103 protein-coding genes and 2 tRNA genes (2 of these 105 only partly in view) are annotated in these 114,427 nt (G+C 63.4%); 65 read left to right on the top strand and 40 right to left on the bottom strand.

Going from position 1 to position 114,427, the window contains the following annotated elements; all coding sequences use genetic code 11:
• The 4 genes in view from P3T18_RS25475 to P3T18_RS25490 are tightly spaced (at most 13 nt apart) and all read right to left on the bottom strand, a layout consistent with a single transcriptional unit that may run on beyond the window.
• Positions 1 to 414: the start of an efflux RND transporter periplasmic adaptor subunit gene (locus tag P3T18_RS25475; protein ID WP_429302731.1), read on the bottom strand. Its footprint begins 447 nt before the window's first position; only the first 414 of its 861 coding nucleotides appear in the window; its start codon is at positions 412 to 414; its stop codon lies off the left edge, out of view.
• Positions 415 to 427: 13 nt separating this feature from the next.
• Positions 428 to 628: a DUF1656 domain-containing protein gene (locus P3T18_RS25480; protein ID WP_429302732.1), complete on the bottom strand. Its 201-nt coding sequence runs from the start codon at positions 626 to 628 to the stop codon at positions 428 to 430.
• Entirely contained in the window at positions 618 to 2,861 is a 2,244-nt protein-coding gene (locus P3T18_RS25485; RefSeq protein ID WP_429302733.1) for an FUSC family protein, read from the bottom strand. Before P3T18_RS25485 ends, P3T18_RS25480 begins: the two co-directional genes overlap by 11 nt.
• A gap of 9 nt (positions 2,862 to 2,870) precedes the next feature.
• Positions 2,871 to 4,496: an efflux transporter outer membrane subunit gene (locus P3T18_RS25490; protein WP_429302734.1), complete on the bottom strand. Its 1,626-nt coding sequence runs from the start codon at positions 4,494 to 4,496 to the stop codon at positions 2,871 to 2,873.
• Between the two features lie 155 nt (positions 4,497 to 4,651).
• Between P3T18_RS25490 and P3T18_RS25495 the strand changes: the two genes are divergently transcribed.
• Positions 4,652 to 5,590: a LysR family transcriptional regulator gene (locus P3T18_RS25495; protein ID WP_429302735.1), complete on the top strand. Its 939-nt coding sequence runs from the start codon at positions 4,652 to 4,654 to the stop codon at positions 5,588 to 5,590.
• A gap of 209 nt (positions 5,591 to 5,799) precedes the next feature.
• Positions 5,800 to 5,961, top strand: coding sequence for a hypothetical protein (locus tag P3T18_RS25500; protein ID WP_429302736.1), 162 nt, complete (start codon positions 5,800 to 5,802; stop codon positions 5,959 to 5,961).
• 32 nt (positions 5,962 to 5,993) lie between these two features.
• Here the strand turns inward: P3T18_RS25500 and P3T18_RS25505 are convergent, their stop codons facing one another.
• The 5 genes from P3T18_RS25505 to wrbA all read right to left on the bottom strand — a co-directional run bounded on the left by P3T18_RS25505 (position 5,994) and on the right by wrbA (position 10,410).
• Positions 5,994 to 6,737, bottom strand: coding sequence for an SOS response-associated peptidase (locus P3T18_RS25505; protein ID WP_429302737.1), 744 nt, complete (start codon positions 6,735 to 6,737; stop codon positions 5,994 to 5,996).
• A 126-nt stretch (positions 6,738 to 6,863) separates the two neighbouring features.
• The gene (locus tag P3T18_RS25510) at positions 6,864 to 7,670 is read right to left on the bottom strand and encodes a metallophosphoesterase (protein WP_429302738.1); all 807 of its coding nucleotides are present in this window, start codon (positions 7,668 to 7,670) and stop codon (positions 6,864 to 6,866) included.
• A 55-nt stretch (positions 7,671 to 7,725) separates the two neighbouring features.
• Complete coding sequence (locus P3T18_RS25515) at positions 7,726 to 9,144, bottom strand: FAD-binding oxidoreductase (protein ID WP_429302739.1); 1,419 nt, start codon at positions 9,142 to 9,144, stop codon at positions 7,726 to 7,728.
• A gap of 166 nt (positions 9,145 to 9,310) precedes the next feature.
• Positions 9,311 to 9,763, bottom strand: coding sequence for a DUF2069 domain-containing protein (locus tag P3T18_RS25520; RefSeq protein WP_429302988.1), 453 nt, complete (start codon positions 9,761 to 9,763; stop codon positions 9,311 to 9,313).
• Positions 9,764 to 9,807: 44 nt separating this feature from the next.
• On the bottom strand, positions 9,808 to 10,410 hold the full coding sequence (wrbA, locus tag P3T18_RS25525) for an NAD(P)H:quinone oxidoreductase (protein WP_429302740.1): 603 nt from the start codon (positions 10,408 to 10,410) through the stop codon (positions 9,808 to 9,810).
• 153 nt (positions 10,411 to 10,563) lie between these two features.
• On the opposite strand from wrbA, the gene P3T18_RS25530 reads away from it, so the two are divergent.
• Complete coding sequence (locus P3T18_RS25530) at positions 10,564 to 11,877, top strand: YihY family inner membrane protein (RefSeq protein ID WP_429302741.1); 1,314 nt, start codon at positions 10,564 to 10,566, stop codon at positions 11,875 to 11,877.
• Positions 11,878 to 11,909: 32 nt separating this feature from the next.
• On the opposite strand, the gene P3T18_RS25535 is transcribed toward P3T18_RS25530, so the two are convergent.
• From P3T18_RS25535 to P3T18_RS25545, 3 genes are all read right to left on the bottom strand, one after another.
• A complete protein-coding gene (locus tag P3T18_RS25535; RefSeq protein WP_429302742.1) occupies positions 11,910 to 12,230 on the bottom strand; it encodes an Mpo1-like protein in 321 nt (106 codons plus the stop codon).
• A gap of 217 nt (positions 12,231 to 12,447) precedes the next feature.
• Positions 12,448 to 13,281 carry an alpha/beta fold hydrolase gene (locus tag P3T18_RS25540; protein WP_429302743.1) on the bottom strand — a complete coding sequence of 278 codons (834 nt, stop codon included), beginning with the start codon at positions 13,279 to 13,281 and terminating at the stop codon, positions 12,448 to 12,450.
• Positions 13,278 to 14,672 carry an O-acetylhomoserine aminocarboxypropyltransferase gene (locus tag P3T18_RS25545; protein WP_429302744.1) on the bottom strand — a complete coding sequence of 465 codons (1,395 nt, stop codon included), beginning with the start codon at positions 14,670 to 14,672 and terminating at the stop codon, positions 13,278 to 13,280. Before P3T18_RS25545 ends, P3T18_RS25540 begins: the two co-directional genes overlap by 4 nt.
• Before the next feature lie 373 nt (positions 14,673 to 15,045).
• Between P3T18_RS25545 and P3T18_RS25550 the strand changes: the two genes are divergently transcribed.
• From P3T18_RS25550 to P3T18_RS25565, 4 genes are all read left to right on the top strand, one after another.
• A complete protein-coding gene (locus P3T18_RS25550) occupies positions 15,046 to 15,510 on the top strand; it encodes a CBS domain-containing protein (protein ID WP_429302745.1) in 465 nt (154 codons plus the stop codon).
• 170 nt (positions 15,511 to 15,680) lie between these two features.
• The gene (locus tag P3T18_RS25555; RefSeq protein WP_429302746.1) at positions 15,681 to 17,618 is read left to right on the top strand and encodes an MFS transporter; all 1,938 of its coding nucleotides are present in this window, start codon (positions 15,681 to 15,683) and stop codon (positions 17,616 to 17,618) included.
• Between the two features lie 142 nt (positions 17,619 to 17,760).
• Complete coding sequence (aroC, locus tag P3T18_RS25560) at positions 17,761 to 18,861, top strand: chorismate synthase (RefSeq protein WP_429302747.1); 1,101 nt, start codon at positions 17,761 to 17,763, stop codon at positions 18,859 to 18,861.
• Positions 18,862 to 18,930: 69 nt separating this feature from the next.
• Positions 18,931 to 20,415: a tetratricopeptide repeat protein gene (locus P3T18_RS25565; RefSeq protein WP_429302748.1), complete on the top strand. Its 1,485-nt coding sequence runs from the start codon at positions 18,931 to 18,933 to the stop codon at positions 20,413 to 20,415.
• Here the strand turns inward: P3T18_RS25565 and P3T18_RS25570 are convergent.
• Complete coding sequence (locus tag P3T18_RS25570) at positions 20,400 to 22,073, bottom strand: electron transfer flavoprotein-ubiquinone oxidoreductase (protein ID WP_429302749.1); 1,674 nt, start codon at positions 22,071 to 22,073, stop codon at positions 20,400 to 20,402. The two genes, P3T18_RS25565 and P3T18_RS25570, sit on opposite strands and share 16 nt — an antisense overlap.
• 187 nt (positions 22,074 to 22,260) lie before the next feature.
• Between P3T18_RS25570 and P3T18_RS25575 the strand changes: the two genes are divergently transcribed.
• Both P3T18_RS25575 and P3T18_RS25580 read left to right on the top strand, forming a co-directional pair.
• The gene (locus tag P3T18_RS25575; RefSeq protein WP_429302750.1) at positions 22,261 to 23,037 is read left to right on the top strand and encodes an SDR family oxidoreductase; all 777 of its coding nucleotides are present in this window, start codon (positions 22,261 to 22,263) and stop codon (positions 23,035 to 23,037) included.
• Between the two features lie 275 nt (positions 23,038 to 23,312).
• Positions 23,313 to 23,744 (top strand): acyl-CoA thioesterase, encoded by a 432-nt coding sequence (locus P3T18_RS25580; protein ID WP_429302751.1) that lies wholly within the window; start codon positions 23,313 to 23,315, stop codon positions 23,742 to 23,744.
• A gap of 36 nt (positions 23,745 to 23,780) precedes the next feature.
• Here P3T18_RS25580 and P3T18_RS25585 read toward each other — a convergent pair whose 3' ends face one another.
• Complete coding sequence (locus tag P3T18_RS25585; RefSeq protein ID WP_429302752.1) at positions 23,781 to 24,326, bottom strand: LuxR C-terminal-related transcriptional regulator; 546 nt, start codon at positions 24,324 to 24,326, stop codon at positions 23,781 to 23,783.
• A 244-nt stretch (positions 24,327 to 24,570) separates the two neighbouring features.
• On the opposite strand from P3T18_RS25585, the gene P3T18_RS25590 reads away from it, so the two are divergent.
• From P3T18_RS25590 to P3T18_RS25665, 16 genes are all read left to right on the top strand, one after another.
• Entirely contained in the window at positions 24,571 to 25,275 is a 705-nt protein-coding gene (locus P3T18_RS25590; protein WP_429302753.1) for a CoA transferase subunit A, read from the top strand.
• Positions 25,276 to 25,277: 2 nt separating this feature from the next.
• On the top strand, positions 25,278 to 25,919 hold the full coding sequence (locus tag P3T18_RS25595) for a CoA transferase subunit B (protein ID WP_429302754.1): 642 nt from the start codon (positions 25,278 to 25,280) through the stop codon (positions 25,917 to 25,919).
• Positions 25,920 to 26,193: 274 nt separating this feature from the next.
• Entirely contained in the window at positions 26,194 to 27,105 is a 912-nt protein-coding gene (locus P3T18_RS25600) for an alpha/beta fold hydrolase (RefSeq protein ID WP_429302755.1), read from the top strand.
• 95 nt (positions 27,106 to 27,200) lie between these two features.
• A complete protein-coding gene (locus tag P3T18_RS25605; RefSeq protein WP_429302756.1) occupies positions 27,201 to 27,554 on the top strand; it encodes a RidA family protein in 354 nt (117 codons plus the stop codon).
• A gap of 74 nt (positions 27,555 to 27,628) precedes the next feature.
• Positions 27,629 to 29,872, top strand: coding sequence for a RelA/SpoT family protein (locus tag P3T18_RS25610; protein ID WP_429302757.1), 2,244 nt, complete (start codon positions 27,629 to 27,631; stop codon positions 29,870 to 29,872).
• A gap of 107 nt (positions 29,873 to 29,979) precedes the next feature.
• Positions 29,980 to 30,056: transfer RNA gene (locus P3T18_RS25615), tRNA-Val, on the top strand.
• A 252-nt stretch (positions 30,057 to 30,308) separates the two neighbouring features.
• Entirely contained in the window at positions 30,309 to 32,216 is a 1,908-nt protein-coding gene (gene thrS, locus P3T18_RS25620; protein ID WP_429302758.1) for a threonine--tRNA ligase, read from the top strand.
• Between the two features lie 49 nt (positions 32,217 to 32,265).
• Positions 32,266 to 32,790 carry a translation initiation factor IF-3 gene (infC, locus tag P3T18_RS25625; RefSeq protein ID WP_075643546.1) on the top strand — a complete coding sequence of 175 codons (525 nt, stop codon included), beginning with the start codon at positions 32,266 to 32,268 and terminating at the stop codon, positions 32,788 to 32,790.
• 245 nt (positions 32,791 to 33,035) lie between these two features.
• Positions 33,036 to 33,233, top strand: a complete 198-nt coding sequence (gene rpmI / locus P3T18_RS25630) for a 50S ribosomal protein L35 (RefSeq protein ID WP_429302759.1) — start codon at positions 33,036 to 33,038, stop codon at positions 33,231 to 33,233.
• Positions 33,234 to 33,262: 29 nt separating this feature from the next.
• Positions 33,263 to 33,622 (top strand): 50S ribosomal protein L20, encoded by a 360-nt coding sequence (rplT, locus tag P3T18_RS25635; RefSeq protein ID WP_006052502.1) that lies wholly within the window; start codon positions 33,263 to 33,265, stop codon positions 33,620 to 33,622.
• A 158-nt stretch (positions 33,623 to 33,780) separates the two neighbouring features.
• Positions 33,781 to 34,794, top strand: coding sequence for a phenylalanine--tRNA ligase subunit alpha (pheS, locus tag P3T18_RS25640; RefSeq protein ID WP_429302760.1), 1,014 nt, complete (start codon positions 33,781 to 33,783; stop codon positions 34,792 to 34,794).
• Positions 34,795 to 34,937: 143 nt separating this feature from the next.
• On the top strand, positions 34,938 to 37,373 hold the full coding sequence (gene pheT / locus P3T18_RS25645; RefSeq protein WP_429302761.1) for a phenylalanine--tRNA ligase subunit beta: 2,436 nt from the start codon (positions 34,938 to 34,940) through the stop codon (positions 37,371 to 37,373).
• Positions 37,374 to 37,442: 69 nt separating this feature from the next.
• On the top strand, positions 37,443 to 37,853 hold the full coding sequence (locus P3T18_RS25650) for an integration host factor subunit alpha (protein ID WP_054040433.1): 411 nt from the start codon (positions 37,443 to 37,445) through the stop codon (positions 37,851 to 37,853).
• Positions 37,854 to 37,896: 43 nt separating this feature from the next.
• Complete coding sequence (locus P3T18_RS25655; protein WP_429302762.1) at positions 37,897 to 38,307, top strand: MerR family transcriptional regulator; 411 nt, start codon at positions 37,897 to 37,899, stop codon at positions 38,305 to 38,307.
• A gap of 63 nt (positions 38,308 to 38,370) precedes the next feature.
• Positions 38,371 to 38,447: transfer RNA gene (locus tag P3T18_RS25660), tRNA-Pro, on the top strand.
• A 177-nt stretch (positions 38,448 to 38,624) separates the two neighbouring features.
• Positions 38,625 to 39,527, top strand: a complete 903-nt coding sequence (locus P3T18_RS25665; protein WP_429302763.1) for a LysR substrate-binding domain-containing protein — start codon at positions 38,625 to 38,627, stop codon at positions 39,525 to 39,527.
• A gap of 55 nt (positions 39,528 to 39,582) precedes the next feature.
• Here the strand turns inward: P3T18_RS25665 and P3T18_RS25670 are convergent, their stop codons facing one another.
• The 4 genes from P3T18_RS25670 to P3T18_RS25685 form a co-directional block, all read right to left on the bottom strand.
• Positions 39,583 to 41,163 carry an aspartate:alanine exchanger family transporter gene (locus P3T18_RS25670; protein WP_429302764.1) on the bottom strand — a complete coding sequence of 527 codons (1,581 nt, stop codon included), beginning with the start codon at positions 41,161 to 41,163 and terminating at the stop codon, positions 39,583 to 39,585.
• Positions 41,164 to 41,279: 116 nt separating this feature from the next.
• Complete coding sequence (locus P3T18_RS25675; RefSeq protein WP_429302765.1) at positions 41,280 to 42,422, bottom strand: acyl-CoA dehydrogenase family protein; 1,143 nt, start codon at positions 42,420 to 42,422, stop codon at positions 41,280 to 41,282.
• 12 nt (positions 42,423 to 42,434) lie between these two features.
• The gene (locus tag P3T18_RS25680; protein WP_429302766.1) at positions 42,435 to 43,643 is read right to left on the bottom strand and encodes an acyl-CoA dehydrogenase family protein; all 1,209 of its coding nucleotides are present in this window, start codon (positions 43,641 to 43,643) and stop codon (positions 42,435 to 42,437) included.
• A 33-nt stretch (positions 43,644 to 43,676) separates the two neighbouring features.
• Positions 43,677 to 45,797: a 3-hydroxyacyl-CoA dehydrogenase NAD-binding domain-containing protein gene (locus tag P3T18_RS25685; protein ID WP_429302767.1), complete on the bottom strand. Its 2,121-nt coding sequence runs from the start codon at positions 45,795 to 45,797 to the stop codon at positions 43,677 to 43,679.
• Between the two features lie 153 nt (positions 45,798 to 45,950).
• Between P3T18_RS25685 and P3T18_RS25690 the strand changes: the two genes are divergently transcribed.
• Positions 45,951 to 46,859: a LysR family transcriptional regulator gene (locus P3T18_RS25690; protein WP_429302768.1), complete on the top strand. Its 909-nt coding sequence runs from the start codon at positions 45,951 to 45,953 to the stop codon at positions 46,857 to 46,859.
• A gap of 3 nt (positions 46,860 to 46,862) precedes the next feature.
• On the opposite strand, the gene P3T18_RS25695 is transcribed toward P3T18_RS25690, so the two are convergent.
• Positions 46,863 to 47,765: a LysR family transcriptional regulator gene (locus P3T18_RS25695; protein WP_429302769.1), complete on the bottom strand. Its 903-nt coding sequence runs from the start codon at positions 47,763 to 47,765 to the stop codon at positions 46,863 to 46,865.
• 94 nt (positions 47,766 to 47,859) lie between these two features.
• Between P3T18_RS25695 and P3T18_RS25700 the strand changes: the two genes are divergently transcribed.
• The 4 genes from P3T18_RS25700 to P3T18_RS25715 all read left to right on the top strand — a co-directional run bounded on the left by P3T18_RS25700 (position 47,860) and on the right by P3T18_RS25715 (position 52,250).
• Positions 47,860 to 48,738 carry an alpha/beta fold hydrolase gene (locus P3T18_RS25700; RefSeq protein ID WP_429302770.1) on the top strand — a complete coding sequence of 293 codons (879 nt, stop codon included), beginning with the start codon at positions 47,860 to 47,862 and terminating at the stop codon, positions 48,736 to 48,738.
• A gap of 27 nt (positions 48,739 to 48,765) precedes the next feature.
• On the top strand, positions 48,766 to 50,181 hold the full coding sequence (leuC, locus tag P3T18_RS25705) for a 3-isopropylmalate dehydratase large subunit (RefSeq protein WP_429302771.1): 1,416 nt from the start codon (positions 48,766 to 48,768) through the stop codon (positions 50,179 to 50,181).
• Positions 50,181 to 50,795, top strand: a complete 615-nt coding sequence (gene leuD / locus P3T18_RS25710; RefSeq protein ID WP_429302989.1) for a 3-isopropylmalate dehydratase small subunit — start codon at positions 50,181 to 50,183, stop codon at positions 50,793 to 50,795. Before leuC ends, leuD begins: the two co-directional genes overlap by 1 nt.
• A gap of 102 nt (positions 50,796 to 50,897) precedes the next feature.
• Positions 50,898 to 52,250, top strand: coding sequence for a dicarboxylate/amino acid:cation symporter (locus P3T18_RS25715; protein WP_429302772.1), 1,353 nt, complete (start codon positions 50,898 to 50,900; stop codon positions 52,248 to 52,250).
• Here P3T18_RS25715 and P3T18_RS25720 read toward each other — a convergent pair.
• Positions 52,192 to 52,986, bottom strand: coding sequence for a TetR/AcrR family transcriptional regulator (locus P3T18_RS25720; RefSeq protein ID WP_429302773.1), 795 nt, complete (start codon positions 52,984 to 52,986; stop codon positions 52,192 to 52,194). The two genes, P3T18_RS25715 and P3T18_RS25720, sit on opposite strands and share 59 nt — an antisense overlap.
• Before the next feature lie 189 nt (positions 52,987 to 53,175).
• On the opposite strand from P3T18_RS25720, the gene P3T18_RS25725 reads away from it, so the two are divergent.
• From P3T18_RS25725 to P3T18_RS25735, 3 genes are all read left to right on the top strand, one after another.
• A complete protein-coding gene (locus P3T18_RS25725; protein WP_429302990.1) occupies positions 53,176 to 54,090 on the top strand; it encodes an SDR family oxidoreductase in 915 nt (304 codons plus the stop codon).
• Positions 54,091 to 54,158: 68 nt separating this feature from the next.
• Positions 54,159 to 55,817: an acyl-CoA synthetase gene (locus P3T18_RS25730; RefSeq protein WP_429302774.1), complete on the top strand. Its 1,659-nt coding sequence runs from the start codon at positions 54,159 to 54,161 to the stop codon at positions 55,815 to 55,817.
• A gap of 3 nt (positions 55,818 to 55,820) precedes the next feature.
• A complete protein-coding gene (locus tag P3T18_RS25735; RefSeq protein WP_429302775.1) occupies positions 55,821 to 56,336 on the top strand; it encodes an Lrp/AsnC family transcriptional regulator in 516 nt (171 codons plus the stop codon).
• A gap of 19 nt (positions 56,337 to 56,355) precedes the next feature.
• Here the strand turns inward: P3T18_RS25735 and P3T18_RS25740 are convergent, their stop codons facing one another.
• The gene (locus P3T18_RS25740) at positions 56,356 to 56,766 is read right to left on the bottom strand and encodes a DUF2000 family protein (protein WP_429302991.1); all 411 of its coding nucleotides are present in this window, start codon (positions 56,764 to 56,766) and stop codon (positions 56,356 to 56,358) included.
• Between the two features lie 385 nt (positions 56,767 to 57,151).
• Between P3T18_RS25740 and P3T18_RS25745 the strand changes: the two genes are divergently transcribed.
• From P3T18_RS25745 to P3T18_RS25765, 5 genes are all read left to right on the top strand, one after another.
• Positions 57,152 to 57,550, top strand: a complete 399-nt coding sequence (locus tag P3T18_RS25745; protein WP_429302776.1) for a VOC family protein — start codon at positions 57,152 to 57,154, stop codon at positions 57,548 to 57,550.
• Between the two features lie 53 nt (positions 57,551 to 57,603).
• Complete coding sequence (locus P3T18_RS25750) at positions 57,604 to 58,290, top strand: tat (twin-arginine translocation) pathway signal sequence (protein WP_429302777.1); 687 nt, start codon at positions 57,604 to 57,606, stop codon at positions 58,288 to 58,290.
• 25 nt (positions 58,291 to 58,315) lie between these two features.
• Positions 58,316 to 59,902 (top strand): GMC family oxidoreductase, encoded by a 1,587-nt coding sequence (locus tag P3T18_RS25755; protein ID WP_429302778.1) that lies wholly within the window; start codon positions 58,316 to 58,318, stop codon positions 59,900 to 59,902.
• 144 nt (positions 59,903 to 60,046) lie between these two features.
• Positions 60,047 to 60,388 (top strand): ribbon-helix-helix domain-containing protein, encoded by a 342-nt coding sequence (locus tag P3T18_RS25760; protein ID WP_429302779.1) that lies wholly within the window; start codon positions 60,047 to 60,049, stop codon positions 60,386 to 60,388.
• A 94-nt stretch (positions 60,389 to 60,482) separates the two neighbouring features.
• On the top strand, positions 60,483 to 60,863 hold the full coding sequence (locus P3T18_RS25765) for a DUF5594 family protein (protein ID WP_429302780.1): 381 nt from the start codon (positions 60,483 to 60,485) through the stop codon (positions 60,861 to 60,863).
• Positions 60,864 to 60,932: 69 nt separating this feature from the next.
• Here P3T18_RS25765 and P3T18_RS25770 read toward each other — a convergent pair whose 3' ends face one another.
• Both P3T18_RS25770 and P3T18_RS25775 read right to left on the bottom strand, forming a co-directional pair.
• Positions 60,933 to 62,513, bottom strand: a complete 1,581-nt coding sequence (locus P3T18_RS25770) for a methyl-accepting chemotaxis protein (protein WP_429302781.1) — start codon at positions 62,511 to 62,513, stop codon at positions 60,933 to 60,935.
• A 345-nt stretch (positions 62,514 to 62,858) separates the two neighbouring features.
• Positions 62,859 to 64,250: a PLP-dependent aminotransferase family protein gene (locus P3T18_RS25775; protein ID WP_429302782.1), complete on the bottom strand. Its 1,392-nt coding sequence runs from the start codon at positions 64,248 to 64,250 to the stop codon at positions 62,859 to 62,861.
• Between the two features lie 345 nt (positions 64,251 to 64,595).
• Here P3T18_RS25775 and P3T18_RS25780 point away from each other — a divergent pair, with 345 nt between their 5' ends.
• From P3T18_RS25780 to P3T18_RS25815, 8 genes are read left to right on the top strand one after another with little or no spacing between them, the layout of a single operon-like run.
• Positions 64,596 to 65,078, top strand: coding sequence for an MSMEG_0572/Sll0783 family nitrogen starvation response protein (locus P3T18_RS25780; protein ID WP_054040483.1), 483 nt, complete (start codon positions 64,596 to 64,598; stop codon positions 65,076 to 65,078).
• A 19-nt stretch (positions 65,079 to 65,097) separates the two neighbouring features.
• On the top strand, positions 65,098 to 66,132 hold the full coding sequence (locus P3T18_RS25785; protein ID WP_429302783.1) for a Nit6803 family nitrilase: 1,035 nt from the start codon (positions 65,098 to 65,100) through the stop codon (positions 66,130 to 66,132).
• Positions 66,125 to 67,195 carry an MSMEG_0568 family radical SAM protein gene (locus P3T18_RS25790; RefSeq protein ID WP_429302992.1) on the top strand — a complete coding sequence of 357 codons (1,071 nt, stop codon included), beginning with the start codon at positions 66,125 to 66,127 and terminating at the stop codon, positions 67,193 to 67,195. The genes P3T18_RS25785 and P3T18_RS25790 overlap by 8 nt, the downstream gene beginning before the upstream one ends.
• 2 nt (positions 67,196 to 67,197) lie before the next feature.
• A complete protein-coding gene (locus tag P3T18_RS25795; protein WP_429302784.1) occupies positions 67,198 to 67,803 on the top strand; it encodes an MSMEG_0567/Sll0786 family nitrogen starvation N-acetyltransferase in 606 nt (201 codons plus the stop codon).
• Complete coding sequence (locus P3T18_RS25800) at positions 67,800 to 68,783, top strand: sll0787 family AIR synthase-like protein (protein ID WP_429302785.1); 984 nt, start codon at positions 67,800 to 67,802, stop codon at positions 68,781 to 68,783. The genes P3T18_RS25795 and P3T18_RS25800 overlap by 4 nt, the downstream gene beginning before the upstream one ends.
• Positions 68,780 to 69,991, top strand: a complete 1,212-nt coding sequence (locus P3T18_RS25805; protein ID WP_429302786.1) for an MSMEG_0565 family glycosyltransferase — start codon at positions 68,780 to 68,782, stop codon at positions 69,989 to 69,991. The genes P3T18_RS25800 and P3T18_RS25805 overlap by 4 nt, the downstream gene beginning before the upstream one ends.
• A gap of 14 nt (positions 69,992 to 70,005) precedes the next feature.
• Positions 70,006 to 70,290 (top strand): MSMEG_0570 family nitrogen starvation response protein, encoded by a 285-nt coding sequence (locus P3T18_RS25810; protein WP_429302787.1) that lies wholly within the window; start codon positions 70,006 to 70,008, stop codon positions 70,288 to 70,290.
• A 24-nt stretch (positions 70,291 to 70,314) separates the two neighbouring features.
• The gene (locus tag P3T18_RS25815; protein WP_429302788.1) at positions 70,315 to 71,604 is read left to right on the top strand and encodes an MSMEG_0569 family flavin-dependent oxidoreductase; all 1,290 of its coding nucleotides are present in this window, start codon (positions 70,315 to 70,317) and stop codon (positions 71,602 to 71,604) included.
• Positions 71,605 to 71,676: 72 nt separating this feature from the next.
• Here P3T18_RS25815 and P3T18_RS25820 read toward each other — a convergent pair whose 3' ends face one another.
• From P3T18_RS25820 to P3T18_RS25835, 4 genes are all read right to left on the bottom strand, one after another.
• Positions 71,677 to 73,788: a phosphocholine-specific phospholipase C gene (locus tag P3T18_RS25820; protein ID WP_429302789.1), complete on the bottom strand. Its 2,112-nt coding sequence runs from the start codon at positions 73,786 to 73,788 to the stop codon at positions 71,677 to 71,679.
• A gap of 80 nt (positions 73,789 to 73,868) precedes the next feature.
• Positions 73,869 to 74,195, bottom strand: a complete 327-nt coding sequence (locus P3T18_RS25825) for a hypothetical protein (RefSeq protein ID WP_429302790.1) — start codon at positions 74,193 to 74,195, stop codon at positions 73,869 to 73,871.
• Positions 74,196 to 74,392: 197 nt separating this feature from the next.
• Complete coding sequence (locus tag P3T18_RS25830; RefSeq protein ID WP_429302791.1) at positions 74,393 to 74,854, bottom strand: RidA family protein; 462 nt, start codon at positions 74,852 to 74,854, stop codon at positions 74,393 to 74,395.
• A gap of 50 nt (positions 74,855 to 74,904) precedes the next feature.
• The gene (locus P3T18_RS25835; RefSeq protein WP_429302792.1) at positions 74,905 to 75,774 is read right to left on the bottom strand and encodes an IclR family transcriptional regulator; all 870 of its coding nucleotides are present in this window, start codon (positions 75,772 to 75,774) and stop codon (positions 74,905 to 74,907) included.
• Between the two features lie 119 nt (positions 75,775 to 75,893).
• Here P3T18_RS25835 and P3T18_RS25840 point away from each other — a divergent pair, with 119 nt between their 5' ends.
• The 3 genes from P3T18_RS25840 (at position 75,894) to P3T18_RS25850 (ending at position 79,869) form a co-directional block, all read left to right on the top strand.
• Positions 75,894 to 77,096 (top strand): aminotransferase class V-fold PLP-dependent enzyme, encoded by a 1,203-nt coding sequence (locus P3T18_RS25840; RefSeq protein WP_429302793.1) that lies wholly within the window; start codon positions 75,894 to 75,896, stop codon positions 77,094 to 77,096.
• A 202-nt stretch (positions 77,097 to 77,298) separates the two neighbouring features.
• Positions 77,299 to 78,417 (top strand): porin, encoded by a 1,119-nt coding sequence (locus P3T18_RS25845; RefSeq protein WP_429302794.1) that lies wholly within the window; start codon positions 77,299 to 77,301, stop codon positions 78,415 to 78,417.
• Between the two features lie 81 nt (positions 78,418 to 78,498).
• Positions 78,499 to 79,869: a gluconate:H+ symporter gene (locus P3T18_RS25850; RefSeq protein WP_429302795.1), complete on the top strand. Its 1,371-nt coding sequence runs from the start codon at positions 78,499 to 78,501 to the stop codon at positions 79,867 to 79,869.
• Between the two features lie 66 nt (positions 79,870 to 79,935).
• Here the strand turns inward: P3T18_RS25850 and P3T18_RS25855 are convergent, their stop codons facing one another.
• The 4 genes from P3T18_RS25855 to P3T18_RS25870 all read right to left on the bottom strand — a co-directional run bounded on the left by P3T18_RS25855 (position 79,936) and on the right by P3T18_RS25870 (position 84,297).
• A complete protein-coding gene (locus tag P3T18_RS25855) occupies positions 79,936 to 80,742 on the bottom strand; it encodes a prohibitin family protein (protein ID WP_429302796.1) in 807 nt (268 codons plus the stop codon).
• 475 nt (positions 80,743 to 81,217) lie between these two features.
• Entirely contained in the window at positions 81,218 to 82,078 is an 861-nt protein-coding gene (locus P3T18_RS25860) for an alpha/beta fold hydrolase (protein WP_429302797.1), read from the bottom strand.
• A 17-nt stretch (positions 82,079 to 82,095) separates the two neighbouring features.
• The gene (locus P3T18_RS25865; protein ID WP_429302798.1) at positions 82,096 to 83,688 is read right to left on the bottom strand and encodes a benzoate-CoA ligase family protein; all 1,593 of its coding nucleotides are present in this window, start codon (positions 83,686 to 83,688) and stop codon (positions 82,096 to 82,098) included.
• 96 nt (positions 83,689 to 83,784) lie between these two features.
• Complete coding sequence (locus tag P3T18_RS25870; RefSeq protein WP_429302799.1) at positions 83,785 to 84,297, bottom strand: DUF4863 family protein; 513 nt, start codon at positions 84,295 to 84,297, stop codon at positions 83,785 to 83,787.
• A 182-nt stretch (positions 84,298 to 84,479) separates the two neighbouring features.
• Here P3T18_RS25870 and P3T18_RS25875 point away from each other — a divergent pair, with 182 nt between their 5' ends.
• The 4 genes from P3T18_RS25875 to boxA all read left to right on the top strand — a co-directional run bounded on the left by P3T18_RS25875 (position 84,480) and on the right by boxA (position 90,029).
• Positions 84,480 to 85,439: a helix-turn-helix transcriptional regulator gene (locus tag P3T18_RS25875; protein ID WP_429302800.1), complete on the top strand. Its 960-nt coding sequence runs from the start codon at positions 84,480 to 84,482 to the stop codon at positions 85,437 to 85,439.
• Between the two features lie 138 nt (positions 85,440 to 85,577).
• Positions 85,578 to 87,257 carry a 2,3-epoxybenzoyl-CoA dihydrolase gene (gene boxC / locus P3T18_RS25880; protein ID WP_429302801.1) on the top strand — a complete coding sequence of 560 codons (1,680 nt, stop codon included), beginning with the start codon at positions 85,578 to 85,580 and terminating at the stop codon, positions 87,255 to 87,257.
• Positions 87,258 to 87,312: 55 nt separating this feature from the next.
• Positions 87,313 to 88,740: a benzoyl-CoA 2,3-epoxidase subunit BoxB gene (gene boxB / locus P3T18_RS25885; RefSeq protein ID WP_429302802.1), complete on the top strand. Its 1,428-nt coding sequence runs from the start codon at positions 87,313 to 87,315 to the stop codon at positions 88,738 to 88,740.
• A gap of 44 nt (positions 88,741 to 88,784) precedes the next feature.
• Entirely contained in the window at positions 88,785 to 90,029 is a 1,245-nt protein-coding gene (gene boxA / locus P3T18_RS25890; protein WP_429302803.1) for a benzoyl-CoA 2,3-epoxidase subunit BoxA, read from the top strand.
• Between the two features lie 74 nt (positions 90,030 to 90,103).
• On the opposite strand, the gene P3T18_RS25895 is transcribed toward boxA, so the two are convergent.
• Positions 90,104 to 90,862 (bottom strand): TetR/AcrR family transcriptional regulator, encoded by a 759-nt coding sequence (locus tag P3T18_RS25895; RefSeq protein WP_429302804.1) that lies wholly within the window; start codon positions 90,860 to 90,862, stop codon positions 90,104 to 90,106.
• Between the two features lie 302 nt (positions 90,863 to 91,164).
• Here P3T18_RS25895 and P3T18_RS25900 point away from each other — a divergent pair, with 302 nt between their 5' ends.
• From P3T18_RS25900 to P3T18_RS25935, 8 genes are all read left to right on the top strand, one after another.
• Positions 91,165 to 92,445, top strand: coding sequence for a Zn-dependent hydrolase (locus tag P3T18_RS25900; protein WP_429302805.1), 1,281 nt, complete (start codon positions 91,165 to 91,167; stop codon positions 92,443 to 92,445).
• Positions 92,446 to 92,574: 129 nt separating this feature from the next.
• Positions 92,575 to 93,924 (top strand): NAD(P)-dependent oxidoreductase, encoded by a 1,350-nt coding sequence (locus tag P3T18_RS25905; protein WP_429302806.1) that lies wholly within the window; start codon positions 92,575 to 92,577, stop codon positions 93,922 to 93,924.
• 72 nt (positions 93,925 to 93,996) lie between these two features.
• Positions 93,997 to 95,346, top strand: a complete 1,350-nt coding sequence (preA, locus tag P3T18_RS25910; protein ID WP_429302807.1) for an NAD-dependent dihydropyrimidine dehydrogenase subunit PreA — start codon at positions 93,997 to 93,999, stop codon at positions 95,344 to 95,346.
• Positions 95,347 to 95,465: 119 nt separating this feature from the next.
• Positions 95,466 to 96,977: an NCS1 family nucleobase:cation symporter-1 gene (locus P3T18_RS25915; protein ID WP_429302808.1), complete on the top strand. Its 1,512-nt coding sequence runs from the start codon at positions 95,466 to 95,468 to the stop codon at positions 96,975 to 96,977.
• Between the two features lie 87 nt (positions 96,978 to 97,064).
• Positions 97,065 to 98,516 (top strand): dihydropyrimidinase, encoded by a 1,452-nt coding sequence (gene hydA / locus P3T18_RS25920; protein ID WP_429302809.1) that lies wholly within the window; start codon positions 97,065 to 97,067, stop codon positions 98,514 to 98,516.
• Positions 98,517 to 98,890: 374 nt separating this feature from the next.
• Positions 98,891 to 99,673 carry an amino acid ABC transporter substrate-binding protein gene (locus P3T18_RS25925; protein WP_429302810.1) on the top strand — a complete coding sequence of 261 codons (783 nt, stop codon included), beginning with the start codon at positions 98,891 to 98,893 and terminating at the stop codon, positions 99,671 to 99,673.
• Between the two features lie 22 nt (positions 99,674 to 99,695).
• A complete protein-coding gene (locus tag P3T18_RS25930) occupies positions 99,696 to 100,373 on the top strand; it encodes an amino acid ABC transporter permease (protein ID WP_429302811.1) in 678 nt (225 codons plus the stop codon).
• Complete coding sequence (locus tag P3T18_RS25935; protein ID WP_429302812.1) at positions 100,373 to 101,140, top strand: amino acid ABC transporter ATP-binding protein; 768 nt, start codon at positions 100,373 to 100,375, stop codon at positions 101,138 to 101,140. The genes P3T18_RS25930 and P3T18_RS25935 overlap by 1 nt, the downstream gene beginning before the upstream one ends.
• Positions 101,141 to 101,338: 198 nt before the next feature.
• Here the strand turns inward: P3T18_RS25935 and leuA are convergent, their stop codons facing one another.
• Together leuA and P3T18_RS25945 are read right to left on the bottom strand one after the other, a co-directional pair.
• On the bottom strand, positions 101,339 to 103,057 hold the full coding sequence (gene leuA, locus P3T18_RS25940) for a 2-isopropylmalate synthase (protein ID WP_429302813.1): 1,719 nt from the start codon (positions 103,055 to 103,057) through the stop codon (positions 101,339 to 101,341).
• Positions 103,058 to 103,346: 289 nt separating this feature from the next.
• Positions 103,347 to 104,153 (bottom strand): class I SAM-dependent methyltransferase, encoded by an 807-nt coding sequence (locus P3T18_RS25945; protein WP_429302993.1) that lies wholly within the window; start codon positions 104,151 to 104,153, stop codon positions 103,347 to 103,349.
• A 371-nt stretch (positions 104,154 to 104,524) separates the two neighbouring features.
• On the opposite strand from P3T18_RS25945, the gene P3T18_RS25950 reads away from it, so the two are divergent.
• Positions 104,525 to 104,854: a hypothetical protein gene (locus tag P3T18_RS25950; RefSeq protein ID WP_429302814.1), complete on the top strand. Its 330-nt coding sequence runs from the start codon at positions 104,525 to 104,527 to the stop codon at positions 104,852 to 104,854.
• A 100-nt stretch (positions 104,855 to 104,954) separates the two neighbouring features.
• Here P3T18_RS25950 and P3T18_RS25955 read toward each other — a convergent pair whose 3' ends face one another.
• A complete protein-coding gene (locus tag P3T18_RS25955; RefSeq protein WP_429302815.1) occupies positions 104,955 to 105,572 on the bottom strand; it encodes a cadmium resistance transporter in 618 nt (205 codons plus the stop codon).
• Positions 105,573 to 105,859: 287 nt separating this feature from the next.
• Between P3T18_RS25955 and P3T18_RS25960 the strand changes: the two genes are divergently transcribed.
• Positions 105,860 to 106,429 (top strand): hypothetical protein, encoded by a 570-nt coding sequence (locus P3T18_RS25960; RefSeq protein WP_429302816.1) that lies wholly within the window; start codon positions 105,860 to 105,862, stop codon positions 106,427 to 106,429.
• Positions 106,430 to 106,482: 53 nt separating this feature from the next.
• On the opposite strand, the gene P3T18_RS25965 is transcribed toward P3T18_RS25960, so the two are convergent.
• From P3T18_RS25965 to P3T18_RS25975, 3 genes are all read right to left on the bottom strand, one after another.
• Positions 106,483 to 108,342 carry a glycosyl transferase family 1 gene (locus tag P3T18_RS25965; protein ID WP_429302817.1) on the bottom strand — a complete coding sequence of 620 codons (1,860 nt, stop codon included), beginning with the start codon at positions 108,340 to 108,342 and terminating at the stop codon, positions 106,483 to 106,485.
• A 150-nt stretch (positions 108,343 to 108,492) separates the two neighbouring features.
• The gene (locus tag P3T18_RS25970; protein ID WP_429302818.1) at positions 108,493 to 109,785 is read right to left on the bottom strand and encodes a DUF3443 domain-containing protein; all 1,293 of its coding nucleotides are present in this window, start codon (positions 109,783 to 109,785) and stop codon (positions 108,493 to 108,495) included.
• Positions 109,786 to 109,877: 92 nt separating this feature from the next.
• Complete coding sequence (locus P3T18_RS25975; protein WP_429302994.1) at positions 109,878 to 110,333, bottom strand: DUF2844 domain-containing protein; 456 nt, start codon at positions 110,331 to 110,333, stop codon at positions 109,878 to 109,880.
• Between the two features lie 418 nt (positions 110,334 to 110,751).
• Between P3T18_RS25975 and bamC the strand changes: the two genes are divergently transcribed.
• Positions 110,752 to 111,984, top strand: coding sequence for an outer membrane protein assembly factor BamC (gene bamC / locus P3T18_RS25980; protein WP_429302819.1), 1,233 nt, complete (start codon positions 110,752 to 110,754; stop codon positions 111,982 to 111,984).
• Between the two features lie 227 nt (positions 111,985 to 112,211).
• Positions 112,212 to 112,367 carry a hypothetical protein gene (locus P3T18_RS25985; RefSeq protein WP_429302820.1) on the top strand — a complete coding sequence of 52 codons (156 nt, stop codon included), beginning with the start codon at positions 112,212 to 112,214 and terminating at the stop codon, positions 112,365 to 112,367.
• Between the two features lie 563 nt (positions 112,368 to 112,930).
• On the opposite strand, the gene P3T18_RS25990 is transcribed toward P3T18_RS25985, so the two are convergent.
• Both P3T18_RS25990 and P3T18_RS25995 read right to left on the bottom strand, forming a co-directional pair.
• Positions 112,931 to 113,875, bottom strand: coding sequence for a DMT family transporter (locus P3T18_RS25990; protein ID WP_429302821.1), 945 nt, complete (start codon positions 113,873 to 113,875; stop codon positions 112,931 to 112,933).
• 413 nt (positions 113,876 to 114,288) lie between these two features.
• Positions 114,289 to 114,427, bottom strand: partial view of an L-lactate permease gene (locus P3T18_RS25995; protein ID WP_429302822.1) — the end only. Its footprint extends 1,463 nt past the window's final position; 139 of the gene's 1,602 nt are visible here — the last part of the coding sequence; its start codon lies beyond the right edge, outside the window; the stop codon is at positions 114,289 to 114,291.

The following is a 114,427-nucleotide window of genomic DNA, read 5'->3' on the forward strand; positions in this document are numbered from 1 at the left end:
CTGCTGGTACGACGCTTCGGCGGCCGAGGCGGTATGCGTCGCGTTCTCGCGGCTTTCCTTCGAGACCACCAGCGCGTCCATGTCGGCGCGTCGTTGCGCGTCGTCGCGTTTCATCTGCAACTCGGCCTTGCGCGCGGCCACGGCGGCTTGCGCCTGCTCGACGGCAATCTCATAGTGCGAAGGATCGATCTGCATCAGCAGGTCGCCTTTCTTCACCAGTTGATTGTCCTTCACCGGCAGATCGACGACCGCGCCGGAGACGTCCGGCGCGACGTTGACGATCTCGGCGCGCACGCGTCCGTCGCGGGTCCAGGGTTCGTCCATGTAATGAACCCACAGCACGCGTCCAATCAGGATCGCGACGATAAAAATAATGGCTGTCGCGATGAAGCCAACGAGATTTCGGATGGTCATGTTTCGACTCTGATCAACGATAAACGGCGAGGCTCAGCGCGCCGCACACACACACGAGCAGGCTGGCCCGGAACAAGGACGGATGCCACACCACGCGGTACAGCCCGGTATAGGCGACCACGCGGTCCAGCATCCAGGTAAGCGCGGCGCCCGCGATGAACAGCAGCACGATGGCCGGCACGTAGGCGTCGAAAACGGCAATGTCACGCGGCATGGCGAACTCCTTCTGACGCGTCTGCGCGTCCGCTCACCAATGGTTCGAGCGGCGATTGCGGATCGAGCAGCGCGGTACGGATGAAATGCAACTGGCTGAGAATGCGTTGCAGCCGATGCCGCTCGTCACGCGGCGGCGTGAAGGTGGCGAGCATCTGCTGGACGGCGGCGATGGCGTCGGCGGTCGCGGCAAGCGCACGGTCGAAGCGCTCCGCGCGCGGCTGATCGAAGAGGGCGGTGACGGCGTCGCGCATCGCCCGCAAGGTGACGCGCCACGGCATCGACTTCGCGTAGCGGGCGTCGGCAGGCAGCGCGGCGATTTCGCGGCGCAGGTCGATCATCGCGTTGCCCACTTCCAGCACCGAAAACAGCCAGCGCAAGGTATCGCGCTTCAACGCGGGTTCGCCCGGCGCGAGCGCATTGATCTGGAACATCAGATCGCGCGCGCCGCTTTCGAACCGCGAGCGCACCCGTCGCAGGCCGGCGCGGCTCGCCAGCACGACCTGGCGGCGCAGGTCGATCAGCAGGCGGTTGCGCAGCCACGGCGTCGACGGCGGCAGCAGCACGGCGAATGCGATCGCGGTCACCAGCATCGACAGCACCAGGGCGACGGCGTCGTTGATGGTGCTGCTCGGATCGTAGTGAATCACGTTGTCCGGACCCGCCAGAAAGCAGAAGAAGATGCAGTAACCGACGCCGTAGCCGGCCAGCGCCGGGCGCGTCGTCATGAACACGCCGAGCAGCAGGAACGGCGTGAGCGCCGCGCACAACAGCGGAAATCCGTCGATGTGCGGAAACACGCCGTAGGTCGCGAAAATGCCCATCACCGAGGCGACCAGCGTGCCCACCGCCATCTGGAATGTGGTGCGTTTCGGATTGGGCGACGCCGACGCGAGCGCGCATACGGCCGCCGCATTCAAGGTGAGGGTCGAGCCGCTCGGCCACGCGGTCGCGATCCAGAACGCGCCGAGCACCATCATCACGATGGTGGCGCGCACGCCGGCCACGCCCGCGGCGATCGCGTTGGTTTTCGGCTCGTAGCGCTCGATCCAGCGCTCGCGTTCGTGCGTGTCGACGGCGAGCGATGCGTAGGTCGCGGCATACGCGTGCAAGTCCTCGACGAAGCGGTACAGCAGTTCGGCCGCGGTATCGAAGTCGAGCAGCGGCACGTTGGTGTGCGCTTCGAGTTCGGCACGCGTGGCGCGCACGCGTTTGGGCAGTTCGGCTTTGTACGCGTCGAGTTGCGCGGCGGCGTGCGCGGCGTCGGCGGCGGTCCGCACGGGTTCGCCGGATTTGGCGAGCAGCGGCGCGATTTCCTTGAAGTACGGTTCGAGCGCGTCGATGGCGAGGGCGTTTTCTGCGGAGCCCGACTCGGCGGCCGACTCGGTGGCCGTCATGCGCAGGCGGTTCATCAGCTGGTGCAGCGCGTGAAAGCGCGTCGATGCGCTCATGAACTCGCTGTTCAACCGCGCGAGGCGGCCGCCGCGCATGCGCGAGTCGGGTCCTTCGAACACGGCGACGCTGCGCGCCGCTTCGAAACCGACGATGTCGGCGACGAAGCGCGCGTTGGTCGCTTCGATCTGCGCGCGGTCGTTGCGTCCGGCGAGCGACGCCGACACGTAGTCGACGAAAGCCGAAAATCGCGCCCGCACGGTGCTGCGCATCTGCAGACCGGCGAACTGCGGAAACACCAGACCGCTGACGGCGCCCGCGCTGACGATGCCGACCACCACTTCGGCCACCCGCGTGAGCGCGCTCAGAAACGCGCCGTCCGGATGCTGCGAGGCGGGAATGCCGATCAGCGCCGCCGTGTAGCCGGCCAGCACGAAGCCATACGACTTGAAGTTGCGGTTGCGCGCGGCGCCTGCCGTGCAGATACCGACCCAGATCGCGGTGGCGATGATGAACAACTCGGGCTGCTGCGCAAACAGGCCGATGAAGGCGAGCATGACCACCAGTCCGACCAGCGTGCCGCAGATCCGGTAGAAGCTCTTGGCGAACACCATGCCGCTTTGCGGCTGCATCACGATGAACACCGTGGTCATGGCCGTGCGCGGCTGCGGCAGATCGAGCTTCATCGCGATGCCGAGCGCGAGGAAGCAGGCGGCCAGCGCCTTGAACAGATAGACCCAGGTGAGGCCGTCGTTGCGCGCCCAGTCGGCGGCGGCCGCGTAGAGGGCGGCGAACGACGAGGGTCGTGACGGCGAAGAAGGAGAGGGCGTCGAGGCGGACATGGTCGGCCTTTATTCGGCGACGGGCGCATGGCCCGCGCCTGGCGCCGCTTCGTCTTCACGGCGGGAGACGCGCTGAACTGCGACCGGAGGCGCGCTGTTCTTGCCGCCTGGATTCGCGCCTATCTGCACCGCGCCGCCTGCGGCCTTCCCCTTGCCGTGCGCCGGCAGGGTTTCGTCGGGCTGCGGACCGTTGGCCGGATCGTCGAGGCCGCCACCGAGTGCCGTCACGAGCGACGCATGGGCGCCGAGCCGTTCGGCCTGAATTTTCGCGACACCTTCCTGCGCGTGCAGCAACTGCGTCTGCGCAACCAGGACGTTCAGATAGTCCGTCAGGCCGCGCCGATAGCCTTCGCGCGACAGGTCGTAGTTCTTGCGTGCCGCCGCGACCGACCGGTCGGCGTCGTCGGCCTGGGTGGCGAGCGAACGGATGCGGATCACCTGGTCGGAGATGTCCTTCAGCGCGTTGACGATCGACTGGTTGTAGCGCTCCACCGCTTCGTCGTAACCCGCCGACGCGGCGCCGAGTTGCGAGCGCAGCCGTCCGCCGTCGAGAATCGGCAGCGACAGCGCCGGTCCCGCGCTCCAGCTATGCGACGGATTCTTCAGGAACTGGAACAGCGGCCCCATGGCCGCATAGCCGCCGATCGACGCCAGCAGGTTGATGTCGGGATAGAAGTCGGCCTTGGCGACGTCGATGCCGCGCGCCTGCGCCGCCACCGTCCAGCGCGCCGCGACCACGTCGGGGCGATGGCCGATCAGGTCCGCCGGCAACGCGCTCGGCAGACCGGCGGGCGCGGCGAGCGAAAGCGTCGGCCGCTGGATCGAATCGCCCGCGCCGGGACCCTTGCCCGCCAGTGCGGCGAGCTGGTTGCGGCCGAGCGCGATGCTTTCCTGGATCGCGTCGATCTGCCGCTCGTATTCGGGCATCGGCGTTTCGGCCTGGCTCACTTCAAGCTGCGTGCCGATGCCGCCTTTCAGACGGCGCGTGGCCAGATCGACGATCTGCTGCTGTTGCTTGAGCGTGGCCTGCGCGATGTCGAGCAGCGCGTAGTTCAGCGACATCTCGATGTACGTGCGCACCACGTTGCTTTCCAGTTCGAGCTGGGCGGCGCGGAAATCGGCCGCGCTGGCGTGAGCGCCATCGAGCGCGCGTTCGGCGGCGTTCTTGTCCTTGCCCCACAGATCGAGGTGATACGACAGGCCGAGCGTGCCGGTGTTGTTCCATGATTGCTCGCCCGCGAGCGGGCCGGGACCGTAGTACAGATTGTCGGCCCACTTCTGACGCTGGATCGACAGGCTGCCGTTCACTTGCGGCGACAGCGCCGAGCGCGCCACGCCCGCCATCGAGAGCGCTTCGCGCACGCGCGCCTGGGCGACAGCGAGGGTCGGATTGCCGGTCTGCGCGGTCTCGATCCACTGGTTCAGCTGCGGATCGTTATAGGCGCGCCACCAGTCGGTGGCGGGCCATTGCGCGTCGGTATTGGCGGCGCGAATGGCGTTGCCCGCATCGAGTGAGGAAGGCTCGACTCCGCTGGCTTGGGGCGCGACGCCTCCGGTACTGGCACAGCCGGCGATTGTTAATAGGATCGTAAGAACCGCTGCGGCGGCGACCCCCTTTGGTACCGGAGACTGCACGATTTCCTCCAAAAATGGCTATAGAAGCATGTGCGTCATTATATTTTTTGATTGATTAGGGAATAACCCGTAAAGATGCAAGGCATTCTTACGCGATATGAGACAATCGCCTTTGCGATTCGTGTAACAATCGCTCCGGCTCAGCAAGGAAAATTATGGATACGCTTCAAAACATGCGCGTATTTGTCCGCGTCGTCGAAGCGGGCAGCTTTACGGGTGCCGCGCAGCATCTGAATACGACCACGGCCTACGCGTCGCGCGCGGTCTCCGATCTCGAAGCGCATCTGCGTACGCGCCTGTTGAACCGCACCACGCGTCGTATTGCGCTGACGGAAGCCGGCGAGCGCTATCTGCAGCGCTGCGAGCAGATCCTCGCTTACGTGGATCAGGCGGAAGCCGAGGCGAGCGACGCCCACGCGCGTCCGTCGGGCAAGCTGAAGGTTCACGCCATGACGAGCTTTGGTCAGCACTACGTGGTGCCGGCCGTCGGGCGCTATCAGGAGCGTTATCCGGACGTGCACATCGAACTGACGCTCGCGCAGCGCATGCCCGATCTGCTCGACGAGGGTTTCGACGTGTCGCTGACTCTTGCCACCGGCCTGCCGGACTCGGGCCTCGTGTCGCAGCGTCTGGGCAGCGCGTTCAGCATCGCGTGCGCGTCGCCGGGCTATCTGGAGCGGCGCGGCGTGCCGCAGACGCCCGCCGACCTCGCGAACCACACCTGCCTGCAAATGGTGACGCCCGTGTTCCCGGCCGACCGCTGGACCTTCGACGGTCCGAATGGCGAGGAAACCTTCGTGCATGGCCCGTCCACGTTTCAGGTCAACGTGGCGGAAGCCATGGCGGTGGCCGTGGCGAGCGGCATGGGCGTCGGCCTGATTCCGATCTATTCCGCCATCAGCGGTCTGCGCAGCGGCGCGTTGCAGTGGCTGCTGCCGGAATACACCTCGCAGGAAATGAATCTGTACGCGCTGTACCCGTCGCGCCAGTATCTGGATGCCAAGATCCGCACGTGGATCGAGTTTCTTCGCGATGAGCTGCCGCCCACCATGGCGGTCGATCAGGAAGAGCTGCGGCGGTTCGCGCGCACCTGAGGCGGACGTGGCGAGCCGGGCGCGGCGTTGGCCGTGCGGCAGCCTGCGTGACAGCCTGTTACACACCTGCCGCGTCGCAACATTTCCTTACTTCCGGTGCGCGGGCGATTTGCTAACGTGTGGTTCATACGCTGCCGCATTCAGCCGGCTGCGTTCAAGTTGGCCGACGCTCATCGGCAAATCGTATTGACAGGAAGGACGAGGGATTCATGGATACGCACCTGATGATCGGCGTGGCCGTCATGTTTGGACTGATCGCAATCGCCGGATCGCGTGATCTGCTGCGCCGTCTGCGCGAACAGCAGCCGCAACTGGTGCCGATCAAGGTCGAGCGTCCGCTCGACCTGCAAGGCCAGCGGCACGACCGCTAGGGCGTTTTTGCGGCCGCTTTTGGCGCAGCTGTTCAAGGCAGCGCGTCGATCAGACCCGGCTCGTCGTTGAGCGTGCGGTCGACGTCCGCACTCACGCGGTGCCAGCGAAAGCGTGCGGCGGGCAAGCCGCTGCGCGCGAGCCGCTCCAGTTCGTCGGGCGGCAAGGCCGGATCGAGCCAGCGGCGCGCGGCTTCCGGCCCGAACACCAGCGGCCGACGGTCATGCACGTCGACGAGACCTGTGTCCGCGGTGGCCGTCACGATCACCATACCCATGCCTTCGGTTTGCGGTTCCGTGCCGCGCACGCTGGAAAGCGCCGCGAGATACATCGGCGCGTCGCTTTTCAGGTGCACGTAGTAGGGTTGGCGCTCGGCTTGTTGCGCGATCGCCGGGCCATTTTCACCGGGCGATCCGTTTTCATGACCCGCCTCGGGCGCTCGCGCCGACGTTTCCAGCCGCCATTCGAACCAGCCGTCCGCCGGCACCAGTACCCGTCCCGTTTTCCACAAATCTGCGAAGTAGCGAGCGGTCGGCGCCGTGTCCGCGCGGGCGTTGATGGTCTGCGGAAGATGCTGTTCGCGCGCCCAGTCGGGGCAATAACCCCAATGGATCGCGCGCAGCGTTTCGTCGGGGTAGATCGCGAGAGGATGCGTGCCCGGCGCGAGGTTGTAGCCGGGACGACGGTCGGCGGCGTCGAACAGGATCAGCGGCTCGGCAAGACCAAGTTGCCCGGCGTAGAGCAGGGGATCGCGGTACTGGCTGATTCGACCACACATCGGAACCTCCGCCGATAGCGAGGAAAGCCACGTCTGACGCCGTAGCGAGGCTGTGCATACGACACGCGGTCGCCTCGAGCCTGACGCATGCCACGCGCCCACGCTACCCGCATCGACCCGCGCCGGTCAGATCTCGACGACCTTGTCCCACGCGAATTGCGGATTTTCCCACTGGTTCGTCCGACGATCCAGGTAGCCGCGTGGATTGCACACGACGCGCGTCCCGTTCACGCTGTAATCGAAGGGCGTGTGCGTATGGCCGTGAATCCACAGCGCGACGGGCGCGCGCACGAGTTCGGGCAAATGATTGACGAAGCCGGCCGACACGCGGTCTTCGGCATACCGCTCGGCGAGACTCAGCCGGTGCGGCGCATGATGCGTGACCACGATCGTCTGGCCGGCGAACGGTTTGGCGAGTTCGCCTTCGAGCCAGGCGCGCGCTTTCAGATGCAGCGCGAGGGCGTCGGCGGGCGTGAAGTCGCGCGGCGTATCCTGGGCGTCGTGCGGCCAGTTCGTCTGGATCAGGCCGCGAAAATCGAGCATGACGCGACTCGACGCTTCGATCGATTCGGCGCGCGACGCTTCGTCGTTGCCGTACAGCGCGAAATCGGTCCACAAAGTGGTGCCGAGCACGCGCCAGCGGCCTTGCGGATCGGTCAGCGCGGCATTGTTCAGTACGTGGACGTTATCGACCTGCGATGCCGCGTCGTACAGCGCGGCGTCGAGCGCGCCGAATTCGCCGTCGTAGTACTCGTGATTGCCGGGTACGTAGACCACCGGCACCGCGCCGTCGAATGTCTGCGCGGCCCAGCGCGGGCCCGCCGCGTGATTGTGGATGTCGCCGGCGAGCACGATCAGATCCGCCTGCGCGTGCGGGATCAGTTCGGGCTCGTCGTTTTCCAGATGCAGATCGGATAGCACTCGAATCTTCACGACCACGACTCCTGCAATCGAACGCAAACGGCGCTACGCGCCAAGGCCTGAAACCCTAGCGTAGCACCTTACCGGGGTTCATCAGATTCAGCGGATCGAGCGCGCGTTTGATCGCGTGCATCATCTGCACTTCCACATTCTGCTTGTAGTGCATCGCCTCGTCGATCTTCAACTGGCCGAGCCCATGTTCCGCGCTGATGCTGCCGCGATGCCGGTGCACGCTGTCGTACACGATCTGGTTGATCGGGCTCTGCCAGGTCTTGAGAAACGCCTTCGCGTCCACGCCTTCCGGCGCCTGCACGTTGTAGTGCAGATTGCCGTCGCCGAGATGGCCGAAGGTGACCATGCGGACGCCGGGCACGGCCTGCGCGACGGCCGCATCGGTTTCCTCGATGAAATGGCCGATGCGCGAAATCGGCACGGCGATGTCGTGCTTGATGTTCAGACCTTCCTCGGCTTGCGCGAGCGGAATGTGCTCACGCAGATTCCAGAAGGAGCGCGACTGCGACAGGTTTTCCGCCACCACGGCATCTTCGACGAGACCTTGCTCCAACGCGGTTTCCATCAGACGCTCGAAGAGTTCACGTGCGTGTTCTTCGCTCTCGCTGTCGGACAACTCCAGCAATACCACCTGCGCATGCGACTCGGCGAACGGATAGCGCATCTGTTCGAAGTGTCGTCCGACGAGCCGCAGGCAGAAATCCGACATCAGTTCGAAACCGGTCAGCAGCGGTCCCGCGATGCGCTGCGTGAGCGAAAGAAAGTCGAGCGCGGCATGCGGCGAAGCCAGCGCGGCCAGCGCCGTGACGCGCGCGGCCGGTTGCGGGTGCAGCTTCAGCACGGCAGCGGTGATGATGCCGAGCGTGCCTTCGGCGCCGATGAACAGATCGCGCAGATCGTAGCCCGTGTTGTCCTTGCGCAGACCACGCAGACCGTCCCACAACTCGCCTTGCGGCGTGACCACTTCGAGGCCGAGACACAACTCGCGCGTGTTGCCGTAGCGCAGCACGCCGGTGCCGCCCGCGTTGGTGGCGAGATTGCCGCCGATCGTGCAACTACCTTCGGCGGCGAGGCTCAGCGGAAACAGCCGGTCTGCCTGTTCGGCGTGCTTCTGCACCTCGGCCAAGATCACGCCGGCTTCGACGGTGATCGTGTTGTTGTGAGGGTCGATATCGCGTACGCGATTCAGGCGCCGCAGACTGATGACCGCTTGCGCGCCGCTGTCGTCCGGCGTGGCGCCGCCGGCGAGACCCGTGTTGCCGCCTTGCGGCACGATCGCGACACGGTGCTCGACGGCCAGCCGGACCAGCGCCGCGACTTCGTCGGGCGTGGCGGGGCAGAGCACGGCGCAGGCGGCGCCGGTATAGCGACGGCGCCAGTCGGTCAGATAGGGCGCGGTGTCGTGCGGGTCGGTGAGAACGTGAGCGGCGCCGATCGTGTCGCGGCAGGCGGTGAGAAATGCGGCTGGGTTCATGATGGTCGGTCAGGTGAACGGTCAGGGACGCTGGCGAAAAGCGCTGGCGAAAAAGCGTGGGCAGAAATACGTCAGAAGCGCGGGCAAAAACTCCTGCAGATCGAGAAAGCAAAAAAGCATGCGAAAACCGGCGCAATGACGTCTCTCGCCGCGAGTATGACGCCGGTCAGCGGCTTGCGTTTGCGGAACTGCCGGCGTCCGCCTGTTTCGATTGCCGGGCGGCGCGCTTTGCCGCGCGCTTGAACGGTGCGACATAGGCCAGCGCGCAGACGAAGAACAGCACGGCGAGCGCGGCTTCGAGCCACCCAAAGCGCGCGCTCGACCCACGGTCGCTCCAGCCGCGCACGACGCCCTCGGCAAAGTACAGCAGGATCAGCATGGACGCCCACTGCAAGGTGTAAAGGCGATGCCGCCAGACGCCCGGCAGCGCGAGCAGCAGCGGCACGGCTTTGAGCACCAGCAGCGAACCGCCCGGCCGCAGCGGCGCGAGCCACCACTCCCACGCAACCGAAAGCGCGATCAGCAGAACCAGCGTGGCCGTGGCGCCCACTGCGGCGGCGCGCCTCGGGCGCTCGACGACGAACTCCGCAGCCGGCGCCGCTTGCGAAGGCGACCGCACCGAGGCTTGCGCGTTGGCGCTCTGCGCTGCCGTGTTCGGCTCGTTCACGGCCGTTCGCTCATCGCCGCCGCCGTGCGCGCGAGGCGTGCGCCGAGCGCGATGGCCAGGGTTTTTTCGTCGGCGGAAAGGCCGTGTGTCGCACTGCCGACCTGCGCAAAATGCGACGCGCCGTAGGGCGTGCCGCCAGTTTGCGTAGTGGAAAGCGTGCTCTCGGTGTAGGGAATGCCGACAATCAACATGCCGTGATGCAGAAGCGGCAGCATCATGGAGAGCAGGGTGGATTCCTGGCCGCCGTGCAGACTGCCGGTGGACGTGAACACGCAGGCCGGTTTGCCCGACAGCGCGCCGGACAACCATTGCGGCGTCGTGCCGTCGAGAAAGTATTTGAGCGAAGCGGCCATGTTGCCGAAACGCGTGGGCGAACCGAGCGCGAGGCCCGCGCATTCTTCGAGATCGCGCAGTTCGACGTAGGGCGGACCTTCGGGGGGAATGTCCGGCTGGGTGGCTTCGCAGACGGTGGAAACCGCCGGCACCGTACGCACGCGCGCCTGCATGCCGGCGACGCTGTCGACGCCGTGCGCGATCGCCAGCGCGAGCTCGCGCGTGGCGCCGTGACGGCTGTAATAGAGCACGAGAATGTCTTTCATAGGCCTCATCGGTGAACGGGTATTATAGGGGCTGGGTCGGCGTCACAGGCCTTGTTGCAGGCTCTGTTGCATGCGTTGGCGGGCTCGATTGGCCATTCGGCCAGGGCCGGGTGAGTGTCCGGTAATACCGGTTCATGAAGCGAGGAGGCAGGTTTGTTGTCCAGGGTGCGTTTCGATCTCGACACGCTCAAGCGGCTTGCGCAGTTTGCCGCGCAACGCAGCAGCGAAGACCGCATTCCGCAGGTGGCCGGCAGCCTCACGTTCACTACCATGCTCGCGTTGGTGCCGCTCGCCACTGTCGCGTTCGCGCTGTTCACGGCGTTTCCGATTTTCAGTTCGTTTCAGGAGTCGCTGCAGTTCTTTCTCGCCGACCACCTGATGCCCGCGCAGCTGAACAGCCAGATATTCAAGTATCTGAACCAGTTCGCGTCCAAGGCCAAGGGCCTGACGACGATCGGCATGATCCTGCTGTTCCTCACGGCCGTCATGACCATGATGACCGTCGAATCCGCCTTCAACGTGATCTGGCGGGTGCGCAAGGCGCGGCCGATCGCGCAGCGGGTCCTCGTCTACTGGGCGATCATCACGCTCGGGCCGATCCTGATCGGCGTGAGTCTGTCCATTTCCTCGTATCTGTTCACGCAGTCCATGACGTTCACGGCGGCGCAGCGCATGACGCCCGTCATCGAATGGGCGCTGACCGGCGCGGCCCTGCCGCTGACGGCAGTCGCCTTCACGATTCTCTACGTGTATTTGCCGAACTGCCGCGTGGAATGGCGCGACGCGGTGATCGGCGGCGTAACGGCCGCCATTGCCTTCGAACTCGCCAAGCGCGGCTTCGGTTATTACGTGCGCCGCATTCCCACTTATACGGCGGTGTACGGCGCGTTCGCCGCGGTGCCGCTGTTCCTCGTGTGGATGTACCTTTGCTGGTTCATCACGCTGGCCGGCGCGATGATCGCGTCCGCGTTGCCTGCCATCCGTATCGGCCAGTTTCACCGGCCGACGTTCGAGGGCAGCGATCTGTTCGACTCGCTCGAATTGCTGGCCCGTCTTGCCGAAGCACGCGACGCCGGCAAACCCGGCTACACCTTGCCGGAACTCTCGCGCATGCTGCGGCGGGACATGGGCACCACGACCAACCTGCTGCTCAAGCTCGAAGAGATCGAATGGATCGCGCGCCTGCAGGAGGACAACATGCGTCCGCACTTTCTGCTGCTGGCGAACCCGGCGCAGATCACGGTGGAACGCCTGTTCAACATGTTCGTGATCGACCGGGCCGAGCTCACCTATCAGCTCGAACTGGATTCGACGCGCGTGGATAGTGCAACGCTGCTTGCCGCGCTCGACAACGACCGCCTGAAGGTCACGCTCGCCGCGCTGCTGGCCGCGCGCGCGGCGGCCAAGGCGGCACGCGGTCAGACGGACGAGCAGGATGCCTCTTCGATGCCGCAGCAGGCGGCCTGAAACGGCGCGCGCAACGTTGCGCCGTGAGCAGACTACAGCGATATCTTGCCGATGCAGATGTCCTTGAACATGACCCAGTCGCCCATCAGGCTGTAAAGCGGATGCCGGAAGGTAGCCGGCCGGTTCTTTTCAGAGAAGAAGTGCCCGACCCAGGCGAAGCCGTAACCGCACACCAGGGCTGCGGGCAACCACAGCCAGTCGCCGGTTGCGAGCGCCATGGCGAGGCAGCCGATCACCCCCAGCGAGCCGACGAAATGCAACCGCCGCGAGACCGTGTTGCGATGCTCGCTCAGGTAATACGGGTAGAACTCCGCGAAACTCGCGAAGTGATCGGTGTGCGCGGTCTGAGCCATCACGGCCTCCCAATTCGACGTGCGTCGACTCCTCGCGGACTGCTGTCGCGGCCTTTGCGGCCGGCGGCGCGACAGTCACGCTGCTCGAATCATTGTGCGGCTATCGGGCAACGCGCGCAACCTGGCCATTCGGCCAATGGTGCGCAGCGCGGCAGGTGGTTAAGCTAACTGTGTCAGGCGATGCGAACCCAGCTGTGTCGCGGAACCTGCCGGGCCACTAGAGCGCGGCCTTCGCGGGCTGTCGTGCGAGGCCGAACAATGCGTCGAGCGTGGCGTCGGGTTGCTCCGACATGAGCGCGTGCCCGGCGTCCAGCGTCACGGTGTCGACCGGCATGCCCGCCTGCGCGAGGGCCTGCGCAAGCGCTTTGGCCGCGCGCGGCGGCGTCATCGCGTCGCGCCGGCCGACGACGAGCCGCGTCGGGCAGCGCACCTCGGCGGCACGCGCGAGACCGTCCGCGTAATCGTTGCAGGCGGTGAAGTCCGTGTGAAAAAGCTGGGCTTCGCCGCGCGCCGATACCCGCTCCATCAGCCGCTGGTTCATGCCGTGCAACCAGAAGCCGGGACCGGGGCACGACGGCTTGGCGGCGATGCCCGAATGCGACCAGACGTTGACCATGCCGATCGCCTCGGGCTCGCGATTCGCGGCGGCGTCGAGCAGGGTGTCGGAGACGGCCATCGGCATGGCGGTGGCGAGCAGCGCGAGATGCGTCACGCGATCCGGGTAGCGGCCGGCGAAATCGAGCGCGACCAGCGAGCCCATGCTGTGACCGGCAACGAACGCGCGTTGTACGTTGGCGGCGTCGAGCAGCGCGGCCAGCCAGTCGGCCATCGCCGCGACGCTGGTGAGCGCCGGCCCGGCGCTGCGGCAGTGGCCGGGCAGGTCCACCGCCAGCACGCTGAAACCGTGATGCGCGAAGTAGCGCGTCTGCAAAGCCCAGACGCTATGGTCGTGCTCTGCGCCGTGAATGAAAACGGCAGTGGGCAGGTTGGCGTCGAACGGTTTGCCGCCGGTGTACGCGTAGGCGGCCTTGTCCTGAACGGTGAGGATCATGCGGACTCCTTTCCCGCTGAAGCTGAAGTTGACGCTGAAGCAGCGGAGGCAGCGGAGGCAGCGGAGGCAGCGGAGGCAGCGGCGGTTCGGGGCGAGCCCGCGCCTGCCGCTTTCTGCGCGGCTTTCAGTGCGCGCTTGAGATCGTCGATCAGGTCGTCGGGATCTTCCAGACCGATCGACAGCCGGATCGTGCCCTCGGCGATGCCGGCTGCGGCGAGCGCGGCGGCGTCCATGCGGAAGTGCGTTGTAGATGCGGGATGGATGACCAACGAGCGCGCGTCGCCCACGTTCGCCAGGTGCGAAAACAGCGTAAGCGCTTCGATGAAGCTGCGCCCGGCGGCGCGGTCGCCACGCAGATTGAAGCTGAACACAGCGCCCGCGCCGCGCGGCAGCAGGCGTCTGGCAAGCGCGTGATCCGGGTGCGAATCCAGTTCGGGATACGCCACCGTTTCGACTGCCGGATGCGCGGCCAGAAACTCGACCACCTTGCGCGTATTGGCGACGTGCCGTTCCATCCGCAGCGGCAGCGTCTCGATGCCTTGCAGCAGTTGCCAGGCCGCCTGTGGGTGCAAACAGGCGCCGAAGTCGCGAAGACCTTCGCGCCGCGCGCGCAGCAGGAACGGCGCGACCGTGCTTTCCTCGGTGAACACCATGCCGTGGAAGCCCGCGTAGGGTTCGGTGAATTCGGGGAAACGGCCGGAAGCGTCGAAGTCGAAGGTGCCGCCGTCCACCAGCACGCCGCCGATCGTCGTGCCGTGGCCGCCAAGGAATTTGGTGGCCGAGTGGTAGACGAAATCCGCGCCGTGCTCGAACGGCTTGAGCAGGTAGGGCGTGGTGAAGGTCGAATCGACCAGCAACGGCACGCGATGCTCGTGCGCAATCTGCGCGACGGTCGCGATATCGAGCACGTCGAGGCCCGGATTGCCGAGCGTCTCGCCGAACAGCAGACGCGTGTTCGGACGCAGCGCGGCGCGCCAGGCGTCGAGATCGCCCGGCTTGACGAAGGTGGTTTCGATGCCGAAGCGTCGCAGCGTGTAATGCAGCAGATTGTGCGAGCCGCCGTACAGCGCGCTGGAGGCGACGATATGCGCGCCGGCGCCCATCAGCGTGGCGATCGCCAGATGCAGCGCCGCCTGGCCGCTCGCCGTGCCGATTGCGCCCGCGCCGTTTTCGAGCGCGGCGACCCGCTCCTCGAATACTGCGACGGTCGGATTCGAGATGCGCGAATAGACGTGGCCGGCGCGTTCCATATTGAAGAGCGCGGCGGCGTGGTCCGAGTCGCGGAACGAAAACGAGGTAGTCTGGTAGATCGGTGTGGCGCGCGCGCCGGTGGTGGGGTCGGGAGCGGCGCCGGCGTGCAGCGCAAGCGTATCGAAACGGTTGGCGGACATCCTGGACAGCGGGGCCACGGACGGCCTCGCGAAAGGTGAAAGTGCCGGCCATCCTAACATCGGCGCGGATCGCATCAAGCGCGGTTTTCCCGATGTTGGGGCATGGCGATGGCGTGTATCGCGTTGTCCGGGCCGCGCGTTTGCGTGTCGGCGGGGGGGCGATAGTGGGTCCGCAGCGAGTCCCTAGTGGGCCGGAAATGGGTTGTTAGCGTGCCGCGCGCGCGCCACCGCCACCTTCCAGACGCGCCGCGCGCAGGTGGCGAACGCCCGCCGCGCCAAGGTGGGCGGGCCGCTTTCCTTTTATGGGCCTTTCCGCTAGGATCGAAAATCATTCATGCATTACCAGCTTAGCGGGCATCTCGGGAGACAGATCATGCGAGTCAGCGACATCCTCAAGGTCAAAGGCAACACCCTTTTCACGGTCACGCCGGATATGACGTTGCATGACGCCGTCAATACCATGGCCGAGCACGACATCGGTTCGCTGGTGGTCATGGAATACGGCGATCTGGTCGGCATGCTGACCTTTCGCGAGATCATCCTCACGCTGAGCAAGAACGGCGGCAGCGTCGGCACCTCCACGATCCGCAAGGTCATGGACGACCATCCGCTCACCTGCACGCCGGAAACCGACGTGAACGAAGTGCGCCGCATGATGCTCGAGCATCACGTGCGCTACCTGCCGGTCATGGAAAGCCGCACGCTCATGGGCGTGATCTCCTTTTACGACGTCGCCAAGGCCGTCGTGGAAGAGCAGGGCTTCGAGAATCGCATGCTGAAGGCTTACATTCGCGACTGGCCGGAAGAGCAGCCGCAGGAACAACAACCGGCGCGTTGATGCACGGTGGCTCACACGGCGGGCAAAACGTTGCTGTGAGCTAGAACAGGCGGTGAAGGCGCGCGCGAAAGCGTGCGCCTTTTTTGTGTCCGCGCGGCCGGGAAGTCGGAGCTTCGCCGTGCGCGCGGCTTCTTCCCTTGATGCGCTTTCTGTCCGATTCCGCGAACTTCATGAGCGATCGTCCAATACCCGCTGCCCGTCGCGCCGCACGTCACCCCGAGGCGCACGAGTCCCAGTTCCGTCTGCTCGGGCAGCGCCGTTTCGCACCGTTTTTCTGGACCCAGTTCCTCGGTGCGATGAACGACAACGTGTTCAAGATCGGCTTCACGTCGCTCGTCACCTATCAGGCCGCGCTGTTTTCCGGCGTCGATGCCAGCACGGCGGCGTTCCTGATTTCGGCCATCTTCATTCTGCCTTTCGTGCTGCTGTCGGCCACATCCGGTCAGATCGCCGACAAATACGACAAGGCGATGCTCACCCGTTTCGTGAAGAGCTTCGAGATCGTGGTCATGCTGATCGGCGGCACGGGTTTCTGGCTGCATAGCGCGCCGCTGCTGTATCTGTGCACGTTCCTGATGGGCGTGCACTCCACGGTGTTCGGACCGGTCAAGTATTCGTACCTGCCGCAGCATCTGTCGAAGTCGGAACTGGTGGGCGGCAACGGCATGGTCGAGATGGGCACGTTCGTGGCCATTCTGATCGGCACGATCGTCGGCGGCGTGGCGGCGGGTTTCGTCGCGCACGGTGCGGTGGTGCTGGCTTGCGCGTGCGTCGCTATCGCGCTGGTCGGGCGGCTGGTGTCGAACTTCGTGCCGGTCACACCGGCCGCGCAGGCGGATCTGCGCATCAACTGGAACCCGGTCAGCGAAACGTGGCGCAACCTGAAGCTCGCGCGCGAAAACCGCACGGTGTTCCTGAGCCTGCTGGGCATTTCGTGGCTGTGGTTCGTCGGCGCAACTTTTCTCTCGTCGTTTTTCAGCTTCGCCAAGAACGTGCTGTCCGCCGATCCGGACGTCGTGACGGTGCTGCTCGGCACCTTTTCCATCGGTATCGGTCTCGGCTCGCTACTCTGCGAAAAACTGTCGAAGCGGCGCATCGAAATCGGCCTCGTGCCGCTCGGCTCGATCGGCATGAGCGTGTTCGGCATCGACCTGTTTTTCGCGAGCCATGCGCTGCCGCCGGCCGGCCATCTGCTGAGCGTCGGCGAATTTCTGGCGCGGCCCGCGCATTGGCGCGTGCTCGCCGATCTCTTCCTGCTCGCCATGTTCGGCGGCTTTTATAGCGTGCCGCTGTACGCGCTGATCCAGAGCCGCAGCCAGCCGAGCCACCGGGCGCGCATCATCGCCGCGAACAATATTCTGAATTCGCTGTTCATGATCGTTTCGTCGCTGATGGCGATGGGGCTGACGGCAGCCGGGTTCAGCATTCCGGCCATCTTTCTGGTCACGGCGCTGCTCAACATCGTCGTGGCCACGTATATCTACTCGCTCGTGCCGGAGTTTCTGCTGCGCTTCATCGCCTGGGTGCTGGTGCACACGTTCTACCGCATCCGGCTGGTGCACGCAGAACGTATTCCGGAAGAGGGCGCGGCGGTGCTGGTGTGCAATCACGTGAGTTTCGTCGACGCAATCGTCGTGATGGCCGAGAGCCCGCGGCCGATCCGTTTCGTAATGGACCATCACATCTTCAAGACGCCGTTCGCGGGCTGGGTGTTCCGTCATGCCAAGGCCATTCCGATTGCGCCCGCGCATCAGGACCCCGACTTGCTGGCGCAGGCCTACGAACGCTGCGCGAGAGCGCTCGCCGAAGGCGACCTGGTGTGCATCTTCCCCGAAGGCAAGCTGACGAAAACCGGCGACATGAATCCGTTCCGCCATGGCGTGACCGAGATCGTTCGCCGCACGCCCGCGCCGGTGATCCCGATGGCGTTGCGCGGTTTGTGGGGCAGCGTGTTTTCGCGTGCCGGCGAAACGCACTGGCCGCGTCCGATCCGCAAAGGCGTGATGAGCCGGCTGACGCTGGCCGTCGGCGAGCCGATCGCGCCGGACGAGGCGACGCCGGAAGCCTTGCAGCGGATCGTCGGCGAGTTGCGCGGGGCGCGAAAGTAGCGCGGCCGGGGCAATCAGTGGGTTTTGACGCGCAGGCGCGGGCATTCCGCGCGAGCCGCGCGGATGGGCGACCGCCGTTCGACCGGGCCGCGCGGGGGCTGGCATAATAGTGCTTTCCCCGCATTTCTTTTGGACGACGCCCATGTCCGGCAACACGCTCGGTACGCTTTTCACTGTGACCACCTTCGGCGAATCCCACGGCCCCGCAATCGGCTGCGTGATCGACGGCTGCCCGCCGGGCATGTCGCTCAACGAGGCGGATATCCAGTTCGAACTCGACCGCCGCAAGCCGGGCACGTCGCGCCACGTCACGCAGCGTCAGGAAGAAGACAAGGTCGAAATTCTCTCGGGCGTGTTCGAAGGAAAAACCACCGGTGCGCCCATCGCGCTGCTGATCCGCAATACCGATCAGCGCAGCAAAGACTACGGCAACATCGTCGAGACCTTCCGTCCCGGCCACGCCGACTACACCTACTGGCAGAAATACGGCATCCGCGACTATCGCGGCGGCGGCCGTTCGTCGGCGCGTCTGACGGCACCCACGGTGGCGGCGGGCGCGGTGGCGAAGAAATGGCTGCGCGAGCATTTCGGCACCGAGATTCGCGGCTACATGGCGGCGCTCGGTGAGATCGACGTACCGTTCGTCGACTGGTCGCACGTGCGCGAGAATCCGTTCTTCGCGCCGAATGCCGCGATCGTGCCGCAGCTCGAAGACTACATGGACGCATTGCGTAAAGACGGCGACTCGATCGGCGCGCGCATCAACGTCGTGGCGTCCGGCGTGCCGGTCGGCCTCGGCGAGCCGCTGTTCGACCGTCTCGACGCCGACATCGCCCACGCGATGATGGGCATCAACGCGGTGAAGGGCGTGGAGATCGGCGCGGGCTTTGCGAGCATTGCGCAACGCGGGTCGGTGCACGGCGACGAACTCACGCCGGAAGGCTTTGTCGGCAATCACGCGGGCGGTGTGCTCGGCGGTATTTCCACGGGCCAGGACATTACGGTGTCCATTGCGATCAAGCCGACCTCCAGCATCCGCACGCCGCGCCGTTCGATCGACAAAGCCGGTCAGCCGGCCATCGTCGAAACGTTCGGACGCCACGATCCGTGCGTGGGCATTCGCGCCACGCCGATCGCCGAATCGATGCTCGCGCTGGTGTTGATCGACCACGCGCTGCGCCACCGCGCGCAAAACGGCGACGTCGTCGTGAGCACGCCGAAGATCGCGGCCAGCGCGCCGTAACGCAGAGCGATTCGCGCCTTGCCGTCTTTGCCGACGCGCAAGGCGGCGGACATCGCGCGCCTCTCTTCCATGACCGATCCGAATATCACGCCGCCGGCTTCTACGCTCGCGGAATTGCGTGCGCGCGCGACCGCGCCGCAAGCCAGCGCTGCCGACTGCCTCGCGTTCGGTCAGGCGCTGCTCGCCAATGCCGGCCGCGACAAAGCCCGGCGTCAGGAAGCGCTCGCCGCGCTCGTGCGCGCCTATCAGCTCGACCCTGAACTCGACCGCGCCTGCGAACCCACGCTGCTGTCGACCATCGCGCAGACGGCGTTCATTGTGCGCGACTGGCCGCTCGTCGATGCCGCCACCCAACTGCTCCTCGCGCAAAACGCCGCGGACGCCAACGCGCTGGTCTGGCGCGCGGCCGCCGTCCAGCAACGCGACGAGTTCGACACCGCCGAACAACTGTTGCGCGAAGCCGTGCGTATCCTGCCGGACAATCCGGTGGCGCTTCATAAGCTGGCTTTGTGCGTGAAGGAGCAGGCGCGCTTCGACGAAGCCGAGGCGTTGCTGAAGCAAGTGCTCGCGTTGTCGCCCAACAATGCGCACGCGACGTTCGATCTGTCCGAACTCGAAATCCGCTCGGGTCGTTTCGCCGACGGCTGGCGTCATTACGAAGCGCGCACCGTGTTCGCCGACGACCTGAATCAGGCGCAAGTCGCGTTGGCCGAGATCAGCGCCCATTGGCAGGGCGAGTCGCTGGCCGGCAAGACGCTCGTCGTGTACGGCGAGCAGGGCAACGGCGATTGCCTGTGGGCGGTGCGCTTTCTGCCGTTGCTCGCCGAGCGTGCACGGCGCGAGGGCGGTCGCGTGATTTTTGGTCACGACGGGCCATTGCGGCATTTATTCGAACGGATGCTGCCGCCGGATCTGCCGCTCGAAGCGAGCCTTGAAACGCGGCCTGATTTTCACTGTGGCCTGATGAGTCTGCCGCTGCGTCTTGGCGTGTTCGACGCGAGCGGGTGGGGCGCGCCTTATCTGAGCGCGGACCCGCAACGCGTGCAGACGTGGCGCGAGCGCGTCAGCGCGCATACGGCGAATAAACCACTGTACCGAAAGATAGGTCTGGTGTGGAACGGCAATCCCGAACATATCCGCGACAAACGGCGTTCGGTACCGGTCGAACAACTCGAGCCGTTACTGCGCGCGCCTGGCGTGACGTGGTTTGCGTTGTCGCCGGGTCGCGGCGAGACGGTGGCGCAGTGGCGCACCATGGGAATCGAGGCGGTCGATCTGACGCATCATTTCCAGTCGGGCTTCGACGACGTCGCCGCGCTGATCGCCAACCTGGATCTCGTGGTCACGATCGACAGCGGTCCGGCGCATCTGGCCGGCGCGCTCGGCGTGCCGACCCTGCTCATGATCGACCATGTCTCCGCATGGTTCTGGGGTGACGAGTCTTCGTCGACCGCCTGGTACGACTGTGTCGAACTGGTGCGGCAGCCGGCCATCGGCGCATGGGCGCCGGTGGTGGCTGCCGTCCGTGAGCGGATCGCTCACATATTCGGATAGTTCGGGCCGCCGCCACCTTCAGGCGTCACCCACACGATGTTCTGCGTCGGGTCCTTGATGTCGCACGTCTTGCAATGCACGCAGTTCTGCGCGTTGATGACGAGCCGTTCGCTGCCGTCGTCGTTCTTCACGAACTCGTACACCTGCGCCGGGCAATAGCGCGACTCCGGTCCCGCGTAGGTCTGCCAGTTCACGTTCACCGGCACGGACGGATCTTTCAGCGTCAGGTGAGCCGGCTGGTTCTCTTCGTGATTCGTGTTCGAGATGAACACCGACGACAGCCGGTCGAACGTCAGCTTGCCGTCCGGCTTCGGATACACGATCGGCGTGCACTGCGACGCCGGTTTCAGCATCTCGTGATCCCAGTGCTGATGATGCAGCGTCCACGGCACGTTGCCGCCCAGCAGCTTCTGCTCGATACCGACCATCAGGGTGCCGAGGTACAGGCCCTTGCTCATCCACTGCTTGAAATTGCGCGCGCGGTACAGCTCCGTGTGCAGCCACGACGTCTTGAACGACTCCGGGTAGGCCGTCAGTTCGTCGCTCGTGCGACCGGCCTGCACGGCTTCGAAAGCGGCGTCGGCCGCCAGCATGCCGGTCTTGATCGCCGCGTGCGAACCCTTGATGCGCGACGCGTTCAGGAAGCCCGCGTCGTCGCCGACCAGCGCGCCGCCCGGAAACACCAGCTTCGGCAGCGACATCAGGCCGCCCGCCGTGATGGCGCGCGCACCGTACGACACGCGCTTGCCGCCTTCGAGCACCTTGCGGATTTCCGGGTGCGTCTTGTAGCGCTGGAATTCCTCGAACGGCGACAGATACGGATTCGAATAACCCAGACCGACCACGAAGCCCACCACCACCTGGTTGTTGTCCATGTGATAGAGGAACGAGCCGCCGTAGGTGTCGCTTTGCAGCGGCCAGCCGGCCGTATGCATCACCAGACCCGGCTTGTGCTTCGCCGGGTCGATTTCCCACAGTTCCTTGATGCCGATGCCGTAGACCTGCGGATCAACGCCGTCGCGCAGCTTGAATCTGTCGTTCAGCTGACGGCCCAGATGCCCGCGCGCGCCCTCGCAGAAGAGCGTGTACTTCGCGTGCAGCTCCATGCCCAGCTGGAAGTTTTCGGTGGGTTCGCCGTCCTTGCCGATGCCGAGATTGCCGGTGGCGACGCCTTTGACCGAACCGTCCTCGTTAAAGAGAATTTCCGCAGCCGGAAAGCCGGGGAAGATTTCCACGCCAAGCGCCTCGGCCTGCTGGCCGAGCCAGCGCGTCACGTTCGCGAGCGAAATGACGTAATTGCCGTGGTTCTTGAAATTGTCCGGCAGCGCCCAGACCGGCACGCTCTTCGACCCGGTTTCGGTGAGGAAGAGGAATTTGTCTTCGGTCACGTCGACCGTCAGCGGCGCGCCTTTTTCTTTCCAGTCCGGGATCAGTTCGGTGATGGCCCGCGGGTCCATGACGGCGCCCGACAGGATGTGAGCCCCGATCTCCGAGCCTTTTTCGAGTACACACACGCCGATCTCGACGCCTTTTTCAGCCGCCAGCTGCTTCAGGCGGATCGCCGCGGACAGGCCAGCCGGGCCGCCGCCGACGATCACGACGTCGTATTCCATCGACTCGCGTGGACCGTATTGCTCAATGAGACTTGCGGGGGTCATTGATGCTCCTCTTACCGTTAGAATGCTTTTTTCGGGATCGTATTGTGGGCGATGGTCCGTTGCACTGCAACCCGACGAGCCTAGATTAGCACGATCGTTCTATTTCATGATACGGTATCGACCCGCAGCGACGGTCTTACCGCACCTGTCAACCGCATCTGCAATAACAACCGAACAAGGGACGACTATGGGCCGTTCGATCAATCTGGAAGGCAAGGTCGCGCTGATCACCGGCGCTTCGAGCGGCTTGGGCAAGCGCTTCGCTCAGGTGCTTTCGCAGGCGGGCGCCAAGGTGGTGCTGGCAAGCCGCCGCACCGAGCGCCTGAAGGAACTGCGCGCCGAGATCGAAGCCTCGGGCGGCGCGGCGCACGTCGTTTCGCTCGACGTGACCGACTACCAGAGCATCAAGTCGGCGGTGGCGCATGCGGAAACCGAGGCCGGCACGATCGACATCCTGGTCAACAACTCGGGCGTGTCGACCACGCAGAAACTGTCCGAAGTGACGCCCGCCGACTTCGAATACGTGTTCGACACGAATACGCGCGGCGCGTTTTTCGTCGCCCAGGAAGTCGCCAAGCGCATGATCATGCGCGGCAACGGCGCGCAGAAACCGTCGTACCGGATCATCAATATCGCGTCGATGGCGGGTCTGCGCGTGCTGCCGCAGATCGGCCTGTATTCGATGAGCAAGGCCGCGGTCGTCCACATGACCAAGGCGATGGCGCTGGAGTGGGGCAAGCACGGCATCAACGTGAATGCGATCTGCCCAGGCTATATCGACACCGAGATCAACCACCATCACTGGTCCACCGAGCAGGGGCAGAAGCTGGTTTCGATGCTGCCGCGTCACCGGGTCGGCCAGCCGGAAGACCTGGACGGTTTGCTGCTGCTGCTGGCGGCCGACGAATCGCAGTTCATCAACGGGTCGGTGATCGCCGCCGACGACGGCTTCGGTCTGTCCTGAACGCCAACCTGAGCGCAGAGAGCTAGCCTGAGCGCGAGTCCGCGCGGAGCCGGACCCGCCGGGGCGCGCTTCTGGCCGATCAGGCGGCCGCGCTTTCAGCCGCGCATTCAGCGGCGTATTCAGACGCTCACCCAGCCACATTAAGGCACCGTTGGGAACACTGTTTTACATTCGCCGGCCTTCTTTACCGCGAGGGCCGGCGTTATCTTTTGTCCATTCCGGCCCGCGCGCCGGTTCATCCGGTTTCACCGGTTTCAACCTGTCAAAGAAGTACGATGAGCGATTTTCACGCAGTTTTCGAGATGTCGATGCCGATCCGCTGGGGCGACATGGACGCGTTTGGCCACGTCAACAACACGGTCTATTTCCGTTACATGGAGCAGGTGCGGATTTCCTGGTTCGAGGAACTGGGACTCGCCGGCAGCAACGCCGACGGCCAAGGGCCGGTAATCGTCAACGCGTCGATGGAATTTCTCAAACAGCTCCACTATCCGGGCGACGTAATCGGCCGCATGACGGTGGCGACACCCGGCCGCAGCAGCTTCGACACGCGTTTCGAACTCGTGCGCGCCGACGATCCCACGACCGTCTACGCCCGTGGCGCGGCACGCTGCGTCTGGATCGACTACGCGGCGGGCAAGTCCGTGCCGGTGCCGGATCTGCTGCGCACGACCATCGAGCGCGCCGCGCTCGTCAAGGCAGCCTGAGGCGCCGCTGGCGTTTCCGCTTTTCTCGCGGCTGCGTCAGTGGCCGAGCAAACGCTGCAGCAACTCCGTGGCATTACCCGTATCGTATTTGCGCATCAGCCGCGCCCGGTAGACGTCCACCGTGCGCGGGCTGATGTCGAGCGCCCGGCCGATCTGCTTGCTGGTTTTGCCCGTCACCAGTTGCGCGGCGATCTCCCGTTCGCGCGGCGTCAATTCGACGGCCACGCGCCGCGTCGCGCTCAGATCCTCGAATGTCCAGACACCCGCCGCGTGCGGATCGGTGCGCTGCTGCGCGCGTCCCGTGACGTGACACCAGAACAGTTCCCCGTTGGCGCGCTTCATGATGCGGTCGTCGGCATAGCTGCCTTGCGCGGTCATGATCGGCGGAATGCGCGCGCCGATCCGCTCGAATTCGTCCTCCGACGGATAGAGTATCTGGAACGACTGGCCGAGCAGCGCTTCGCGCGGACAGCCGAATATCGACGCCAGTTCTTCGTTGCAATCTTCGATGATCCGTTCGCGCGATAGCACGAGTCCGATCGGAGCGAGGTGGAACGCGGTTTGGTAATCCAGAGCGGGCATGGGCAGGCGGCAAGTACTTATGTATTTTTGCGTATTGTGCCGTACGCGGCCCGCAGCGTACTCTTTCGGGCATATGACAACGCGGCGAAGCTGTCCGTGGCAAGCGGTTGAACGGGCGCGAGGGAACACCCGGCGCATGGCTTGCTGGGGATGACTAGAATGACGTGTCGGGCGCGAGCCCGCGCAACGTCATAACAGCCGCAACGATCCGGATTCGGGTTTCCATAAAGGAAGGGACATACTGATGAACAAGGTCTATCCAGGCGCCGCCGAGGCGCTGAAAGACATCGTCAAGGACGGGCAGACGTTCGCCGTCGGCGGCTTCGGCCTCTGCGGCATTCCGGAGGCGCTGATCTCCGCGCTGCGCGATTCGAAGGTGCAGGGCATTACCTGCATCAGCAATAACGCGGGCGTCGATGGCTTCGGCCTGGGTCTGCTGCTCGAAACGCGTCAGGTCAAGAAAATGATCTCGTCGTACGTCGGCGAGAACAAGGAGTTCGAGCGCCAGTATCTGGCCGGCGAACTCGAACTCGAATTCACGCCGCAAGGCACGCTCGCCGAGAAGCTGCGCGCCGGCGGCTCGGGCATTCCGGCCTTCTTCACGAACACCGGCTACGGCACGCTGATCGCCGAAGGCAAGGAAACCCGTCAGTTCGGCGAGAACCACTACGTACTGGAGCACTCGCTCACTGCAGATGTCGCCCTCGTCAAGGCCTGGAAGGCCGACAAGTCGGGCAACCTGATCTATCGCCGCACCGCGCGCAACTTCAACCCGATGTGCGCGATGGCCGGCAAAATCACCGTGGCGGAAGTCGAGGAAATCGTCGAAGTGGGCGAACTCGATCCGGACGCGATCCACACGCCGGGCATTTTCGTGCAGCGCATTGTGCTCAATGCGAATCCGGAAAAACGCATCGAACAACGCATTGTCCGCGCGAAAGGAGACTGATCATGGCATGGACTCGTGACGAAATGGCCGCGCGCGCGGCGAAGGAACTGCAGGACGGCTTTTACGTGAACCTCGGCATCGGTCTGCCGACGCTGGTCGCCAATCACGTGCCGGCCGGTGTCGAAGTGTGGCTGCAATCGGAGAACGGCTTGCTGGGCATCGGCCCGTCGCCGACCGAAGAAGAAGTGGACGCCGATCTGATCAACGCCGGCAAGCAAACCGTCACCACGTTGCCGGGCTCGTCGATTTTTTCGTCGGCGGATTCGTTCGCGATGATTCGCGGCGGTCACATCAATCTGGCGATTCTCGGCGCCATGCAGATCAGCAAGAAGGGCGATCTGGCGAACTGGATGATCCCCGGCAAGATGATCAAGGGCATGGGCGGCGCGATGGACCTGGTGGCGGGCGTCAAGCGCGTGGTCGTGCTGATGGAGCACGTCGCGAAGGGCGACCAGCACAAGATTCTCGAAGAATGCACGTTGCCGCTCACGGGCGTGGGTGTGGTCGACCAGATCATCACCGACCTCGGCGTGATCGAAGTGACCGACGACGGTCTGAAGCTGACCGAACTGGCGCCGGGCGTCACGGTAGAGGAAATCAAGGCGAAAACCGGCGCGCCGCTGGATGTGAGCGCGGTGAGCTGACGTACAGCGGGCGCTTCGCCGTCACGGCGAAGTGAGCCGGCTCGATGGATTGCAAAACGGGCGGGACGCGAGTCCCGCCCGTTTTTTTACGTCTGTCGCGCGTGCGCCGGTCCGCCCGGACGCCTGGCAGCGCGGGCGAACGCCATTTGTCCTATGCCGGTCGGCCGATCCTTGTCGCGTGGCAAAGCGGTTTACAATCGTCCGCAGATAGACGTCCAGTGGGCCGCTGATCCAGCGCCGCCTCCTTCGCCGCGCTTTTTGCAAGGATTCCCCGATGACCGACACGTTTGCTTCCACCTCAGGGCGCCACGCGCCGCGTCAACGGTACGTGCAGTGCGCGAGCGCCGGCGGTCTGCACCGGATCGCCTACACCGAGTGGGGCGACCCGGCCAATCCGCGTGTTCTGCTGTGCGTGCACGGATTGACGCGCTCGGGGCGCGACTTCGACCGGCTCGCCGCCGAATTCGCCGGCACTTACCGCGTCGTGTGTCCGGATGTGGTGGGGCGGGGCTTGTCTTCCTGGCTGGTCAACCCCAACTTCTATAGCGTGCCGCAGTACGTTGCCGACATGGTGACGCTGATCGCGCGCCTGAATGTGGAAACGGTGGACTGGTTCGGCACGTCGATGGGCGGCCTGATCGGCCTGGCGCTTGCCGGCCTGCCGGAAACGCCGATCCGCAAGATGCTGCTCAACGACGTCGGGCCGCACCTGGAGCCCGTCGCCGTGCAGCGCATCGGCGACTACCTCGGCAAGCCCGTGCAGTTCGAAACGCTGCAGCAAGGTATCGACTACGCCGCGTTGCTCGCACAGAGCTTCGGCCCGCTCACGCCGGAAGAGTGGCGCGAAATCAATACGCCGCTTCTGCACGAGCAGGACGGCGTCTGGAAATTCCGCTACGACCCGCGCATCGCGCAACCGTTCGCCGCCACGACCGAAGAAGCCGCCCGGCTCGGCGAAGCCGCGCTGTGGCATTCGCTCGCTGCATTCCAGGGACCGGTGCTGGTGGTGCGCGGCGAGCAGTCGGACCTGCTGTCGCGCGAAACGGTGGCGAAAATGGTCGAGACCGGGCGCGCCACGTCGAGCGCGGAAATAGCCGGTGTCGGGCATGCACCGGCGTTTCTGTCCGCCGATCAGATCGACCTGGCCAGGCAGTTCTTTATCGGTAATGTTGCCGAAGCGTCATAATGTGCGGTTTCGCGCGACGCGCCTCGCGGCTCACGTTTTAAGGCGCGATGCGGAACGCATGTTCGATCATTCCTCAACCTAACTCAGGATTTTTCATGGCAGTCATTCGTCATCACGTCGGCAAGCGCCTTTCGGAAACCGCCGTGCATAACGGCACCGTGTATCTCGCAGGCCAGATCGCCGAAGACACGGATCAGGACATTGCCGGTCAAACGCGCGAAACGCTCGGCCACATCGACCGTCTGCTGGCCGAGGTGGACAGCGACAAGGCGCATCTGCTGTCGGTGCAGATCTACATCTCCGACATGGTCCATTTCGCCGGCATGAATGCGGTGTGGGACGAATGGGTCGCACAAGGCGCCACGCCGCCGCGCGCCACGGTCGAAGCGAAGCTCGCGAATCCGAAATGCCTCGTCGAGATCGTCGTCGTCGCGGCACAGCGCAGCTAGCATGCGGCGTGGCAGCCGGCGGCTGCCATCGTTGAAAATCCGTTGATCCGTCTGGCCCGGTGGGCCGTCGCACCATGACTACCGAAATCGTTACGAGCACTCCGACACCCATCCCTTCCTTCGACGAAGCGATGGCGTTCGTGCGCGAACATGCGGGCGAGGTGCGGCTGTCGTCGGGCGAATTGCTGGCGGATCATGCGGCGGGCACGGCGTCGATCATGCGCACGCTCAACGTCGATCCGCCGGCGGTGCTGGCGGCTGCGTTGTTCGCGCTGACGCCGCATCTGCAGGATCCGGAGCAGGTCATCGCCGACAACTTCGGCGAAGAAGTGGCGCAACTGGTCGGCGACGTGCGCAAGCTGTTGCGTCTCGGCACGGTCAGCTCGCGCGCCGCACAGAACGCGATTCCCGAAGCCGGGCGTGACGCGCAGGCCGCCCGTCGTACGCAGGTCGAAGCCTTGCGCAAAATGCTGCTCGCGTTCGCGCAAGATATTCGCGTGGTGTTGATCCGGCTCGCGTCGCGTTTGCAGTCGTTGCGCTACTACGCCGCGGCGAAAATCACGCCGTCGCCCGACGTGGCCCGGGAAACGCTGGACATTTACGCGCCGCTCGCCAACCGGCTCGGCATCTGGCAACTGAAGTGGGAGCTGGAAGACCTGGCGCTCCGCTTCGAAGAACCCGTGACATACAAGCGCATCGCCAAGTTGCTCGACGAGAAACGCGTCGAACGCGAGAGCTATGTCGCGCAGGCAATCGAGCGGCTGCAGCGGGAACTGGCCGCCGCCCATGTGCCGGCCGAGGTGAGCGGGCGGCCAAAACACATTTACAGCATCTGGCGCAAGATGCGCGGCAAGGAACTCGACTTTGCCGAACTGTACGACGTGCGCGCGTTTCGCGTGATCGTGCAGGACATCAAGGATTGCTACACCGTGCTCGGCATCGTGCACAACCTGTGGCAGCCCGTGCCCCGGGAGTTCGACGACTACATTTCGCGGCCCAAGCCGAACGGCTACAAGTCGCTGCATACCGTGGTGATCGGCGACGACGGCCGCGCGTTCGAAGTGCAGATCCGCACGCAGGAAATGCATCAGTTCGCCGAGTACGGCGTGGCCGCGCACTGGCGTTACAAGGAAGCAGGCACGCGCGGTTACGGCGGCCAGTTCAGCGCGAACGAGAAGTACGACGAGAAGATTGCGTGGCTGCGTCAGTTGCTCGCGTGGAAAGACGAGGTATCCGAGGGCGAGCATGGCGAGAAGCGCGCCGCGCAGCCGTGGGAGCAATTGCGTCAGGCCACGCTCGACGACGACCACATCTACGTGCTCACGCCGCAAGCGCGTGTCATTTCGCTGCCGCTTGGCGCGACGCCGGTGGATTTCGCGTATCACCTGCACAGCGAACTCGGACACCGTTGCCGCGGCGCGCGTGTCGACGGCGCGATGGTGCCGCTAAACACGGCGCTGCAGAACGGACAAACCGTCGAGATCGTCGCGGTGAAAGAGGGCGGTCCTTCGCGCGATTGGCTCAATCCGCAACTGGGCTATTTGCAGAGTCACCGGGCTCGGCAGAAGGTGCGCGCGTGGTTCAACGCGGTCGAAGTGCAGGAGCACATCGCGAGCGGGCGGGCCATGGTCGAAAAGACCTTGCAGCGCGAGGGCAAGACGTCGGTCAATCTCGATCAGCTCGCGGCCAAGCTCGGCTTCAAGACGACCGACGACCTGTTCTCGGTGGTCGGCAAGGAAGAGTTCAGCCTGCGACTCGTCGAGCAGGCGCTGCACGATGCGCCGCCGCCCGAGCCGATCGTCGAGGCGCCCGAACAGTTCGAGAAGCGCAGCAGCGGCGCGAGCGTTGCGCGCGGTGCCTCGACGGGCGTGCTGGTGGTCGGCGTCGACGCGCTGTTGACGCAGTTGGCGCGCTGCTGCCGTCCCGCGCCTCCTGATGACATCAGCGGTTTCGTCACGCGCGGCAAGGGTATGTCGATTCATCGCAGCGATTGCCCCACGTTCATGCGCATGGCCGAGCGTGCGCCGGAACGCGTGTTGCAAACGGCGTGGTCGGCGGATGTGATGAGCGGTCGCGGACAGTCCGTTTATCCGGTCGACCTCAGTATCGAGGCAACCGACCGGCAAGGTCTGCTGCGCGATATTTCCGAAGTGTTCGCGCGCGAGAAGATGAATGTGATCGGTGTGAAAACGCAGTCGCGTCGTAACGCGGCTTTCATGCAATTCACGGTCGAGGTGTCGAGCGCCGCGCAGATCCAGCGCGCGTGTACGATACTCGGCGAGGTGACGGGCGTGGTGCGCGCGTCGCGCAAGAGTTGATACGCGCGCGGTCGGCTGTGTGGCCGTCTGCGTGAAACAGAAATTTAAAGTCGGTGCAGAAAAGTACTTGCCAAGCGGTGTAGCGCTCCATATAATCTCGTTTCTTCAGGCTCGTAGCTCAGCTGGTTAGAGCACCACCTTGACATGGTGGGGGTCGTTGGTTCGAGTCCAATCGAGCCTACCAACGAAAGAGAAATTCCGGTTTTGCCGGGGTTTCGCAAACTGCAGTAAGCGTCTCTGGCGCAAAAGGCGAATACGGTTATGACACCGCGAACGTTGACCGAAACCACTTCGGAGCGACGCTAGTCGAGGACCACTTTCGCCAATGTAGTTTGCAGGAAATGTGAATGCGGCCCCTCGAAAGTGGGGCCGCATTTTTTTTGGTTTTTTGACCTGGTTGTATGTGCCGCCGCCGGTCGGCACCACGGAGAACGCAATGGTTTCGATACGTCTGCCTGACGGTTCTGTTCGACAGTACGAGCATCCGGTGACCGTCGCCGAAGTGGCCGCTTCGATCGGCCCCGGCCTCGCGAAAGCTGCACTCGGCGGCAAGATCGACGGCGAACTCGTCGACACGTCCACGCTGATCGATCACGACGTGGCGCTCGCAATCGTCACCGATAAAGACGCCGACGGCCTCGATATCATTCGCCACTCCACGGCGCACTTGCTGGCGTACGCGGTGAAGGATCTGTTCCCCGAAGCGCAAGTCACGATCGGTCCGGTGATCGACAACGGCTTCTACTACGACTTCGCCTACAGCCGTCCCTTCACGCCGGAAGATCTGGAAAAGATCGAAAAGCGCATGCAGGATCTCGCGAAGAAAGACGAGTCGGTCTCGCGCCGCGTGGTTTCGCGCGACGAGGCGGTGGACTACTTCAAGAGCATCGGCGAGAAGTACAAGGCCGAGATCATCGAATCGATTCCCGCCACCGACGAAATCAAGCTGTACGCTCACGGCGGCTTCACCGATCTGTGCCGCGGCCCGCACGTGCCTTCTACCGGCAAGCTGAAAGTTTTCAAGCTCATGAAGGTTGCCGGCGCCTACTGGCGCGGTGATTCAAAAAACGAGCAACTGCAACGCATCTACGGCACGGCCTGGACGAAGAAGGAAGACCAGGAAGCGTACCTGCACATGCTGGAAGAAGCTGAAAAGCGCGATCACCGCAAGCTCGGCAAGCAACTCGACCTGTTCCACATGCAGGACGAGTCGCCGGGCATGGTGTTCTGGCATCCGCGTGGCTGGACGCTGTGGCAGCAAGTCGAGCAATACATGCGTCGCCGCGTAAACGACGCGGGCTACCTCGAGATCAAGACGCCGATGATCATGGACCGCTCGCTCTGGGAGGCGTCCGGTCACTGGCAGAACTATCGTGAAAATATGTTCACGACGGAATCGGAAAAGCGCGACTACGCGATCAAGCCGATGAACTGTCCGGGTCACGTGCAGGTTTTCAATCACGGTCTGCGTTCGTACCGCGATCTGCCCCTGCGTTACGCGGAATTCGGTTCGTGCCATCGCAACGAATCGTCCGGCGCACTGCATGGCTTGATGCGCGTGCGCGGTTTCGTGCAGGACGACGCGCATATTTTTTGTACCGAAGATCAGTTCATCAGCGAGTCGATCGCCTTCAATACGCTGGCAATGAGCGTTTATAAGGATTTTGGCTTCGACAATGTGGAGATCAAACTCTCGCTGCGTCCCGACGCTCGTGCCGGTACGGATGAAACGTGGGACCGCGCCGAGCAGGGTTTGCGCGAAGCGCTGACCGCCTGCGGTGTGACGTGGGAAGAGCTGCCGGGCGAGGGCGCGTTCTACGGCCCGAAGGTGGAGTACCACATCAAGGATGCGCTTGGCCGTTCGTGGCAATGCGGCACCTTGCAACTCGATATGGTGCTGCCGGAGCGTCTGGGCGCCGAATACGTCGCGGAAGACAACAGCCGTCGCCGGCCGATCATGCTGCACCGGGCGATCGTCGGCTCGATGGAGCGTTTCCTCGGCATTTTGATCGAGCACCATGCTGGTGCAATGCCGTCGTGGCTCGCACCCATGCAGGTCGTGGTGATGAATATCGCCGAAAGTCAGGCCGAATATGCGCAGTCGCTAGCCCAATCGTTGCAAAAACAAGGGGTTAGAGTGGAGGCCGATTTGCGCAACGAGAAGATTAGCTATAAAATACGGGAGCACACGCTGGAAAAGGTGCCGTACCTGCTTGTGGTCGGCGACAAAGAGCGTGAAGCCCAAACGGTAGCCGTGCGTGCCCGTGGTGGTGTCGATCTGGGCGTAATGCCTCTCGATACCTTCATTGAGCGTCTGCGCCAGGACGTGCAGTCGTTCAACTGAGCCACTAGGCAGCCCGGCTCGTTTTTTTAAATTTTAGAGGAAACGTAACATCGCTACTGATAAGTCTGCGCACCGCATCAACGGTGAAATTACGGCACCTGAGGTGCGTCTGGTCGGCGTCGAGAACGAACCGCTCGGCATCGTGAAACTCGCTGATGCGTTCCGCATGTCGGAACAGCAAGATGTGGATCTGGTCGAAATCGCTCCGCAAGCGGTTCCGCCGGTTTGCCGCTTGATGGACTACGGCAAGTTCAAGTACTCGGAAGCGAAGAAGCAACACGAGGCCAAGCTGAAGCAGAAGGTCGTCCAGGTCAAGGAAGTCAAATTCCGTCCGGGCACCGACGACGGTGACTACAACGTCAAGCTGCGTAACCTCATCCGCTTTCTCGACGACGGCGACAAGACGAAAATCACGTTGCGTTTCCGCGGCCGCGAAATGGCCCACCAGGAAATCGGTATGCGCATGCTTGAGCGTCTGCGTACCGATCTGGACGAAGTAGGCCAGGTCGAGCAAATGCCGAAGATGGAAGGGCGCCAGATGATCATGGTGCTTGCTCCGAAGAAAAAGAAGTAAGCAACCCGAGTGGCGGCGCGCCATGTGGCGCGAGCTCTGGTTGTGTGAATTGATTTGGCGTCGTGCGGGTGTCCGCGCGGCACCAGCAGGTTTCGGAGCGCAGCGCACGTTAGTGCACAGCGCTTTCCGGAAAGCGGCTGCCGGTTTAAGCGGCGGTCTGCATACCAAGTGGAGTGGGTTTCGAAGGGCGGGTAATGGCCATATGGCCGACCGCACACCCATATCCATCTAATAATGGAGTTGTCATGCCGAAGATGAAGACCAAGAAGAGTGCTGCAAAGCGCTTCGTGGTGCGTCCGGGCGGTACCGTCAAGCGCGGTCAAGCCTTCAAGCGCCACATTCTTACCAAGAAGACCACCAAGAACAAACGCCATCTGCGCGGCTCGACTGGAGTTCATGATTCCGATCTGAACTCCGTGCGCGCAATGCTGCCGTTCGCTTAACCCTTAACTGAAACTCATAGGAGCAAGACATGCCTCGAGTAAAACGTGGGGTTACCGCACGGGCCCGTCACAAGAAGATCATCAAGCTGGCCAAGGGTTACCGCGGCCGTCGCAATAACGTCTATCGCATCGCCAAGCAGGCGGTCATGCGCGCAGGCCAGTACGCCTACCGCGATCGCCGCAACAAGAAGCGTGTGTTCCGTGCATTGTGGATCACGCGTATCAACGCGGCGGTGCGTCAGCACGACATGACGTACAGCGTGTTCATCAACGGCCTGAAGAAGGCTTCGATCGAACTGGACCGCAAGGTGCTGGCCGACATGGCTGTGTTCGACAAGGCTGCTTTTGCTGCGATCGTTCAGCAGGTGAAAGCCGCCGTTGCAGCCTGATTGCGCTTCTGGCAATTAACACTGCGTGGTTCGTTGCAGCGAACATCCGGTAGTCTCGGTGACGCTGCAGCAAAAACGGGGCTCCTCACCGAGCCCCGTTTTTGTTGGTAGAACCAGTTTTGCTTCGATTGAACACTGACGTTGAAATGATGGGATCAATGGATCTGGACCAGATTGTCGCCGACGCGCAAAAAGCCTTCGCAGAAGCCTCCGACGTCACCACCCTCGAGAACGAGAAAGCTCGCTTTCTTGGCAAATCGGGTGCGCTGACCGAACTGTTGAAGGGCCTTGGCAAACTCGATCCCGAAACGCGCAAGACCGAAGGCGCACGGATCAACCTCGTCAAGCAACAAGTTGAAGCCGCATTGACGGCTCGCCGTCAGGCTCTTGCCGACGCGTTGCTGAACCAGCGCCTCGCCGCTGAAGCCATCGACGTCACGTTGCCCGGTCGCGGCACCGGTGCAGGCAGCCTGCATCCGGTCATGCGCACGTGGGAGCGCGTCGAACAGATTTTCCGTACGATCGGATTCGACGTGGCCGACGGCCCCGAAATCGAAACCGACTGGTACAACTTCACCTCGTTGAACAGCCCGGAAAATCATCCGGCGCGTTCGATGCAGGATACTTTTTACGTCGACGGCAAAGATGCCGACGGCCGTCAACTGCTGCTGCGCACGCACACCAGCCCGATGCAGGTGCGCTACGCGCGTACCAATACGCCGCCGATCAAGGTGATCGTGCCGGGCCGTACTTATCGCGTGGATAGCGACGCCACTCATTCGCCGATGTTCAATCAGGTCGAAGGCCTGTGGATCGACGAGAACATCAGCTTCGCGGACCTGAAGGGCGTCTACACCGATTTCCTGAAGAAATTCTTCGAGCGTGACGATATTCTCGTTCGCTTCCGTCCGTCGTATTTCCCGTTCACCGAACCGTCGGCCGAAATCGACATGAAGTTCGAAACGGGCAAGAACGCCGGCAAGTGGCTCGAAATTTCGGGCTCGGGCCAGGTTCATCCCACCGTGATCCGCAACATGGGCCTCGATCCCGAGCGCTACATCGGCTTTGCTTTTGGCAGCGGCCTCGAACGGCTCACCATGTTGCGCTACGGCGTGCAGGACCTGCGTCTGTTCTTCGAAAACGACCTGCGTTTCCTGCGTCAATTCGCGTGAGCCCGCGCGTATCAACGCGACGAGCATAGAGCGCGGCATCGCACGACGTGCGTGCCGCCAGCGTCCCCGGCAGTGCCAGAGAGTCACTCGGATGTCAGCACTGCCGGACGTGGACCTAACCTGATCAGAACGAACACAGAACCATGCAATTCCCGGAATCCTGGCTGAGAACTTTTGTCGATCCGCAACTGACGACCGATGAACTGTCGCACGCGTTGACGATGGCGGGTCTCGAAGTCGAAGACCTGCGGCCGGCCGCGCCGCCGACCTCGAAGATCGTCGTCGGCCAGGTGCTGGAAGTCGTCAAGCACCCGGACGCGGACAAACTCAACGTGTGTCAGGTGAACGCCGGCACGGGCGCGACCCTGAACATCGTGTGCGGCGCGCCGAACGTTGCGCCGGGCATCAAGGTGCCGGTCGCTTTGGTGGGCGCGCAACTGCCGCCCGCCGAAGAGGGCGGCGCGCCGTTCGCGATCAAGCTCTCCAAGCTGCGTGGTGTGGAAAGCCAGGGCATGCTGTGTTCGGCGCGTGAACTGAAGCTTTCGGAAGATCATAGCGGCCTGATGATCCTGCCGGAAGATACGCCGATCGGCCAGGACATCCGCGAAACGCTGAACCTCGACGACACCGTTTTCGAAATCAAGCTGACGCCGAACAAGGCCGATTGTCTTTCGGTGTTCGGCGTGGCGCGCGAGACGTCGGCCATCACCGGCGCGCCGTTGCGCCCGCTCGACATCAAACCTGTCGAAGTGAAGCTGAACGAAACGCTGGCCGTTAAAATTTCGGCGCCCGATCTGTGTGGCCGCTTCTCAGGCCGCGTGATTCGCGGCGTGAACGCGCGCGCGAAGTCGCCGCAGTGGATGGTGCAGCGTCTCGAACGGTCGGGGCAACGTAGCATTTCGGCGCTCGTCGACATCTCGAACTACGTGATGCTCGAACTCGGCCGTCCGTCGCACGTGTTCGACCTGGACAAGATCCACGGCGGCATGGATGTGCGTTGGGGCCGCAAGGGCGAAACGCTCAAGCTGCTGAACGGCAACACGGTCGAACTCGACGAAACCGTCGGCGTGATTGCGGACGAACAGCACATCGAGAGCCTCGCCGGCATCATGGGCGGCGACAGCACGGCCGTTACGCTCGACACCACCAACATCTATCTGGAAGCCGCGTTCTGGTGGCCGGACAGCATTCGCGGCCGCTCGCGCAAGTACAACTTCTCGACCGACGCTGGTCACCGCTTCGAGCGCGGCGTCGATTACGCGACTACTGTCGAACACATCGAGCGCATCACGCAATTGATTCTCGACATCTGCGGCGGCGAAGCCGGCCCGGTCGACGATCAGATCGTCAACGTGCCGAAGCGTGACTCGGTGAAGATGCGCGTGGCTCGCGCGAACCGCATCATCGGCGTGACGATTTCCGCGGATGAAATCGGGCAGATCTTCACGCGTCTCGGTCTGTCGTTCGAACGGGACGGCGATACGTTCTCGGTGATGCCGCCGTCGTATCGTTTCGACATCGAAATCGAAGAAGACCTGATCGAAGAAGTGGCGCGTATCTACGGCTTCGAAAAGATCCCTGCGCGTCCGCCGGTTGCGACCAGCGAAATGCTGCCGACCAACGAAACGCAACGCTCGATTCACGCGATCCGTCACGCGCTCGCCGCGCGCGACTACGCTGAAACGGTCAACTTCAGTTTCGTCGACGCGGAATGGGAGCAGGATTTCGCCGGCAACGACTCGCCGGTGCGTCTGCTCAATCCGATTGCAAGCCAGTTGTCGGTGATGCGTACGACGCTGTTCGGCAGCCTGATCAACGTATTGCGCACGAATCTGAATCGCCGCACCTCCGACCGCGTGCGCGTGTTCGAAGCGGGCCGCGTGTTTCTGCACGATCCATCCATCAAGGCAGGCGAACTGACGGTCGAAGGTTTTGCGCAGCCGAAGATGATCGGCGCGCTCGCGTACGGTCCTGCGCAGGACGAGCAGTGGGGCACGCCGACCCGCGCGGTCGACTACTTCGATGTGAAGGGTGATCTGGAGGCGCTGTTCGCGCCGGCCGTGGCACGTTTCGTGAAAGCGGAGCATCCGGCATTGCATCCGGGACGCAGTGCGCGCGTTGAAATCGATGGCCGCGCGGTGGGCTGGATCGGCGAATTGCATCCGCGCTGGATGCAGAAATATGATTTGCCGCATGCGCCGATTCTCTTTGAAATCGAAGCTGAAGCATTAATGCAGCGCGTATTACCGGTTCCGACTGAAGTTTCTAAATTCCAGCCGGTGCGTCGTGATATCGCGGTAGTCGTCGATCAAAAAATCGAAGTTCAGGCACTGCTGGACGAGCTTCAAAAGGCGCAGTCCGAAGCGGCTTGCAAGACCGTTCAAAAGGTTGTGCTTTTCGACGAATTCCGTCCAAAATCAAACACTTCCGGTGGTCTGGCCGCTCACGAGAAAAGCCTTGCGTTCCGTGTGACCTTGCAAGATACTGGCGGAACCCTTCAGGATGAAACGGTCGATCTGGCCATTCAAACTCTAGTGGAACGTCTGGCTCGAGTATATGGCGCACGGTTGCGCGGATAACCCGCATTTAACAATTGCACGGCTGTTTCCGCATCCCTTGTTTTTAGCTTGGCGCGCCATTTGATAGATATGAATGAAATGAACTCGAGTGATTTCGAAGCCCTTCTTACGGCGCAACGCAGCGCCATGATTCGCGATATTCCGACATCACCCGCGGCCGTTTCCACCGAAACGCCGACGCTGACCAAGGCTGAACTTGCCGAGTTGCTGTTCGACAATGTCGGACTCAACAAGCGGGAAGCAAAAGACATGGTTGAAGCGTTCTTCGAAGTGATCCGCGATGCGCTCGAAAGCGGCGACAGCGTCAAGCTGTCGGGTTTCGGCAACTTCCAGTTGCGCGACAAACCCCAGCGTCCCGGCAGAAACCCGAAGACCGGCGAGGCGATTCCAATCGCCGCGCGTCGCGTGGTGACGTTCCATGCAAGTCAAAAGCTGAAAGCGCTGGTCGAGAACGGCGCCGAAGCAAGCTTCGCGCGCTGATTGACCGGCGCGTTCCTGCGCAACCCATCACGGCTAACTGACGATGACAGCGACGATCGAAAAAGTCGTCTTGCCTCCGATTCCGGCGAAGCGCTACTTCACGATTGGTGAGGTCAGCGAGTTATGCGGCGTCAAACCGCATGTGCTGCGCTATTGGGAACAGGAGTTCACGCAGTTGCGGCCGGTGAAGCGGCGCGGAAATCGCCGGTACTACCAGCATCACGAAGTGCTGCTGATCCGACGGATTCGTGAGTTGCTTTACGAGCAGGGTTTCACGATCAACGGCGCGCGCAACCGGCTGGATTCGCATGGCGGCGGCGCGCATGGCGCACCGGCCGAGATGATCGAGGAAGGCGAGAGCGCTGCGGCCGTGCCGGCAGCTACCACCGCAGCCGTCGACGTCGAGCAGTTGCGCAAGGAGTTGATGAACGTGATCGATCTGTTGAAAACGTAGTTCGCTTTGTTCACGTTCAACGGTTCTAATCGAATGAAGTGTCTGTTATAATTTTTAGCTGTTCGGGGCGTAGCGCAGCCTGGTAGCGTACCTGCATGGGGTGCAGGTGGTCGGAGGTTCAAATCCTCTCGCCCCGACCAAAAGATTAAAGCCCGCACAGCTTCACGCTGTGCGGGCTTTTTCGTTTCTGGCGTCAAGCAAGACACCTGTCTGCATCATCACCTCGTCGCCCTCCATCTCGCGTTCATCCATCCACGCTCTTTACTTCCCCCCAACATCCCCCCTATAAAGAACCATATCCCGACTTCAACCCAACAATGAACATCACTCTGGACGAGTTGCAGGCCTTCGTCGCCGTCGTCGACACCGGCTCCATCACCGCGGCCGCGCAGCAACTCGACCTGACCATCTCGGCGGCGAGTCGCACGCTGGGACGTCTCGAGAGCAAGCTCAAAACGACATTGCTGCGCCGGACCACGCGGCGTCTTGAGTTGACGGAAGAGGGGCGCGTTTTCTTGCAGGACGCACGCGCGATCATCGCGTCGGTGGATAGCGCGGAAGAACAGATGGCGGCCCGACGCGAGCGGCCCGTAGGGCGCCTGCGCGTCGATGCGGCCACGCCCTTCATGCTGCACGTCATCGTGCCGCTCGTGCCGGGTTATCGCGAGCGCTTCCCGCACGTCGAGCTCGAACTCAACAGCAACGAAGGCATCATCGATCTGCTGGAGCGGCGCACCGACGTGGCGATCCGGATCGGTCATCTGAAGGATTCGACCTTGCACAGCAAGCCGATCGGCAGCAGCCGCGTGCGCATTCTCGCGAGCCCCGACTATCTGAAAACGCACGGACCCCCTAAGAATGTCGACGACCTCGCGAAGCGTTCGTTGCTCGGATTCAGTCAGCCGGAATCGTTGAACGTCTGGCCGATTGCCGGACCGGACAACGCGCCGTTGCACATCACGCCGACCATCTGGTCGTCGAGCGGCGAGACGCTGCGCCAGCTTGCATTGGCCGGCGCAGGCGTGGTTTGTCTGTCGGACTTCATGACGGGAAACGACCGGCGCGAAGGCCGGCTCGTTCAGGTGCTGCCGCGCCTCACCGAAGATTCGCGTCAGCCGATCAGCGCGGTCTACTATCGCAACACCGCGATCTCGTCGCGCATCGTGTCCTTCGTCGATTATCTCGTCGACGCTGTGCGCGGAACCGAGTTCGCACGCTGAAACACGAGCAGATCGCCTACGGCTTTATCGCCTCACGGATCCCTCGACTCGAACCTCACCACAGCGACGGCACGATATCCACGAAAAGTATCTTGATGATCGTCATGGCCGGAAAGATCATCGCGTAGCCGATATCCGGTTTGTCGGTCGGCGTGAGCTTGTTGGCGAAGGCGAGAATCGCCGGGTTGCCGCAGGCGCCCGCGACGATGCCCGCCACTTCGTCGAAAGGCAGGCGGTACACCAGCAGGCCGAGGATCAGAATCGGCACGGCCAACGCCAGCAGCACGAGGGCGCCGAGGCCGAGCATTAGCAAGCCGGTCTGCGAGACGGTAGCGGCGAACTTCGGTCCCGACGACATGCCGACCTGCGCCAGAAAAATCGTCAGCCCCAGATTGCGCATCACGAGATTGGCGGGCAAGGGCATGGTCCAGTTGACGCTGCCCGTGCGCCGCAATTGTCCGAGCACCAGCGCCACGATCAGCACGCCGCACAGCCCGAGTGCGAGCGAGCCGAGACCGGGCAACGGAATCTGGATAGCGCCGACCAGAAAACCCAGCGCCATGCCGAGTCCGACGGAGATATAGCTGAACTCGGCAGTACCCTTGATCGAGTCACCGAAGAACGAACGCAGCGTGGCGAATTCGCTGCGTTTCGTCAGCAGGCCGACGCGGTCGCCGAATTCGAGAATCAGGTCGGCGCGCGGCATGATGTCCGCATCGCCGCGACGCACGTGCGCCACGATCGCGCCGCCGGGCAGATCGAGTTCGCCGAGCGGCCGGCCAACCACGCTCGGCCGTGAAGCGAACACACGCAGATAGTCGAGGTCGCCGCGATCGCGCAACACGCGTCCGGGCGCGGCCTCGCCCAAACTTTGACGCGTCTGCGCAAGCGAGCTTTGCGTCGGACTCACGGCGAGCACGACGTCGTTTTCCGCGAGCACGAGATCGGCGGCGGCGGGCGCGTTGTGATGCGCGCTACGCACGGCGACGATCTGCACGTCGGCTGGCAGCGCGGCGAGTGCTTCGCCCACGGTCTTGCCGCAAAACGCGGGGTTGCGCAGGGCGATCTCCATGATTTCGAGCCCGGCGTTCGCGGTGGCCTTGATCTTCGGCGAGAGCAGCATGAACGCGAGATACAGCAACAGGATCGGACCGGCGACGCCGAAAGGGTAGGAGACCGAATAGCCGACGGCAGCGTCATCGTTGCCGAGCGTGGCGATGGCGGCCTGCAATGCCGCGGTGCTGGTGCCGGAGCCCGAGAACAGTCCGAGCGCGTAGCCCGGATTCATCTGCATGAGCTTCTGGATGGCAATGCTGACAGCGCCCGCGCACAGCACGCCGATCAGCGCGAGAATATTGGCGCGCCGGCCGGCCGCGCTGGTCAGGCCGAGGAAGAACTGTTTGCCGTACTGCACGCCCACGGTGTAGAGGAACAGCGCGAGGCCGAGCGTGCCCACCATCGGCGCGGGCGCGGACTTCGGCGCGAACCAGCCGGCCGCGAGCGCCACGAACAGCACCGCCCCCACGCCGAGCGAGAACCCCTTGATATTGATCTCGCCGATGAAATAGCCCACGGCGATGGTCAGAAACAGCGTCATCAAGGGCTGATGTTCGAAAAGCGTCTTCAGGAAATCCATGTTTCCTCCGGGAACGGATCGGACGGCTCGGTGCTGGTCTTCCTGTGCTTTTCTGTTTTGAGGTGGGCGCGCCTTGGTCTTTCGGTTATGCCTTTTGATTCACGTGACGCCGTGGTTCACGCCTGCCCAAGCGCAATATACCGCTGAAGGTGATGATCTTCATCACCCAGTTGATGGTCGATCATCACGAGGCGCTTGGCATAGTGCGCGAGCGGCAGTTCCCACGTCATGCCGATTCCGCCATGCAACTGGATGGATTCCTCGGCAACCCGCGCGCCGATGCGGCCAATGCTGTATTTCGCCGCCGACATTGCGCGTTCCCGCGCACGCCGCTCGCCGCCGAGCGCGGCAGCGGCGTTGATGACCGCCGAGCGCGCCTGTTCGATCTCGAGCAGCAGATCGGCCATGCGATGTTGCAAGGCTTGAAAGCTGCCGATCGGTACGCCGAACTGTTTGCGCGTGCGCAAATATTCCAGCGTGAAATCTTTGGCAACGTCCATCGCGCCGACCGCTTCGGCGCATAACGCGAGCACGCCGTGCGCGATGGCTCGTTCGAGCGTCGCGAAGCCGTCGCCCGGCGTGCCGAGCACGGCGTCGTCGTTCAGCGCGACGTTATCGAACGTGACTTCGGCCGCCCGGCCGCCGTCGATCTTGCGATAGCCGCGCACCTGCACGCCCTCGGCGTTCGCAGGCACCAGGAAAAGCGTGATGCCGGCTTCGTCGTCGATGGCGCCCGCGGTGCGCGCGGCCACCAGCAGCAGATCGGCATGCTCGCCGTGCTGGACCACGGCCTTCGCGCCGCGCAGACGCCAGCCGTCGTTGCCGGCCTGTGCGACGCGTTCCGCGCGCGTCCCGATGCGCGCGAGTTCGTAATGACTCTGCGGTTCGCCGTGCGCGAGCGCGACGATTCGCGTACCGTCGATCAAACCGCCGAGCAGGTCCTGTTGCGCCGCGTTGCCGCTGTGCGTGATCGCCGTGCCGACGATCAGCGTGTCGAGAAACGGTTCGACGACGAGGCCGCGTCCGAGGCTCTCGAACACCACGGCGATATCGAATCCGCCGCCGCCGAATCCGCCATGCGCTTCGTCGAACAAGGTGCCGATCACGCCGAGTTCGGCAAAGCGCCGCCACATGTCGGCGCTGAATCCTTCGGCGGAGCGCGTGATGCGCTCGCGCTTGCCGAAGTCGTATTGCTCGGTGACGAAGCGGTTCAGCGTGTCCGCCAGCATGCGGCGGTCTTCGGTGTGCTGGAAGTTCATGACAGACGTCCCTTACAGTCCGAGGATCATTTTCGAAATGATGTTCTTCTGGATTTCGTTCGAGCCGCCGAAGATCGACAGCTTGCGATTGTTGAAGTACGAGGCGGCGGCGCTCGCCGCTTCGTCTGGTCCGACGGGCACGCCTTCGTAGCCTTCTTGCAGGGCTTCTTCGATGAACGGTTGCGCGTACGGTCCCATGGCCCGGCGCGTCAGCGAAGCAATCTCCTGGCGGATTTCGGTGCCGCGAATCTTGAGCATCGAGCTTTCCGCGCCCGGCACGCCGCCGCCGGCCACCGCTGCGATCACGCGCAGATTGGTGGTCTTCATGTTCTCCAGATCGATCTCGACGCGCGCCATGCGCACCGCGAACGACGGGTCCTGCGCGAGCGGCCGGCCATTGCGCTGCTGCTTCGCGGCAATCTTGCGCAAGCGGTTGAAGGCCGCCACCGAAAAGCCGACACCCGCGATGTTGGTGCGCTCGTAGGTGAGCAGAAACTTGGCGTAGGTCCAGCCCCTGTTTTCTTCGCCGACCAGGTTATCGGCCGGCACGCGCACGTCCGTGAAAAACACTTCGTTGACTTCGTGCTCGCCGTCGAGCGTGACGATGGGGCGCACTTCCACACCCGGCGTGTTCATGTCGATCAGCAGAAAGCTGATGCCTTCCTGCTTACGCACGTCGGTGGCGGTTCGCACGAGGCAGAAGATCATGTTCGCGTAGTGGCCGAGCGTGGTCCAGGTCTTCTGGCCGTTCACGACGTAGTGCTCGCCGTGCGCGTCCGAGCCGCGTACGGCGGTGGTCTTGACCGACGCGAGATCGGAGCCCGCGCCCGGTTCCGAATAGCCCTGGCACCACCAGTCGGAGCCGTCGAGAATGCGCGGCAGCCAGTGGCGTTTCTGCGCGTCGTTGCCGTAGCGGATCAGCACCGGCCCGAGCATGTTCACGCCGAACGGCACCACGCGCGGCGCGCCGGCCAGCGCGCATTCGTTTTCGAAGATGAATTTCTGCACCGGCGTCCAGCCCGGACCGCCGTGTTCCTTCGGCCAGTGATTGGCGAGCCAGCCTTGCGCGTTGAGAATGGCGTGCCATTGCGCCATGTCCTCGCGCGTCAGACGACGGCCGCCCTGCACCTTGGCGGAGAGACGTTGCGGGAGCTTTTCGCGCAGAAAAGCCAGTACGTCGGCGCGAAAAGCCTCTTCTTCGGGAGTGAAGTTCAGGTCCATGACAGAGTCCTCGATGTGCGCCGTATCAGACTATCAGACGGCCTGGTTCAGGCTCGCGAAATCCGCGCCGCGTCCGACCAGTTCGACCAGCAGCGGCGACGGCTTCCAGAACAGCGGATCTTCTTTGGCGAATTCGCGAATGTCGGCGAGAATCTGCGGCAAGCCGACGCTGTCCGCGTACTTCATCGGACCGCCGCGATAGCGCGGGAAACCGTAGCCGTAGAGGAAGGTCACGTCCACGTCGAGCGGACGCAGCGCGATGCCTTCGTACACGACGTTGGCGCCTTCGTTGATCATTGCGGCCATGTAGCGGCGGATGATTTCCTCGTCCGTGAAACTGCGTGGCGTGATGCCGGCACGCTGACGTTCCGCATCGATGATCGCTTCGACTTCGGGGTCGGGTGTGCCGCTGCGCGATCCTTCGGTGTACAGATAGAAACCGCGTCCGGTCTTCTGACCGAACCAGCCGCGCTCGCACAGACGGTCGGCGATCTGCACGTAGCGGGCCGCCGGGTTGCGTAGCGGCGCGCGCCGTTTGCGCGCGGCCCAGCCGATATCGCCGCCCGCGAGATCGACCACCTGGAACGGTCCCATCGGAAAGCCGAAGGCACGAACGGCCGCGTCGATCTGATATGGCGAGGCACCGTCTTCCATCATCGCGTCCGCGGCGGCGCGATACACCGCCAGCACGCGATTGCCGATGAAGCCGTCGCACACGCCCGCGCGCACCGGCGTCTTGCGCAGCTTTTTGGCGAGTTCGAAGGCGGTGGCGACCACGTCCGCGCTGACCTGTTTCGGCACCACCACTTCCAGCAGTTTCATGATGTTGGCCGGCGAGAAGAAGTGCAGGCCGATGACATCGGCGGGGCGCGAGATGCTGGCCGCGATCGCGTCGATGTCGAGATACGACGTGTTGGTGGCGAGCACCGCACCCGGCTTGCAGACGCGATCGAGTTCCGCGAACACGGCCTGTTTCACCGCGAGGTCTTCGAACACCGCCTCGATCACGAGGTCGGCGTCGGCGAGCGCGTCGTACGACGTGCTCCCGCTCCAGCGGGACATGACGTCGGCTTTTTTATCGGCGGTAAGCCGGCCTTTGGCGATCAGGCCGTCGTAGACTTTCTCGATGTGCGCGCGGCCGCGCGCGAGCGAGGCGTCGTCGCGTTCGATCATGGTAACCGGCAAGCCGGCGTCGAGCGCGGCAACGGCAATGCCCGCGCCCATCGTGCCGCCGCCCACCACGCCGATTTTATGCAGGGCGCGCGGTTTCGCGTCGCGCGTTTCGGGCGCTTTCAGCACTTCGCGCTCGGCAAAGAATGCGTGAATCAGACCGGCGCGTTGCGGGCTGTCCAGACACTCGAGAAACAGTTTGCGCTCGACGCGCAGCCCGTCGTCGAAGGGCAGTTCGATGGCGGCTTGCACGGCTTCGACGATCTTCAGCGGCGAGAACAGGCCGCGCGATTTCTTCGCGGTCTCGCTGCGCGCCGCATCGACCGCCGCGAGGCTGGCGGCTCGATCGGAGAGGGCCGTCGCGTTGCGGGTGCGACGCACCGGCGCGTGTGCCGCCAGCAGTTCGTGGGCGTACGCCAGACCTTCGGCGAGCACGTCGCCGCTGCTGCCGAGCCGGTCGATCAGACCCAACGCCAGCGCTTCTTTCGCGCCGGCGTGGCGTCCGCTCAGGATCAGATCGAGGGCGGCCTGGGCGCCGATCAATCGCGGCGTGCGTTGCGTGCCGCCCGCGCCCGGCAGCAGGCCGAGTTGCACTTCCGGGAGGCCGAGTTTCGCGCCGTCCACGGCGATCCGGTAATGCGCCGCGAGCGCGACTTCCAGCCCGCCGCCGAGCGCCGCGCCGTGAATCGCGGCGACCACCGGCTTCGTGCAGGCTTCGATGCGATTGCAGACATCGGGCAGGGAGGGCGGCACGGGCGGCTTGCCGAATTCGCGGATATCCGCGCCGGCGATGAAGTTGCGCCCCGCGCCGACGATCAGCACGGCCTCGACGGCGGGATCGGCGTCGGCGGCTTCGATGGCGGCCAGCAGGCCGCGCCGCACGTCGGCGGAAAGGGCGTTGACCGGCGCGTGGTCGATCGTGACGAGCAGCAGCTTGCCGCGCAACTCGCGCGTGACGACATCGGCCGAAGGGGTGAGGGTCATGTCTGTCTCCTGATGGTGGCCAGCGCGGCGGGCGTGGCGCACGTGGGCATGCCGGATCTGGCGGATGCTCCCGATTGTGGGTTGGACAAGCTTTATTGACAATCCCATCACCGGTTGACAGACTGTCAAAATTCTTTTGACAGAGGCGCGCTCGTGGACGTCAATTCGCTGACCTTGCTGGTGGATATTCTCGACGCGGGCAATCTCAGCGAGGCCGCGCGCCGGCTGAAAATGAGCCGCGCCAACGTGAGCTATCACCTCAACCAGCTGGAACGCTCGATCGGCCTGCAACTGGTGCGACGTACCACGCGCCGCGTCGAGCCGACCGAGATCGGCCTGCAGTTGTACGAGCATGGCCGCACGATCCAGAACGCGCTGCTGGCGGCGCGCGAATCCGTCGCCACGCTGGGCCAGAGCCTGCAAGGGCGAGTGCGTCTGAGCGTGCCGAGCGGCTACGGTCAACTCGTGATGGCGGACTGGCTGATCGCGTTCAAGCGGCTTTATCCCGGCATCGTGCTCGACGTGCTTTTCGAGAATCGCGTGGAAGACCTGATGCGCGACGAGATCGATATCGCGGTGCGGGTGATGTCCGAGCCGCCGCAGAATCTGGTGGCGCGCGAGATGGGTCCGGTGAAGTACGTGGCGTGCGCGTCGCCGGCTTTTGCGCAGAGCCACGGCATGCCCGCGCAACTCGACGACTTGCGCACCGCGCCGCTGATCACCGCGGCCGTGGTGGGCCGCCAGTTGCGCGTCGCGGCTTATTTGCGCGACGAGCGTCACGAGGTGCTGCTCGAGCCGTCCATCATTTCGGAAAACTTTCTGTTTTTGCGGCAAGCCGTGCTGGCGGGACTCGGCGTCGGGATCGTGCCGGATTACGTGGTGCAGGACGATATCCGTCGCGGCGAGGTGATCACCACGCTCGACGAGTGGCGCCTCAGCATCTTCGGCACCAACATGTATCTGCTTTACATGCCGAACCGGCATCACACGCGGGCAGCGTCCACCTTCATCGAGTTCATCCTGCAGCAGTCGCGCGCCAGCGGACACGGCAATGCGAGCTGACCGTCAGAGCGCCTGAACGCTCGCCTGCAGGTCTTCGCCGAGAAACTCGATGAACGTCCGCAGTTTCGCCGATAGGCGGTGCCGCTCCAGATAGATCGCGTGGATGTCCGCGTTCGGCAATGTCCAGTCGGCGAGCAGCGGCACCAGCTCGCCGCGCTTCAGATGACCGGCGATTTCCCACGCGGAACGCACGGCGATGCCGCGTCCGTCGAGCGCCCAGCTGAGTACCGCGCTGCCGTCGTTGCTGCTCAAGGGGCCGTCCACTTTCACCGTTTCCGTTTTCTTGCCGCGCGTGAAATGCCACGTGCCGTAGGCCGATTCGTTCTCGCGCAACACGAGGCAGGCGTGGCGCGTCAGGTCGTGCGGCGTGGCCGGCGCGCCGTGCCGTTTCACGTAAGCCGGCGCGGCGCACACGAAGCGCTGGTTCTTCAGCAGCAGGCGCGCGTTGATGCGCGCGTCCGGCACGTCGCCGAAACGGATGCCGAGATCGAAGCCTTCTTCCTGCAGGCTGACCGGCCGGTCCGTGAGATGCAACTGGATTTTCATCGACGCAAAACGCTCGCTGAAACGTGAAATGGCGGGCGCAATGTGCGCGCGACCAAACCCGAACGACGCATTCACGCGCAGCAGACCGGCGGGCTCGGCGCGGCTTTTCGTCACCAGTTGTTCGAGTTCGGCGAGTTCGTCGAGGATGCGCGAACCGTTCGCCAGATAAAGCTCGCCCTCGGCCGTGAGGCTCAGACGGCGCGTCGTGCGGTTGACGAGGCGCACACCCAGGCGTTGTTCGAGTTGCGCGAGCCGCTTGCTGATGGACGGCGGCGTGACGCCCAGCTCACGCGCGGCAGCCGCCAGGTTGCGGTGGCGCGCCACCAGCGCGAACAGGTTCAGGTCGGAAAAGCCGTCCATCGATTCGTTCCTAAAAGTTAATTCCGGATTGCGTTGATAGAAACCATATCGCTGAAGGCATCAATTAGACTGCATTCAGATACGGGAGGCAACGATGTTCGAAGGTTTTACAGACGCGTCGGCGCAGGTCGACGGCATCCGCATAAAGGCGATCAGGCAAGGCAACGGGCCGGCGCTTCTGCTGCTGCACGGCCATCCGCAGACCCACGCGATCTGGCACAAGGTGGCGCCGAGGCTCGCGCAAGACTTCACCGTCGTCGCGGCGGATCTGCGCGGCTACGGCGACAGCGGCAAGCCGGAAGGCACGTCCGATCACGGCAACTACTCGAAGCGCCGCATGGCGGCCGATCTGGTGGAACTGATGCGCGCGCAGGGCTTCGAGCGCTTCGCGGTGATCGGCCACGATCGCGGCGGCCGCGTCGCCGCCCGCATGGCGCTCGATCATCCCGCGGCGCTGACGAAGCTGGTCACGCTCGACGTGGCGCCGACGCTCGCCATGTACGAACAGACCTCGTTCGACTTCGCGCGCGCTTACTGGCACTGGTTTTTCCTCGTGCGGCCCGCGCCGTTTCCCGAAACGCTGATCCGCGCCGATCCCGATCTCTATCTGAAGCAGACCATCGGCGCACGCAGCGCGGGCCTCGCGCCTTTCACGCCGGACGCTTACGCCGAGTATTTGCGCAGTCTCTCCGACCCGGCCACCGCGCACGGCATCTGCGAGGACTATCGCGCGAGTGTGGGCATCGACCTCGATCACGACCGTGCGTCGCTGGCCGAAGGTCGCCGGATCGAATGCGAGTTTCTCGCGCTGTGGGGCGCGCAGGGCGTCATCGAACAATGCTTCGAGCCGCTCGCCGAATGGCGGCAATGGTCGAGCCGCGTGCGCGGCGAGGCGCTGCCGTGCGGCCACTACATTCCCGAGGAAGCGCCGGATTTGCTGCTCGAGCACGTCCTGCCGTTCCTGAGTTCCTGATTGCCCCTGACTGGCTTTTACTCCGACATGTCCACACGAACGCTATACGACAAGCTGGTCGAGTCGCACACCGTCACGCGACTCGATGCGCAGAACGTGCTGCTGTACGCCGATCTGCATCTGATGAACGAATACACCAGCCCGCAGGCGTTCAGCGCGCTCGCGGAAAAATCGCGGCCGGTGCGCCGGCCGCGCCAGCAACTCGCGGTAGTGAGTCACATCATTCCGACGCACGCCGAATCGCCGCGTGTGATTCGCGACGCCGCATCGCTGCTGCAGGCCGACAACCTCGCGCGCAACTGCGCGCAGGCCGGTATCGAACTGCACGCGCCGAACGATCCGCTGCAAGGCATCGAACACATCGTCGCGCCGGAACGCGGCCTGATCCGGCCCGGCATGGTGGTGCTGTGCGGCGACAGCCACACCACCACGTACGGCGCGCTCGGTGCGCTGGGTTTCGGCATCGGCACCTCGGAGGTCGAGCACGTGCTTGCCACGCAGACGCTGGTCTATCGCGTCGCGCAGACCATGCGGATCACGGTGGATGGCGCCTTGCCGTACGGCACGTCCGCAAAAGACGTCATTCTGTGGATCATCAGCCGCATCGGCGCGCAGGGCGCGCGCGGCTATGCGGTCGAGTTCGACGGATCGACGATCGCCTCGCTCTCCGCCGAAGCCCGCATGACCTTGTGCAACATGACGGTCGAAGCGGGCGCGCGTGCCGCGCTGATCGCGCCGGACGCCACCACGTTCGACTACGTGCGCGCTCACGCGCTCTCACTCGATGCCGCCGCATGGGAAGCCGCCATGCGCGACTGGCGCGAGCTGAAATCGGACGAAGGCGCGCGCTTCGACGTCGAACATCGTTTCGACGCGCACGATATCGCGCCCTTCGTCACGTGGGGCACGAGCCCCGATCAGGCCATCGCGGTGGATCAGCGGATTCCCGCCGCGGCGTCGCAGACTACGCCGGAGGCAGCGGCGGCGCTGCGCCGCGCGCTCGACTACATCGGACTCGACGCGGGCCAGCCGATCGCGGGCACGCCGATCGACCGCGTGTTCATCGGTTCATGCACGAACGGGCGTATCGAAGATCTGCGCGTGGTTGCGTCGATCGTGCGCGGGCAGCACGTGGCAAGCGGCGTGCGCGCGATGGTGGTGCCGGGCTCGGGCAGCGTGCGCCGTCAGGCGGAGCGCGAGGGCATTGCCGCGACCTTGCGCGAAGCGGGCTTCGAATGGCGCGAGCCGGGCTGCTCGATGTGCCTCGCCATGAACGACGACTTTCTCGCCGTGGGCGAACGCTGCGCGTCCACCACGAATCGCAATTTCGAGGGCCGCCAGGGACGCGGTGGCCGCACGCATCTGATGAGCCCCGCGATGGCGGCGGCTGCCGCACTCACCGGCCGCATCACCGACGTTCGCACGCTGGAGAAACGATCATGATCGAACGACTCACCGACATCACCGGGCGCGCCGCGCCTTTGCCGATCGAGAATCTCGATACCGACCAGATCATGCCGAAGCAGTTTCTGCGCATCATCGACAAGGCCGGTCTTAGCGAGGGCCTGCTCTACGACCTGCGTTTCGACGAGGCCGGTTTGCCGCGCACCGACTGCGTGTTGAACCAGCCCGCGTATCGCGGCGCGCGCATTCTGATCGGCGGCGCGAATTTCGGCTGCGGTTCGAGCCGCGAGCATGCAGTGTGGGGACTGCAGCAAGCCGGTTTTGACGCCGTGATCGCGCCGAGCTTCGCGGAGATTTTCTACTCGAACGCGATGAACAATCGCCTGCTGCTGGTTCAACTGGAACGCGCGGCCGTCGATGTTCTGCTCGAGCAGGCCACAGCCCAACCGGCCGCCGACGTGCACATCGATATCGAACAGCAAACCGTCACGGCGGCGAGTGGTCGCGTGTTCGACTTTCCGCTCGGTGCGCGTCACAAGAAGATGGTGATCGAAGGCATGGACACCATCGACCTCACGCTCTCGCTGCTGCCCGAGATCGAAGCGTTCGAAGCAACGCATTTCGAGCGGCATCGCTGGGCAGCCGTGTTGTAACGCAAGGCGGCGCGTCAGCCGCCATTCACGACAGAACGCGCGTTCAAGGTTTCCCCGGCAGAAGGGAAGGGACGCGCTTTGCCCCGAAAAACTGGAGGAGACATGAAACGCAAGCCGTTATACAAAGTGCTGTACGTGCAGGTGATCGTCGCAATTGCGATCGGCGTGGCGGTGGGGCACTTCATGCCCGCGAACGCCGTGGCCTTGAAGCCGCTCGGCGACGCCTTCATCAAACTCGTGCGCATGATCATCAGCCCGGTGATCTTCTGCACGGTCGTGACCGGCATTGCCAGCATGCACGATATGCGCAAGGTGGGCCGCGTCGGCGGCAAGGCTCTGCTGTATTTCGAAGTCGTATCGACACTCGCGCTCGCTATCGGACTGGTGGCCGCGCACGTGCTGAAACCGGGCGTGGGCTTCAACGTCGATCCTGCCACGCTCGATGCCGGCGCAATCTCCGCGTACGCGGCGCAGGCCGCGCATGGCGAAGGTCTGGCGGGCTTCTTCATGCATATCATTCCGGACACGTTCGTCGGCGCGTTCACGCAAGGCGACATCTTGCCGGTGCTGTTGATCGCCATGTTGTTCGGCACGGCGCTTGCCGTGATGGGCGAGCCCGCGAAGCCGGTGATCGGTCTGATCGAACTGCTTTCCAAAGTGTTTTTCCGCGTGGTGCGAATGATCACGAGCCTCGCGCCGCTCGGCGCATTCGGCGCGATCGCATTCACCATCGGCAAATACGGCATCGTCTCGCTGCTGCCGATGATGAAGCTGATCGGCACGTTCTATCTCACCGCGTTCCTGTTCGTTGCGTGCGGCCTCGGTCTGATCGCGCGAGCGTGCGGCTTCAGCCTATGGCGTTTCGTCGTCTATATAAAGGATGAATTGCTGATCGTGCTCGGCACCTCGACCTCCGAAGCCGCGCTGCCGCAATTGATGGAAAAGCTCGAACGTCTCGGCTGTTCGCGCGGCATCGTCGGACTGGTGGTGCCCACCGGTTACTCGTTCAATCTCGACGGCACCAATATCTACATGACGCTCGCGGTGCTGTTTCTCGCGCAGGCCACCAATACGCATCTCAGCCTCGCGCAGGAACTGACTTTGCTCGCAGTGACGATGCTGACGTCGAAGGGTTCGACCGGCGTCACGGGGGCGGGTTTTATTACGCTGGCGGCGAGTCTTTCCGTCGTGCCGACCGTGCCGGTCACGGCGATGGTGCTGATTCTCGGCATCGACCGTTTCATGTCGGAGTGCCGCGCGTTGACCAACACCATGGGCAATGGCGTCGCGTCCATCGTGATTGCCGCATGGGAAAAGGAACTGGACCGCGACAAGCTGAAGGCGGCCCTCGCCGGACCTGCAGCCCGACCCGGCGTCGAGACGCGTACCGTGCCGCTTACGTCCGACGCGACCGTGAGCCGCGTGCCGGAGCGCGAAGCGGGCCACTCGCTCTGATCTCGCGCTTCGGAGTGGCGCGCTTAACGCCGTTACCGGGCATTGCCGCCTGAAAGCGCTGCACGGCGTCGACCACTTCGCTACGCAGTTGCGCCAGTGCCGCCGCATCCGGATCCGGCGGCACGAGACCTTGCCAGAGCAGGTTGCCGAGCGACGCCGCAGTTGCCTCGATATCCACCGCCGTCTGTTTGCGCACGGCGTCCCACAGCACGTGTTCCATCGGCCCGTAAATCGCGGAGCGCAACAGGCCGAGCGGCATGTCGTCGCGTATGTCGCCATGAGCGACGCCTTCGGCGAGCACGTTCATCATGGGCGCCGTGTAACGCCGTTGCAATTGCACGATGACGTCGCCGAATTTGTCGTCTTTCTCGCGGCCTTCGGAAAGAATCAGCGCACAGAGGCCGGTTCCGTCGACCGTCAGCCGGAAAAGATGCGTGCGAACCAGATACGCAAATTTGCTGCGCGTGCCGACGATATGCGGCAGATTGTTTTCCACTTCCGCAATGATCTCGTCATACCAGTTGACGAGCACGCGCACGCAGAGATCGCGCTTGCTGGCGAAATACGTGAAGATGGTCGCTTCCGAGACGCCCACGCGGCGCGCCACTTCGGTCATCGTGGCCGATGCGTAGCCGAGTTCGGAAAACACGAGGCGCGCGGCGTCGAGAATCGCGTGGAGACGCTGTTCGGAGCGCGCCTGAACGGGCACGCGGCGCGAGACACTGGATGCGGACATGGAACGACTGGACTATGACAGTAAGTTGAGTCTAGCTCAAACAATCTGCAGACGCCATGCAATGCGCTATCCATTGCGAGATTAATAACTAAAATCAGGCGAAATGAGCTGCGCCAACACGGCACGTAAAACTTGAGCTAAACTCAAAAAAATCAGCTCAAAGCCGAGGAGACGCCTGCCGTGCCAGCCATTCCAGAGAGCGAAACTGAATCGATCCTCCCCAATCGCTACCGCTCGGTCTTCCGCGAGAATCTGTTCCGCGGGCAGGTCGTTCTGGTGACCGGCGCGGGCAGCGGGCTGGGCCGTTGCACAGCTCACGAACTCGCCTCGCTGGGTGCAAGCGTCGCGCTGGTGGGCCGGAGCGAGGAAAAGCTGCGGAGTGTGGCGGCCGAATTAGCGGAAGACCACGCGGGCGCCGCAGGCCATGGAACGCACAAGACCTACGTTTGCGATATTCGCGACGAACAGCAGGTCAAGCAGACGATTGCCCAGGTGCTGGCAGAACTCGGCCGTATCGACGGTCTTTTCAATTGCGCCGGCGGCCAGTTTCCCGCGAAGCTGGAGAACATTTCGCTGAACGGCTGGGACGCCGTGGTGCGCAACAATCTGCACGGCACGTTCCTGATGTCCCGCGAGTGCTACAAACAGTGGATGCAGGAGAACGGCGGCGCGATCGTCAATATGCTCGCGGACATCTGGGGCGGCATGCCCGGCATGGGACATTCCGGCGCGGCGAGGGCGGGCGTGTGGAATTTCACGGAAACCGCGGCCTGTGAATGGGGTCACTCGGGTGTGCGGGTAAATGCCGTTGCGCCGGGCTGGATAGCATCGGCCGGCATGGACAGCTATAACGAAGAATATCAAGCGTTGCTGCGCACACTCAAACAGAAGGTGCCGCTGCAGCGCTTCGGCACCGAATCGGAACTGGCGAGCGCGGCGGTTTTTCTCCTGTCGGAAGCGTCGGCTTTTATCAACGGCACGGTGATTCGCGTGGACGGCGGCGTGCCGAACGCGCGTCATTCGTGGCCGCTGCCGGAGGCGGATCGCACGGTCGAATACAACGGTTTTGCGCGCTATCAGCCGCCGCGCGGGCTGCAGGACTGAACGCTGCAAGATCGAGATGGCGCGCACTGCAACGCGCGCCACGCCAATGCGGGATTGAAGGAGACACAATGAACCTCGACGGCCAGACCTACGAATCGTTGACGGCACACTTCGCGTGGGACATTCCGGCGCGCTACAACATCGGCGTCGACGTTTGCGATAAATGGGCGGACGGCACGGGCCGTCTCGCACTGATCTACGAAGACGCCGAAGGCCGCGCCACGCGCTACACCTTCGACGACCTGAAAACGCTCTCCGACCGCTTCGCCAATGCGCTGATCGCGAGCGGCGCGCAACGTGGCGACCGTATCGGCATCTTTCTGTCGCAATCGATCGAAACCGCGATCGCGCATCTCGCCGCGTATAAGGCGGGCATGGTGGCCGTGCCGCTCTTCGCGCTGTTCGGCGTGGACGCAATCGAACACCGTCTCGGCGACAGCGGCTCGGTCGCGCTCGTCACCGATCATGCTGGCGTGCAGAAGCTCGACGAAATTCGCGCCGCGTTGCCCGCCTTGCGCCATGTCTTCAGCGTCGATATCGACGCCGACACGAACACGGCCTCCACCGCGCCGCTGCGCTCGTTCTGGCAGGCATTGAACGCTGCGTCCGACCAGTTCACACCGGCCGATACCAGCGCCGACGATCCCGCCGTCATCATCTACACCTCGGGCACCACCGGCAAGCCGAAGGGCGCCTTGCACGGTCATCGCGTGCTGCTGGGCCATCTGCCGGGCGTGGATCTCTCGCAGCAGGGCTTTCCGTCGCACGCCACGCTCATGTGGACACCCGCGGACTGGGCGTGGATCGGTGGCCTGTTCGACGTGTTGCTGCCGTCGTGGCATCACGGTGTCGCGGTGCTGGCGCGGCGCTTCGCCAAGTTCGACGGCGAGGCGGCGTTCGATCTGATGGCGCGTCATGCCGTCTCGCATACGTTCCTGCCGCCCACCGCCTTGAAGATGATGCGCGGGGTCGAGCGTCCCGAACGCTGGACGCTTTCGCTGCGGTCGGTGGCGAGCGGCGGCGAGTCGCTCGGCGAAGAACTGATCGACTGGGGCCGCCGCGCGCTCGGCGTCACGATCAACGAGTTCTACGGGCAGACCGAATGCAACGTGGTGGTGTCGTCGTGCGCGGCGCTGTTCGAGCCGTGCTTCGGCGCCATTGGCCGCGCTGTGCCGGGTCATCGTGTGGTGATTCTCGATGCCGAAGGAAACGAACTGCCGCAAGGCGCGATCGGCGACATCGCCGTCGCATCGCCAGACCCGGTCATGTTCCTCGGCTACTGGGGCAACGAGGCCGCCACGCGCGAAAAATTCCGCGGCAAGTATCTGATCACCGGCGATCTGGGCACGCGCGACGCGGACGGCTTTATCCGCTTCGTCGGCCGCGGCGACGACGTGATCACGAGCGCGGGCTATCGCATCGGGCCGGCGTCGATCGAAGACTCGCTGCTGCGTCATCCGGCTGTGTCGATGGCGGCGGTGATCGGCGCGCCCGATCCGGAGCGGACCGAAATCGTCATGGCCTTCGTGGTGCTGAAAGCGGGTTTTATCGGCGACGCGGCATTGGTGCGCGACATTCAACAGCATGTGAAAACCCGGCTTGCGGCACACGAGTATCCGCGCGAAATCCGCTTTGTCGACGCGTTGCCGATGACACCCACCGGCAAGGTGATACGCAAGGCGCTGCGCGCCGAAGTCGTGCACGCTGGCGGTACCCACAAGGCCTGACTGATGACCACGAGCAAACGTACGATAGCCGCCAGAGCCAACGGCGACGCCACCGCCATGCCGCAAGCCGCCGCGCTCGACGACACCGACCGCAAGCTGCTGGCCTTGCTGGCCGAAGACGCCACGCGTACGTACGCCGAACTCGGCAAGCTGCTATTTCTCTCGGCGCCCGCCGTTCATGAACGCGCCCGACGCCTGAAGAAAGAAGGCGTAATCAAGGGCACCGTTGCCGCGCTCGACGCCGTCAAGCTGAACCGCCCGTTGCTTGCTTTTGTTCACGTGGATACGACGAGCTGGGCGGTCACGCGACAACTCCTCGCGCTGGAAGAGTTGTCGGAGGTCGAGGAGATTCACACCGTCACGGGCGAGAGCGCGATGCTGCTCAAGGTTCGCACGCGCAATACGCAATCGCTCGAGCGCCTGCTGGAACGTATCCATGCGATCGAAGGATTCACGGGCACGCGCAGCTATATCGCGCTCACCACCTATCTCGAGCGCGGACCGAGTCCGGCACTGTAGGCCGCTGTAACCCACCGTTTCATGCGTGCAGCGAGAGGCCTTTGACTGCCTTGTCCACGGCCTTCTTCGGTCCGCGCAGGGCGATTCCCACCAGATCGGGCGTGTCGGCGGGCTCGGCGCGAAACGCTGCGCGGTTGGCTTCGTCGTGGCCGGTCGAGAACATGGCGCGCACATAAACGGCACGCGTCAATTCGCGCTCGACAGCCTGGCGGAACGCGCGCAGCAGCCCGGCACTGTCCGCCTGATACACCATCATCGGCTGACCGAGCAGACGCGCATGCAGACGTCCTGCCGCGTCCTCGTAGGGCTCTCCCATCGCTTCGGGCGCGGCGCCCGCAATGCCGGTTGCGAGAAACGCCGTCACGTTGAGTTTTTGCCAGACCGCCAGATCGTCCAGTACGACGATCGCCACCTTCGTGTCGAATTCCACCACGCCATTGATCTCCTGAAACCGTCGATGTTCGCCGATGCGTGCCGCGAACGCGAAACCGATATGTTAGGGAAAGTACCGTGCGTGTGGCGCGCCTGCGCGCAAATACGAATGCGCTTCGGTCGAGTCGCTTTGGCATGGCGCGGACCACGGGTTTTGCCTGATGCCATTCGGCGTCACGCATGGCGTGCCTGTGGACTGACTGCTGCTGCATTGCAACCACGCGCGACGCCCTGTTCGTCGCACGACAAAGGCGTCGAAGGCGCGCAAAGCCGATGCGTTCGACGCGTCTGCAACATAGGGCAAGTCCCTGGCGTGATTTAGCCGTGCATTACCACTCGCCGCGCGGCCCTCCTACACTTCATTCAAACAGGAGGGGACGCTGATGGCCAAACTCATACACACGATGATTCGTGTCCACGATCTGCCGCGCTCGCTGCAGTTCTATCAACGGGCTTTCAACTTCGATATTTCGCAGCGGCTCGACTTTCCGGATTTCACGCTCGTCTATCTGCGTAATCAGGAAGCCGACTCCGAAATCGAACTGACCTGGAACAAAGGGCGCGCCGAACCCTATTCGCATGGCGACGGCTACGGTCATGTGGCGGTGGTGGTGGACGATGCGAAGGCCGAACGGCAACGTCTGATCGATCTCGGCATGAGCCCCAACGATCTGCGCGAATTTCATCACGACAACGGCGATTTGCTGGCGCGCTACTTTTTCATTCAGGACCCCGACGGCTACAAGATTGAAGTGCTGGAACGCCACGGCCATTATCAATAGCAAAACACAGTGGGCCGCGGTGCGTAGTTGCAGTACCCCACAAGGAGACAGACATGAAGACAACGATCATCCCGATCGTCGAGTCGGAGCGCGCGCGCCAGGTGCAGCGGGTGCATGCCCATGATCACGATCATTCCCACGAACATCCTCATGACCATCGCGCAGCGCAGGCCGCGTCAGCAGCGTTGCGAATACCGCTGACGCGCCGTGAACTGCTGCGCGGAACCGGCGTATTGATGGGCACGCTCGCGTTTTCTTCCGTGTTGTCGACACTCGCGCCGAGCCGTGCATGGGCGCTCGAACTGCAGGGACTGGATACGCACCAGGGCGAAGTGATTCTTGCCTTTACGCGTCAACTCTATCCGCACGCCACGCTCGACAACGCGGTCTACGCGCTGGTCGTCAAAGATGTCGACGCAAAAGCGAAAGCCGACCCGGCCGTGCGCCGCCAGCTCGTCGACGGCGTCAAACAGCTCGACGCGAAGGCCGGTTCGGACTGGCTCACGCGAAGCCCGGACGCGCAGGCGCAGGACGTGGCGGCCCTGGCGGGAACGCCGTTCTTCAACACGATTCGCAGCACCGCGGTGGTCTCGCTCTATGCCAACACCATGGCGTACGCGCATTTCGGCTACGGCGCGTCCGAAGGCGATGGCGGCTACCTGACCAAGGGCTTCAACAGCCTCTCGTGGTTGCCGAATCCGCCCGCGGGTGCGAGCGGCCCGATTCCGACGGATAGCTGATCAGCCAGAACTGCGGAGACTAGACATGAACCAGGACAACAACAAGGTGCGTTTTTCGCACAACGACGACAAGGTCGTCGTGATTATCGGTTCGGGCGCGGGCGGCGGCACGCTGGCGAACGAACTGGCGCAGAAAGGGATCAACGTCGTCGTGCTGGAAGCGGGCAAGCTGCATACGCAGGCCGATTTCACGACCGACGAATGGGGTGCCTTCCAGATGCTCTCGTGGCTCGACAAACGCACCACGTCCGGCACGTGGCGCGTCGCCAAAGACTTTCCCAATCTGCCCGCATGGATCTGCAAGACGGTGGGCGGCACGACGACGCACTGGGCGGGCGCGAGTCTGCGTATCCAGCCGCACGAGTTCAAGGCCAGAACCACGTATGGCGACGTCAAGGATGCGAATCTGCTCGACTGGCCGCTGACCCGCGAAGAACTCGATCCGTACTACGACCGCGCGCAAGCCAAAATGGGCGTGACGCGCACCCAGGGCTTGCCGGGTTTGCCGGGCAACAACAACTTCAAGGTGATGTCGGCCGGTGCGATGAAAGTCGGCTACAAGGAGTGCAATACCGGCCACATGGCAATCAACAGCATCGTGCGTGACGACCGCGCGCATTGCTTCCAGCGCGGCTTCTGCTTTCAGGGCTGCCGCACCGGCGCGAAGTGGTCGACGCTCTATACGGAACTGCCGCGCGCGCAGGCCACCGGACACATGGAACTGCGCACTCAGGCGCATGTGGTGCGAATCGAAACCGACGCGCGCGGCAAGGCAAAAGAAGTGCTCTATTACGACGGCAACGGCAAGTTGCAGCGGCAGAAAGCGCGCATCGTGGCAGTGGCGGGCAATTCGATCGAAACGCCGCGTCTGCTGCTCAATTCGCACTCGAGCAAATTCCCGCAAGGTCTCGCCAACGGTTCGGGGCAGGTCGGGCGCAATTACATGCGTCACACCACGGGCTCGGTGTATGCCGTGTTCAACGACAAGGTCGAGATGTTCAAGGGCACGACGATGGCCGGCATCATCGAAGACGAAGCGGTGTTCAATCCGCAGCGCGGTTTTGCGGGCGGCTATCACATGGAAACGGTCTCGCTCGGCCTGCCGTTTTACGCCGCGTTTCTCGATCCCGGCGCATGGGGGCCGAAGTTCAGTCAGGCGATGGATCAATACGCGTACACGGCGGGCATGTGGATCGTCGGCGAGGACATGCCGCGCGAGAGCAACCGCGTCACCTTGAACACGGACGTCAAGGACCAGTACGGTCAACCTGTGGCCAACGTTCACTTCGACGATCATCCGAACGACGAGGCGATGCGCGAGCATGCGTTCAAACAGGGCACGGCCGTGTACGAAGCGGCGGGCGCGAAAACGGTGTACCGCGTGCCGCCGTATCCGTCCACGCACAATCTCGGCACTGCGCGCATGAGTGCGCGTGCCGAGGACGGCGTGTGCAACAACTTCGGGCAGACGCACGAAGTATCGAACCTGTTCATCTCGGACGGCAGTCAGTTCACCACGGGCGCGGCGGAGAACCCGACCATGACCATCGTGACGCTGGCGATCCGCCAGGCCGATCACATCGCCACCCAGATGAACAGGCGCGCAGTGTAGCGGGGCAGTAGAGCGGCCGGTGTCCGGGTTCGACGCAATTGTCGGGCGACGGATGCCGGCGTATGTTGGTGAGCCAGCGTGACGCGCCGTATTCGTCTGCACGATGCGTGCGGCGCGTGAGTCGCGCAACCAGGAGTGAACGTCATGTGCGGCATTTACATCAACGCCGATCCGATTCTTTACGAATCGCGTACCCGTTCGTTACGGATTCACGGCGTGATCACCACGGTCAGGCTGGAAAATCTGTTCTGGGACGTGCTGCACGAAATCGCGGCGCGCGAAAGCATGACCACCAGCCAGTTCGCCGTGAAGCTCTACGACGAACTGATCGCGTTGCGTGGCGAAATGCCGACCAACTTCGCGTCGTTCCTGCGCGTGTGCTGTTTGCGCTATCTGTCCATGCGGACCGAGAAGAGCGCGCCCGAGATTCTGCCGGAAGCGGCCGCGTCCAGTGAGACGCGGCCCCGCATTCTGAAAACGGTCTGATTAACGGATCGGCCGGTTGCGGCGCGCAACCGCGAGATGGCAAGACCGGCGTGCTACGATGTTTTGCCCAGTGCGCAGAACGTCGGAGACATCGATGCATCCAGAGCATGCCGCCCGTTTCGACCAGCAGTTCGCCCCTCGCATCGCCGAGGCGGTGGCGGCCCTTTTCGCCAGCACGATCCACACTGAAGTGCTGCCCTACGGCGGCCACGGTCATCCCACGCGTGTTCGTATTTTCGCCACACCGCTCGAAAACATCGGCCACTACGCGCATCCGCTGAATCTCTATCTGACATGGGACAGCGACGAGATCGAGCGGCTGATGGAGGCGGGCGGCGAGGCCCGTTTCAGCGCGTATCTGGCCGCGTTGCCGCGCAAACTGCAGGCATGGCGCCACGCGCGCGAACTCGACTTTCTCACGCATACTCAGGGTCAGCCGCTGACCTTGCTCGGCGGACTCGATTTCGAATCCTGATCGGCGAGTGCCGAGACTTCCGCGCCGCGCGTAATGAAAGCGCGGCGTTTTTATTTGGCCGTCAGGCTGTCAAGCCGCCGTGCCGATGCGGAAAAAACTCACGCTTTGCACGAGTCCCGCTGCCTTGGTCTGCACGGAATCCGCCGCGGCCGCCGCCTGTTCGACCAGCGCCGCGTTGCTCTGCGTCACCTGATCCATCTGCGTGACCGCGTCGTTCACTTCGGCAATACCCGTCGCCTGATCGACGCTGGCCGTGGCAATCGCCTCGACGATACGCGTCACACTGCCTGCGCTTTGCACCACACCGTCCATGGTCTGGCTGGCGTGGTTGATCAGTTGCGTGCCGGCATCGATGGTGGCCGCGGATTCGCGAATCAGCGCCTTGATCTCCTGCGCGGCGTCGGCGGAACGCTGCGCGAGGCTGCGCACTTCGCTTGCCACCACCGCGAAACCGCGGCCTTGTGTGCCCGCGCGCGCCGCTTCCACCGCGGCGTTGAGCGCGAGAATATTGGTTTGTGCCGCGATGGCTTCGACCACTGCGATGATATCGACGATACGTTTCGACGCCGCGTCGATCTGGCCCATCGTGCGAACCGCGTCGCTCATCACTTCGCCGCCTTCGCGCGCGGCTTGCGCGGCGTTCTGTGCCAGCGTGGTGGCCTCGCGTGCGTTGCTGGCGTTGCGCTGAACGGAGTCGGTGAAGTGTTGCATCGAGGCGGCGGTTTCTTCGAGCGACGCCGCCTGCTGTTCGGTGCGCGCGGAAAGATCGAGATTGCCCGCTGCGATTTCTTGCGTCGCCGACGAGATGGTGGTCGCGCCTTCGCGAATCTCGCTGACGATATGCCGCAAACGATGATTCATTTCGTTGAGCGCGACGAGCAACTGACCGGTTTCGTCGCGGCTCACCACGGCCACGTCGGCGCGCAGGTCGCCGGCCGCCACCGCTTGCGCCACGCCCACGGCCTGCCGTACCGGCAGCGTAATGCTGTGGCTGAGAAACCACACCGCGCAGGCGCCGATGCCGAGCGAAGCGATCACCACGGAAAGCAGCAGCACGCTGGCGAGCGTGTATGCGTGCTCGGACGCTTCGTTGATCCGCACGCTCGATTCCTGAGCCTGCTGCATGACGGAGGCCACGATGTCGTCGATGGCGGCGGTCGGCGCGCGGTCGATGCCTTTTACAAGACCGTCCACTACGTGGGCCGTATTCGGATCGGCCGCATCGTAGTGTTTGAGCGCGTCGAGGTAGCTGTTCTGCAGCGACGCATGAGTCGCAAGCGCGTTGTCCACACCTTCGACGTTTGCGCCGAGCGCACTCAACTGGTCTTTCAGACGAAGCAGGGCAGCGTGCGTGGTGCCGCTTTCCTTGCTGAAGGCATCACGGTATTTCGTGAATGAAGCGGGATCGGCGCCGCGCAGCAACAGGTCTTTCCACTCCTGCACCTGCTTCTTGAACTCCACCTGAGCGACGCGTGCCGTATCCGCCGCCTGCGCATACTGACCGAGCGATCGCGCCGACTGGATCTGCAACGCGTGCGTGTTCGACAACGCGTGCCAGCCTTCGAGTCCCACGACCGTGGTCGCGGCGAGCAACACGGCGCCGAGCAGCGCCAGTTTGACTGCAATCTTCAGATTTCTAAACAACGTCACAACGATTCCTTTGGCGTGCCGGAGTACGACTTCAGTGGCGATAAAGCGGTGGCGAAACGGTGAGTCTCGCGAAAGAAAAAAAGTGGATCGAGGGTAGGGGGATCGAGCGGCGCGATGTCGTTGGCGTGACGTCTACCTTCTACGCATCTACCGCGTATACGGCGCAAATGTTCCGGACTTGAGCGGGGAATACTTTCAGTTGCTCACCATTTCCCGCAAACGTACGAGTGGCGGCACGCCGCGCGATGAACATTTTTTTGTGCGCGCGGCACGACGGCGCGCAAGCATGTTCTTCGCGCTATTCCTCTGAAGATAACGCTGCCCTCGGCAGCGTCGGCAGCGGCTTTACATCATCGGCGAATGCAGATGATGCGGATGATCGAGCGTCTCGCCGACGATACGTAACGCCTCTTCGCATTCGTCGCGCGTTTTCGATCCGCCGAGACAGACGCGCATCGCATTGGGCGGATTGCCGTCCGTGGAAAAGGCGGCGCCTGCCACCGCTGCAATGCCCTGATTGCGCAATTGCAGCGCCAGTTCGGAGGCGCTCCAGCCGCTTTCGACCGGCACCGGCAGCCACAGGTGAAAGCCGTCCGGATGCGCTTCGTAAGGCCACACGGCGAGCATGCGCGCGGCGATCGCCTGGCGTGCGCGCGACTCGTTGCGGATGGCGTTGAGCATGTCGAGCGCGGTGCCGTCGGCGAGCCATTGCGTCGCGAGCGTGACCGTGAAAGGACTCGCCATCACCGTGGTAGCGCGCAGCGCGCCGGCGAGCCGCTGCGTCTGGCGCGGCGTCGGCGCATGCAGATGCGCGACCCGCAAGCCTGCGCCGAAGCTCTTGGACATGCCCGTGACGTAATACGTGAGTTCGGGCGCGAAGCTCGCGAGCGAATCGGGCGCGTCGAGCGGCAGCATCGCGTAGGCGTCGTCTTCGATAATCGGCACGCTGTAGCGCAAGGCGACATCCGCGAGCGCTTCACGGCGCTTGTGCGTGAGCGTCAGCGTGCTCGGATTCTGCAAGGTTGGGTTGCAGTAGAACGCGCTCGGCTTGTCGGTCTTGCAGAGCGCTTCGAAGGCGTGGGCGAGCGGACCTTCGTCGTCGCGCGGCAGGGCTTGCAGACGCACGCCGAGTTGCGCGGCAATGGCCTTGATGCCGGGATACGCGAGCGTGTCGAGACAGATGGTGCCGCCGGGCCGCGCGAGTTGCGAAACGAGCGCCACCAGCGCGCTGTGAATGCCGGGGCACACCAGCACGTTCTGCGCATCGCAATGCGGCACGCGGCGTTTGAGCCAGGCGGCGCCCGCGTCCTTGTCGGCAGCCGACCCGCCGAAGTCCTGATAGCGCAGCAATTGATAAGGATCGCTGGCGGCCATCAGACGGCCCGCCGAGTCACGCAGACGCGCGGCGTAGTCGGCGGGTTCCGGCGGCGTGTTCATCGACATCTCGATACTGGTGCCGCCCGCGAGCGGCAAGGTGGCGGTGCGTCCGCGCACGAACGTGCCGCTGCCGGCGCGCGAGTCGAGCAGGCCGCGCTTGCGCGCTTCCGCATAGGCGCGCGCCACGGTCGTGTAGTTCAGGTCCAGTTCTTCGGCGAGGTCGCGCAGTCCCGGCAAACGGTCACGTGGACGCAGCCGGCCGGTGGCCAGATCTTCTTCGATCAGATCGGGAATCGCGAGGTAAGCCGGCTTGCGCGTATCGGCGAGACGTTTGATCCAGTGATGTGTCGGGCTACTCATGAACGGCCTTCGGCAAGGTTGGTTGAAATGATCGCATTCGCATGCGATCAATGATCGGACCGATCGTATGTGGTGAATGAGTGCACCACGCCGACACGATCTTTTCGCCGGATCGCACCCGGCTGGTGCGGCGGCGCCGCCCAACGCGTGCTTCATCGGGCGAGCGTCACCCTATGCAACCTTCGCGCCAAAAAATTTTTCAGGTCGACTTCGAATCGAGACGGAATTGATCGTCGATTGATCGCATCGGCGAGGCCGATCAATGGCACAACCGTTGCATTAGAAGAAGTGCGCACGCACTGAAGCGCATCACCTTTTAATTAGCAACCCTGATCGGAGAGTGTCATGCCAGCCGTCAACAAACCGCTGCATCAGAAAGGCGATTACCTGGTCGACTACGAAGAGAAAGTATTCGAGGACGTGAAGGCGGAACCGGGCGAGAAGGCGCTCGTGACGTTTCATACGGTGGCGTTCGAAGGCTCGATCGGCTTCGTCAATCTGCTGCAGGCCACGCGTTTGCAACGCAAGGGCTTCGAAACTTCGGTGCTGCTCTACGGACCGGGCGTCACGCTCGGCCTGCAGCGCGGTTTCCCGACACTCGGCGACGAAGCCTTCCCCGGCCATCTGAACTTCAACAAGCAGTTGATGAAGTTCATGGAAGAGGGCGGCAAGGTCTACGCCTGCCGCTTCGCATTGCAGGCTCTGTACGGACATGGCGAGGCTTCGCTGATCGAGGGTATTCGTCCGATCAGTCCACTCGACGTGCTCGATATCCAGCTGCTTCACCGCAAGGACAACGCGCTGATCATCCATACGTGGACGGTTTGACGCCAGCCAGGTGACCACCATGTCAGAAAAACGTATCGTGCGTGCCGCTGCCGTGCAGATCGCGCCGGACTTCGAGCGCAGCGGCGGCACGCTCGACAGAGTGTGCGAGGCGATCGGCAAGGCGGCGCGCGAAGGCGTGCAGCTGATCGTGTTCCCCGAAACCTTCGTGCCGTACTACCCGTACTTTTCTTTCGTGCGGCCGCCGGTTGCCTCCGGCGCCGACCACATGAAGCTCTACGAAGAGGCGGTGGTGGTGCCCGGTCCGGTCACGCAGGCAGTGGCCGAGCAGGCACGTTTGCATCGCATGGTGGTGGTGCTGGGTGTGAACGAGCGCGATCACGGCAGCCTCTACAACACCCAACTGATCTTCGACGTGGACGGCCAGCTCCTGCTCAAACGCCGCAAGATCACGCCCACGTTTCATGAGCGAATGATCTGGGGGCAGGGCGACGCGGCGGGGCTGAAGGTGGCGCATACCGCGGTGGCGCGTGTCGGCGCGCTGGCGTGCTGGGAGCATTACAACCCGCTCGCACGCTACGCGCTCATGACGCAGCACGAAGAGATCCACTGCAGCCAGTTTCCCGGCTCGCTGGTGGGGCCGATCTTCGCCGACCAGATCGAAGTGACGATCCGTCATCACGCGCTGGAGTCGGGCTGTTTCGTGGTCAATGCGACCGGTTGGCTGAGCGATGCGCAGATCGCCTCGGTCACGTCCGACACGAATCTGCAGAAGGCGCTGCGCGGTGGCTGCAATACCGCGATCGTTTCGCCCGAAGGTCAGCATCTCGCACCGCCGTTGCGCGAAGGCGAGGGCATGGTGATCGCCGATCTCGACATGAGTCTGATCACCAAGCGCAAGCGCATGATGGATTCGGTCGGCCACTACGCGCGGCCCGAGTTGCTGAGCCTTGCGATCAACCGCCGGCCGGCGGAAACCGTGGCGCCGATGCCGTCGTGGTCCGCGGGATCGGGTAGCGGTGTCAATTCAAACGAGGGATGGCGCGATGAACTCCAACGAGACCCTGTCGGCTTCGAGCCGGCAATTGATGACTGAATTGCAGTCGAGCGGCTTGCGGCTCGTGTCTCCGGATGCGGGCGCCGCCAGCCGCCGCGGCGGCGCGGGGCCGTCGGATCACAAGGCGGTGACCGTCGACGGCGTGACGATCATGGTGCCGGTGCATACCAGCACCGCGTGGCACTCGCCGTTCGTCGCGCAGACACCGGACGCGAACGGCACGAGCGCGCTGATGCGCGGCACGATTCCGATTGCGAGCATCAGCTTTCCGAAAGCGCCGCGCTTTTACGGCATGCAGACGCTCGACGGCGTGCCGTATTCGCACATCGCCGCGTTGCATAGCGCCGACGTGCTCGCGACCACCGTGCTGCAAACCTGCATCCGTTACGAGAGCCGCCGCAAGAGTTGCAAGTTCTGCGCGATCGGGCAGTCGCTCGCGGCGGGCCGCACCATCGCGCGAAAAACGCCGGAGCAACTCGCGGAAGTAGCACGTGCCGCTGTTCTGCTCGACGGCGTGAAGCACATGGTACTGACCACCGGCACGCCGCCGACCTCCGACCGCGGCGCGCAGATTCTGTGTGAAAGCGCCTTCGCGATCAAAGCGGCGGTGGATCTGCCGATTCAGGCGCAATGCGAGCCGCCCGACGACGACCGCTGGTTCGCGCGCATGAAAGCGAGCGGCATTGACACGCTCGGCATGCATCTCGAAGTGGTCACGCCCGCCTTGCGCGAACGCATCATGCCCGGCAAGGCGAGCGTGCCGCTATCGCGCTACATGGAAGCCTTTAAAGCGGCCGTCGCGGTGTTCGGACGTGGACAGGTCAGCACCTACATTCTCGCCGGACTCGGCGACAGCGCCGAGGCGATTCTCGCGATCTCGCGCGAATTGATCGCGCTGGGCGTGTATCCGTTCGTCGTGCCGTTCGTGCCGATCAGCGGCACACCGCTCGAAGATTATCCGGCGCCGACGCCGGAGTTCATGAAGTCCGTGCTCCAGCCGCTCGGCGCAATGCTCAAGGAGGCGGCTTTGCGGTCCGTCGATATCAAGGCGGGCTGCGGCAAATGCGGCGCGTGTTCGTCGCTCTCGACGTACGAGGCCTGATCATGTTCGGCGAAGCGATAGCAGGCGAAATGCAGGGCGGCGAATTCGCCGAAGCGCACGAAGTACCTTATGCGCCGAGCGAATTCCGCATCAAGTGGACGACGCTCGACTGGGAAGCCGAGCAGGCCTACAAGCTGCGGCGCGCGGTGTTCTGCATCGAGCAGGGCATTTTCATCGGCGACGACCGCGATCCGGTCGACGATCACGCGCAACAACTGGTGGCCGTGAGTTGCGTGGCAGGCATGCCGGAGCAGGTGGTCGGCACGGTGCGGATTCATCGCGAAGCCGGTGAGGGCAACGTGTGGTTCGGCTCGCGGCTGGCCGTGCATGCGGCGTTCCGGCGTCACGGCAAGATCGGTGCAACCTTGATCCGGCTCGCGGTCAGCAGCGCTCATGCACTCGGTTGCGAGAAGTTTCTCGCGCATGTGCAAAGCCAGAACGTGCCGCTATTTCAGGCCATGCGTTGGGACGTGCTGGCGCAGGAGTCGATGCTGGGGCGTCCGCATCATCTGATGCAGGCGCAACTGGCGGCTTATCCGCCGTGTCTGACGCCGCGTGGCGGTTTCGTCACGCTCACGCAGTCCGCGCGCGAACGGAGTGAGGGATGAACGTAGCCGATCTGGTGGCGAGCCTGCGCGAGAGTCGCGGATTCCGGCACAAAACCGATATTGCCGGCGTGGTCGATTCGCTCGCGCAGCATTTGCCGCACGGCGCGCACGATCTCGACCAGGCCGTTGCGCTCGGCGACGATTGCGCGGCGCTCGTCGATGGCGACGGCTATCTGCTGTTCGCAATCGAAGGCATGGTCAGCGATTTCTTGACGGCGATGCCGTGGTTCGCGGGCTACAGCAGCGTCATGGTCAACGTGAGCGATATCTACGCCATGGGCGGGCGGCCGCTCGCCGTCGTCGACGCGTTATGGAGCGACGGTATCGGCGCCGCGCAGGAAGTGCTCGCCGGCATGGCAGCCGCTTCGGTGGCGTACGGTGTGCCGATTGTCGGTGGCCACACGAATACGCGCAGCGACGCGGCGCAACTGGCCGTGTCGATCGTCGGGCGAGCCAATGCGCTGCTCTCCAGCTTCAACGCGAAACCCGGCGACAGTCTGATGATGGCCGTCGATCTGCGCGGACGCTTCGAAGAGCCGTATCCGTTCTGGAATGCTTCCGTGGATGCGCCGCCGGCTCGTCTGAGAGGCGATCTCGAATGCCTGCCGTATCTCGCGGAAAAGGGCCTGTGCGACGCGGCGAAAGACATCAGCATGGCGGGCACGCTCGGCACCGCGCTGATGTTGCTCGAATGCTCGCAGGTCGGCGCACGCATCGATCTCGCGCGGATTCCCGCCCCCGACAACGTGCCGTTCGAACGCTGGGTCACGGCGTTCCCGAGTTTCGGCTATCTGCTGTCGGTGCGCCCAGAACACGTGGACGCGGTTCAAAAGCAATTCGACGCACGCGAGTTGGCATGCGCCGTGATCGGCACCGTGGACGACACCCGCGAGGTCGTGCTGCATCGGCAGCAGGACGCCGCGACGTTATGGGATTTTCGACGCGAAGCCTTCATCGTTCCGAAGGACGGCGGGCAATGAACACGTCGCGCAATTTGCGTATCGCGCTGCTGACGCATTCGGTCAATCCACGGGGCGGCGTGGTCCACACGCTCGAACTGGCGAACGGATTGAGTGCGCTCGGTCATGACGTGACGGTGTTCGTGCCGGCGGTGGCGGGCGAGACGTTGTTCCGGCAACCGGCGTGCCGCGTGGTGTATGCGCCGATCACGCGTGCACAAACGGATACGGTGGCGATGGTGGAAGCCCGCATCGACGCCTTCAGACACGCCCTGATGGCGCACGACGCAGCGAGCTACGACGTGCTGCACGCGCAGGACAGCATCAGCGGCAATGCGCTGGCGCAGATGAAAGCCGAAGGCGCGATCGCCGGTTTCGTGCGTACCGTTCATCACCTGGATCGATTCGACGATCCGCGTCTGGCCGCGTGGCAGCGTCGCGCATATGAAGACGCCACGAAGGTGTTTTGCGTTAGTGCCAAGTGGACGCGCGAAATGTCGCTGACGTATGGCATCGAAGCGATCACGGTGCCGAACGGCGTGGACGTGTTGCGCTTTTCGCGTCACGCCGATTCGCGCGACGTGGCGCTGAAGCAGCGCTTCGGACTTCGCGACGGTCCGGTGGTGCTGGCCGTGGGCGGTATCGAAGCGCGCAAGAACACGCTCGCCTTGCTCGACGCGTTCGTGCAGGTGCGCGAGAAATGGCCACGCGCGCAATTGTTGATTGCCGGTGGCGCGAGTCTGCTCGATCACGCGGCCTACGCGCAGCGTCTGCTGCAGCATGCGGCGGACTCGGGACTCTTCGTCGGTCATGGCGAAAGCGTGGTCGTGACCGGTCCGCTCGACGACGAACTCATGCCGGCGCTGTTTCGCTGTGCCGACGTGTTGTCGATGGTGTCGCTCAATGAAGGCTTCGGCCTTGTCGTGCTGGAAGCGCTCGCGAGCGGCACGCCGGTCGTGGCGTCGGCGATCGCGCCGTTCACGGAATATCTCGACGACGCCACCTGTTATTGGGCCGATCCGCAGCGGATCGATTCGATTGCAGCCGCGTTGAGCGACGCGCTCTCCGATGCATTGGGCGCGGGCGACGCTACGAGCCGTATCGATTTCGATCACGCCGTTCCCGCCTTGCTCGCGCGTTTCAGCTGGGCGGCGAGCGCCGTGCGTCATGTGGATGCCTATCGCGCGTATTGCGCCTCGCTTGCCAAACGCGCGCCCGCTTTTAATTGACCGAAGGAGCGACCATGCCTGTCATGCACTTTCTGATTCAGTGGCCCGACGGCGGCGAGGCGAATTGCTATTCGCCGTCGCTCGTCATCGGCGATTTTTTCACGCCGGGCGAAGCCTATGCGCTGGACGATTTCGTCGATCGCTCACGGCAGGCGTTGAATATCGCATCGGAGCGCGTGCGCGAAAAATACGGCTTCGCCTGCTCGGCCGCACTGGATCAGCTCGCGCAGATCGAACGCGATGCGGGGCGTTTTCGCGATCAGCCGCAGGCCATGGTCAAGGTCATCGAGTTCAGCTAGCAGTCACTTCGTAGAGGACGCATCATGTCGAACCTAATACAGCAAACGTCAGTGCATGGTCATTACAGCGTACTGGTCGTCGGCGGCGGACAGGCCGGATTATCGGTGAGCTATTACCTCAAGCAGGCCGGCATCGATCATCTGGTGGTGGAGAAAAAAACGGTCACGCACACGTGGCGGCAGCAACGCTGGGACGCGTTCTGTCTGGTAACGCCGAACTGGCAGTGCGCGTTGCCGGGTTATCCGTATCAGGGCGACGACCCGCATGGCTTCATGAAGAAGGATGAAATCATCGCGTATCTCGACGGTTTCATTGCGCAGGTGGACGCGCCGGTTAGCGAATATACGGAAGTCAAACGCGTGAAGCGGCGCGAGGACGGCGTCTACGCCATCTCGACCACGCGTGGTGATTTCACGGCGGATCAGATCGTGGTGGCGTCGGGCGGCTATCACACGCCGATCGTGCCGCGTCTGGCCGAACGTTTGCCCGCGCACATCGTGCAGATTCAGTCGTCGGCGTATCGCAATCCGCAGGCGTTGCCGGAAGGCGCGGTGCTCGTCGTTGGCACGGGGCAGTCCGGTGCGCAGATTGCGGAAGACCTGCATCTCGCGGGTCGCAAAGTGGTGCTCGCGGTGGGCGAGGCGCCGCGCTGCGCGCGTTTTTATCGCGGACGCGACGTGGTCGACTGGCTCGCGGACATGCAGTACTACGACATGCCGGTGGAAAAGCATCCGCTGCGCGAAGGCGTGCGCGACAACACCAATCACTACGTCACGGGCCGTGACGGCGGACGCGATATCGATCTGCGCAAGTTCGCCGCCGAAGGCATGGAACTGTACGGCCGGCTCGACGATCTGCGCGACGGACAATTCCATTTCGCGACCACGCTCGCGGCCAATCTCGACGACGCCGACGACACCTACAACCGCATCAACGCGAGCATCGACGCGTTCATCGACAAGCACGGCATCGACGCTCCCGCAGGCGGTCCCTACGAACCGGTGTGGCGACCCGCAGAGGAGCGCGCCACGCTCGATCTGGACACCAGCGGTATCGCCGCGATTGTCTGGTGCATTGGTTTTACGCCGGATTTCAGCTGGCTCGACGCGCCGGTATTCAACGGTCGCGGCTATCCGGCGCATACGCGTGGCATTACGCCGGTGGAGGGGCTGTATTTCGTCGGCTTGCCCTGGTTGCATACGTGGGGATCGGGGCGCTTCTCCGGCGTCGCGCGCGACGCGGAGTTCATCGTGCAGGCGATTCGCGAAAAGGAACACGAGCGCGCGTCGATGCGCGCTGCGGTGGCGGCATAAGCGGAGTTGATTCGAGTCGAAGCGGGCGCGGCCGCGCAATCCGAGGCCGCACCCGCTTTCGACGATTGAAACTCAGCTGCCGAGCGCCGGGTCGCTCATGCTGCTGCGGCCATTTTCCACGTGACCGGCCAGACGGCGCGTGAAGGTCGGGTCGGTGTCCACCGTGATGGTGAGGTCGTACCAGCCGTACGCGTTGCGTAGGTCGAGATACAACTCGTCGGTGTCGCCGCCGCGCACGGCATGCCTGATGACATTGTGAGCGTCGTACGCGTTCACGATGCTGAACTGGCAACGCGCGCTGCCCGCGTTTTCGAGGCGCAACTGCAGGTTCGCGTTGGCGACGTCGTAGCCTTCCGCCACTTCGGGCCGAGCCTTGTCGGAGCCATGCCAGAAGCCGTGCGCGACCGACTTGCCGGCGAAGCGTCGCAGGAATCCGTTCGGACCGTACACGGTGTAGTCGTACGAGCCGTCGGCGTTCAGCGGCAACTTATCCTGGAGCCGCTTGCCAGCTTCCACCGTATAGGTGCGCGGTGCGTCCAGACTGTGCGCCGTGTACACCAGAAACGCCGCGCCGCTCTTTCCCGTGTTGACGAAGCGCATGGTCAGCGCGTTGCCCGATTCCTCGCCGTGCACGCGCACGAAGAGTTCGTACGGCAGCGCGCGCGCCGCGCGTACGCCGGGTTCCTGCTTCGGCACGGACTGCACCAGCGGCGGCAGCGGCACGTAGTCGGGGTGACGGTTCTGGTCCGGCGGCACGTAGCCGCTCGTGCTCGGCAGATTCGGCAGCGAGTCGTTCGGATTGCTGAAGTTGAATGCGGACATCAGATCGCCGCACACCGCGCGACGCCACGGCGTGATGTTCGATTCGCCGAGATTGTGATGCTCGCCGAAACGCTTTTCGATGAAGCGGATCACCGAGGTATGGTCGAACACTTCCGAGCACACGTACCCGCCTTTCGACCACGGCGACACCACCAGCATCGGCACGCGCGGTCCGAGACCGTACGGGCCGGTGAGGTTCTTCGGATCGCCGGCGTAGATTTCATTGCTGATGTCGACAGTCGAAAGACCGTTGGCGCTCGACGCCGGCGCGAACGGCGGCACCACGTGATCGAAGAAGCCGTCGTTCTCATCGTAGTTGATCAGCAGGACCGTCTTGCTCCACACCTCGGGGTTCGACGTGAGAATCTGCAGGACCTGATCGATGTACCACGCGCCGTAGTTCGACGGCCAGTTCGGATGCTCGGAATAGGCTTCGGGTGCGACGATCCACGAGACTTGCGGCAGCGTGTTGTTCTGCACGTCGCGCTTGAGGATGTCGAAGTAGCCGTCGCCCTTCGCGGCGTTCGTGCCGGTGCGCGCGTTGTCGTACAGCGGATTGCCCGGTTGCGCGTTGCGATACTGGTTGAAGTAGAGCAGTGAGTTGTCGCCATAGTTGCCGATATAGGCGTTTTGCGTCCAGCCCCACGAGCCGTTCGCGTCGAGCCCGGTGCCGATGTCCTGATAGATCTTCCACGAAATGCCCGCGTTTTGCAGCACTTCCGGATAGGTCGACCAGCCGTAGCCGAGTTCGGAGTTGTCGATCACGGGGCCGCCGCCGTTGCCGTCGTTACCCACCCAGCCGCTCCACATGTAGTAGCGGTTCGGATCGGTCGGGCCCATCAGCGAGCAATGGTAGGCGTCGCAAATGGTGAAGGCGTCCGCGAGTTGATAGTGAAACGGAATGTCGGCGCGCGTGAGGTAGGCCATCGTGGTGGTGCCCTTCGAGGGCACCCACTGATCGTAGCGGCCGCCGTTCCAGGCGGTGTGGGTGGTGTTCCAGTCGTGCGCGAGATCCTGCAGGAATTGCAGGCCGAGGTTCGGCGCGCTCGGACGGAACGGCAGCACGTAGCCGAGGTCGGCGGCGAGCGGCTGATACCAGACCGGTTGACCGTTGGGCAGGTTGGTCGTGCGCGTGTCGCCGAAACCGCGCACGCCTTTGAGCGTACCGAAGTAATGATCGAACGAGCGGTTTTCCTGCATCAGCACGACGATGTGCTCCACGTCGCGAATGGTGCCGGTCTTGTTGTTGGCCGGAATGGCGAGCGCGTTGCGAATGCCGGCGGGCATCATGCTCAGGGCGGTGAAGGAACCCGCGGCCTGAGCGGCGGAGCGCAGAAAATCACGGCGATTTTTTGAAGTCATGGTTTTGGCTTTCGATCTTCACAGAAGGAACGAACCATCCGCCGCGCGGCCTCGCGCCGCGCATCGGGTGGGCGCGGAACTCAATCAACGGTATGAATGACGGGTGTGGCGAGCGGCGTCGAGGCGGCGGCGGACAATGCCGCGTCGGCGCTTGAGGCGGATAGTGCGGGCAGTGCTGGCGATTGAATCGTGAGTGACGGCGCCGGTGCCGTGCTGGCGAGCGGGTTCGGCGCAAGAGGCGTCGAGCCGCCGGCGTCGGCGTTATCGGCGGACGTCTGTGCAGCGGCTTGCACCGCTCTGTCGTCGTCGCTGCAGGCGCCGAGCAGGGCGCACACGCCTACGACGCATAGCACGCCAGTCAAACGTTTGCGCTGCAAGCCAACGGTTCGCTTCGACACGACGGACATGGAGATGTCTCCGGCACGGGGGAAGGGCGCCAGGGCATACGCGTGCCCAGGTCAGCGATGCAGGAGATTAATCGCTTACCTGTGTAAGTTTTGTGAAGCAGTGGTGAGTTGTGCGGCGAAGGCGCGCAATGGATGACGACGCAGCGCAAACAGCGCGCGAAGAAGTGAATGGAAAAACGAAGAAGAGCGCCGCCCGTTCAGTCCTGGATCGAGACGATCGCTTCGATCTCGACGGTGATGTTGCCGGGCAATGAGCCGACGCCGACGGCCGAGCGCGAGTGGCGCCCGGCTTCGCCGAATACATCGACGAACAGATCGGAGCATCCGTTGATGACGCGCGGATGCTCGGTGAAGTCCGGCGACGCGTTGACCATGCCGAGCAGCTTGACGACGCGCTTTACGCGCCGCAGGTCGCCGAGTTCGTTGTGCAGCACTGCAAGCAGGTTGAGCCCGACCATCTGCGCGTGCCGGTAGGCTTCGTCCGCGCTGACCGTTGCGCCGACCTTGCCGGTCATCAGCGTGCCGGTGTCGTCGAGCGGACCCTGGCCGGACAGAAACAGCAGGTTGCCCTCGCGCGTGCAATGCGTGAAGTTGCCGATCGGCGTCGGCACTTGCGGGAGCTTGAGGCCGCGCGTGTGCAGCCGGTCGTAGCAGTTCATCGATTGAGTGGTGAGGGTGAGCGGTCGTGGTGGATTGAACGGAGCGGGCGTCAGGCGGCCGGCTCCTGCTCGCGATGCCGCCAGCCGAGCCGCGCTTCGATGCGCGCGGCGACGCTTTGCACGGCCTGCGCGAAACGTTCCGTGTTGAGCGCGGCCTTGGCCTCGGGCATCACGATCGAAATCGTGAAGACGCACGCGCCGGTGTTGTCGAGCACGGGTGCGGCGAGGCACGCCACCGACGCATCGGATTCGCCCACCTGGATCGACAGGCGCGCATCGAGCGCTTCGCGTGCGATTTGCGCGAGCACTTCGGGCCGCGTTTCCGCGCGTCCGGTCGGCGAGTTCTGCGCGTGCTGCGCGAAAAACGCGATCCGTTCGGCGTCCGGCAGGTGACCCACCAGCAAACGGCCCGACGCCGTCCAGTTCAGCGGCACGCGGCTACCGACCCGCGAGGTCACGCGGAAGTGACCGGGGCCTTCAGCCATCTGCTGCACGACCATCATGCCGTCTTCGAGGCCGCAGACCTGCACGGTTTCTTCCACGTCCGCCGAGAGCCGCTCCATTTCTTCGTGGGCGACCGCGAAGTAGTCGAGCGAACTCGCGTAGGTGAGGCCATAACCATAGAGCCTCGAGCCGAGCCAGATCGCGCCATCCACGCGTCGCGCCAGCAGGTTCTTCTCTACCAGGTCGTTGATGATGGAGTACACAGTGGAGAGCGGCGCGCCCACCATGCGCGCAATTTCATAGGCGGTGGCGGGGCGGTTGGCCTGCTGGAGGGCGTCGAGAATCTGCACGGCGCGGTCGAGCGCGCCGGTGCGGGTGCGCGGCGCCGCGCTGCCGGCTTGTTCGCCTTGTGCGGCTTGAACTGCAGAGGCCGGCGCGGCGGCTTCGGGCGCTAAAGATCGGGTCGTGCGAGCCATCGTGCTCCTCTGACGCGGGTTGTTTTTGTCCAGTTGACGCAGGGGGATTGTATGCTAGACTGATCCGCAATTACAACATATATTCCATAACTAAGAAATACCTTGGTCGGAGGCGCTTCATGGACATTCGCTCTCGTTTCGGCTTACGCCCCGTCATCAATGCCTCGGGCACGATGACGGGTCTGGGCGCGTCCATCGTCAGCGCGCCGGTGATCGACGCGGTGGCGCAAGTGCTGCCGCAATTCGTCGAGATCGACGACCTGCAGCGCCGGGCTTCCGCCGTCATTGCCGAGGCTTGCGGCAGCGAAGCAGGCTACGTCACGGCGTCGTGCTCGGCCGCGATCACGCTGGCCATCGCGGCCACCATGACCGGCGACCACCCCGGCCTGATCGAGCGTCTGCCCGACACGCGCGGCATGCCACGCAGCGAAGTGGTGATCCAGACAGGCCACCTCGTGAATTATGGCGCACCGATCGACCAGGCCATCCGTCTCTCCGGCGCGCGTGCCATTCCCGTTGGCGCCGCCACCGAAGCGCACGGCTACCAGCTCGACGCAGCCATCACCGAACACACCGCAGCCGCACTGTACGTGGTTTCGCATCACGCCGTGCAGTTCGGGCTGCTCACGCTCGAAGAATTCATTGCCGTCGCCCATGCGCGCGGTGTGCCGGTCATCGTCGACGCAGCCTCCGAATACGACCTCGAACGATTCATCGGCGCGGGCGCCGACCTCGTGCTGTATTCGGCGCACAAGTTTCTCGGCGGACTGACGGCCGGGATCGTCGCGGGTACGAAAACGCTGGTACGTGCCGCGTATTTTCAGAACGGCGGCATTGGCCGGGGCATGAAAGTGGGCAAGGAAGGCATTGTCGGCGCGATTGCCGCGCTCGAACAATGGCGCCGGCGTGACCATGCCGCAATCCGCGCGCGCGAACGCGGCCACCTCACCTTGTGGCGCGAAACGCTTAACCGCCACGCCGGCGTGCGGGCCGAAATCGACGCCGACCCGACCGGCAATCCGCTCGACCGTCTGAAGCTGCACATCGACGCGACGCAGGCGCGCATCAGCGCATGGGATCTCGCCGACGCGCTCGCGCATCCGCCCGCAGGCGAAGCGCCGGTGATCGTGCGCGACCACGAAGCCGAACTGCATTTCTTCTTTCTCGATCCGTGCAACCTGCATCCTGGCGAAGAACAGATCGTGCTGGCGCGCATCGTCGCCGAACTCGAACGGGCGCAACGCTCGGACCAACCCATCGTGACACCGTTTCATCAACGCGACGCTCGCCGCCTCGCGAGCCGCCGCAACTGGCCTGACTGATTTTCCCGGTCGCAATCCGCGCCCCGATTCTCCAATGGATCGAGGCGGGGACGACCTTTGCCTGAAAGCTGTTCCCGAAGCTGTTTGAGTGCGGCGCTGGGCAAGACCCGGCGCTGCTTCGATTGATCCGTTTAGTACTACTTATATCGCTGGAACATTGACGTGTAACCAGCGTTCGCTTCTCTTTCGACTTGAGGAAACCATGACGCACAAGCAGATTCTTCGTACCGCCATCGCGCTCGCCGCAGCCGGATTCGCCGCACAGGCCGCTCACGCACAAAGCAGCGTGACGCTGTACGGCATCGTCGACGCCGGCTTCACCTTCACCAATAACCAGAAGGGCGAGAAGAACTATCAGGCGACGCAGGGCAACGTGCAGGGCTCGCGCTGGGGCCTGCTCGGCACCGAAGATCTGGGCGGCGGCAACAAGGCGACGTTCCGCCTCGAGAACGGCTTCAACCTCGAAAACGGCGCATCGGGTCAGGGTGGCCGTATTTTCGGCCGCAGCGCATGGGTTGCATTGACCAACAACCGCGCCGGCACGATCACGCTGGGCCGTCAGTACAACAGCGTGCAGGATTACCTGTCGAACATGCAGATCAACGGCGTCGGCGCGATGACGCAGTACGGCAACGCGATCTACGACAACGACGACCTCAACAATACGTATCGCACCAGCAACGCCGTCAAGTACACGACGCCGACGTTTGCCGGCTTCACGGCGAACGCCATGTACGCCTTCTCCAACACGGCGGGCGAATTCGCCAATAACCGCGCGTGGAGCGTGGGCGCCGATTACGTGAACGGTCCGCTGCATCTCGACGCTGCGTACTCGCTGGTCAATCAGCCGGCCAGCAACACGGCCGGCGCGGCGCCGTCGGACAACTACTACGGCACCAGCTCGTCGATCATCAGCGGCGTGAAGCGCAACCAGGTGTGGGGCGCGGGCGCTTCGTACGTGTTCGGACCGGCCACGGCCGCGTTGTTGTACACCAACTCGCAATTCCAGTTGCTCACGGGCGGCAGCCTGCGTTTCGCCAACTACGAAGCCAGCCTGAAGTATCAACTCACGCCCGCCACGCTGCTCGCACTCGGCTACATCTACACGACGCAGAACACGAGCGGCAGCACGGCAACGAACGCGCATTACAACCAGTTGAGCCTGGGTGGCGAGTATTTCCTCTCCAAGACCACGGACCTCTATCTGAACGGTATCTATCAGCGCGCGTCGGGTTCGACTGCATGGATCGAAGGCATTTCGAATCCGTCGAGCAATAGCGGCCAGTTCGTGACCGTCGCCGGCATCCGTCACAAGTTCTAACGCACGCAGCCCGCGCCGCGCCATCCACGATATCCCGCGCGACGGGAGCGGCGGCGCGGTTCTTCCCTCTCAGGAGCATTCATGGCGACCGTTCAAGGAAGTCTGTTACTCGTCTATGCATTGATCGCCATCATCGCGCTCGTCGTGCTGATCGCGCGCTTCAAGATGAACCCGTTCATCACGTTGATGATGGTGTCGGTGGCGTTGGCGCTGGCCGTCGGCATGCCGGCGACGTCGATTCTCAAGTCGTTCGAAACCGGCGTGGGTGGCACGCTCGGCCACATCGCCATCGTGGTCGGTCTCGGCACGATGCTCGGCAAGATGATGGCCGAGTCGGGCGGCGCGGAGCGCATCGCGCGCACGCTGATCGGCCTCTTCGGTCCGAAGAACGTGCATTGGGCGATGATGTGCATCGCCTTTCTCGTCGGCTTGCCGGTGTTCTTCGAAGTGGGCTTCGTGCTGCTGATTCCGATCGCGTTCAACGTGGCGCAGCGCACGGGCACGTCGATGATTCGCGTCGGCATTCCGATGGTGGCGGGTCTTTCCGTCGTGCACGGCCTGATTCCGCCGCACCCGGCGGCCTTGCTCGCCGTCACTGCTTATAACGCGGACATCGGTCACACGATTTTCTACGCGCTGATCGTCGGTATTCCGACGGCGGCCATCGCGGGTCCGCTGTTCTCGAAGCTGATCGCGCGTTTCGTCGTGCTGGACGGCATCAACCCGATGGCGCAGCAGTTCATCGAACAGGACGCAAAACGTTCGCAACAGGAACTGCCGGGCTTCGGCATCACGTTGCTGACGGTGTTGCTGCCGGTTCTGCTGATGCTGGTGGGCAGTTGGGCCGACGCGATCGTGCCGGCGAAATCGGCGGCGAATAACGCACTGCGTCTGATCGGTCACCCGGATATGGCACTGCTGCTGGCCGTGCTGCTCAGCTTCTGGACTTTCGGTAAAGCGCGCGGCTTCAATCGCGAGCAGATCCTCAAGTTCACCAACGAGTGTCTTGCACCGACCGCGAGCATCACGCTCGTGGTGGGCGCGGGTGCGGGCTTCGGCCGCATTCTGATCGACAGCGGCGCGTCGAAGGCGATCGTGGACGTAGCGACTGGCGCGCACGTGCCTCTGCTGATTCTCGCGTGGCTGGTGGCGGCGCTGATCCGCGTGGCGACCGGCTCGGCCACGGTGGCGATGGCAACCGCGGCGGGCATCATCGCGCCGATCGCGGCGGCGGCCGCGGGCACCGTCGGCGGCGTGCGTCCCGAGTTGCTGGTGCTGGCGACCGGCGCGGGCTCGCTGATCCTTTCGCACGTGAACGACGGCGGCTTCTGGCTGGTGAAGGAGTACTTCGGCATGAGCGTGCCGCAGACGTTCAAGACGTGGACCGTCTGCGAAACCATCATCTCGATCACCGCGCTCGTGTTGACGCTGGGTCTGTCGACGGTGGTGTGAGAAAAAACGGCCTGCGCTTCGTTCACGGCAGGCCGTTTTTCAAGGTGCCGACGCGCGGCGCGGCGTCTACTTCTCGAGGTTCAGGAACGGCAGCGGCGCGCCCGCGCCCATGTAGGTCGGCAGCTTGCCGTCCCAGCGGTTGATGGCCTGCAATTGCAGGTACTCCTGACCGCCGTTCGTCTTCACCGCCTGCGCCTGAATCGCGATGGATTCCGCTTCGCCACGCGCCTTGGCGATCTGCTGGTCCGCTTCGAACTTCACGCGCGCGAGTTCGCGTTCGGCCTGCTCGGCACGCTGGCTCGCCGTCACTTTCGCTTCGATCGCCTGATCGAATGCGGCGCTGAACTTGAAGTTGGTGATGTTGATGTCCTGAATCAGGAAGCCGTAGCCTTTGAGTTTGGTGATGAGGCCGGCCATGATTTCGCTCGACACTTCCTGGCGCTTCGTCACCAGTTCCTCGGCAGTGAAGCGCGCCGCGACCGCCTTGAATACTTCGAACATGGCGGGCTGCACGTACGACGCCTCGTATTCGAGCGAGGGCGCCATGGCGAACAATGCGCGAACCTTGTTGGGATCGACGCGATAGTTCATCGTGAGATCGGTATGCACCGATTGCAGATCTTTCGATGCCGCTTGTGCGCCTTCCACTTTCGCCACGTCGAGTCCGATAAAGACTTCATGGACGCGCGACACCGGACTCACCAGATGCGGACCTTCCGATAGCGTTTCCGCTTCGATATGTCCGAATGTCGTCACTACGCCGATCCGCGATTGCGACACCTGTGTAAAGCACGAAAACAGCAGACCCACGGCAATGACGCCGATAAATGCGATCACGCCATAACGCATTTGCGGCACGTGATCTTTGCGCATCGATTTCGATGCGAATACAACGGCTGCGCCGATAATGACGGCGAAAAAAAGAACGACGATGATCTGGCCCATGTCAGTGATCTATCAGATGAGAGAACGCAAAGGAAGGCAGGGCGGTGCGATTATCCACGTGCAACCGGCCCTGTAGAAAGGTGCAACGGAAAATGGAAAACAGAAAGACAGGCAGTGGTTCTGCAAGTTGACGTGCGTGTGCATTGAGGCGTGTGAATTCACTCAACGGTTTTGTACTTTTTATTAACGGGCCATTAAAGAAATCAGCGACATTGCCGCGAAGTCTACAAGCATTCCGAATGCTTTTGCAATGGCATCGTCAGGAGTAAAGATTCAGTCGCGCATGAACGACGTGTTTCGAGTGAGGTAGTTTTATTTACGAGGCATAAAAAGCCGCGCGATCGAAGCGCGGCTTTTAACCTTCCCGGCGCTCGGCACCAGGCGCATTCATGCGGCGGCGATATTAACGCTGCGCGCAGATAAAGGCGGCGATGGCTTCGTTCAATGCATCCGGTGCGTCGCGATGCGGCGAGTGTCCGCATGCGTGAAGTTTGACAAGGCGGGCGTGAGGAACGTGTTGCGCAATAGCATCGATTTGCGCCATGGTGCCGTAGTTGTCGTCGTGGCCTTGCACGGCGAGCAGCGGCTGGCTGATTGCCGCAAGCTCGCGCGTGATATTCCAGTCGCGGAAAGCCGGGTCGAGCCAGATATCGTTCCAGCCGTAAAAGGCGGAATCGACGTCGGCGTGGTAACGGCCGAGCTTGTTGCGCAACTCCGTGGTTTCGTACGACACCCTGGTCTGCGCGATACTCGACACCGAGAGATCTTCGACGAACACGTGCGGCGCGATTGCCACCGCACCCTCAAGCGCGTCGGGATGCAGGGCCGCGTAAAGCAGCGCGATCGATCCACCGTCGCTATGGCCGACGAGCCACATGCGCCGGCGTTCGGCCGGACCGATATCGAGCGCGTCGAGCAGGGCGGGAAGAACGTCGCGCGCCTGTTCGCTCATGAAATCCACTGGCCATTTGACGTCGTGTGGACGGGGCGTGGACAGTCCATAGCCGGGCCGCGAATAGACGAGGCCGCGCATGCCGAGGCGCTCGCATAGCTGCTGCGGCCAGTCGCGCCACATCGCGATCGAGCCGAGGCCTTCATGCAAAAAGACCACGAACGGCGCCGCACTAGCCGCCGCGCTAGCCGCCGCATTCAACCAGCGATATTCGATGCGCAGCGATCCGCGTGCCGCGGTGGCGGGAAGCTCGGCGAAATCGCCGGCGCTGGCGCCGGTGGAAGCGTTAGCGGCGTTAGCGGCACTCTGCATGGATCATCCTGAAACGGTTATGACTGTTCGCGCAGCTTGAAGCGTTGAATCTTGCCGGTCGCGGTTTTGGGCAGATCGTCGGTGAATACGATGTCGCGCGGGTACTTGTGCGGCGCGAGCCGTCCCTTCACGAACTCCTTCAACTCCTGCGCCAGTATCTCAGACGGCGCGAATTCGCGCTTCAATACGACGAACGCGCGCGTTTTTACGAGACCGCCGTGATCGACGCCGACCACGGCCGCTTCGAGCACGGCGCCGTGCTGCACCAGCACCATTTCCACTTCCACCGGCGAGACATACTGACCGCTGACCTTGAGCATGTCGTCGCTGCGGCCGGCATAGACGTAGCAGCCGTTGGCGAGGCGGCAATATTTGTCGCCGCTGCGAATCCATTCGCCGAGAAACGTGGCGCGCGACTTCTCGCGATTGCTCCAGTACATCAACGCGGCACTCGGGCCTTTGATAAACAGATCGCCGACTTCGCCGTCCGCCACGGCGCGCCCGGATTCGTCGCGCAGTTCGACTTCATAGCCGGGCACCGGACGGCCGGTCGTGCCATATTCGACCGCGCCGGCGCGATTCGACAGGAAGATGTGCAGCATCTCGGTCGAGCCGATGCCGTCGAGAATCTCGCAGCCGAAATGCGCGGTAAAGCGCTCGCCGATTTCGCGCGGCAAGGCTTCGCCGGCGGACGTGCAGATGCGCATGGCGACGTCCGCGCGTGCTGGCAGTGAGGGCGAGACGAGCATGCTGGCGTAGAGCGTGGGCACGCCGTAGAACACCGTCGGCCGATAGCGCACGAGCCGCGCGAAAATCGCGTCGGCGGTGGGACGCTCGGCCATGAGGACCGCCGTGGCGCCGACCGACAGTGGAAACGTCAAGCCGTTGCCGAGACCGTAGGCGAAGAACAGCTTGGCCGCCGAGAACACCACGTCGCTTTCCACGATGCCCAGAATCGGCTTGCCGTACAACTCGGCGGTCCAGTAGAGATTGGCGTGCGTATGCACGGTGCCTTTCGGTTTGCCGGTTGAGCCCGACGAATACAGCCAGAACGCGATGTCGTCGCAGCCGGACGCGGCGCATTTCGCGGCGGGTGTTGCGGCGTCGATCAGGTCCGCGAGTACGGGCAAATCAGACGACGCATCCGGTAAAGGTTTCGACACGACCAGTTGGCAGCCGTCGTGGTCCGCTTCGGCCATCGCAGCCGTGACATTGCCGAGCAATGCGCCGGAGGCGATCACGGCGCGCGCGTGGCTGTGCGTGAGCATGTAGACGTAATCGGCGGTGCTCAGCAGCGTGTTCGCGATCACCGGTACCACGCCGGCATACAGAGCGCCGAGAAAAGCGACGGGCAACTCGATCGTGTCGAGCATCACCAGCAGCACGCGTTCTTCGGCGTGGATGCCCAGCACGCGCAAGGCGCTGGCAAAGCGGCGGGCGCGGTCTTCGAGTTCGCCGTAGGCGAGGCTGGCGGTGTCGTCGATATAAGCGGTTTTGGCGGCGCGCGGCTGGTTCAGACGGAACAGGTGGGCTGCGAAATTGAATTGCGCGGGCGGCGGCTCGACGCTCGGGGCGGGCTGATGTGCCGCCGGTTCCAGCAGGGCTTCCATGTGTCTCCTCCAACGGGTGGGGGCGGTCCGGCGGTTATGTGCTCGTGAGCCGCAATGCGCTTTTATTCAGGGTGACTAATCAAATATTCCATTGCGTCAATGCGGGGCAAGCGGTGATTCAGTGTGGCGGCTGGGCTGGCCCGGTGCGTCCGTGAATTCGATCGCGCCTTGCGGCAGCAGATACAGCACCAGCGCCTGACCATTCGAGACTGTAGGGCGATGCGCGCTGCCGGGACCGTAGACGCACCAGCCTGCCGCGTGGCCGTCGAAGGTGGCGCCTTCGGTGAGCGGCATGATCAGATCGATCTCGCCGTTGGGGTGAACGTGATGCGGGCCGGCAATATCTTTCATGTCGACCACGTCGACGGAAAAGCCGTGAGTGTCGGGCAGCGCCTTGAAAATGCGTCCGTAGCGGATGCCGCCGCCTTCGCGATTGCACAGCCAGCCTTCGGCGACGCCGCTTCGGCAAGCCGCTGCGAGTTCGCGAAACGTTGGGCTGCCGGCGGGCCAGGTCGAGTTGAGCCATGTCGCCAGATCGGCGTCGAGCGGGCGTCCGGCAATTTGCGCGGTAATGCCCGCAATCAGGCTTTGGAAGTCATGTGGGGACATGCGAGCCTCCAGGCCGACGCGGCCGCATTCTGATTCATGCGGGTCGTCGCGCCGTCTCCGTGACGCTGCCGGAATAGTGCGGCAGCGTTTGTTATTGGATCGATATTTGGCGAAAATTAACCGTTCACCCGGTGCGTGTCAAGCACTATAGTACATGTACCGAAGTTGAGAGGCAGATAAACATGAATCAGAATTACTCTCCCGCGCAGCTGGACGAACCGGCCGACGACGAAGCCGGCCGCGTCGCCAAAGGCGAGCGCGATCCTTTCCTCACGGCCATGGGGGAGCGTGTGCGTTTGCTGCGCGCGCGCCGCGGCATGACACGCAAGACGCTGGCGAGCGAAACCGGCCTGTCGGAGCGGCATCTGGCGAATCTCGAATCCGGGGTGGGCAATGCGTCGGTGCTGGTATTGCGGCAAATTGCAGCCACGCTGAACTGTCCGCTGGCCGAAGTGATCGGCGACGAAACCACGGCTTCCGCCGAATGGCTACTGATCCGCGAATTGCTGCAAGGGCGCGACCAGGCGGCTTTGCAGCGCGCGCGCGTGGCGCTCGCCGAGATGTTCGCGCAGGCCCCGCGCGATCCGCATCGCAAGGACCGGATTGCGCTGATCGGCCTGCGCGGCGCCGGCAAATCCACGCTTGGGCGCATGCTGGCGCAGGAGCGCAAGGTGCCGTTCGTCGAACTGACGCGGGTGATCGAGCAACTGGCGGGCTGCCCGCCGTCCGAGATTCACTCGCTGTACGGGGCGAGCGCCTACCGGCGCTACGAGCATCGCGCGCTGGAGGCCGTGATCCAGGAGCACGAGCGCGCGGTGATCGCGTCGCCGGGCGGGCTGGTGTCCGAATCGGGCACGTTCAACGCGCTACTCTCGCACTGCTACACGGTGTGGTTGCAGGCCACGCCGGAAGAGCATATGCGCCGGGTGGTCGCGCAAGGAGATCTGCGGCCGATGTCCGGCAACCGGGAAGCCATGGACGACCTCAAGCGCATTCTCGCGGGACGCAGCGAGTTGTACGGCCGCGCCGACATGACCTTCGACACCAGCGAAAAGACGCTCGCGGACGCCTATCTGCAATTGCGCGACCGGCTCGCGGCAAGACTCGCGGCGGAAACGCCGGACGAAACACGCGTGATGTGACTCGGCAGTTAGAGGCGGCTCGACTCGGCGTTTACCCGCGCGCCCAGCACTAACATGCACTAAAATGCTTTACATGGGTGTGACGATGCACTATTGTTCAAAAAACAAGATTTGCATCGTCCAGTCAGGAGACGCCCCATGTCCACAGCAGAGACTGTCCTCGCGCCGGCCGCGCGGGTCGACTACCGCACCGATCCCTCGCAATACAGGCACTGGAAGCTGAGCTTCAACGGCCCGGTGGCGACGCTCGGCATCGATATCGCCGAAGAAGGCGGGATTCGCGACGGTTACAAACTGAAGCTGAATTCATACGATCTCGGCGTCGATATCGAACTGCACGACGCCATCCAGCGCATTCGTTTCGAGCATCCCGAAGTCAGAACGGTGGTGCTGACGAGCCTCAAGGACCGCGTGTTCTGTTCGGGCGCGAACATCTTCATGCTGGGTCTCTCCACGCACGCGTGGAAGGTCAATTTCTGCAAGTTCACGAACGAGACGCGCAACGGTCTGGAAGACTCGTCGCGCCATTCGGGTTTGAAGTTTCTCGCGGCGGTGAACGGCGCCTGCGCCGGTGGCGGCTACGAACTCGCTCTCGCGTGCGACGAAATCTATCTGGTGGACGATCGCTCTTCGTCGGTCTCCTTGCCGGAAGTGCCTTTGCTCGGCGTCTTGCCGGGCACTGGCGGTCTGACTCGCGTCACCGACAAACGCAAAGTGCGTCACGACCGCGCCGACATTTTCTGTACCGTGGTGGAGGGCATTCGCGGCGAGCGCGCAAAGGAATGGCGTCTGGTGGATGAAGTCGTCAAACCGAATCAGTTCGATCAGGCCATTCAGGCGCGCGCGCTCGAACTCGCGCAGCAAAGCGATCGTCCCGCGGACGCCAGAGGCGTGACGCTCACGCGCATCGAGCGTACGGACCGCGAAGACGGGCTCACGTACAAAACGCTGGACGTCAGCATCGATCGTGCGAAGCGCGTCGCCACGTTCACCGCAAAAGCGCCGCCAACGGCGCAACCGGAAGACATCGACGCCATCGTCGCGGCCGGCGTGAACTGGTGGCCGCTGCAATTCGCGCGTGAATTCGACGACGCGATTCTGTCGATGCGCACCAACGAACTCGAAGTCGGCACCTGGATTCTGAAAACCGAAGGCGACGCGAGTCATCTGCTGGCCGTCGACGCCACGCTTATGCAGCACCGCGACCACTGGTTCGTGCGCGAGACCATCGGATTGCTGCGCCGTACGCTCGCGCGTATCGACGTGTCGTCGCGTTCGCTGTTCGCGCTGATCGAGCCGGGCTCGTGTTTCGCGGGCACGTTCGCGGAACTCGCGTTCGCTGCGGATCGCACGTATATGGCCGCGCTGCCGTCCAACGAAGACGAGGAACCGGCGCTCACGCTCTCGGAAGTGAACTTCGGTCTTTATCCGATGGTGACGCATCAATCGCGACTCGCGCGCCGTTTCTACGAAGAAGCGGCGCCGCTCGATGCGGTGCGCGCGAAGATCGGTCAGGCGATCAGGCCGGTCGAAGCAGAGCGTCTCGGTCTGGTGACGGCGTCGCCGGACGACATCGACTGGGCCGACGAAATTCGCATTGCGCTCGAAGAGCGCGCGGCGATGTCGCCCGATGCATTGACGGGACTCGAAGCCAATCTGCGCTTCAACGGTCCGGAGACGATGGAGACGCGCATTTTCGGCCGTCTCACCGCGTGGCAGAACTGGATTTTCAACCGGCCGAATGCAGTGGGCGAGAAGGGCGCGCTCAAGGTGTACGGCAAGGGCAGCAAGGCGCAATTCGACGTCTCGCGCGTCTGATTCGCGCAGCGCTTCATTCCGACCGGGCACTACGTTTTCGACCAGGATATCGATCATGTCAACCATCAATTACAGCGACAAGATTCCGAACAACGTCAATCTCGCCGACGACCGCGCCTTGCAGCGCGCGCTCGAACAGTGGCAGCCGAATTTTCTGTCGTGGTGGGGCGATATGGGCCCCGAAGGCTCGCACGGCTACGACGTTTATCTGCGCACGGCGGTGAGCGTCGATGCGGGCGGCTGGGCGCATTTCGATCACGTGAAGATGCCGGACTACCGCTGGGGCATTTTTCTCACGCCCGGCGAGCAGGACCGCAAGATCCATTTCGGCGAGCACAAGGGCGAGGCCGCATGGCAGGACGTGCCCGGCGAACACCGCGCGAATCTGCGCCGCATTATCGTGACGCAGGGCGACACGGAACCGGCCTCGGTCGAACAGCAGCGGCATCTGGGGCTCACTGCGCCCTCCATGTACGACCTGCGCAATCTCTTTCAGGTGAACGTGGAAGAAGGGCGGCACCTGTGGGCCATGGTGTATCTTCTGCATCGTTATTTTGGACGCGACGGTCGTGAGGAAGCCGAAGCATTGCTCGGCCGTCGTTCGGGCGACGACGACAATCCACGCATTCTCGGCGCGTTCAACGAAAAGACGCCGGACTGGCTCGCGTTCTACATGTTCACCTATTTCACCGACCGCGACGGCAAATTCCAGTTGTCCGCGCTGGCGGAGTCGGGCTTCGATCCGCTTGCACGCACCACGAAGTTCATGTTGACCGAAGAAGCGCATCACATGTTCGTGGGCGAATCCGGCGTGTCGCGCGTGATCCAGCGCACCGCCCAGGTCATGAACGAACTCGGCACCGACGACGTCGCGAAGATTCGCGCGGCCGGTGTGATCGACCTGCCGACTATTCAGCGTTATCTGAACTTCCATTACTCGGTCACGATCGACCTGTTCGGCGCGGATCATTCGTCGAATGCGGCCACGTTCTATAGCTCGGGCCTGAAAGGCCGCTACGAAGAAAACAAGCGCGACGACGATCATCGCCTCGACGGTCAGAGCTATAAGCTGCTCGATGTACAGGACGGCAAGCTGACCGAGCGCGAAGTGCCGATGCTCAACGCGATGAACGAAGTGCTGCGCGACGATTACATCAAGGACTCCGTGGCGGGCGTGGGGCGCTGGAACAAGGTGCTGGAAAAAGCCGGCATCGATTTCCGCATGACGGTGCCGCACAAGGCGTTCAACCGGCAGATCGGCACGTTCGCGGGAACGCGGGTGTCGCCCGATGGACGCGTGGTGAGCGAAACCGAATGGGCCGCCAATGAAGCGAAATGGCTGGCCACGCCGGAAGATCGCGCCTTCGTTGCATCGCTCATGGGACGCGTGTCCGAGCCCGGCAAGTTCGCCAACTGGATCGCACCGCCGGCCATGGGCGTGAACCGGCAGCCGGTGGATTTCGAGTACGTACGCTTCAATTAAGAGTAGAAAATAAGCGCAAAACTGAGCGGAAGCTGGAGGAAGTCATGAACGGTCCAGTATCGGTCGAAGTTCTCAGGCAGCATCTGATCGATCCGGAAATCTGCATTCGCTGCAATACGTGCGAAGAGACTTGCCCGATCGACGCGATCACGCACGACGACAACAACTACGTGGTCAAGGCGGATATTTGCAACGGCTGCATGGCCTGCGTGCCGCCGTGTCCCACGGGTGCGATCGATAACTGGCGCACGGTGCTCAGAAGCGACGCGTACCCCATCGACGAGCAGTTCACGTGGGACGTCTTGCCCGAACAGAATACGATGGCCGTCGCCGCAACCGACGAAGCCGCGGCCGCCAATGACGCGACAGGCGACGCACCGGCGGAGGCGAGCGGCATCGAAGTGGATACCGTACGCGGGTCGGTCGTGCCGCCGTGGTCGGCTGCCAAACCGTACGTGAATCTCTACACGCACAAGCAGCCCACGACCGCGACCGTGGTGGGCAACTACCGGCTGACAGATGCGTCGACGCAAAGCGACATCCACCATATCGTGCTCGATTTCGGTTCGATGCCGTTTCCGGTGCTCGAAGGTCAATCGATCGGCATTCTGCCGCCCGGCGCTTCGGGCGATGGCCGCGCGCACCATGCACGCCAATACTCGATCGCGAGTCCGCGCGACGGCGAGCGGCCCGGTTACAACAATGTCTCGCTGACAGTCAAACGCGTAAGCCAGCAGCACGGCGACACGATCGACGGCGTCTGCTCGAACTACCTGTGCGACCTGAAGAAAGGCGATGTCGTCAACGTAATCGGGCCGTTCGGCGGCACCTTCCTGATGCCGAATCATCCGAACTCGCATCTGCTGATGATCTGCACCGGCACGGGTTCGGCGCCGATGCGCGCCATGACGGAGTATCGCCGTCGCCGTCGTCTGAAAGGCGCGACCGGCAAACTCATGCTGTTCTTCGGCGCGCGCACGAAAGAGGAACTGCCGTATTTCGGCCCGCTGACCAATCTGCCGAAAGACTTCATCGACACCAATCTCGCGTTTTCCCGCACGCCGGGGCAGCCGAAGCGCTACGTGCAGGACGCGATGCGGGAACGTGCGGTCGATGTGGCGCAGATGCTCAGGGACGACAGCACCTATATCTACGTGTGCGGCCTCAAAGGCATGGAAGACGGCGTGCTACAGGCGCTGAAGGAAATCGGCGAGCAGCATCAGATGGACTGGGACGTGTTGTGGGCGAAGCTGAAGCGCGAAGGGCGCTTGCATCTGGAAACCTACTGAAGCGAAGAAAACGCAATACGTGTCGAGCTAAACCGATATGGCCGCAGCGCTTGCAAGCGCAACGCGGCCATTTTCTATTTCGCGGCGGGCCTCTCGCGCGACGCCGGAGAAATCGCGCCGCACGCCCGAATCACCAGTTGCACGACTTCTTCCGTGGTGGCCTCGAACGCCTTCTGCGTCAGCGCGCGTTTGCCCTTGAGCGCGCGGATCTGCGCGTCGAAGTCGGCGTAATGCTGGGTCGTGGCCCAGATCATGTACATCAGCGTTTGCGCATTGACCGGCGCAAGCAGGCCGCGCGCGATCCAGTTGTCGATCACTTTCACGCGGCTATCGAGCCACGGCTTCACACGGCCGGTGAGAATATCTTCCATGTGTTCGGCGCCGTGGATGATCTCGCTCGCCCACACTTTCGAGCCGAGCGGACGGCGGCGCGACAATTCCATTTTCGCGCGCACGTAGCCGCCGATTGCCTCGACCGGATCGTCGCTGCATTCGAAGGTATCGGCGGCGCGATGCCAGTCTTCGAACAGGTCTTCGAGCACGCGGCGATACAGGGCGAGCTTCGTCGGGAAGTAGTAATGCAAGTTGGCTTTCGGTAAGCCGGCGCGCTCCGCGATCATCGCGGTGCTGGTGCCGTCGAGTCCGCGCTCCGCAAAAACCGCTTCCGCGCAGGCCAGGAGATGCGCTTCGTTGGACTCGCGGATGTGTGCCTTGCGGCGCCGCAAAGGTAACGGCTTTTCTTCGTTTTCAGCTTCGGTTTCGGTGATGTCGGCAGCCACGTCGTGGTCTCTCATGTTGGCCTTCGTCGGCATCCGTGCCGCGTCGCGCTTCATTCTAGTCGTTTGAGCGCCGATCGACACGCGCATTCGCTACCCGCGAAAAAGTCGTGTTGCGCTGCAATGGCACGCTTCTCGCTATGTTTCTCAGCGCACGAAAAGCATTGATTTGGCGAAGTTAATCGGCTACAACCTGTCCAACTGGACAGGATTGGAGAAGCGGGCGAGACCCCAGGGTTTGCCCTCTCCAGATCGAGCGAATCCGGACTTCGGGTGTGCACCGCCGCCGTGCGGGGGCGCCCCAAAAATTGTCGCCGATGCACCAGTTTCATGTCGGTTCACCGAAAGGAGCGAGACGAATGAACGCGGTATCCGAAGCGCTGAAAACCGCTGGGCCCAGCACCTCGATCAAGGTCGACGGCAAGCGTCTGTGGAACAGCCTGATGACGATGGCGAAGATCGGCGCGACGCCCAAAGGCGGCGTATGCCGTCTCGCGCTCACCGACCTGGACAAGGAAGGGCGCGATCTGATCGTCGGCTGGGCGAAGGAAGCCGGCTGTACCGTCAGCGTCGACCAGATGGGCAATGTGTTCATGCGGCGCGCCGGCCGCAATCCCGACGCGCTGCCGGTCATGACCGGCTCGCACGCCGACTCCCAGCCGACGGGCGGCCGCTTCGACGGCATCTACGGCGTGCTCGGCGGACTAGAAGTGATTCGGAGTCTGAACGATCACGGAATCGAAACCGAGCATCCGGTCGAGGTCGTGATCTGGACCAACGAGGAGGGCTCGCGCTTCGCGCCGGCCATGGTGGCCTCGGGTGTGTTCGCCGGCGTTTTCACGCTGGAATACGGGCTTTCTCGCAAGGACGTGGACGGCAAGACCATCGGCGAAGAACTGCAACGGATCGGTTACGCGGGCGACGTGCCGTGCGGCGGACGGCCCTTGCATGCAGCCTTCGAATTACACATCGAACAGGGGCCGATTCTCGAAGCCGAACAGAAAACGATCGGCGTGGTGACGGACGCGCAAGGCCAGCGCTGGTATGAAATCACGCTGACCGGACAGGAGGCGCATGCGGGCCCGACGCCGATGCCGCGTCGTCGCGATGCGCTGCTCGGTGCGTCGCGCGTGGTCGATCTGGTCAACCGCATCGGCCTCGATAACGCGCCCTTTGGCTGCGCGACAGTCGGCATGCTGCAGGTCTATCCGAATTCACGCAACGTGATTCCGGGCCGCGTATTTTTCACGGTCGATTTCCGTCATCCCGACGACGCCGTGCTCGCGAAAATGGATGCCGCCTTGCGCGAAGGCGTGGAAAAAATCGCGAGCGGCATCGGCCTCGAAACCGAACTCGAACAGATTTTCTACTACGCGCCGGTAGCGTTCGACGCCGCCTGCGTGAGTTCCGTGCGCGCCGCGGCCGAACGCTTCGGTTATCCGCATCGCAACATGGTGTCCGGTGCGGGACACGACGCCTGTTATCTGTCGCAGGTGGCGCCCACGTCGATGGTGTTCGTGCCATGCGTGGACGGGATCAGTCACAACGAGATAGAAGACGCGACCTTCGAATGGATCGAAGCGGGCGCGAACGTTTTGTTGCACGCCATGCTGGAGCGTGCATGCGAGCCGGTTTCATAAACCTTTTGCAGTGACGGCAATGCCTGCTTGATCCGTTTCACCGTAGTGCCCATAAAACACGCCGTCCCGGCTCCGTTCGAACGTAGCCGGCGGGAGCGGCTACGTCCTCACATCGAAGAAGGAACGCGTATGGCCATCAAGCAAACCGGCGATATAGCCGCCCAACGGCTGTCGCCCGAACAGCTTTCGTGCGAATTCGCCGACGTCGCGCCGCTACTCGACGCGAGCGCCGCCGCCGCAGCGGCGAGCCGCTGCCACTACTGTTACGACGCGCCGTGCGTGAACGCGTGTCCCACGCAGATCGACATTCCCAGCTTCATTCGCAAGATCGGCAACGGCAATCTGAAGGGCGCGGCGGTCGATATTCTCTCGGCGAATCCGCTGGGCGGCATGTGCGCTCGCGTGTGTCCCACCGAGATTCTTTGCGAAGGCGCTTGCGTGCGCAATCATCAGGACGCGAAGCCAGTCGCCATAGGTGCATTGCAACGTCATGCAACCGATTGGGCGATGGCGCGCGGCGAGCCGCTCTTCAAGCGCGCGGCCGACACGGGCCGGCACGTGGCGGTGGTCGGCGCGGGGCCGGCAGGTCTCGCGTGCGCACACAAGCTGGCGCTCGCGGGTCATCGCGTGACCGTGTACGACGCGCACGAGAAAGCGGGTGGACTGAACGAATACGGTATTGCCGCGTACAAGACCGTCGACGATTTCGCGCAGCGTGAAGTGGCATGGCTGTGTTCGACCGGCGGCATCACGATCGAACAGGGCGTGTCGCTGGGCCGCGATTTCAGCCTCGACGTGCTGCGCAAACAGCACGACGCGGTGTTTCTCGCTATCGGCCTGACGGGCGTGCGCGCGCTCGCCATGGAAGGCGAAGACCTGAGCGGCGTGATGAACGCGGTCGATTTCATCGAGCGTATCCGTTCGGCGGACGACGTCGGCACGGTGGCGGTGGGCCGGCGCGTGGTCGTGATCGGCGGGGGCAATACGGCGGTGGATGCGGCCGTGCAGAGCCGCAAGCTCGGCGCGACGTCGGTGACGATGGTGTATCGGCGCGGCGTCGAGTCGATGAGCGCGACGTGGGCCGAGCGCGAGTTCGCGCAAACCTGCGGCGTGACGCTCGTCACGCATGCCACGCCGATGCGGCTCATCGGCGCGGATGGCGTGGTGACGGGTGTCGAGTTCGAGCGCACGTCGAGCGAGGGCCATCAGGAGCGCTTCGTGGTGGAGGCCGACATGGTGCTCAAGGCCATCGGCCAGACCCTGGTGCCCGTGGGAATCGACCATGAATTGCTGACGCTCGACGGCAGCCGCATTGCGGTGGACGGCAGCGGCCTGACCTCGCTGCCGAACGTGTGGGCGGGCGGCGACTGTGCGGCAAGCGGTGGTGTCGATCTGACGGTGCAGGCCGTGCAGGACGGCAAGATTGCCGCCGCCGCGATCGACGCGCATTTTGCACGGACGGCGATCAAGGCGGCGTGAGCCGTCTCGCCCAGGTCAGACAGAACACGTCAGTACACCAGATAAAAATCAGCAGTCCCCAAGGAGCCGAACATGGCCGATTTGCGCTGTACGATTGCCGGCATCACTTCGCCGAATCCTTTCTGGCTCGCCTCTGCGCCGCCGACCGACAAAGCCTATAACGTGAACCGCGCATTCGAAGCGGGTTGGGGCGGCGTCGTGTGGAAAACGCTCGGTCTGGACCCGCACGTGGTCAACGTGAGTTCGCGTTATGGCGCGGTGCAGTGGAACGGCCAGCGGATCGCCGGGCTGAACAATATCGAACTGATTACCGACCGGCCACTCGACGTGAACCTCAAGGAAATCGCGCAGGTGAAGCGCGACTGGCCCGATCGCGCGATGATCGTCTCGCTGATGGTGCCGTGCAACGAGCGCGACTGGAAATGGATTTTGCCGCTCGTCGAAGATACCGGCGCCGACGCGGTCGAACTGAATTTCGGTTGCCCGCACGGCATGAGCGAGCGCGGCATGGGCGCGGCGGTGGGACAGGTGCCCGAATACGTGGAGATGGTGACGCGCTGGGTCAAGGAAGGCACAAAGCTGCCCTGTCTCGTCAAGCTGACGCCGAACATCAGCGACATCCGTCTCGGTTCGCGTGCGGCCTACAAGGGCGGCGCGGACGGCGTCTCGCTCATCAACACGATCAACTCGATCGTCGCGGTGGATCTCGACGCCATGTCGCCGCTGCCGATGGTGGACGGCAAGGGCACGCACGGCGGCTATTGCGGACCGGCCGTGAAGCCGATCGCGCTGAACATGGTGGCCGAGATCGCGCGCGATCCGGAAACGCCGAATCTGCCCATCTCCGGCATCGGCGGTATTTCCAGCTGGCGCGATGCCGCAGAATTCATGGTGCTGGGCGCGGGCAGCGTGCAGGTGTGCACGGCGGCCATGCACTACGGCTTTCGCATCGTCACCGATCTCGCCGACGGCCTGTCGAACTGGATGGACGAAAAGGGCTACGCTACGCTCGACGACATTCGCGGCCGGGCCGTGCCGAACGTCACTGACTGGAAATACCTGAACCTCAAATACGACATCAAGGCGCGCATCGATCAGGACAAGTGCATCCAGTGCGGCCTGTGCCATATCGCCTGCGAAGACACCGCGCATCAGGCCATCATGAAAGAAAAAGATGGCGTGCGGCATTTTGAAGTGATGGACTCCGAATGTGTGGGCTGCAATCTTTGCATGCACGTGTGCCCGGTCGAACAATGTATTTCGATGGAGCGGGTGGACAACGGCGAGTACGCGAACTGGACGACGCATCCGAACAACCCGTCGCGCGTGAAGGCGGGCGACGCGGACACCGGGTCTGGTCAGGCCGGCACCGAGGCGGCTGCGGAACCGGCGCACGCCCATGCGGCCGCGAAAGCGGCCTGAAAACAGACGTAAGAACGCGGCACCCGGCCTGATGCGATGTTTTCCTCAAGCCTCGACGCGCGACCGGCAGCACTATTAAAAACGCGTGTTGGGCTCAACGATCCAGTGGAGATCTTTCGATGAAGCAGACAGTGCAATCCGTCGACCCGCAGTTCGCGGCCGGCGCGCAAGGCAGCAGTCTCTACAACGACGACCTTGCGCCGACCGGCACCGCGCAGCGCACGTGGCGGTGGTATCACTTCGCGGCGCTGTGGGTCGGGATGGTGATGAACATCGCGTCGTACATGCTCGCGGCCGGCTTGACGGAAGAGGGCATGTCGCCGTGGCAGGCGGTGATGACCGTGCTGCTCGGCAATCTGATCGTGCTGGTGCCGATGCTGCTGATCGGCCACGCGGGGGCGAAGCACGGCATTCCCTATGCCGTGCTGGTGCGCTCGTCGTTCGGCGTGCAGGGCGCGAAATTGCCGGCCATGCTGCGGGCCATCGTCGCGTGCGGCTGGTACGGCATTCAGACGTGGCTCGGCGGCAGCGCGATTTATACGCTGCTGAACATTCTCACCGGCAATGCGCTGCACGGCGCGGCCTTGCCGTTTCTCGACATCTCGCTCGCGCAGCTCGCGTGTTTCCTCGCGTTCTGGGCCTTGCAGATTTACTTCATCGTGCACGGCACGGATTCGATCCGCTGGCTCGAAAGCTGGTCCGCGCCGATCAAGATCGTGATGTGTATCGCGCTGGTGTGGTGGGCGACCTCGAAAGCGGGCGGCCTCGGTTCGATGCTGTCGGCGCCGTCGCAATTCGTGGCGGGCGGCAAGAAAGAAGGCCTGTTCTGGGCGACATTCTGGCCGGGTCTCACCGCCATGGTCGGTTTCTGGGCCACGCTCGCGTTGAACATTCCCGACTTCACGCGTTTTGCCAGAACGCAGCGTGACCAGATCGTCGGACAGTCGATCGGTTTGCCGGTGCCGATGGCGCTGCTCTCCGTCATCTCGGTGGTGGTGACGTCCGCCACGGTCGTGATTTACGGCAAGGCGATCTGGGACCCGATCGACCTGACGAGCCGCATGACCGGTATCGGCGTGGGCGTGGCGCTCATCATCCTCACGCTCGATACGATGTGCTGCAATCTCGCGGCCAATCTCGTCGGTCCCGCTTATGATTTTTCGAGCCTGTGGCCCAAGGGTATTTCGTATCGCGTGGGCGGCATGATTACCGCCACCATCGCCATCGTGATGATGCCGTGGAAGATTCTCGCGACCACGCAAGGCTATATCTTCACGTGGCTGGTCGGCTATTCGGCGCTGCTCGGTCCAGTGGCGGGCATTCTGATGGTGGACTACTTCCTGATTCGCGGCACACGGCTCGATCCGCGCGAACTGTTCGACGAGCACGGCGAATACAGCTATACGGGCGGCTGGAATATCGGCGCAGTGGTGGCGCTGGTGATCGGCGTGTTGCCGAATCTGCCGGGCTTTCTGCATACCGCTTTTCCCGCATCGTTCCCGAACGTGCCCGCGATCTTCAATACGGTCTATACGTATGCGTGGTTCGTCGGACTGGCGCTGGCGTCGATCGTCTACAGCGCGTGGATGAAACTGAGCAAGGGACCGAGCGCGCGGGTGGCGCGTGCATAGCGCGCATTGCACATCGGTTTGGCGAGGCCGCACGAAAACGTCGTGCGGGCAGTACGGAAAACCAGTAGTTCATAAGGAGGCGGCAACATGACGACCCTGATTCGCGGCGGCACGATTATCGACGCGGAGAACACGTACCGTGCGGACGTGTTGTGTGCGGACCCTCAGGACGGCGGCACGATCCTGCAGATCGGAGTGGACCTGGAAGCGCCGGCGGGCGCGACGATCGTCGACGCGGGCGGTCAGTACGTGATGCCCGGCGGTATCGATCCGCACACGCACATGGAGTTGCCGTTCATGGGCACCACGGCCAGCGACGACTTCTACACCGGCACCGCGGCCGGTTTGTCGGGCGGCACGACCAGCATCATCGACTTCGTGATTCCGAGCCCTAAGCAGCCGCTGATGGAGGCGTTCAGGGAGTGGCGCGGCTGGGCGGAAAAAGCGTCGGCGGATTACGGCTTTCACGTTGCCGTGACCTGGTGGGACGACTCCGTTTATCGCGACATGGGTACGCTGGTGCACGAGCACGGCGTCTCCAGCTTCAAGCACTTCATGGCCTACAAGAATGCGATCATGGCCGACGACGAAGTGCTGGTGAACAGCTTCTCGCGTTCGCTCGAACTCGGCGCGCTGCCTACCGTGCATGCCGAGAACGGCGAGCTGGTGTTCCAGTTGCAGCGTCAACTGCTGGCGAAAGGCTTCACGGGACCGGAGGCGCATCCCTTGTCGCGTCCGCCGGAGGTGGAGGGCGAGGCGGCCAATCGCGCGATCCGTATTGCGCAGGTGCTGGGCGTGCCGGTGTATATCGTGCACGTGTCCGCGAAAGATGCGGTCGACGCCATCGCGCGTGCCCGCAGCGAAGGTCTGCGCGTGTTCGGCGAGGTGCTGCCGGGCCATCTGGTGATCGACGAAGCGGTGTATCGCGATCCCGACTGGACGCGTGCCGCGGCGCACGTGATGAGCCCGCCGTTCCGCTCCGCCGAGCATCGCGAGGCATTGTGGCGCGGTTTGCAGGCGGGCCAGTTGCACACCACGGCCACCGATCACTGTGTTTTTTGCGCGTCGCAGAAAGCCATGGGCCGCGAAGACTTCACGAAGATCCCGAACGGTTGCGGCGGCGTGGAAGATCGCATGGCGGTGCTGTGGCATCACGGCGTGAATTCCGGACGTCTCACGCCGAACGAATTCGTGAAAATCACCTCGACCAACGCCGCGCAGATTTTCAATCTGTATCCACGTAAAGGCGCGGTGCAGGTCGGTGCGGACGCTGATCTGGTGGTGTGGGACCCGCAGGCGAGCAGAACGATTTCGGTGAAGACGCATCATCAGAAAGTCGACTTCAACGTCTTCGAAGGCATGACCGTGCAGGGCGTGGCCATGCATACGCTGACACGCGGCGCGTTGGCCTGGACCAACGGCGACCTGCGCGCCGAGCGCGGCGCCGGGCGCTATCTGAAGCGTCCGCCTAACCCCGCTTATTTCGACGCAATCCGCGTCGCCAATAAGCTGAAGGAACCGCATCCGGTGGAGCGGTAAGCGCTTTGCAGTAGCCGGCCCCGCGCGCGCGATCGGCCATGATCGCGCGCCATCTTTCCTGAAGCCGCCACGCGCTCCCCTGCTGCGCCTGGCGGCCCCTCCCGCGTTTTCCCCGATGGCGTGCGCCCCGTGTTCCGTGGTGCGATGCATGCCGCGTCTGCGACTATCTGCTATAAAGTCGAAACCCATGCTGCGCCGGAGGCTCCGGCTGTCCGCTTAGCACGAATGCGCATATTGATCGGAAACCTGATCCTTTGTAAAAACGCAGACCGTTTGCTACAGTCCGCCCACTCCGCCGGGCCCGAGTGGGCCGGCGGGCGCCGACGAAACACAAGACCTAGCAACCGACGTCGCACTCTTATCGGAGCCACCTCATGAAGTCGATTCGTTCCATTCTGCTGATCGCGCTGCTGCAAGCGGTGACCCTGAGTTCGGCTTTCGCCGCCGACGAACTCGCGCAGATCAAATCCGCCGGCGTGTTGAAGATCGGCACCGAAGGCACCTACGCACCTTTCACGTTCCATGACGAATCGGGCAAGCTGACCGGTTTCGACGTCGAGATCGGTACCGAGATCGCCAAACGTCTGGGCGTGAAGCCGCAATTCGTCGAAGGGAAATGGGACGGTCTGATCGCCGGTCTCGACGTGAACCGCTACGACGCGGTGATCAACGAAGTGGCCGTGACCGATGCGCGCAAGGCCAAATACGATTTCTCCGAGCCGTACATCACGTCTCACGCTGCGCTGATCGTGGCGTCGGACAACAACACGATCAAGAACTTCGACGACCTGAAAGGCAAGAAGTCCGCCAATACGCTGACCAGCAACTTCGGCAAGATCGCGGTGGCCCATGGCGCGAACGTGATCCCGGTGCAGGGCTTCAACGAGTCGATCGATCTGCTGACCTCGGGCCGCGTCGACGCGACCGTGAACGATTCGCTCTCGTTCCTCGACTTCAAGAAGCACAAGCCGGACGCGAAGGTGAAGATCGCCGCGATCGACACCTCGCCGGACAGTAGCGATAAATCGGCGGTGCTGGTGCGCAAGGGCAGCCCCGAATTCGTCGCCGCACTCGACAAGGCGCTGGCCGACATGAAGAAAGACGGCACCTATGCGAAGATTTCGCAGAAGTACTTCGGTAAAGACGTCTCCCAATAAGCGTCACGCGCGAGTCTGAATCATGCCGGCATGGTTGCATCTGATGGCGCAGTCGCTGTGGCCCCTGCTGTACGCGGGGCTCGTATTCACCGTGCCGCTCACGCTGGCGTCGTTCGCCATCGGCATTGCGCTCGCGTTCATCGTGGCGCTGGTCCGGCTATTCGGACCGAAGTGGGCGATCGCGATCGTGCGCTTCTACGTGTGGCTGTTTCGCGGCTCGCCGTTGCTGGTGCAACTATTCGTCATTTTCTACGGCTTGCCGAATGTCGGCATCGTGCTCGATCCGTTGACGGCGGCGATCATCGGCTTCTCGCTGAATGTCGGCGCGTATAACTCCGAAGTGATTCGCGGAGTGATCGAGTCGATCCCGAAAGGGCAGTGGGAAGCGGCGTATTCGATGGGAATGACGCGCGAGCAGGCATTGCGTCGCGCCATTCTTCCGCAGGCCGCGCGCGTGGCGCTGCCGCCCCTGTCGAACTCGTTCATTGCGCTCGTGAAGGATACGTCGCTCGCGGCGGTGCTCACGGTGCCGGAAGTTTTTCAGGCCGCGCAACGCATTGCGTCCGTCACTTACGAACCGCTGATTCTCTATACGGAAGCGGCACTCGTGTATCTGGTGTTCAGTTCGGTGTTGTCTTCCGCGCAAGTGCGGCTCGAGCGCAAGTTCGGCCGTCATGCACTTTTCCAGGCGGGCAACTAATGATCCGACTGGAAAAAATCGACAAGTACTTCGGCGAGAACCGGGTTCTGAATTCGGTGAATCTGCAACTCGAGCCGGGCAATGTGACGGCGTTGATCGGTCCGTCCGGCAGCGGCAAAAGTACGTTGTTGCGCTGCGTGAATCTGCTGGAAATTCCGGAGTCCGGTTCACTCGAACTCGGCGATCAGCGCCTCGAATTCAGCCGTGAAAGCAAGCCATCGCGTGAGACGGTGCTCACCATTCGTCGTCGCACGGGTATGGTGTTCCAGAACTTCCAGTTGTTTCCGCATCTCACGGTGCGGCAGAACGTCATGGAGGGTCTGCTGACCGTGTTGAAGTGGGACAAGGAAAGGGCCGCCGCCCGCGCGGAAGAACTGCTGCAAAAAGTAGGCATTGCGCAGAAGGCGGACGCGTGGCCTTCCACGCTGTCGGGCGGACAGCAGCAACGCGTGGCGATTGCCCGGGCGCTGGCGCCGTCGCCTGAAGTGCTGCTCTGCGACGAACCCACGTCCGCGCTCGATCCAGGTCTCGCTGCGGAAGTGGTGGACGTACTCAAGCAACTCGCCACCGAAGGCATGACGATGCTGATGGCGACGCACGATCTGCGACTCGCTGCAACGATCGCGCGTGACGTGGTGTTTCTGAACAATGGCGTGATAGTCGAGTCCGGTCCATCGCGCGACGTGTTCATGACGCCGCGAGAAGCGGAAACGGCGCGTTTCGTGTCGACGCTGACCCACAGTCTGCCCGACGCCTGGACGCAATAGAACACCCGGCTTAAAAAACGGAATGCCCCGCGAGTTGCGAGACTCGCGGGGCATTTTGCTTTGGACACCGGAAGATCGGGTGAAAAAGAAAAGGAGCGCTCTCGAGCGCTCCTTCGATACTGCCGTTTCCTGTGAAGCCGCGCGGAATCTTGCGCGGCTCTACAGGATCATGCTTTCACTGCGAAGCATCGGACGTACTCAAACAGCAGCACGCTCCGCTTCGCCGTTCAGTGCCACGTCGAAAAAGCCTTCCTGTGCCGCTGCATTGGCGCGTGCATAAGCGCGGTTCACGCCGCTGATCACGGCGCGAATCGAAGCCGTCACCAGATTGGCATCGACACCGACACCAAACGCGCTGCCCGCGACATCCGCGCCTGCCATCTCGGCCACGGCAATCGCCTTGGCATCGGCGCCTTGTGTCAGGGCGCGCTCTTCGTAATGCTGCACACGCACCGGCACACCCATCGCGTGCATCAGCGCGTCCAGCGGACCATTGCCTTCGCCGTTCAACACGCGGCGCGTGCCGTGAATATCGACGGTCAGCTTGATGCGCGCGCCGTCGCCGTTTTCGGACAGGCTATGGCTCACGTAACGCACCGGTGCGTGGCTTTCCACGTATTCCTGCTGGAACAGTTCCCAGATCTGCGCGGGCGTGACTTCCTGGCCGCTGTCGTCGGTGAAACGCTGCACTGCCGAGCTGAAATCGACCTGCAAACGACGCGGCAACACCACGCCGTAGCTCTGCTCGAGCAGATAGGCAATGCCGCCCTTGCCGGACTGGCTGTTCACGCGAATCACGGAGTCATAGGTGCGGCCGAGATCGCTCGGATCGATCGGCATATACGGCACTTCCCACATGGCGTCCGGCTTCTGCACGGCAAAGCCCTTCTTGATCGCATCCTGGTGCGAACCCGAGAACGCCGTGAAGACCAGATCGCCGACGTACGGATGACGCGGATGCACCGGCAACTGCGTGCATTCCTCGGCAGTGCGCGCGACTTCGTTGATGTTCGAGAAGTCGAGTTCCGGATCGACGCCTTGCGTGTAGAGGTTCAACGCGAGCGTGACGAGGTCGACGTTACCCGTGCGTTCGCCATTGCCGAACAGGCAGCCTTCGACGCGATCCGCGCCGGCCATCACTGCCAGCTCGGCTGCAGCGACGGCGGTGCCGCGATCGTTGTGCGGATGCACGGAGACGATCAGCGAGTCGCGTCGCGCGAGATTGCGGTGCATCCATTCGATCTGGTCGGCGTAGACATTAGGCGTCGACATTTCGACTGTCGCCGGCAGGTTGACGATGGCCTTGTGTTCGGGCGTCGGTTGCCAGATGTCGAACACGGCGTCGCACACTTCCTTGGCGAATTCGATTTCCGTGCCGCTGAACACTTCCGGGCTGTATTGCAAGGTGAAGTGCGTTTCCGGCGCGGCGTCGGCGAGACGCTTCATGGTGCGCGCGGCATTTTGCGCCAGCTCTTTCACGCCGCTTTTTTCGAGGCCGAACACGATGCGGCGGAATTCCGGCGCCGTGGCGTTGTACAGGTGGACGATCGCGCGCGGGACACCGCGCAACGATTCGAACGTGCGCTCGATCAGGTCGTCGCGCGCCTGGGTCAGCACTTCAATGGTGACGTCGTCGGGAATATGGCCCCCTTCGATCAGCTCACGCACGAAATTGAAGTCGGTCTGCGAGGCAGACGGAAACGCGACTTCAATTTCCTTGAAACCGATCTGCACCAGCGTCTTGAACATGCGCATCTTGCGTTGCGCGTTCATCGGCTCGAACAGTGCCTGATTGCCGTCGCGCAAATCGGTGCTCATCCAGATCGGCGCGCGCGTGATGCTACGCGACGGCCACTGGCGGTCCGGCAACTGGACGGGATTGAATGCGCGGTACTTGGAAGCAGGGTTCTTCAACATTTTCATCATCCTTGGGTTCGACTAGCTTGAAGTGTCGACCGGACGACGAAAACGCAAAGCAGGGCCGCCGGTCGAAAACCGGGGCTGGGTCAGTTACTGGGGAATTCAGCGGAGCTTCGGGTGTTTCAGTTGGAAGCGCGCAGCAGCAGACCTAGCCCGGTAGAGCGGGCTAGTAGTAGCGATAGGGTGGTCTGAGCGCGGTACATAGTGCGCAATAAAAACATATTATTGAGACCGCGTCAAGCGCCGGACGCGGCTTCGTCTGAGGATTGCTGCCGTGTATCGGTGCTCAGCGGGACGGTTTGACGAACCGCAAGGTCATGCGATCCGATTCGCCGATGGCTGCATAGGTGGCCCGTCCGGCGTCGCCGCCTTCGTAGGTCGGCGGCAGCGACCACACGCCATGCGGATAATTTTTCGTGTCGCGCGGATTGGCGTTCACTTCGCTTTCGCCGGCCAGCTCGAAGCCCGCCGCGCGCGCGTGGTCGATTACGTACGCCTCGGTGACGTAGCCGGTGTCGATGGTTTGCTGCAGCGAGGTGCCCGGCGCCGCCCGATGCTCCTCGACGCCCAGTATTCCGCCCGGCTTCAGCGCCGCGTAGAAGGCGCGCAGGTTTGCGTCGATCTGGCCATCCTTGATCCAGTTGTGAATGTTGCGGAAGGTCAGCACGCGGTCCACGCTGCCATTCGCCGGAAAACCGTCGAACTTGCCGTCGTGCAGCGTGCCGACGGTCACGTTTCCGTACACCGCGGGCGACGCCGCCAGCCGCTGCGCAAAGGCGGTTCGACCGGACTGGTCTTCCGCTGCCAGCGACGCGTTCGGGCTGTCGTACTGCGCTTCGAACAGTTTGCCGTGGTCGCGCAGATACGGGCCGAGAATGTCGGTGTACCAGCCGCCGCCCGGCGCGATCTCCAGCACGCTGGAAGACGGCGTCACTTCAAAAAAGCTCAGCGTTTCCCTGGGATGACGGTAGACGTCGCGCGCACGCGCCTTGTCGGTGCGCTGCGGTCCGGAAATTGCGGCGTCCAGTGCGGCGGGATCCACATTCGCGGACGGCGCCGACACCGGCGGCGTGGCGCAAGCCGCAAGCAGCATCAGCGCGCCGAGCATGCCCAGCGTACGGCGGAGAGCGGGTCGGCGGCGCGGCCGGGCAACGGGCTGGCCGGAGTGGGCGAGCGGGGCGCTTTCGCTGTATCGGGCGTACTGGGCGTGGAGCTTGGGAATAGTTTGGCTTTTCATGACGTCTATTATCAGGCGCGATCCGGACGGAAAGAAATCGGCATTTGGCATAAGGATAGATGGCGGTTCGGTTTCCGTGAGCGCTCGCGTCATGGACGGCCAGGTCGAATCCGAAGCCCGGCGCCGCGCGTATAACCAATGTGATCGGCGTGTGCCGCGTGCGCACGATCGCCTGAACCGGCTCCGCGGCCACTAGCGCTTTCTCATCCATTTTGCTGGAGGCAGATATGAAACAAGCATCGAGGATCCCGGCGGCATTGCGGGCCGTGTTGTGCGTGGCCGCGTGTGCGCTTGCTGCGCAAGCCGGCGCTCAGGGGCTGAGCGTACAGGACGACGTCAACGCGCCGCAAAACAGCACGCGACTGATGCCGAACGCGCCGCGCGGCAGCGAATATCCGACGCATGGCAACCAGCAGGCGGGCGAAATGAATCTGAACCCGACCGATCCGCGCGCGCAGCTCGTCAACGGCCTGCCGAATCACACGAATTCCGGCGGCTATGGATCGCCGCTCGCCGGAGTGCGTACTTACGTTCAGCCGCAGACGCCGTCGAACTAAAGCGAATGCAATTGGTGGCCGTGCTGCATCGCGCGCTCGTCGCGGCGCATCCTGCATGGACCATGCCGTCTTGCCGGATAGGTGTGCCGGCCTGTCGTCGTCAAAGGCCGAAAACGAATGGCAGCGTGCCGTTCTGCACGATGACCGAGACGCCGATGACGATCAAAACCAGCGGTAGCAACGTGTTGCCGTAGCGCCGGATCGGTGCGCCCAGCAGCGGATGCCCGACCAGCCAGACCGCGCCCGCGCACCAGACACCGATCATCAACACAAAAACCAGCGAAATGACGGCGCTTTCGCCGTGGGCGTGGCTCGCGTAAAGCGGCACGTAGACGGCGAGGTTGTCGGAACCGTTGGCGATTGCCACGCACGCCACCGTCCACCACGACGATCCACGGGCGATGCGCCGCGTTTCCTGCTCGTCGTCTTCCTTGTGCGCGCTGGCTCGGCAAAACGTTTTGCGTCCATGCCACGCTTTCGAAACACCGACGCCGATCGGCAGGATGCCCAGTAGTCCCACGTAGCCCGCGGGCAACCGCGTCAGCAGGGCGGCCAGCAGGAGCGCCGCCGCGATCAGCGCCAGCGAGCCGATGAACTGCCCGCCGATGACCTGCGCCCGCCTGCCGCCAGGCTCGGACAGGAACGCCAGCAGCACGAACAGGTTGTCGACATTGGTGGCGGCATACGCGGCGATGGCGAGCAGGGCAAGGCTGAGCATGCGGGAAGGCCGTTGAGTCGACTGGTTGAGGGGGTGATGAGTTGTGGCCGCACGCGAGGGCAGGCTAGTGGCGACGAAAGCCGCGTGGCCGCCGACACGATGCCAATGCGAACCGGCGCGGTCAAGTCATCCCGACGCAATCCACTTGACCATTTGACCTTGCTTGCACACGGCATGCCGGCGACGGCCGTCCGGCGTCATTGAGCGGCTTTGGGCGGCGCGCGGTGTCACTGTCGAGCGCCGGTCCGTAAGCTACAATTGCCGACAGCCTGAAAAACGGAATATTAATGAAGATTCGGATTCTCTCCATCGCCTGCGTCGCGACGGCGGCCGCACTGCTCGCGGCCTGCACGGCCGTCTACAAGAACTCGGACGCGTGCGAGCAGTTGATGCGCAGCAAGTTCGCGGAAACCTCGTCGGACACACTGAAGATCGGTCACACGGGTGTGGCGATCGGCGGTTCGCGGGTAGTCGTGGAGGGTTCGATCGAACACGTGCAGACCGCGGCGGAGTTGGCCGCGTCCGAAGCGCAGGTCGCGTCGCTCGCGCGGGCGGCGAGTGCGCCGCTTGCGGCCTCGGGCGCGCGCGCGGCTTCGGGTGTTGGGGTTGCGACAGTTGCTGCTGCTGCGTCGGACGCTGCGATGGCTTCGGGCGCTGCCGTGGCATCGGCGGCTTCTGCCGGCCTCGCGGCTTCGGGTGCCGAAGCCGCTTCGCTCAAGCCTGTTAAGCCGTTGAAATTGACGACGCCGGCGGCTGCCGAGTGCACCTATCACGGTTCGATGCTCGACGCATTCAACTGGCTGGCGCCTGCCAAACTCGCCACGCCACCCGAGGCGGCGAGCGAAGCGACGCAATAACGCTTCGCAGTTTCACATGCCGGCCGCGGCCAGCATGTGATGATTGGCATATCTCAGGCCGTCGCCTTCGTGCGACGGCTTTTGCTTTTGCGCACCAGTTTCAGCACGCTCTCGCCAAAGGCTTCCGGTTTGCCTTCGAAGAAGCGCTGAACGGCTTCCGTGTCGATCAAATGGCGACGCAGCGTGCTGCGCTCCTTGTGCTCGTCGATCAGGCGCACGGCTGCGGCGATGTAATCCTCGACGCTATCCGTTGTCATCCACGACGGCATGCCGACACGCGCGAACAGCGCGCCGTCGATCTGCTCGAACACTTCCGGTCCGCGTTTGCAGACGCCGGGCAGACCGAGCGTCAATGCATCGACGATGCCATTCGTATTGCCGAACGGAAACGGGCTCAGGAACAGATCGGCCTGATCGACGCGAGCCAGGTAGGCCGCGTAGCCGTGAAAACCATGCACGACGGCGTTCGGCACCGCTTGCCTCACGACATCGCGCAGGCGCTCGAACGGCAGGCCAGAAGGCACGCCGGTCATGAAGTGAAACTCGACAGGCGCAAGTGCGCGCGCGCCGATTTCGCGGCAGGCGTCGAGAAAGCCAGGATTGAGTTTCATGGCGCTCGCGGTGACGATGACCTGCACGACGTCACGCCGCGGCGGAACGCTTGCGACCATCTCCGGCAGATCGAGCGATGCGCGATAAGGCTGGCCGTCTTTCGGCAGCTTGAGGAGCGGCTCGCTGAAGCAAGCCGGATCGCCGACATAATCTTCCTCGACGCTGATGTAATCGATCTTGTCCGAATGCGTGGTGGCCGGATGACCGAGCGCGGCGATCTGCAACGGTGCCACGCGCAGATTGGACATGAAGATGGTCAGCACGAACATGCCGACGCTCGGCATGTAGAGCACGTCGGGCTGCTCGGCTTCGGCGAAGTCGCGAATGGTCTGGAGGCACTGGCCGATGTATTCCGGCTCTTCCAGTTCGATGAAGCGATCGAAGATTTGTCGCCCGGCTTCGTCGACTGCATAACCGAAACCGAAAGCCACCACCTCGAAATGCTCGCGCGCGGCTTCGAGCGTGCGCGAGTGGGTGCGGTAGATCGAATGCGCGCCGCTGAACCATTCCAGCACGACGATCATGAGCGGCTTCTTGCCGCGCGTGGTTTTTTTGCCGGCCGGCTTCGGCAGATCGTGCAAACCGAGTTGGTCCAGCTTGCGACGCACCAGAACATTGATGTCGCGCTTGATGGCGTGCCGGCGCGGCGTGTCCGCGTAGCTGCAGAACATGTAGGCGTTGTGCAGGATGGCGGACGGCAGATCGTCGAGATCGTCGATCTGTTGCAGTCTGCCCGGCAACCATTCGAGCAGCGCTTCACGCTTGCCATGCGCGCTCGCCGAGCCCTTGAATACCGGCGACAGCAGCGCGAGCGCGAGGCATGCGGCGATCTTTTTGTCGTATGCCCAGAGCGCCGCGAAGTCGAGTTCGAACTCGGACTCCGTCGAATAAAGCGCGCAGAGTTTTTCGATGAACGCGTCGCCGGGGAGAAATTCGGTGTTCTGCACGCCGCGCGGATTCAGGTAGCGGGCCACGTGATCTGAGTTGCCGAGCGGCGAGACGGCGAACAGCAGGCCCATCCACTCATGCAGTGTGACGAGCAGCGGCAGGCAATCGGCTTGCGGCCGGTAATCGGGTTGCGCGAACAGCGTGGAAATTGCGGCGGTCATGCGCGCGCAGAAACGCTGATGCTGTTCGCGCGGCGACAGATGCTCCATGCCCGAAGCCATGAAACACTCGTTGAGTTCGCCGCGCGTATTGTGAAGCAGCGCCAGCGCGGAAATGAGCTGGACCGTGGCCTGAAGATGGTTCTGCGAATAAACGCTTTGCTCGAATTCGTCGAGCGAAAAAGTGTGTGACATGGCGGCAATTCTTTAAGTGGCAGGGCTGACGATACGGAGATGGCGTCAGCCCAAAAGCGAATTTTCGCAGCCGTGTCGTATCAAATAAGCGCCTCGTCTACATTTGGGAATTTTCCGTAGGCCTTCGTTCTGCAAGTCGAGTCCATCGGATCAGAACGCGTAGTACGGCCCCGGTCCCGCCGACGTCATGCGCGTGGCGATCGCCGTATAGACCCGCCGTCCGTAAAAGAACGGCAGCCCCCAGCCGAAGCCCGTGCCGGACACGCCGGCGAGATTGTCGAACGCGTTATTCGACGACGCGAACAGCGCGGACGCGTTGGCGATCTCGAACGACACCGTGGCCGAGGCGCCGTCGGTGCCGACGATCGACGCATTCGCGCCTTGGGTCGAACTCGGGCAGTACCAGAAGCCGCACTGCGGCAACTGGCTGCTGCGAAAGAAAAGTCCATTGGAGCCGCTGTCTATATAACTTTGTGCGTAGCTTTGCGCGCCGCTGGTGGTCAGGATATATCCGCTCTGCGAATTTGCCCGGATGACGGCGGCGCCGTCGAGCGTGTTGTTCGCCTGCGTGCCGATGCCGAAAATCAGCGAGCCCGCCACGCTCGCGGCGCCCGCATCGGCGATCGCGGGCAGCTCGATCACGACGCCGTTGTTGTCCAGCGCGAAATGGCTGACGGGATTCGTGACCTGTTGCGCGAGCGCTTGCGTGCTGGCCACACAGGCGCCGTTCGCGGCGCAGTCGTAGTACCAGCGCGGCAACGCGGCGTTGACGCAGGCGCTGCCGCAGTCGGCGTCGAACAGCCCGACGCCGAGAATGCCGTTGGCGCGCAGGCTGGTGAGCGTCTGCATGGCGGGACCGGCGCCCGCGCAGTCGGTGGGCACGGTCGGCACGGCGGGGTCGGCGATGATCTGGATGGGCAGCGCCGCCGCCAGTTGGCCGGCCATGCGCACGTCGGCGCTACGCACGGCGCCCCATGTGTAGCCACCGCCGAACACCGCGCATTCGCCGCTGATCGTGGCGGCATTGGCGCCATTGCCACCATTGCCGCCTGAGTCGACCGCCGCGAGGGTCATGCCCGACGGCAGCGCGGAGGCGAGAATCCGCAAGCCATGCGAGCCGGTGTCGACCTGAACGTTGTCGATGGTCGCGCAATTGGACGTGCCGGGCTGGCATACGGTGACGCTGGTGGTCAGCACGTTGCGCGTGAGGCCCGGCGCGGTATTCACCGCGATCGGCTGAACGTTCGGGATGGTCGATTGCGGCACGGACGCCGAGTTGCCGGCCGCGGCGCTGCCGGACGGCGCGTTCGTGGCAGCCGGGTTGCTCGCCGGACTGACGGCGCTCGCGCCGCTCGTGGACGACTGTGAGCCGCCACCGCCGCCGCAACTGGCCAGCGCTGCACCGACGAGCAGAAGGAAGAAAAGATAAAGAAAGGTTTTCATGATGTTCGGCTGCGCCGGGCGCGAAGTCCCGATAGGGCTGTCGGGTGGCGGCGTGATTTCAGAAGAGTTTTTCCGTGGACGTGTCGGGCGGATCAGCGCAAGTCGTCGGCGCTGACGCCCGCGGGCAGGGCGGCGGGCAGCCACGCGCGGCCCACGTAACCGCGCATCGGACCGCCGGACTCGACCACGACATCGGGCCGCGCCACGCGCGAGGCGTGCAGGTTGCCGCCCGTGGCCGGAACGGCGCCCGCGTGGTACGAGTCGGCGTGGCGTCCCAGCAGCCCGCGCAGGTCGGGCATGGTCGGGCCTTGCCAGGTGTACGCGACGATCTGGCCGCTATTCGTCGCATATTCGTTGATGGTGGTCTGGCCTGCGTCGGTGAACGTGCGCACGCGCAGCGCGCCGTTCAGCAGGGCACGCGACGCCGGCATCGACGAACCCGACTCGGGCGGCATCGTGCCGCCCAGTTCCGCGCGCGCATCGGCACTCGTAACGACGTAAAGGAAGAGGCAGGCGAAGAGGCCGGCGGTCAAGACCCGGCCCGGCATGGTCACGAGCGCCGGGAACGAGTGAGGTGTGGAAATACGGGAATTCGACATGGCGTGTGACTCGATCGGTTCTGTTGAAGTCTTTTTGATATGGCGAATTCAAGATAACACTCAGGGTTCCTGATCGATGTCGGGAAGGCGTTCGGGCGAATCCGCCAATATCAAAATTGGTGCGCGACGCCATCGCGAAGTCGCTTTCAAAACAACGTTCTTACGTGCAGGCTGCCCCTTTCCTACGGGCGATTCGGAACTGTCTCGAATCGTTAAATCCGCGAATGGAGGAAGGCGGGAAGCCGCCCGATCGGGCTGCTCAATTCGCAGGCAAAGCCGGGTTTTTGCACACGGCTCGCCGGGATCGGTAAAATGTTGGGTTGATCCACGGAAACTTGCCGTGGCGTAGCGGAAGGATTCCCCGAACATGACTGATCTTCGTCTTACCAAGCGGTTTGCAGTAATGCTGATGGCAGGCGGGCTGGTCGCCGGCTGCGGCACGTCGTCGCCGACCAAAATCGACTACAAGAGCGACTCGAAATCCAAGCAGGTGTCTCTCGCCGTACCGCCGAACATGATCGATGAGACGGCCGATCAGCGCTCCTTGCCCCCGCAAGGCGGCGAGACCTCGTTGTCCACGCTCAAGCAGGTTCAGGCGCAGGCGCCGGCCGCGAATACGCTCACGGTGGTGCCGCCGGTCAACGGCATGCATATCCAGCGCGATGGCACGGAAAGCTGGCTCGTGATCGACAACAAGTCGCCCGAACAGGCATGGGCGCAGATCCGCCGCTTCTGGCAGGAACAGGGTTTCCTGCTGGTGGTCGACCAGCGCGACAAGGGCGTGATGGAAACGGACTGGAACGAAACCCACGCGCAGATCAACGACGGCCTGATTCGCAACACGCTGTCGAAGGCCATGGGCAACAGCTACGTGAGTTCGGAGCGCAACAAGTACCGTACGCGTCTCGAAGCGGCGCCGAACGGCGGCACGTATGTGTTCATCAGCCAGAAGGGCATGCGCGAAGCGGTCACCGGCACGAACAACGATTCGACCAAGTGGGAACCGAAGCCGAACGATCCGGGCCTCGAGCAGGAATATCTGAAGCGGCTCCAGGCGGCACTCGCGCTGGCCGACTCGCGCTCGAAGCCGGCTGACACGCAGAATGCCGACCTGTCGCCGGCAGGCGCGCAAACGGCACCGAACGCGGCCACGGCAGGCGCGAAGTCGGCGGCTGCGGCCACCGCGGCGCAGAACGTCGCGTTGTCGGCGCAACCGGCCATGCCGGATCAGGACGCCAACAACACGGCGGCGCAATTCTCGTCCACGGAACTCACGCTCGGCGAGCCGTACGACCGCGCATGGCTGCGCGTGGGCCTCGCGCTCGACCGCAGCAATTTCACCGTCGACGACCGCGATCTGAACCGTGGCCTGTACTTCGTCCGTTACGTCGATCCGAAAGACATGACGTCGGCGGAGCAGGGCTTCTGGAGCCAGGTTTTCCACGGCAAGAAGGAAAAAGTTGCCAAGCAATACCTGGTCAACGTTCGCGCGGTAACGCCGAACCAGACCCGCGTGGCCGTCGTGGACGACAAGGGTGCGATCGATCAGAGCCCGCAAGCGAAGCAGATCATGAGTCTGATGGTCGACCAGCTGCACTGAAGGCGCGCGCCACAGGCGCGTCGGCAGTCTGAATGAAACCCGTCCGCTAATCAGCGGGCGGGTTTTTTTATGCCCGGAACCTGGCGACGGCGTGCCGCGATTCGCGTCGAAAACGGCGGCTCGACTTCACGGCGACGCTGCGCACGGGTCTTGCTTGTAGGGAGACATACCGGCGCCGAGCCGGATCACTACGCGGACAACGACGCGTCAATCAACGGGAGCAGGCCATGTTCGACGTTATTCCTTACTGGATGTGGGCGGCAAGCCTGCTTGTGCTTGCTTTGGTGTGCGGCGCAGCATTGGCGCCGCGCGAGCCGCGTCGACCGGGTGGTTTGCGCATCCGTCACGGCGCCGCGCAACGCACGAAATGGCCGACGCTCTGACGGCGGTGACGTTTTGAACGCTAATCACATCGGCGTTTCCTGAGTCCGGCGGCCGCGCAATGCGGCCGCATGTAACGTGACGTTACCCCGGTGACGTAACCTCCAAATCTCCCCCGATCGGCCTTTCTAGTCCCCTCGACACGCGATAAAAGTCGATATCTATCAATGGCTTGCAAACAATTTCTAGCGAAATTTCATAACTGGCACGCAAGCTGCTTTTATAGGTTCATGGGGACGGATTCGTAACGTTCCGCGTGAGACGGACGGCTGGTTTAAATCACGCGTTCCCTTTGCTATTCCGGCACCGGCGTCGAACCGGTCGCCTAGCCCGATGACGACCTGCGCGTAGCGCGCGGTCTCGGTGGCCCCGTCGCCTATCCTCGTAGGGCGACGGTTTCGCCCGCACTCCCTTGGAGTGCGGGCTATTTTTTTGGCTGTCGGGATTGTGAAGCGAGGTGAATCGAAGATGGCGCGCGCTGCGCCCGGGCGGGCCGCAGCGGCTATGGTGAGGCGAGTTTAAGCGTTGAGTATTGAGCGCGAAGTGCGCTTGCGACAAGCCGCCTTCAGGTGTCGGCGCGCCGCGGTCCTGACCACGGCAGCCGCTTGACGACGCCTGTGGCGAGCGCCGTGCCCACGAGAATCACGCCGCAGCCTTCCAGCATTCCCGGCGACACGCTCTCGCCGAGAAACAGCGCGCCCCACAGAATGCCGAAGATCGGAATCACGAATGTCACGGTGATGGCGCGCGCCGGGCCGGCCACGGCAATCAGGTGGAAGAACAGCATATAGGCGACGCCGGTACAGGCCACGCCGAGCGCGATCACGGCACCCCACGCATGCAGCGAGATCGGTGCGGCGGGCCAGTAGATGATGGCGAGCGGCAACAGCACGATCGTCGCGCCGGTCATCGTGCCCGCGGCGACGGTGAGCGCGTCGACGCCGGTCAGATGCCGCTTGGTGTAGTTGGCGGCGATGCCGTAAAGCAGGGTCGCGCCCAGCGCGGCGGCAGCGGCGAGGGCGGTGGAAGCGGCGAGGGCGGTGGAAGCCGGCGTGGCCGCCGAACCGTCGGGCGTGGCAATCTGGTCCCACACCAGCATCAGGACACCGAGAAGGCCGATGACCAGGCCGAGCGAGCGCAGCGCGCTGAGTTTGTCGCGCAACCAGAGGAAGCCGACGAGTCCACCCCACAGCGGCGTGGTGGCGTTGATGACCGACGTGACGCCGGCCGACAGCGTGAGTTCAGCGTAGGCGAACAGGCAGAACGGCGCCGCCGAGTTCAGGATGCCGACCACCAGCAGCGGAAAGGCGCGCGTGCGCAGAATAGTGGCGGACTGTTGCAGCGGGCGTCGCGCGACCAGCACGACGAGCAGGAACGCCGCGCCGATGCCGACGCGCAACGCCATCAGCGGTGCAACGCCGAAGTCGGTCACGCCGACGCGGATAAACAGGAAGGACGCGCCCCACAGGGCCGCGAGGATGAGGAGCTGGAGCAGATTTCTGGTGGTCATCGTGGTGGCGCCGCGCGCGGTTGAGTCGAGACGCCAGCGCATCGTAGCAGCGCGATCGCGCAAAACGTTTCAGTCCGGAATGAAACGGCAAGAAGCGGGAACAGTGCGGCTTCCGTCAGGCGTTCAGGTGTGAATCGTAAGCCCCGGCTGGGCGGGCGCCAAACGAGCAATTCTCACGCTGATGTGAGAAAAATTACGATCGGGAAGTGCGTTGCGATGAAAGCGTGCAGGAGCGGCGGGACCGGGCGCCCATGAACATGAGTTTTTTTGCGGCAACGCAGTATTGAAACAGCGTGCCGCGTCGTGACGGCACGCGTCCCATAGAAACGCTTCTGCACGAACATTAACGGAGCGCCCGGCGAAGCGGTCGATCTATTCATCCGGGCGCATCATCCAGAGTCGCAAATCCAAACTCAATGCGGCGGAATCATGCCTTGCAGGTAGTTCTGCTGCAGCCAGACCAGCACGCCGAGGATCACCGTCAAAAGAATGGAGTGCTTGAACGTGCGTGCGAACACGACGCCTTCCTTGCCTTTGAGTTCGGTGGTGGCG

Origin of the sequence: Paraburkholderia sp. GAS199, from assembly GCF_050436585.1 — a bacterium.
Lineage (GTDB): Bacteria > Pseudomonadota > Gammaproteobacteria > Burkholderiales > Burkholderiaceae > Paraburkholderia.

Bases quoted from the DNA above. Each gene is read 5' to 3' on its own strand.
- P3T18_RS25480 (WP_429302732.1), bottom strand. From the start codon at position 628: ATGCCGCGTGACATTGCCGTTTTCGACGCCTACGTGCCGGCCATCGTG.
- P3T18_RS25485 (WP_429302733.1), bottom strand. From the start codon at position 2,861: ATGTCCGCCTCGACGCCCTCTCCTTCTTCGCCGTCACGACCCTCGTCG.
- P3T18_RS25495 (WP_429302735.1), top strand. From the start codon at position 4,652: ATGGATACGCTTCAAAACATGCGCGTATTTGTCCGCGTCGTCGAAGCG.
- P3T18_RS25500 (WP_429302736.1), top strand. From the start codon at position 5,800: ATGGATACGCACCTGATGATCGGCGTGGCCGTCATGTTTGGACTGATC.
- P3T18_RS25505 (WP_429302737.1), bottom strand. From the start codon at position 6,737: ATGTGTGGTCGAATCAGCCAGTACCGCGATCCCCTGCTCTACGCCGGG.
- P3T18_RS25515 (WP_429302739.1), bottom strand. From the start codon at position 9,144: ATGAACCCAGCCGCATTTCTCACCGCCTGCCGCGACACGATCGGCGCC.
- wrbA (WP_429302740.1), bottom strand. From the start codon at position 10,410: ATGAAAGACATTCTCGTGCTCTATTACAGCCGTCACGGCGCCACGCGC.
- P3T18_RS25535 (WP_429302742.1), bottom strand. From the start codon at position 12,230: ATGGCTCAGACCGCGCACACCGATCACTTCGCGAGTTTCGCGGAGTTC.
- P3T18_RS25540 (WP_429302743.1), bottom strand. From the start codon at position 13,281: ATGATCCTCACCGTTCAGGACAAGGCCGCCTACGCGTACACCGGCGGC.
- P3T18_RS25545 (WP_429302744.1), bottom strand. From the start codon at position 14,672: ATGTCCGCCAACCGTTTCGATACGCTTGCGCTGCACGCCGGCGCCGCT.
- P3T18_RS25550 (WP_429302745.1), top strand. From the start codon at position 15,046: ATGCGAGTCAGCGACATCCTCAAGGTCAAAGGCAACACCCTTTTCACG.
- P3T18_RS25555 (WP_429302746.1), top strand. From the start codon at position 15,681: ATGAGCGATCGTCCAATACCCGCTGCCCGTCGCGCCGCACGTCACCCC.
- aroC (WP_429302747.1), top strand. From the start codon at position 17,761: ATGTCCGGCAACACGCTCGGTACGCTTTTCACTGTGACCACCTTCGGC.
- P3T18_RS25565 (WP_429302748.1), top strand. From the start codon at position 18,931: ATGACCGATCCGAATATCACGCCGCCGGCTTCTACGCTCGCGGAATTG.
- P3T18_RS25570 (WP_429302749.1), bottom strand. From the start codon at position 22,073: ATGACCCCCGCAAGTCTCATTGAGCAATACGGTCCACGCGAGTCGATG.
- P3T18_RS25575 (WP_429302750.1), top strand. From the start codon at position 22,261: ATGGGCCGTTCGATCAATCTGGAAGGCAAGGTCGCGCTGATCACCGGC.
- P3T18_RS25580 (WP_429302751.1), top strand. From the start codon at position 23,313: ATGAGCGATTTTCACGCAGTTTTCGAGATGTCGATGCCGATCCGCTGG.
- P3T18_RS25585 (WP_429302752.1), bottom strand. From the start codon at position 24,326: ATGCCCGCTCTGGATTACCAAACCGCGTTCCACCTCGCTCCGATCGGA.
- P3T18_RS25590 (WP_429302753.1), top strand. From the start codon at position 24,571: ATGAACAAGGTCTATCCAGGCGCCGCCGAGGCGCTGAAAGACATCGTC.
- P3T18_RS25595 (WP_429302754.1), top strand. From the start codon at position 25,278: ATGGCATGGACTCGTGACGAAATGGCCGCGCGCGCGGCGAAGGAACTG.
- P3T18_RS25600 (WP_429302755.1), top strand. From the start codon at position 26,194: ATGACCGACACGTTTGCTTCCACCTCAGGGCGCCACGCGCCGCGTCAA.
- P3T18_RS25605 (WP_429302756.1), top strand. From the start codon at position 27,201: ATGGCAGTCATTCGTCATCACGTCGGCAAGCGCCTTTCGGAAACCGCC.
- P3T18_RS25610 (WP_429302757.1), top strand. From the start codon at position 27,629: ATGACTACCGAAATCGTTACGAGCACTCCGACACCCATCCCTTCCTTC.
- thrS (WP_429302758.1), top strand. From the start codon at position 30,309: ATGGTTTCGATACGTCTGCCTGACGGTTCTGTTCGACAGTACGAGCAT.
- rpmI (WP_429302759.1), top strand. From the start codon at position 33,036: ATGCCGAAGATGAAGACCAAGAAGAGTGCTGCAAAGCGCTTCGTGGTG.
- rplT (WP_006052502.1), top strand. From the start codon at position 33,263: ATGCCTCGAGTAAAACGTGGGGTTACCGCACGGGCCCGTCACAAGAAG.
- pheS (WP_429302760.1), top strand. From the start codon at position 33,781: ATGGATCTGGACCAGATTGTCGCCGACGCGCAAAAAGCCTTCGCAGAA.
- pheT (WP_429302761.1), top strand. From the start codon at position 34,938: ATGCAATTCCCGGAATCCTGGCTGAGAACTTTTGTCGATCCGCAACTG.
- P3T18_RS25650 (WP_054040433.1), top strand. From the start codon at position 37,443: ATGAATGAAATGAACTCGAGTGATTTCGAAGCCCTTCTTACGGCGCAA.
- P3T18_RS25655 (WP_429302762.1), top strand. From the start codon at position 37,897: ATGACAGCGACGATCGAAAAAGTCGTCTTGCCTCCGATTCCGGCGAAG.
- P3T18_RS25665 (WP_429302763.1), top strand. From the start codon at position 38,625: ATGAACATCACTCTGGACGAGTTGCAGGCCTTCGTCGCCGTCGTCGAC.
- P3T18_RS25670 (WP_429302764.1), bottom strand. From the start codon at position 41,163: ATGGATTTCCTGAAGACGCTTTTCGAACATCAGCCCTTGATGACGCTG.
- P3T18_RS25675 (WP_429302765.1), bottom strand. From the start codon at position 42,422: ATGAACTTCCAGCACACCGAAGACCGCCGCATGCTGGCGGACACGCTG.
- P3T18_RS25680 (WP_429302766.1), bottom strand. From the start codon at position 43,643: ATGGACCTGAACTTCACTCCCGAAGAAGAGGCTTTTCGCGCCGACGTA.
- P3T18_RS25685 (WP_429302767.1), bottom strand. From the start codon at position 45,797: ATGACCCTCACCCCTTCGGCCGATGTCGTCACGCGCGAGTTGCGCGGC.
- P3T18_RS25695 (WP_429302769.1), bottom strand. From the start codon at position 47,765: ATGGACGGCTTTTCCGACCTGAACCTGTTCGCGCTGGTGGCGCGCCAC.
- P3T18_RS25700 (WP_429302770.1), top strand. From the start codon at position 47,860: ATGTTCGAAGGTTTTACAGACGCGTCGGCGCAGGTCGACGGCATCCGC.
- leuC (WP_429302771.1), top strand. From the start codon at position 48,766: ATGTCCACACGAACGCTATACGACAAGCTGGTCGAGTCGCACACCGTC.
- P3T18_RS25715 (WP_429302772.1), top strand. From the start codon at position 50,898: ATGAAACGCAAGCCGTTATACAAAGTGCTGTACGTGCAGGTGATCGTC.
- P3T18_RS25720 (WP_429302773.1), bottom strand. From the start codon at position 52,986: ATGTCCGCATCCAGTGTCTCGCGCCGCGTGCCCGTTCAGGCGCGCTCC.
- P3T18_RS25730 (WP_429302774.1), top strand. From the start codon at position 54,159: ATGAACCTCGACGGCCAGACCTACGAATCGTTGACGGCACACTTCGCG.
- P3T18_RS25735 (WP_429302775.1), top strand. From the start codon at position 55,821: ATGACCACGAGCAAACGTACGATAGCCGCCAGAGCCAACGGCGACGCC.
- P3T18_RS25745 (WP_429302776.1), top strand. From the start codon at position 57,152: ATGGCCAAACTCATACACACGATGATTCGTGTCCACGATCTGCCGCGC.
- P3T18_RS25750 (WP_429302777.1), top strand. From the start codon at position 57,604: ATGAAGACAACGATCATCCCGATCGTCGAGTCGGAGCGCGCGCGCCAG.
- P3T18_RS25755 (WP_429302778.1), top strand. From the start codon at position 58,316: ATGAACCAGGACAACAACAAGGTGCGTTTTTCGCACAACGACGACAAG.
- P3T18_RS25760 (WP_429302779.1), top strand. From the start codon at position 60,047: ATGTGCGGCATTTACATCAACGCCGATCCGATTCTTTACGAATCGCGT.
- P3T18_RS25765 (WP_429302780.1), top strand. From the start codon at position 60,483: ATGCATCCAGAGCATGCCGCCCGTTTCGACCAGCAGTTCGCCCCTCGC.
- P3T18_RS25775 (WP_429302782.1), bottom strand. From the start codon at position 64,250: ATGAGTAGCCCGACACATCACTGGATCAAACGTCTCGCCGATACGCGC.
- P3T18_RS25780 (WP_054040483.1), top strand. From the start codon at position 64,596: ATGCCAGCCGTCAACAAACCGCTGCATCAGAAAGGCGATTACCTGGTC.
- P3T18_RS25785 (WP_429302783.1), top strand. From the start codon at position 65,098: ATGTCAGAAAAACGTATCGTGCGTGCCGCTGCCGTGCAGATCGCGCCG.
- P3T18_RS25790 (WP_429302992.1), top strand. From the start codon at position 66,125: ATGACTGAATTGCAGTCGAGCGGCTTGCGGCTCGTGTCTCCGGATGCG.
- P3T18_RS25795 (WP_429302784.1), top strand. From the start codon at position 67,198: ATGTTCGGCGAAGCGATAGCAGGCGAAATGCAGGGCGGCGAATTCGCC.
- P3T18_RS25800 (WP_429302785.1), top strand. From the start codon at position 67,800: ATGAACGTAGCCGATCTGGTGGCGAGCCTGCGCGAGAGTCGCGGATTC.
- P3T18_RS25805 (WP_429302786.1), top strand. From the start codon at position 68,780: ATGAACACGTCGCGCAATTTGCGTATCGCGCTGCTGACGCATTCGGTC.
- P3T18_RS25810 (WP_429302787.1), top strand. From the start codon at position 70,006: ATGCCTGTCATGCACTTTCTGATTCAGTGGCCCGACGGCGGCGAGGCG.
- P3T18_RS25815 (WP_429302788.1), top strand. From the start codon at position 70,315: ATGTCGAACCTAATACAGCAAACGTCAGTGCATGGTCATTACAGCGTA.
- P3T18_RS25820 (WP_429302789.1), bottom strand. From the start codon at position 73,788: ATGACTTCAAAAAATCGCCGTGATTTTCTGCGCTCCGCCGCTCAGGCC.
- P3T18_RS25825 (WP_429302790.1), bottom strand. From the start codon at position 74,195: ATGTCCGTCGTGTCGAAGCGAACCGTTGGCTTGCAGCGCAAACGTTTG.
- P3T18_RS25830 (WP_429302791.1), bottom strand. From the start codon at position 74,854: ATGAACTGCTACGACCGGCTGCACACGCGCGGCCTCAAGCTCCCGCAA.
- P3T18_RS25835 (WP_429302792.1), bottom strand. From the start codon at position 75,774: ATGGCTCGCACGACCCGATCTTTAGCGCCCGAAGCCGCCGCGCCGGCC.
- P3T18_RS25840 (WP_429302793.1), top strand. From the start codon at position 75,894: ATGGACATTCGCTCTCGTTTCGGCTTACGCCCCGTCATCAATGCCTCG.
- P3T18_RS25845 (WP_429302794.1), top strand. From the start codon at position 77,299: ATGACGCACAAGCAGATTCTTCGTACCGCCATCGCGCTCGCCGCAGCC.
- P3T18_RS25850 (WP_429302795.1), top strand. From the start codon at position 78,499: ATGGCGACCGTTCAAGGAAGTCTGTTACTCGTCTATGCATTGATCGCC.
- P3T18_RS25855 (WP_429302796.1), bottom strand. From the start codon at position 80,742: ATGCGCAAAGATCACGTGCCGCAAATGCGTTATGGCGTGATCGCATTT.
- P3T18_RS25860 (WP_429302797.1), bottom strand. From the start codon at position 82,078: ATGCAGAGTGCCGCTAACGCCGCTAACGCTTCCACCGGCGCCAGCGCC.
- P3T18_RS25865 (WP_429302798.1), bottom strand. From the start codon at position 83,688: ATGGAAGCCCTGCTGGAACCGGCGGCACATCAGCCCGCCCCGAGCGTC.
- P3T18_RS25870 (WP_429302799.1), bottom strand. From the start codon at position 84,297: ATGTCCCCACATGACTTCCAAAGCCTGATTGCGGGCATTACCGCGCAA.
- P3T18_RS25875 (WP_429302800.1), top strand. From the start codon at position 84,480: ATGAATCAGAATTACTCTCCCGCGCAGCTGGACGAACCGGCCGACGAC.
- boxC (WP_429302801.1), top strand. From the start codon at position 85,578: ATGTCCACAGCAGAGACTGTCCTCGCGCCGGCCGCGCGGGTCGACTAC.
- boxB (WP_429302802.1), top strand. From the start codon at position 87,313: ATGTCAACCATCAATTACAGCGACAAGATTCCGAACAACGTCAATCTC.
- boxA (WP_429302803.1), top strand. From the start codon at position 88,785: ATGAACGGTCCAGTATCGGTCGAAGTTCTCAGGCAGCATCTGATCGAT.
- P3T18_RS25895 (WP_429302804.1), bottom strand. From the start codon at position 90,862: ATGAAGCGCGACGCGGCACGGATGCCGACGAAGGCCAACATGAGAGAC.
- P3T18_RS25900 (WP_429302805.1), top strand. From the start codon at position 91,165: ATGAACGCGGTATCCGAAGCGCTGAAAACCGCTGGGCCCAGCACCTCG.
- P3T18_RS25905 (WP_429302806.1), top strand. From the start codon at position 92,575: ATGGCCATCAAGCAAACCGGCGATATAGCCGCCCAACGGCTGTCGCCC.
- preA (WP_429302807.1), top strand. From the start codon at position 93,997: ATGGCCGATTTGCGCTGTACGATTGCCGGCATCACTTCGCCGAATCCT.
- P3T18_RS25915 (WP_429302808.1), top strand. From the start codon at position 95,466: ATGAAGCAGACAGTGCAATCCGTCGACCCGCAGTTCGCGGCCGGCGCG.
- hydA (WP_429302809.1), top strand. From the start codon at position 97,065: ATGACGACCCTGATTCGCGGCGGCACGATTATCGACGCGGAGAACACG.
- P3T18_RS25925 (WP_429302810.1), top strand. From the start codon at position 98,891: ATGAAGTCGATTCGTTCCATTCTGCTGATCGCGCTGCTGCAAGCGGTG.
- P3T18_RS25930 (WP_429302811.1), top strand. From the start codon at position 99,696: ATGCCGGCATGGTTGCATCTGATGGCGCAGTCGCTGTGGCCCCTGCTG.
- P3T18_RS25935 (WP_429302812.1), top strand. From the start codon at position 100,373: ATGATCCGACTGGAAAAAATCGACAAGTACTTCGGCGAGAACCGGGTT.
- leuA (WP_429302813.1), bottom strand. From the start codon at position 103,057: ATGTTGAAGAACCCTGCTTCCAAGTACCGCGCATTCAATCCCGTCCAG.
- P3T18_RS25945 (WP_429302993.1), bottom strand. From the start codon at position 104,153: ATGCTGCTTGCGGCTTGCGCCACGCCGCCGGTGTCGGCGCCGTCCGCG.
- P3T18_RS25950 (WP_429302814.1), top strand. From the start codon at position 104,525: ATGAAACAAGCATCGAGGATCCCGGCGGCATTGCGGGCCGTGTTGTGC.
- P3T18_RS25955 (WP_429302815.1), bottom strand. From the start codon at position 105,572: ATGCTCAGCCTTGCCCTGCTCGCCATCGCCGCGTATGCCGCCACCAAT.
- P3T18_RS25960 (WP_429302816.1), top strand. From the start codon at position 105,860: ATGAAGATTCGGATTCTCTCCATCGCCTGCGTCGCGACGGCGGCCGCA.
- P3T18_RS25965 (WP_429302817.1), bottom strand. From the start codon at position 108,342: ATGTCACACACTTTTTCGCTCGACGAATTCGAGCAAAGCGTTTATTCG.
- P3T18_RS25970 (WP_429302818.1), bottom strand. From the start codon at position 109,785: ATGAAAACCTTTCTTTATCTTTTCTTCCTTCTGCTCGTCGGTGCAGCG.
- P3T18_RS25975 (WP_429302994.1), bottom strand. From the start codon at position 110,333: ATGCCGGGCCGGGTCTTGACCGCCGGCCTCTTCGCCTGCCTCTTCCTT.
- bamC (WP_429302819.1), top strand. From the start codon at position 110,752: ATGACTGATCTTCGTCTTACCAAGCGGTTTGCAGTAATGCTGATGGCA.
- P3T18_RS25985 (WP_429302820.1), top strand. From the start codon at position 112,212: ATGTTCGACGTTATTCCTTACTGGATGTGGGCGGCAAGCCTGCTTGTG.
- P3T18_RS25990 (WP_429302821.1), bottom strand. From the start codon at position 113,875: ATGACCACCAGAAATCTGCTCCAGCTCCTCATCCTCGCGGCCCTGTGG.